The sequence below is a fragment of the Desulfohalovibrio reitneri genome, from assembly GCF_000711295.1.
GTDB lineage: Bacteria > Desulfobacterota > Desulfovibrionia > Desulfovibrionales > Desulfovibrionaceae > Desulfohalovibrio > Desulfohalovibrio reitneri.
This window is the reverse complement of record NZ_JOMJ01000003.1, coordinates 1865748-1976126: the sequence shown is the minus strand read 5'-3', so window position 1 is coordinate 1976126 and position 110379 is coordinate 1865748. Positions and strand designations below refer to the sequence as shown.

General features: G+C 66.5%; 114 protein-coding genes, 1 tRNA gene and 2 pseudogenes (2 of these 117 running past the window's edge). 81 read left to right on the top strand and 36 right to left on the bottom strand.

Annotated features, from left to right (window positions below):
• The 4 genes in view from ngg to N911_RS18465 are tightly spaced (each overlapping or abutting the next) and all read left to right on the top strand, a layout consistent with a single transcriptional unit that may run on beyond the window.
• Positions 1 to 1355, top strand: partial view of an N-acetylglutaminylglutamine synthetase gene (ngg, locus tag N911_RS0109880; protein WP_029896689.1) — the 3' portion only. It extends 424 nt beyond the left edge of the window; the window shows 1355 of its 1779 coding nt (coding positions 425-1779); its start codon lies off the left edge, out of view; the stop codon is at positions 1353 to 1355.
• Positions 1352 to 1534 carry a Nif11-like leader peptide family natural product precursor gene (locus N911_RS0109875; RefSeq protein WP_029896688.1) on the top strand — a complete coding sequence of 61 codons (183 nt, stop codon included), beginning with the start codon at positions 1352 to 1354 and terminating at the stop codon, positions 1532 to 1534. The genes ngg and N911_RS0109875 overlap by 4 nt, the downstream gene beginning before the upstream one ends.
• Positions 1527 to 2690, top strand: a complete 1164-nt coding sequence (locus tag N911_RS0109870) for an osmoprotectant NAGGN system M42 family peptidase (RefSeq protein ID WP_051694159.1) — start codon at positions 1527 to 1529, stop codon at positions 2688 to 2690. The genes N911_RS0109875 and N911_RS0109870 overlap by 8 nt, the downstream gene beginning before the upstream one ends.
• Positions 2687 to 2863, top strand: coding sequence for a hypothetical protein (locus N911_RS18465; RefSeq protein WP_161781615.1), 177 nt, complete (start codon positions 2687 to 2689; stop codon positions 2861 to 2863). Before N911_RS0109870 ends, N911_RS18465 begins: the two co-directional genes overlap by 4 nt.
• A 79-nt stretch (positions 2864 to 2942) precedes the next feature.
• On the opposite strand, the gene N911_RS17580 is transcribed toward N911_RS18465, so the two are convergent.
• The 3 genes from N911_RS17580 to N911_RS0109855 are packed head-to-tail and all read right to left on the bottom strand — an operon-like array spanning position 2943 to position 3987.
• Positions 2943 to 3443 (bottom strand): integrase core domain-containing protein, encoded by a 501-nt coding sequence (locus N911_RS17580; RefSeq protein WP_051694158.1) that lies wholly within the window; start codon positions 3441 to 3443, stop codon positions 2943 to 2945.
• Positions 3440 to 3718: an IS3 family transposase gene (locus tag N911_RS18025; RefSeq protein WP_081859148.1), complete on the bottom strand. Its 279-nt coding sequence runs from the start codon at positions 3716 to 3718 to the stop codon at positions 3440 to 3442. Before N911_RS18025 ends, N911_RS17580 begins: the two co-directional genes overlap by 4 nt.
• Entirely contained in the window at positions 3715 to 3987 is a 273-nt protein-coding gene (locus tag N911_RS0109855; protein ID WP_029895528.1) for a transposase, read from the bottom strand. Before N911_RS0109855 ends, N911_RS18025 begins: the two co-directional genes overlap by 4 nt.
• 476 nt (positions 3988 to 4463) lie before the next feature.
• Between N911_RS0109855 and N911_RS17575 the strand changes: the two genes are divergently transcribed.
• Positions 4464 to 5792 carry a S1C family serine protease gene (locus N911_RS17575; RefSeq protein ID WP_029896684.1) on the top strand — a complete coding sequence of 443 codons (1329 nt, stop codon included), beginning with the start codon at positions 4464 to 4466 and terminating at the stop codon, positions 5790 to 5792.
• A gap of 429 nt (positions 5793 to 6221) precedes the next feature.
• On the opposite strand, the gene N911_RS0109845 is transcribed toward N911_RS17575, so the two are convergent.
• Together N911_RS0109845 and N911_RS0109840 are read right to left on the bottom strand one after the other, a co-directional pair.
• The gene (locus tag N911_RS0109845) at positions 6222 to 7076 is read right to left on the bottom strand and encodes a zinc metalloprotease HtpX (RefSeq protein WP_029896682.1); all 855 of its coding nucleotides are present in this window, start codon (positions 7074 to 7076) and stop codon (positions 6222 to 6224) included.
• A 42-nt stretch (positions 7077 to 7118) separates the two neighbouring features.
• On the bottom strand, positions 7119 to 7556 hold the full coding sequence (locus tag N911_RS0109840; protein ID WP_029896680.1) for an Hsp20/alpha crystallin family protein: 438 nt from the start codon (positions 7554 to 7556) through the stop codon (positions 7119 to 7121).
• A 195-nt stretch (positions 7557 to 7751) separates the two neighbouring features.
• Between N911_RS0109840 and N911_RS0109835 the strand changes: the two genes are divergently transcribed.
• Both N911_RS0109835 and N911_RS16865 read left to right on the top strand, forming a co-directional pair.
• Complete coding sequence (locus N911_RS0109835; RefSeq protein WP_035104659.1) at positions 7752 to 9080, top strand: ATP-dependent 6-phosphofructokinase; 1329 nt, start codon at positions 7752 to 7754, stop codon at positions 9078 to 9080.
• A 166-nt stretch (positions 9081 to 9246) separates the two neighbouring features.
• The gene (locus tag N911_RS16865; protein ID WP_035104657.1) at positions 9247 to 9555 is read left to right on the top strand and encodes an amphi-Trp domain-containing protein; all 309 of its coding nucleotides are present in this window, start codon (positions 9247 to 9249) and stop codon (positions 9553 to 9555) included.
• A gap of 81 nt (positions 9556 to 9636) precedes the next feature.
• On the opposite strand, the gene N911_RS0109825 is transcribed toward N911_RS16865, so the two are convergent.
• Positions 9637 to 11208 (bottom strand): bifunctional GNAT family N-acetyltransferase/carbon-nitrogen hydrolase family protein, encoded by a 1572-nt coding sequence (locus N911_RS0109825; RefSeq protein ID WP_029896674.1) that lies wholly within the window; start codon positions 11206 to 11208, stop codon positions 9637 to 9639.
• A gap of 148 nt (positions 11209 to 11356) precedes the next feature.
• Here N911_RS0109825 and serS point away from each other — a divergent pair, with 148 nt between their 5' ends.
• The 9 genes from serS (at position 11357) to N911_RS0109780 (ending at position 21763) form a co-directional block, all read left to right on the top strand.
• On the top strand, positions 11357 to 12634 hold the full coding sequence (gene serS, locus N911_RS0109820) for a serine--tRNA ligase (RefSeq protein WP_029896672.1): 1278 nt from the start codon (positions 11357 to 11359) through the stop codon (positions 12632 to 12634).
• A gap of 62 nt (positions 12635 to 12696) precedes the next feature.
• Positions 12697 to 12772, top strand: a tRNA-Lys gene (locus N911_RS0109815).
• Positions 12773 to 13029: 257 nt separating this feature from the next.
• A complete protein-coding gene (locus N911_RS0109810) occupies positions 13030 to 14244 on the top strand; it encodes a hypothetical protein (protein ID WP_029896670.1) in 1215 nt (404 codons plus the stop codon).
• Between the two features lie 65 nt (positions 14245 to 14309).
• Positions 14310 to 15416 carry an alanine dehydrogenase gene (ald, locus tag N911_RS0109805; RefSeq protein WP_029896668.1) on the top strand — a complete coding sequence of 369 codons (1107 nt, stop codon included), beginning with the start codon at positions 14310 to 14312 and terminating at the stop codon, positions 15414 to 15416.
• A gap of 286 nt (positions 15417 to 15702) precedes the next feature.
• Positions 15703 to 17241 carry a sigma-54-dependent Fis family transcriptional regulator gene (locus tag N911_RS0109800; RefSeq protein ID WP_029896666.1) on the top strand — a complete coding sequence of 513 codons (1539 nt, stop codon included), beginning with the start codon at positions 15703 to 15705 and terminating at the stop codon, positions 17239 to 17241.
• A gap of 75 nt (positions 17242 to 17316) precedes the next feature.
• Positions 17317 to 17880 carry a helix-turn-helix domain-containing protein gene (locus N911_RS0109795; protein WP_029896664.1) on the top strand — a complete coding sequence of 188 codons (564 nt, stop codon included), beginning with the start codon at positions 17317 to 17319 and terminating at the stop codon, positions 17878 to 17880.
• Positions 17881 to 17883: 3 nt separating this feature from the next.
• Positions 17884 to 19542, top strand: coding sequence for an AMP-binding protein (locus N911_RS0109790; RefSeq protein WP_029896662.1), 1659 nt, complete (start codon positions 17884 to 17886; stop codon positions 19540 to 19542).
• 12 nt (positions 19543 to 19554) lie between these two features.
• A complete protein-coding gene (locus tag N911_RS0109785; RefSeq protein WP_029896660.1) occupies positions 19555 to 20106 on the top strand; it encodes a helix-turn-helix domain-containing protein in 552 nt (183 codons plus the stop codon).
• 10 nt (positions 20107 to 20116) lie between these two features.
• On the top strand, positions 20117 to 21763 hold the full coding sequence (locus N911_RS0109780; RefSeq protein WP_029896658.1) for an AMP-binding protein: 1647 nt from the start codon (positions 20117 to 20119) through the stop codon (positions 21761 to 21763).
• Between the two features lie 516 nt (positions 21764 to 22279).
• Here the strand turns inward: N911_RS0109780 and N911_RS0109775 are convergent.
• Positions 22280 to 23956 carry a LysM peptidoglycan-binding domain-containing protein gene (locus tag N911_RS0109775; RefSeq protein WP_081859146.1) on the bottom strand — a complete coding sequence of 559 codons (1677 nt, stop codon included), beginning with the start codon at positions 23954 to 23956 and terminating at the stop codon, positions 22280 to 22282.
• A 133-nt stretch (positions 23957 to 24089) separates the two neighbouring features.
• Here N911_RS0109775 and N911_RS0109770 point away from each other — a divergent pair, with 133 nt between their 5' ends.
• Complete coding sequence (locus N911_RS0109770; RefSeq protein WP_029896654.1) at positions 24090 to 24866, top strand: TrmH family RNA methyltransferase; 777 nt, start codon at positions 24090 to 24092, stop codon at positions 24864 to 24866.
• Here N911_RS0109770 and fliQ read toward each other — a convergent pair.
• From fliQ to N911_RS0109710, 12 genes are all read right to left on the bottom strand, one after another.
• Positions 24854 to 25123 carry a flagellar biosynthesis protein FliQ gene (gene fliQ, locus N911_RS0109765; RefSeq protein ID WP_029896652.1) on the bottom strand — a complete coding sequence of 90 codons (270 nt, stop codon included), beginning with the start codon at positions 25121 to 25123 and terminating at the stop codon, positions 24854 to 24856. The two genes, N911_RS0109770 and fliQ, sit on opposite strands and share 13 nt — an antisense overlap.
• 10 nt (positions 25124 to 25133) lie before the next feature.
• Positions 25134 to 25916 carry a flagellar type III secretion system pore protein FliP gene (gene fliP / locus N911_RS0109760; protein ID WP_029896650.1) on the bottom strand — a complete coding sequence of 261 codons (783 nt, stop codon included), beginning with the start codon at positions 25914 to 25916 and terminating at the stop codon, positions 25134 to 25136.
• Positions 25858 to 26256 (bottom strand): flagellar biosynthetic protein FliO, encoded by a 399-nt coding sequence (gene fliO, locus N911_RS16860; protein WP_237559930.1) that lies wholly within the window; start codon positions 26254 to 26256, stop codon positions 25858 to 25860. Before fliO ends, fliP begins: the two co-directional genes overlap by 59 nt.
• The gene (gene fliN, locus N911_RS0109750) at positions 26249 to 26776 is read right to left on the bottom strand and encodes a flagellar motor switch protein FliN (protein WP_029896647.1); all 528 of its coding nucleotides are present in this window, start codon (positions 26774 to 26776) and stop codon (positions 26249 to 26251) included. Before fliN ends, fliO begins: the two co-directional genes overlap by 8 nt.
• Positions 26777 to 26863: 87 nt before the next feature.
• Positions 26864 to 27376, bottom strand: coding sequence for a flagellar basal body-associated FliL family protein (locus N911_RS0109745; RefSeq protein ID WP_029896645.1), 513 nt, complete (start codon positions 27374 to 27376; stop codon positions 26864 to 26866).
• Between the two features lie 12 nt (positions 27377 to 27388).
• Positions 27389 to 28123: an OmpA/MotB family protein gene (locus N911_RS0109740; RefSeq protein ID WP_029896644.1), complete on the bottom strand. Its 735-nt coding sequence runs from the start codon at positions 28121 to 28123 to the stop codon at positions 27389 to 27391.
• Entirely contained in the window at positions 28123 to 28977 is an 855-nt protein-coding gene (locus N911_RS0109735; protein ID WP_029896643.1) for an OmpA/MotB family protein, read from the bottom strand. The genes N911_RS0109740 and N911_RS0109735 overlap by 1 nt, the downstream gene beginning before the upstream one ends.
• Positions 28978 to 28995: 18 nt before the next feature.
• A complete protein-coding gene (locus tag N911_RS0109730) occupies positions 28996 to 29757 on the bottom strand; it encodes a motility protein A (RefSeq protein ID WP_029896642.1) in 762 nt (253 codons plus the stop codon).
• 45 nt (positions 29758 to 29802) lie between these two features.
• On the bottom strand, positions 29803 to 30507 hold the full coding sequence (locus tag N911_RS0109725; RefSeq protein ID WP_029896640.1) for a YggS family pyridoxal phosphate-dependent enzyme: 705 nt from the start codon (positions 30505 to 30507) through the stop codon (positions 29803 to 29805).
• Between the two features lie 172 nt (positions 30508 to 30679).
• The gene (locus N911_RS18460; protein ID WP_161781614.1) at positions 30680 to 30829 is read right to left on the bottom strand and encodes a hypothetical protein; all 150 of its coding nucleotides are present in this window, start codon (positions 30827 to 30829) and stop codon (positions 30680 to 30682) included.
• A gap of 23 nt (positions 30830 to 30852) precedes the next feature.
• On the bottom strand, positions 30853 to 32994 hold the full coding sequence (gene feoB / locus N911_RS0109715; protein WP_029896638.1) for a ferrous iron transport protein B: 2142 nt from the start codon (positions 32992 to 32994) through the stop codon (positions 30853 to 30855).
• Positions 32991 to 33245: a FeoA family protein gene (locus N911_RS0109710; RefSeq protein WP_029896636.1), complete on the bottom strand. Its 255-nt coding sequence runs from the start codon at positions 33243 to 33245 to the stop codon at positions 32991 to 32993. The genes feoB (N911_RS0109715) and N911_RS0109710 overlap by 4 nt, the downstream gene beginning before the upstream one ends.
• A 145-nt stretch (positions 33246 to 33390) precedes the next feature.
• Between N911_RS0109710 and N911_RS0109705 the strand changes: the two genes are divergently transcribed.
• Positions 33391 to 34122, top strand: coding sequence for a DUF1007 family protein (locus N911_RS0109705; RefSeq protein WP_051694156.1), 732 nt, complete (start codon positions 33391 to 33393; stop codon positions 34120 to 34122).
• Positions 34119 to 35054: a nickel/cobalt transporter gene (locus tag N911_RS0109700; protein ID WP_051694154.1), complete on the top strand. Its 936-nt coding sequence runs from the start codon at positions 34119 to 34121 to the stop codon at positions 35052 to 35054. Before N911_RS0109705 ends, N911_RS0109700 begins: the two co-directional genes overlap by 4 nt.
• A gap of 6 nt (positions 35055 to 35060) precedes the next feature.
• Here the strand turns inward: N911_RS0109700 and N911_RS0109695 are convergent, their stop codons facing one another.
• Complete coding sequence (locus N911_RS0109695) at positions 35061 to 36341, bottom strand: diguanylate cyclase (protein WP_051694153.1); 1281 nt, start codon at positions 36339 to 36341, stop codon at positions 35061 to 35063.
• Positions 36342 to 36494: 153 nt separating this feature from the next.
• On the opposite strand from N911_RS0109695, the gene N911_RS0109690 reads away from it, so the two are divergent.
• The 37 genes and pseudogenes from N911_RS0109690 to N911_RS18830 all read left to right on the top strand — a co-directional run bounded on the left by N911_RS0109690 (position 36495) and on the right by N911_RS18830 (position 65265).
• On the top strand, positions 36495 to 36959 hold the full coding sequence (locus tag N911_RS0109690) for a Fur family transcriptional regulator (protein WP_138774376.1): 465 nt from the start codon (positions 36495 to 36497) through the stop codon (positions 36957 to 36959).
• Positions 36960 to 37079: 120 nt separating this feature from the next.
• Entirely contained in the window at positions 37080 to 37307 is a 228-nt protein-coding gene (locus N911_RS0109685) for a FeoA family protein (protein ID WP_029896625.1), read from the top strand.
• Between the two features lie 80 nt (positions 37308 to 37387).
• Positions 37388 to 37630 carry a FeoB-associated Cys-rich membrane protein gene (locus tag N911_RS0109680; RefSeq protein WP_029896623.1) on the top strand — a complete coding sequence of 81 codons (243 nt, stop codon included), beginning with the start codon at positions 37388 to 37390 and terminating at the stop codon, positions 37628 to 37630.
• The gene (locus tag N911_RS0109675) at positions 37630 to 37893 is read left to right on the top strand and encodes a FeoA family protein (RefSeq protein ID WP_029896620.1); all 264 of its coding nucleotides are present in this window, start codon (positions 37630 to 37632) and stop codon (positions 37891 to 37893) included. Before N911_RS0109680 ends, N911_RS0109675 begins: the two co-directional genes overlap by 1 nt.
• Position 37894: 1 nt before the next feature.
• Positions 37895 to 40093: pseudogene (gene feoB / locus N911_RS16855) on the top strand (ferrous iron transport protein B).
• A gap of 785 nt (positions 40094 to 40878) precedes the next feature.
• On the top strand, positions 40879 to 41421 hold the full coding sequence (locus N911_RS0109665; RefSeq protein WP_051694151.1) for a hypothetical protein: 543 nt from the start codon (positions 40879 to 40881) through the stop codon (positions 41419 to 41421).
• On the top strand, positions 41418 to 41702 hold the full coding sequence (locus tag N911_RS0109660; protein ID WP_029896616.1) for a hypothetical protein: 285 nt from the start codon (positions 41418 to 41420) through the stop codon (positions 41700 to 41702). Before N911_RS0109665 ends, N911_RS0109660 begins: the two co-directional genes overlap by 4 nt.
• Positions 41702 to 42154 carry a hypothetical protein gene (locus tag N911_RS16850; RefSeq protein WP_035104650.1) on the top strand — a complete coding sequence of 151 codons (453 nt, stop codon included), beginning with the start codon at positions 41702 to 41704 and terminating at the stop codon, positions 42152 to 42154. The genes N911_RS0109660 and N911_RS16850 overlap by 1 nt, the downstream gene beginning before the upstream one ends.
• Positions 42144 to 43598 (top strand): terminase large subunit domain-containing protein, encoded by a 1455-nt coding sequence (locus tag N911_RS18020; protein WP_138774375.1) that lies wholly within the window; start codon positions 42144 to 42146, stop codon positions 43596 to 43598. Before N911_RS16850 ends, N911_RS18020 begins: the two co-directional genes overlap by 11 nt.
• A complete protein-coding gene (locus tag N911_RS0109645; RefSeq protein ID WP_029896610.1) occupies positions 43595 to 44137 on the top strand; it encodes a hypothetical protein in 543 nt (180 codons plus the stop codon). Before N911_RS18020 ends, N911_RS0109645 begins: the two co-directional genes overlap by 4 nt.
• The gene (locus tag N911_RS18015; protein ID WP_035104647.1) at positions 44130 to 44369 is read left to right on the top strand and encodes a hypothetical protein; all 240 of its coding nucleotides are present in this window, start codon (positions 44130 to 44132) and stop codon (positions 44367 to 44369) included. Before N911_RS0109645 ends, N911_RS18015 begins: the two co-directional genes overlap by 8 nt.
• Positions 44370 to 44371: 2 nt before the next feature.
• Positions 44372 to 46054: a portal protein gene (locus N911_RS0109635; protein ID WP_237559929.1), complete on the top strand. Its 1683-nt coding sequence runs from the start codon at positions 44372 to 44374 to the stop codon at positions 46052 to 46054.
• Positions 46051 to 46227, top strand: coding sequence for a Com family DNA-binding transcriptional regulator (locus tag N911_RS18295; RefSeq protein WP_138774374.1), 177 nt, complete (start codon positions 46051 to 46053; stop codon positions 46225 to 46227). The genes N911_RS0109635 and N911_RS18295 overlap by 4 nt, the downstream gene beginning before the upstream one ends.
• On the top strand, positions 46224 to 46577 hold the full coding sequence (locus N911_RS0109625) for a hypothetical protein (protein WP_051694149.1): 354 nt from the start codon (positions 46224 to 46226) through the stop codon (positions 46575 to 46577). Before N911_RS18295 ends, N911_RS0109625 begins: the two co-directional genes overlap by 4 nt.
• Positions 46571 to 47110 carry a hypothetical protein gene (locus N911_RS0109620; protein WP_029896604.1) on the top strand — a complete coding sequence of 180 codons (540 nt, stop codon included), beginning with the start codon at positions 46571 to 46573 and terminating at the stop codon, positions 47108 to 47110. The genes N911_RS0109625 and N911_RS0109620 overlap by 7 nt, the downstream gene beginning before the upstream one ends.
• Positions 47111 to 48040, top strand: coding sequence for a major capsid protein (locus N911_RS0109615; RefSeq protein WP_029896602.1), 930 nt, complete (start codon positions 47111 to 47113; stop codon positions 48038 to 48040).
• A gap of 10 nt (positions 48041 to 48050) precedes the next feature.
• A complete protein-coding gene (locus N911_RS0109610) occupies positions 48051 to 48461 on the top strand; it encodes a hypothetical protein (protein ID WP_029896600.1) in 411 nt (136 codons plus the stop codon).
• Between the two features lie 74 nt (positions 48462 to 48535).
• Positions 48536 to 48751, top strand: a complete 216-nt coding sequence (locus N911_RS0109605; RefSeq protein ID WP_029896598.1) for a hypothetical protein — start codon at positions 48536 to 48538, stop codon at positions 48749 to 48751.
• 3 nt (positions 48752 to 48754) lie between these two features.
• On the top strand, positions 48755 to 49315 hold the full coding sequence (locus tag N911_RS0109600) for a phage connector family protein (RefSeq protein ID WP_029896596.1): 561 nt from the start codon (positions 48755 to 48757) through the stop codon (positions 49313 to 49315).
• Position 49316: 1 nt separating this feature from the next.
• The gene (locus N911_RS0109595; protein WP_081859143.1) at positions 49317 to 51143 is read left to right on the top strand and encodes a phage tail protein; all 1827 of its coding nucleotides are present in this window, start codon (positions 49317 to 49319) and stop codon (positions 51141 to 51143) included.
• A complete protein-coding gene (locus tag N911_RS18835) occupies positions 51134 to 51745 on the top strand; it encodes a phage tail protein (protein WP_029896592.1) in 612 nt (203 codons plus the stop codon). Before N911_RS0109595 ends, N911_RS18835 begins: the two co-directional genes overlap by 10 nt.
• Positions 51742 to 52215, top strand: a complete 474-nt coding sequence (locus tag N911_RS17560) for a hypothetical protein (RefSeq protein WP_029896590.1) — start codon at positions 51742 to 51744, stop codon at positions 52213 to 52215. The genes N911_RS18835 and N911_RS17560 overlap by 4 nt, the downstream gene beginning before the upstream one ends.
• On the top strand, positions 52197 to 52724 hold the full coding sequence (locus N911_RS0109580) for a hypothetical protein (protein WP_029896588.1): 528 nt from the start codon (positions 52197 to 52199) through the stop codon (positions 52722 to 52724). The genes N911_RS17560 and N911_RS0109580 overlap by 19 nt, the downstream gene beginning before the upstream one ends.
• A gap of 10 nt (positions 52725 to 52734) precedes the next feature.
• Positions 52735 to 54786 carry a discoidin domain-containing protein gene (locus tag N911_RS0109575; protein WP_029896586.1) on the top strand — a complete coding sequence of 684 codons (2052 nt, stop codon included), beginning with the start codon at positions 52735 to 52737 and terminating at the stop codon, positions 54784 to 54786.
• Positions 54786 to 55202 carry a hypothetical protein gene (locus N911_RS0109570; protein WP_029896584.1) on the top strand — a complete coding sequence of 139 codons (417 nt, stop codon included), beginning with the start codon at positions 54786 to 54788 and terminating at the stop codon, positions 55200 to 55202. The genes N911_RS0109575 and N911_RS0109570 overlap by 1 nt, the downstream gene beginning before the upstream one ends.
• A gap of 265 nt (positions 55203 to 55467) precedes the next feature.
• On the top strand, positions 55468 to 55860 hold the full coding sequence (locus tag N911_RS0109565; RefSeq protein ID WP_029896582.1) for a cytochrome c3 family protein: 393 nt from the start codon (positions 55468 to 55470) through the stop codon (positions 55858 to 55860).
• Positions 55861 to 56000: 140 nt separating this feature from the next.
• Positions 56001 to 56849, top strand: a complete 849-nt coding sequence (gene panC, locus N911_RS0109560) for a pantoate--beta-alanine ligase (RefSeq protein ID WP_029896580.1) — start codon at positions 56001 to 56003, stop codon at positions 56847 to 56849.
• Positions 56850 to 56941: 92 nt separating this feature from the next.
• Entirely contained in the window at positions 56942 to 58111 is a 1170-nt protein-coding gene (gene metK, locus N911_RS0109555) for a methionine adenosyltransferase (protein WP_029896578.1), read from the top strand.
• Between the two features lie 131 nt (positions 58112 to 58242).
• A complete protein-coding gene (locus N911_RS0109550; protein ID WP_029896576.1) occupies positions 58243 to 58476 on the top strand; it encodes a hypothetical protein in 234 nt (77 codons plus the stop codon).
• Positions 58477 to 58763: 287 nt separating this feature from the next.
• Positions 58764 to 59036 carry a hypothetical protein gene (locus N911_RS18290; protein WP_138774373.1) on the top strand — a complete coding sequence of 91 codons (273 nt, stop codon included), beginning with the start codon at positions 58764 to 58766 and terminating at the stop codon, positions 59034 to 59036.
• 2 nt (positions 59037 to 59038) lie between these two features.
• A complete protein-coding gene (locus tag N911_RS0109545; protein WP_029896574.1) occupies positions 59039 to 59767 on the top strand; it encodes a helix-turn-helix transcriptional regulator in 729 nt (242 codons plus the stop codon).
• Between the two features lie 45 nt (positions 59768 to 59812).
• Complete coding sequence (locus tag N911_RS0109540; protein WP_029896572.1) at positions 59813 to 61171, top strand: sigma-54-dependent transcriptional regulator; 1359 nt, start codon at positions 59813 to 59815, stop codon at positions 61169 to 61171.
• Positions 61172 to 61414: 243 nt separating this feature from the next.
• Positions 61415 to 62227, top strand: coding sequence for a cytidylate kinase-like family protein (locus tag N911_RS0109535; RefSeq protein ID WP_029896571.1), 813 nt, complete (start codon positions 61415 to 61417; stop codon positions 62225 to 62227).
• Between the two features lie 128 nt (positions 62228 to 62355).
• A complete protein-coding gene (locus N911_RS0109530; protein ID WP_029896569.1) occupies positions 62356 to 62943 on the top strand; it encodes a TetR/AcrR family transcriptional regulator in 588 nt (195 codons plus the stop codon).
• A 60-nt stretch (positions 62944 to 63003) separates the two neighbouring features.
• Complete coding sequence (locus tag N911_RS0109525) at positions 63004 to 63774, top strand: hypothetical protein (protein ID WP_029896567.1); 771 nt, start codon at positions 63004 to 63006, stop codon at positions 63772 to 63774.
• A 50-nt stretch (positions 63775 to 63824) separates the two neighbouring features.
• The gene (locus N911_RS0109520; RefSeq protein ID WP_029896565.1) at positions 63825 to 64328 is read left to right on the top strand and encodes a LysM peptidoglycan-binding domain-containing protein; all 504 of its coding nucleotides are present in this window, start codon (positions 63825 to 63827) and stop codon (positions 64326 to 64328) included.
• 178 nt (positions 64329 to 64506) lie between these two features.
• Positions 64507 to 65265 (top strand): septal ring lytic transglycosylase RlpA family protein, encoded by a 759-nt coding sequence (locus tag N911_RS18830; RefSeq protein WP_029896563.1) that lies wholly within the window; start codon positions 64507 to 64509, stop codon positions 65263 to 65265.
• Here the strand turns inward: N911_RS18830 and N911_RS0109510 are convergent.
• On the bottom strand, positions 65246 to 65542 hold the full coding sequence (locus N911_RS0109510) for an integration host factor subunit alpha (RefSeq protein WP_029896561.1): 297 nt from the start codon (positions 65540 to 65542) through the stop codon (positions 65246 to 65248). The genes N911_RS18830 and N911_RS0109510 overlap by 20 nt on opposite strands.
• 19 nt (positions 65543 to 65561) lie before the next feature.
• Positions 65562 to 65981 carry an HIT family protein gene (locus tag N911_RS0109505; RefSeq protein ID WP_029896559.1) on the bottom strand — a complete coding sequence of 140 codons (420 nt, stop codon included), beginning with the start codon at positions 65979 to 65981 and terminating at the stop codon, positions 65562 to 65564.
• A 111-nt stretch (positions 65982 to 66092) separates the two neighbouring features.
• On the opposite strand from N911_RS0109505, the gene N911_RS0109500 reads away from it, so the two are divergent.
• The 3 genes from N911_RS0109500 to N911_RS0109490 are packed head-to-tail and all read left to right on the top strand — an operon-like array spanning position 66093 to position 69418.
• On the top strand, positions 66093 to 67145 hold the full coding sequence (locus tag N911_RS0109500) for an elongator complex protein 3 (RefSeq protein ID WP_051694145.1): 1053 nt from the start codon (positions 66093 to 66095) through the stop codon (positions 67143 to 67145).
• 57 nt (positions 67146 to 67202) lie between these two features.
• Positions 67203 to 68150: an aspartate carbamoyltransferase catalytic subunit gene (locus tag N911_RS0109495; RefSeq protein ID WP_029896556.1), complete on the top strand. Its 948-nt coding sequence runs from the start codon at positions 67203 to 67205 to the stop codon at positions 68148 to 68150.
• Positions 68147 to 69418 carry a dihydroorotase gene (locus N911_RS0109490; protein ID WP_029896554.1) on the top strand — a complete coding sequence of 424 codons (1272 nt, stop codon included), beginning with the start codon at positions 68147 to 68149 and terminating at the stop codon, positions 69416 to 69418. The genes N911_RS0109495 and N911_RS0109490 overlap by 4 nt, the downstream gene beginning before the upstream one ends.
• 92 nt (positions 69419 to 69510) lie before the next feature.
• Here N911_RS0109490 and N911_RS0109485 read toward each other — a convergent pair whose 3' ends face one another.
• Complete coding sequence (locus tag N911_RS0109485; RefSeq protein ID WP_029896552.1) at positions 69511 to 69702, bottom strand: hypothetical protein; 192 nt, start codon at positions 69700 to 69702, stop codon at positions 69511 to 69513.
• Positions 69703 to 69882: 180 nt separating this feature from the next.
• Here N911_RS0109485 and N911_RS0109480 point away from each other — a divergent pair, with 180 nt between their 5' ends.
• Together N911_RS0109480 and N911_RS0109475 are read left to right on the top strand one after the other, a co-directional pair.
• Positions 69883 to 70254: an ACT domain-containing protein gene (locus N911_RS0109480; protein WP_029896549.1), complete on the top strand. Its 372-nt coding sequence runs from the start codon at positions 69883 to 69885 to the stop codon at positions 70252 to 70254.
• 150 nt (positions 70255 to 70404) lie between these two features.
• Positions 70405 to 71850 carry a 30S ribosomal protein S1 gene (locus N911_RS0109475; RefSeq protein WP_029896548.1) on the top strand — a complete coding sequence of 482 codons (1446 nt, stop codon included), beginning with the start codon at positions 70405 to 70407 and terminating at the stop codon, positions 71848 to 71850.
• Positions 71851 to 71937: 87 nt separating this feature from the next.
• Here the strand turns inward: N911_RS0109475 and N911_RS0109470 are convergent, their stop codons facing one another.
• A complete protein-coding gene (locus N911_RS0109470) occupies positions 71938 to 72891 on the bottom strand; it encodes a mechanosensitive ion channel family protein (protein ID WP_081859141.1) in 954 nt (317 codons plus the stop codon).
• Positions 72892 to 73084: 193 nt separating this feature from the next.
• On the opposite strand from N911_RS0109470, the gene N911_RS0109465 reads away from it, so the two are divergent.
• A complete protein-coding gene (locus tag N911_RS0109465) occupies positions 73085 to 75466 on the top strand; it encodes an ion channel (protein WP_029896546.1) in 2382 nt (793 codons plus the stop codon).
• On the opposite strand, the gene uvrA is transcribed toward N911_RS0109465, so the two are convergent.
• Positions 75423 to 78191, bottom strand: coding sequence for an excinuclease ABC subunit UvrA (gene uvrA / locus N911_RS0109460; RefSeq protein WP_029896544.1), 2769 nt, complete (start codon positions 78189 to 78191; stop codon positions 75423 to 75425). The two genes, N911_RS0109465 and uvrA, sit on opposite strands and share 44 nt — an antisense overlap.
• Positions 78192 to 79069: 878 nt before the next feature.
• Here uvrA and N911_RS18825 point away from each other — a divergent pair.
• The 4 genes from N911_RS18825 to N911_RS18455 all read left to right on the top strand — a co-directional run bounded on the left by N911_RS18825 (position 79070) and on the right by N911_RS18455 (position 81689).
• Entirely contained in the window at positions 79070 to 79615 is a 546-nt protein-coding gene (locus N911_RS18825; RefSeq protein WP_051694142.1) for a response regulator, read from the top strand.
• Positions 79510 to 80511 (top strand): sigma-54 interaction domain-containing protein, encoded by a 1002-nt coding sequence (locus tag N911_RS0109450; RefSeq protein ID WP_425266029.1) that lies wholly within the window; start codon positions 79510 to 79512, stop codon positions 80509 to 80511. Before N911_RS18825 ends, N911_RS0109450 begins: the two co-directional genes overlap by 106 nt.
• Before the next feature lie 189 nt (positions 80512 to 80700).
• Positions 80701 to 81510 carry a cytidylate kinase-like family protein gene (locus tag N911_RS0109445; protein ID WP_029896538.1) on the top strand — a complete coding sequence of 270 codons (810 nt, stop codon included), beginning with the start codon at positions 80701 to 80703 and terminating at the stop codon, positions 81508 to 81510.
• A gap of 11 nt (positions 81511 to 81521) precedes the next feature.
• Positions 81522 to 81689, top strand: coding sequence for a hypothetical protein (locus N911_RS18455; RefSeq protein ID WP_161781613.1), 168 nt, complete (start codon positions 81522 to 81524; stop codon positions 81687 to 81689).
• Between the two features lie 180 nt (positions 81690 to 81869).
• On the opposite strand, the gene N911_RS0109435 is transcribed toward N911_RS18455, so the two are convergent.
• The 3 genes from N911_RS0109435 to N911_RS0109425 are packed head-to-tail and all read right to left on the bottom strand — an operon-like array spanning position 81870 to position 83754.
• Positions 81870 to 82325: a response regulator gene (locus N911_RS0109435; RefSeq protein ID WP_029896536.1), complete on the bottom strand. Its 456-nt coding sequence runs from the start codon at positions 82323 to 82325 to the stop codon at positions 81870 to 81872.
• Between the two features lie 16 nt (positions 82326 to 82341).
• Complete coding sequence (locus tag N911_RS0109430; protein ID WP_029896533.1) at positions 82342 to 82764, bottom strand: DUF1634 domain-containing protein; 423 nt, start codon at positions 82762 to 82764, stop codon at positions 82342 to 82344.
• 15 nt (positions 82765 to 82779) lie between these two features.
• Complete coding sequence (locus N911_RS0109425) at positions 82780 to 83754, bottom strand: sulfite exporter TauE/SafE family protein (RefSeq protein ID WP_029896531.1); 975 nt, start codon at positions 83752 to 83754, stop codon at positions 82780 to 82782.
• Positions 83755 to 83861: 107 nt separating this feature from the next.
• On the opposite strand from N911_RS0109425, the gene N911_RS0109420 reads away from it, so the two are divergent.
• Genes N911_RS0109420 through N911_RS17550 form a run of 4 tightly spaced genes read left to right on the top strand, consistent with a single transcriptional unit; the run spans position 83862 to position 86931 of the window.
• Positions 83862 to 84257, top strand: coding sequence for a response regulator (locus N911_RS0109420; RefSeq protein ID WP_029896528.1), 396 nt, complete (start codon positions 83862 to 83864; stop codon positions 84255 to 84257).
• The gene (locus N911_RS0109415; RefSeq protein ID WP_029896526.1) at positions 84254 to 85984 is read left to right on the top strand and encodes a sensor histidine kinase; all 1731 of its coding nucleotides are present in this window, start codon (positions 84254 to 84256) and stop codon (positions 85982 to 85984) included. The genes N911_RS0109420 and N911_RS0109415 overlap by 4 nt, the downstream gene beginning before the upstream one ends.
• Positions 85965 to 86330 carry a response regulator gene (locus tag N911_RS0109410; protein ID WP_029896524.1) on the top strand — a complete coding sequence of 122 codons (366 nt, stop codon included), beginning with the start codon at positions 85965 to 85967 and terminating at the stop codon, positions 86328 to 86330. Before N911_RS0109415 ends, N911_RS0109410 begins: the two co-directional genes overlap by 20 nt.
• Entirely contained in the window at positions 86323 to 86931 is a 609-nt protein-coding gene (locus tag N911_RS17550) for a sensor histidine kinase (protein WP_051694140.1), read from the top strand. The genes N911_RS0109410 and N911_RS17550 overlap by 8 nt, the downstream gene beginning before the upstream one ends.
• A 62-nt stretch (positions 86932 to 86993) precedes the next feature.
• Here the strand turns inward: N911_RS17550 and N911_RS0109400 are convergent, their stop codons facing one another.
• Positions 86994 to 87350 (bottom strand): cupin domain-containing protein, encoded by a 357-nt coding sequence (locus N911_RS0109400; RefSeq protein WP_029896520.1) that lies wholly within the window; start codon positions 87348 to 87350, stop codon positions 86994 to 86996.
• 476 nt (positions 87351 to 87826) lie between these two features.
• Here N911_RS0109400 and rlmN point away from each other — a divergent pair, with 476 nt between their 5' ends.
• On the top strand, positions 87827 to 88864 hold the full coding sequence (gene rlmN, locus N911_RS0109395; RefSeq protein WP_029896518.1) for a dual-specificity RNA methyltransferase RlmN: 1038 nt from the start codon (positions 87827 to 87829) through the stop codon (positions 88862 to 88864).
• A gap of 24 nt (positions 88865 to 88888) precedes the next feature.
• On the opposite strand, the gene N911_RS17545 is transcribed toward rlmN, so the two are convergent.
• The 4 genes from N911_RS17545 to N911_RS0109375 form a co-directional block, all read right to left on the bottom strand.
• The gene (locus N911_RS17545; RefSeq protein ID WP_029896516.1) at positions 88889 to 89707 is read right to left on the bottom strand and encodes a helix-turn-helix domain-containing protein; all 819 of its coding nucleotides are present in this window, start codon (positions 89705 to 89707) and stop codon (positions 88889 to 88891) included.
• A gap of 503 nt (positions 89708 to 90210) precedes the next feature.
• Positions 90211 to 91323 carry a DUF362 domain-containing protein gene (locus N911_RS0109385; RefSeq protein WP_029896513.1) on the bottom strand — a complete coding sequence of 371 codons (1113 nt, stop codon included), beginning with the start codon at positions 91321 to 91323 and terminating at the stop codon, positions 90211 to 90213.
• Between the two features lie 4 nt (positions 91324 to 91327).
• Positions 91328 to 92149 carry an ATP-dependent sacrificial sulfur transferase LarE gene (gene larE / locus N911_RS0109380; protein ID WP_051694139.1) on the bottom strand — a complete coding sequence of 274 codons (822 nt, stop codon included), beginning with the start codon at positions 92147 to 92149 and terminating at the stop codon, positions 91328 to 91330.
• Positions 92149 to 93315 carry a homocysteine biosynthesis protein gene (locus tag N911_RS0109375; RefSeq protein ID WP_029896509.1) on the bottom strand — a complete coding sequence of 389 codons (1167 nt, stop codon included), beginning with the start codon at positions 93313 to 93315 and terminating at the stop codon, positions 92149 to 92151. The genes larE and N911_RS0109375 overlap by 1 nt, the downstream gene beginning before the upstream one ends.
• Before the next feature lie 291 nt (positions 93316 to 93606).
• Between N911_RS0109375 and N911_RS0109370 the strand changes: the two genes are divergently transcribed.
• The 8 genes from N911_RS0109370 to N911_RS0109335 all read left to right on the top strand — a co-directional run bounded on the left by N911_RS0109370 (position 93607) and on the right by N911_RS0109335 (position 104535).
• A complete protein-coding gene (locus N911_RS0109370) occupies positions 93607 to 94953 on the top strand; it encodes a DnaA ATPase domain-containing protein (protein WP_237559927.1) in 1347 nt (448 codons plus the stop codon).
• Positions 94954 to 95088: 135 nt separating this feature from the next.
• A complete protein-coding gene (gene dnaN, locus N911_RS0109365) occupies positions 95089 to 96252 on the top strand; it encodes a DNA polymerase III subunit beta (RefSeq protein WP_029896506.1) in 1164 nt (387 codons plus the stop codon).
• Between the two features lie 2 nt (positions 96253 to 96254).
• The gene (gene gyrB / locus N911_RS0109360) at positions 96255 to 98672 is read left to right on the top strand and encodes a DNA topoisomerase (ATP-hydrolyzing) subunit B (protein ID WP_035104639.1); all 2418 of its coding nucleotides are present in this window, start codon (positions 96255 to 96257) and stop codon (positions 98670 to 98672) included.
• Positions 98673 to 98708: 36 nt separating this feature from the next.
• A complete protein-coding gene (gene gyrA / locus N911_RS0109355; RefSeq protein ID WP_029896502.1) occupies positions 98709 to 101150 on the top strand; it encodes a DNA gyrase subunit A in 2442 nt (813 codons plus the stop codon).
• On the top strand, positions 101147 to 101965 hold the full coding sequence (locus tag N911_RS0109350; RefSeq protein WP_029896500.1) for a tetratricopeptide repeat protein: 819 nt from the start codon (positions 101147 to 101149) through the stop codon (positions 101963 to 101965). The genes gyrA and N911_RS0109350 overlap by 4 nt, the downstream gene beginning before the upstream one ends.
• A gap of 402 nt (positions 101966 to 102367) precedes the next feature.
• Positions 102368 to 102640, top strand: a complete 273-nt coding sequence (locus N911_RS0109345) for a transposase (RefSeq protein WP_029895442.1) — start codon at positions 102368 to 102370, stop codon at positions 102638 to 102640.
• The gene (locus N911_RS0109340) at positions 102637 to 103413 is read left to right on the top strand and encodes an IS3 family transposase (protein ID WP_051693969.1); all 777 of its coding nucleotides are present in this window, start codon (positions 102637 to 102639) and stop codon (positions 103411 to 103413) included. The genes N911_RS0109345 and N911_RS0109340 overlap by 4 nt, the downstream gene beginning before the upstream one ends.
• 249 nt (positions 103414 to 103662) lie before the next feature.
• A complete protein-coding gene (locus tag N911_RS0109335; RefSeq protein ID WP_029896498.1) occupies positions 103663 to 104535 on the top strand; it encodes a deoxyribonuclease IV in 873 nt (290 codons plus the stop codon).
• A gap of 59 nt (positions 104536 to 104594) precedes the next feature.
• Here the strand turns inward: N911_RS0109335 and N911_RS0109330 are convergent, their stop codons facing one another.
• Together N911_RS0109330 and lgt are read right to left on the bottom strand one after the other, a co-directional pair.
• The gene (locus N911_RS0109330) at positions 104595 to 105914 is read right to left on the bottom strand and encodes an HD domain-containing protein (protein ID WP_029896496.1); all 1320 of its coding nucleotides are present in this window, start codon (positions 105912 to 105914) and stop codon (positions 104595 to 104597) included.
• A 100-nt stretch (positions 105915 to 106014) separates the two neighbouring features.
• A complete protein-coding gene (gene lgt, locus N911_RS0109325; RefSeq protein WP_029896494.1) occupies positions 106015 to 106821 on the bottom strand; it encodes a prolipoprotein diacylglyceryl transferase in 807 nt (268 codons plus the stop codon).
• Positions 106822 to 106904: 83 nt separating this feature from the next.
• Between lgt and N911_RS0109320 the strand changes: the two are divergent.
• Both N911_RS0109320 and N911_RS17540 read left to right on the top strand, forming a co-directional pair.
• A pseudogene (locus N911_RS0109320) lies at positions 106905 to 107672 on the top strand (DUF748 domain-containing protein); the annotation flags it as partial.
• 626 nt (positions 107673 to 108298) lie between these two features.
• Positions 108299 to 109564: an MFS transporter gene (locus N911_RS17540; RefSeq protein WP_029896488.1), complete on the top strand. Its 1266-nt coding sequence runs from the start codon at positions 108299 to 108301 to the stop codon at positions 109562 to 109564.
• A gap of 343 nt (positions 109565 to 109907) precedes the next feature.
• Here N911_RS17540 and N911_RS0109310 read toward each other — a convergent pair whose 3' ends face one another.
• Positions 109908 to 110379, bottom strand: partial view of a malate synthase G gene (locus N911_RS0109310; RefSeq protein ID WP_029896486.1) — the final stretch only. It continues 1697 nt past the right edge of the window; 472 of the gene's 2169 nt are visible here — the last part of the coding sequence; its start codon lies off the right edge, out of view — the gene reads right to left on this strand; the stop codon is at positions 109908 to 109910.

The window sequence follows — 110379 nt, the reverse complement described above, 5'->3', positions numbered from 1 at the left end:
AGTTCGTTCACGGCAAGCGCCACTCCCGGGCCCTGCACTATTTCGTGGCCGAGGACGTTTCCACCGGGGAGGTCATCGGTACCATCACCGGCGTGGACCACACCGAGGCCTTCCGCGACCCGGAAAACGGCTCCAGCTTCTGGTGCCTGGGCGTGGACACCCAGGCCCAGGCTCCCGGCGTGGGCGAGGCCCTGGTGCGCCACGCCATCGAATACTTCCAGGCGCGCGGCCGCGACTACATGGATCTTTCCGTGATGCACGACAACGTCCAGGCCATCGGGCTGTATGAGAAGCTGGGCTTCAAGCGGGTGCCGGTTTTCGCGGTGAAGGTGCGCAATCCCATCAACGAGCCGCTTTTCACTCCGCCCGAGGGCAAGCACTTCCTCAACCCCTACGCCGACCTGGTGGTCAAGGAAGCCAGGCGGCGCGGCGTGGGCGTGCGCATTCTGGACGAGGAAAAGGGGCTGGTGGAGCTGACCCACGGCGGCCGCTCCATCGTCTGCTGGGAGTCGCTGTCCGAACTGACCTCGGCCATCGCCTTCGTGCGCTGCGACGACAAAGCCCTGACCCGCCGCACCCTGGCGGCCGCCGGCATCCGCGTGCCTGAGCAGACCAAGGCGGGCACGCCCGAGGAAAACACCGCCTTCCTGAACGAGCACGGCCGGGTGGTGGTCAAGCCGCGCCAGGGCGAGCAGGGCGCGGGCATCACCGTGGACGTGCGCGACCCGGACTCCCTGGAGGCGGCCGTGGCCGAGGCGCGCAAGGTCTCAGGCGACGTGCTGCTGGAACGGTTCGAGGAGGGCGACGACCTGCGCCTCATCGTCATCGGCCACAAGCTCATCGCCGCGGCCGTACGCAAGCCCGCCCGTATTCTGGGTACGGGCCGGCACACCGCCCGCCAGCTCATCGAAAAGCAGAGCCGCCGCAGGGGCGCGGCCACCGGCGGGGAGTCCTCCATCCCCATGGACGCCGAGACCGAACGCTGCCTGCGCGAGGCGGGCTACGGCTGGAACGACGTGGTGGAACAGGACGAGGAAATCGAGGTGCGCAAGACCGCCAACCTGCACACCGGCGGCACCATCCACGACGTCACCCCCCAGCTGCATCCGGAGCTGGCCCGCGCCGCGGAGGAGGCCTCACGCGTGCTGGACATCCCGGTGGTGGGCTTCGACTTCATGGTGCCGGAAGTTGAGGGGCCGGACTACGTGGTCATCGAGGCCAACGAGCGGCCCGGCCTGGCCAACCACGAGCCCCAGCCCACGGCCGAGGCCTACCTGGACCTGCTCTTTCCCCAGACAGCCGTCCGGGGCCGGCCGCTGGCCGGGGAGTACGGCCAGGGCGAGGAGGAGACATGAGCACGGAACAGCTTCGCCGATTCCTGGAATGGCTGGCCGCGGACGAGGAGGCGTTGCGCGCGGTCAAGGCCATGAGCGACCCGCTGCAGGTCATTGCCTTCGCCAAATCCAATGGCTATGACTTCGACATGGAAGAATTGGCCACGTACATGGACCGGCGCGGAGCGGCCAATGAGTGATCCGCAGAGCGGGGTCGCGGGCATCAGCCTCCAGCGGCCGGAGATCGACATGGACTACTGCCTGGACCTGCTGCTGCGGCTGGTCCAGATACCCAGCCCCACGGGCTACACGGACAATATCGTCCGCTTCCTGTGCGACGAGTTGCGGCAGCTGTCCATCCCCTTCGAGCTGACCCGGCGCGGGGCCATCCGCGCCGACCTCGCCGGACGCATGAGCAGCCCGGACCGGGCCGTGGTGGCCCACCTGGACACCATCGGCGGCATGGTCACGGAACTCAAGGACAACGGCCGCCTGAAACTGGCGCCCGTGGGCGCCTGGTCCTCACGCTTCGCCGAGGGGGCCCGCGTCACCGTGTTCTGCGAAAAACGCCCCCTGCGCGGCACCGTGCTGCCCAACAAGGCTTCCGGCCACACCTACCACCACCAGATCGACACCCAGCCCGTGGACTGGGACAACGTGGAGGTGCGGCTGGACGAGTACGTCACCTGCCGCGAGGACCTGGAATGGATGGAAATCCACGTGGGCGACTTCGTGGCCTTCGACGCCGCCCCGGAAGTCACCCCCACCGGCTTCATCAACTCCCGCCACCTGGACGACAAGGCCGGGGTGGCCATCCTCATGGCCGCGGCCAAGCACGCCGTTGAAAGCGGCGCGGAACTGCCCGTGGACTGCCACCTGCTGTTCACCCTCACCGAGGAGGTGGGCTCGGGCGCGTCCAGCGTGCTGCACGGCGACGTGGCCGAGTTGGTCTCCATCGACAACGCGCCCTCCGGACGCGACCAGAACTCCAAGGAATTCGGCGTCACCCTGGCCATGATGGATTCCTCCGGACCCTTCGACTACCACCTGACCCACAAGCTGCTGGAAATCTGCCACCAGGCCGGAATCCCCCACCAGCGCGACGTCTTCAAATACTACCGCTGCGACGCCGCCGCGGCCATCGAAGCGGGCAACGACCTGCGCACCGCCCTGGCCTGCTTCGGCGTGGACGCCTCCCACGGCTACGAACGCACCCACACCGACTCCCTGCAGTCCGTGGCCGAACTGGTGGCGCTGTACATGCAAAGCGAGCCCGTGGCCATCCGCGACCGCCACGTCATGGGTCCGCTCGCCGGATTCACCAACCAACCCGGACCAGCCACGGAGGAGCCATGAGCACCTGGATGCCCTACGCCCTGGCAGCCCTGGCCCTGGTCGCCATACTCCTCATCCTCAAGCGGCTCACTCTCCCCCGACGCCCCAAACCCACCAACCTCGGCGACCGCTTCGACGAATACAAAACCCACGAACTGCGCCAACGAAGCCAGTACCACGACATTGTGAAATAGGAAGTTGGGGAGGAAGGGAACCTTTTTTTCTGGCGACAAAAAAGGATACCCTTATCCTGCCCCCTGTACTGCCCCCGGTTTAGCAAGCCTTTTGTAAGAGAGTCCGCGAGTTGATCAGTTCCTGCTCGGTTGTCACCGGGGTTTTATACCCCAGCGCCGAGTGCAGGTAGCCTTGGTTGTATTCTTCGATCCAGGAGCCCAAGGCTTGGTAAAAGGCCGTCGGGCTACGCCATTCATTGATCCAGACCAGCTCTTCCTTCATGGTGCGCATGAAGCGCTCTGTGTCGGCGTTGCCTTTGGGGTTGTTGTAGCTGGTGAAGGCGAGTTTGATGTCCATGACGCGGCAAGCCTTCATAAAGCTCGTCGAGGTCGGTTGGCAGCCGTTGTCGGCCATGAGATGAAGACCGCCGCCGCGCACGCCTTCGGGGAACTGCCTGCCGACAGCCGCGTTGAGCGCCGAGAGCCAATGCCATGCCTTGGCTTGATCGCCGGCGTAGTGGCCGACGACCTTCTTGGTGCGCCAGTCAAGCACAATGACCACGTACAGCCAGCCGTAGCCGTCAATCTTGATTTTGGTCATGTCGATACCCCACCACTCGTTGGGTCGCGAGGGCCGGGGCTTGACGCCGGTCGGCTTGCGTTTGGCCTTGAGTCGCAGGTTGGCTTCACCGTGAGGTCATGCTCGCTCATGAGCCGGTAGACGCGGTTTTGGCCGACGACAACGCCGTCCACGAAGCGCAGGAACGCCCAGACCCGACGGTATCCCCAGAACGGATGGTCGGCCTTGATGCCGCGAATGCGGGCCAGGAGGTCGGCGTTGCGCTCGGCGACCTTTGCATATGGTCCGCGCTTCATCCGAACGGCCCGCTTTTTTTTAGCTCAATGGTCAACTCACCGATCAGGCTTTTGAGCTTCATGTTTTCGCGCTCAAGTCTGGCCGTACGCTGTGCGCCGTGCTCTTGCTCGAACGCTCTGTGCGCCTGGGCAAGGAATTGATCGCGCCACTTGTAATACTGGTTCTGCGAGATGGCGTACTCGGCGCACACTTCGCCCACGGGTCGTCCTCGAAGGCCTTCGAGGACGACCCGAGTCTTCTGCTCCGGGGTCCACTTCCGTCGCTTCATGGCAAACCTCCTGCCTGTTGAGAAGCCACGGACTTCCACTTAGATCAAGGCTGTTTCAAACTGGGGGCAGGATACCCCAAGCCCCCTCCATCCCTCCAAAAAACTCGCTTGGGTCTCGCTTCGCTCGGGGGCGTGATGCGAGGAACGAGGCAGGCGGGTGATTGCCGCCCAACTCCGCGTCCAACGCGTCTGGAGCCATACGGCCAGGGCGGGGTTTTACCGGTTGGGATAGTCCAACAATCGAGGGTACGCCGGAGTGCTCCCTCGCCTTTCACCTGACGCGCACCATCCCGCGAACACACATGCAAAGTTACTTTGCCGCAGGGTCCAGGGGGCGCGCAGCCCCCTGGTCGCCCGCAGGGCGAAATCTTCCCCCCTTCCCTCTCCCCCAGCCAGCCGGAAGAACTATATATACTTGCTTTTTTACAGGCCGGAGAGTATCTGTTCGCAGTCCTGAAACCGGAGGATTGCGGATCATGCGGCGTGTTTTGCTTGTATTGGCGGTGGTGGCGATGTTGTTCGCCACGGGGTGCGGCACCAAGAAGGTTCCCATCGCCCCGGACGTGGACAACCCCGAGATCGAGAAGGGCGATTACCGGGAGATGCCGCGCATCGGCATGGACAGGGCCATCATCACGGTCAAGCGGGCCACCAGGATCGGCGCGCTGTATTCCGGCTACACGTCCGACGGCAAGATATGCAACTATACCTATGACGGCGCCCTGATGTGGTCCAGTGGGCGCGGCCACCTCTCCGGCCAGGACGATGAACTGGCGATGCTTTTCTACGAGACCATGAAGCGGGAGGGGTACAACGTGGTCGGCGACCCTTCCGTGGTGTTCGACCGGGGCGACGAGCTGGGCAGCGCCCGGTATCGCCTGGCGGCCAATGTCGACGACATCCAGGCCAACATCTGCAACGAGCACGGCATCTGGGCCGGCTTTCCCCTGGGCACGACCCGCGGGGAGATGCGCCTGGGGGTGGAATGGTCCGTGTATGACGCCAGGCAGCGGCGGACGGTGATGCAAACCGACACCATCGGGTACAGCAACAGCACCGAGGGGCGCAGCGACGGCTTCTACCTGCTCTTCACCGAGGCTTTCGAGGACGCCACGGTGGACCTGGCCAACGACGAGTCCTTCCATGAACTCGCCGGCGAACCGCCCAGGCGAGTGGAAACGCCGGACACTATCTCCGTCTGCCTGGACGGCCGCGCCAAGGGAAATTTCGCCGAAAACAACGGCAAGTACCTTTCCTCGGTGGTCACGGTCCTCGCCAACAACTCGCACGGTTCGGGTTTCGTGATCAGCGGCAGCGGCTACGTGCTGACCAATAGCCATGTGGTGGGGGAGCTCGAGGAAGTCACCCTGCGCTTCCAGCAGGGCTACGAGCTGCCCGGCAAGGTCATCCGCAACAACCCGGTGCGCGACGTGGCCCTCATCAAGTGCCAGGCCAAGCTCCCAGCCTTGCCGATTGCGGACGGGTTCCCGAAACCGGCGCAGGACGTATTCGCCGTGGGCAGCCCCATGAAGCTGGCGTTCGACACCACCGTGACCAAGGGCGTGGTCAGCGCCATACGCAAGGACTCGAGTTCCGGCGGCCACCTCATCCAGGCCGACGTGTCCATCCTGGGCGGCAACAGCGGCGGCCCCCTGTTCAATGCTCACGGCGAGGTGGTGGGCGTGTCCGTGAGCGGGTACCTGGATGGCATGGGCACGTCCACAAGCATCAATTTCTTCATTCCCATCCAGGAAGCCCTGGGCGGCGCGGGAATAACCGACAGCTGCGCCGAACGGAAGGACTGACCGGATATTGGTGGGGGAAGGGAACTTTTTTTTGCAGTCAGAAAAAGGTTCCCTTCCTCCCCCTCCTGAACAATTCGCTTGGCGCTCACTTCGCCCCGGGGCGTGGCGCGGAAAGGAAGGAGCCGGGGATGCCAGCCCAGTTTCCCGTCCAACGCATGTGAAGCGAAACGGCCAAGGTAACGTTCTGCCGGGTCAACGCGCTTCACAACCACCCACACCCCGGGGTGCTCCCCTCCCGTGTTCCCGCCGCGCCCCATCCCGTGAACACGCATGCACAGGGAGCTTGTCCCGAGTCCAGGGCCGAGCAGGCCCTGCCCGCCCGAAGGGCGAAATCTTCTCTCTCCCCTTCTCCCCCACAAACGCGAAAAGCCGCTTCCGGGGCGTCGCCCCGGAAGCGGCTTTATTTTTCCAATCGCCTGCTTACGCCCTCTAGACCTTGCCGGCCATGGAGCGCAGGCGCGCCACGCGGTCCTCAACAGGAGGGTGGGTGGCGAAGAGGTGGGCGGCGCGTCCGGCGGAGAAGGGGGAGATGATAAACATGTTCTCGGTGGCCGGGTTGGCGCCTTTCATGGGTTGGCGCTGGGCGTGGGCGCTGATTTTTTCCAGGGCCGAGGCCAGGTGTTCCGGGTGATGGCAGAGGGCCGCGCCGGTGCGGTCGGCCAAGTATTCGCGCGAGCGGGAGATGGCCATCTGGATGAGCATAGCGGCAAAGGGGGCGATGATGGCCAGGGCCAGGGCGGCGATGGGGTTGCCGCCCTCGTCGTCGTTGCCGCCCATGCCGCCGAAAATGGCGGTGAACTGGGCGATGTTGGCCAGGATCATGATGGCTCCGCCCAGGACGGCGGCGATGGATTGGATGAGGATGTCGCGGTTCTTGATGTGTCCCATCTCGTGGGCGATGACGCCCTTGAGCTCCTCGGGGGAGAGGGTCTGCACGATGCCCTGGGTGACGGCCACCACGGCGTTGGAGGGCGAGCGGCCGGTGGCGAAGGCGTTGGGCTGCTGCTGGGGCACAAGCATGAGTTTGGGCTTGGGGATGCCCGCCTCGCGGGCCAGATCGTCCACCATTTTGTGAATGGCCGGGGCGTCGTGCTCGGCCAGTTCCTTGGCCTTGTACATGCGCAGGACGATCTTGTCCGAATACCAGTAGCTGCCAACGTTCATGGCCACGGCGATGATGAAGGCGATGACCATGCCTCCGGGCCCGCCGATGGCGCGGCCGATGAGGACGATGATGGCGGTGAGCGCTCCGAGGAGCAGTGCGGTCTTCAGTTGGCTGGTCACGGCTGTGTTCCCTTTCTCGGATTGTGATTGTGTGGTTGTCTCTTAGTCGATGCAGTTGACCTGGATGCGGCGGCCGGTATCCCTGGGCCGTTTGGGAATGACCACGGTGAGCAGGCCCTCGCGCAGGTGGGCCCGCATGGTGTCCGGGTCCGCACCGCCTGGCAGCGAGAATTTACGGGCGAAGGCGCCGTAGGACCGTTCCAGCTGATGATAGACGGTCTCCCCGGCGTCCTTTTCGAAGCGTCGTTCGCCGTAGAGCCAGAGAGTGCGGTTCTTGACCTCCAGGCGGATGTCCTCCCGGGCCACGCCGGGGAGTTCCACCTGCAGGGTGATGTTTTCAGCGGTCTCGAATATGTCGGCCTGGGGTTGCCAGACGTGTGCGTCCCGCCGCGCGCGGCGGGGTTCGCGCATCATGTCGTCCATCTGTTCGCCGAGGTCCTCGATGAGGCCCATCCAGGGCGCGCGTGTTGTCTTGGCCATTGTACGCTCCAATGGAATAGGAATGCCTGATCCGGGCTTCCGGCATGAGGCGGGCCCGGTCCGCGTGGAGTATCGCCGATGTATTTCCGGCAGTATAAGTCGCGCGGCCGGGGAGTCAATAACCGTCTTGCCAGCCCGCCGCCTTGTGGCGTAGGCATAAAGGTTGGATCGAAATCCCACGCGCGAGGAGCGAGCATGTCCCAAGAAAATATCTGCGTTCCGGACCACAGCCCGCCAAGCGACACCGCCATCGAGACCCTCGGGCGGGCCAAGATCGAGACGCCGCTGGGCGCCGGGCGCTACATCTCCGACGGCGAGCGCATCCTGGTCTATGTGAACATGGCCGTGCGAAGCGAGCTCAAGGACGGCCGAAACGCCACCCTGGAGCTGGCCGGTCCGCGCGACAGGATCTACTTCGACCCCGCCAAGACAAAGGCGGCCGTGGTTACATGCGGCGGCCTCTGCCCCGGCATCAACGACGTCATCCGGTCCATGGTGCTGGAGGCGCACCACAACTACGACATCGCAGGGTTCTACGGTGTGCGCTACGGGCTGGAGGGCTTCAACCCCGACCACGGGCACGAGCTCATGGAGCTGACCCCGGACAACGTGACGCACATCCACGAATTCGGCGGCACCATTCTTGGCTCGTCGCGGGGGCCGCAGCCCATGGAGGTCATCGTGGACTTTCTGGAGCGGCACAACATCGGCGTGCTGTTCATGATAGGCGGCGACGGCACCATGCACGCGGCCAGCGCCCTCGTGGAGGAGATCAAGCGGCGCAACATCAAGATCGGCGTCATCGGGGTGCCCAAGACCATCGACAACGACATCAACTTCGTGGCCAACACCTTCGGCTTCGACACGGCCGTGGAAAAGGCCACCGTGGCCATCCGCTGCGCCCATACCGAAGCCCTGGGCGTTCCCAACGGCATCGGGCTGGTCAAGGTCATGGGGCGGCAGGCGGGATTCATCGCGGCCCAGTCCGCCCTGGCCCTGCGCGACGTGGACTTCGTGCTGGTGCCGGAGGACGAGTTCGAGATCTCCGGCCCCCATGGTTTCCTCACGGCCCTGCACCGCAGGCTGAAAAAGCGCGGGCACGCCGTGGTGGTGGTGGCGGAGGGCGCCGGGCAGCACCTGCTGCCGGAATCCGGCGAGACCGACCCTTCGGGCAACATCAAGCTGGGCGACATAACCGGGCTGCTGCGCAAGGAGATCGACCAGTACATGCAAAAGGCCGGGCTGGACTACACCCTCAAGTACATCGACCCCAGCTACATGGTCCGCTCCGTGCCGGCCAACTCCAACGACGGCATCTACTGCGGATTTCTGGGCCAGAACGCCGTCCACGCCGCCATGGCGGGCAAGACGGCCATGGTCGTCTCCAAATGGAACGGCCATTACGTGCACATGCCCCTCGGCCTGGTCACGCGGGGGCGCAAACGCATTGATACCTGCTCCAACTACTGGCGCAGCGTGCTGGAATCCACCGGGCAGCACGTCTACTACCAGCCGGACGAATAGCCTGGCTCCGGGCCTTTTCGCCCCTTTCCGCTGGAGCGGGACGATGTTCATTGAATTGTCACGACAAAAGGCGGGGCGGCTTGTATTCTGCACGATGACAGTCACACCGCCCGGCCCGGGCCGGCCCGCGGCACCACGTGGATACCAACCTTCAAGGAGAAGCGAGATGGGTTCCAAGAGCAAGAACACGTTGGCCAAGATGGAAGAGACCCGTTACGCCTACAACGCGGGCATGCTGCTGAAGCAGGTGGCCGCCGGCCTGTCCAGCGGCAGGATAGAGTTCACCACCGAGGACGGGACCACCGAAGTGATCGACGTGCCCTGCGAAGTCAACGTGGAGTTCGAGGCCAAGCGCAAGGCCAAGGATGACGGCACCAAAACCAAGATTTCCATCGAAGTGGAATGGTTCGAAGAGACCCTGCCCTGCGGCTGTGTGGCTGTCTGCACCTGCGGGGCCTGTGAAGAGGAAGCCTGAAGGCGCTTTCTCCCGATTCGCACGCCATGCGGCGGGGAGGCTTTGCCTCTCCGCCGCTTTTTTTCGGTCCGCTCTCCACGCTCAATCCATTTTGACTTCGGAGATCCAGCACAGGTCGTAGAGGTCGGTGCGGCGGCATTCCACGTTGCGGACGCTGCCCTTGGCGCGAAGTTCCTTGATGAGGTCCATGTCCAGGTCGGTGATAACGGCGGTTTCGTTGCCGGGCGTGGTTTCCGTGGCGATGGCGTCGTGGGGGAAAGAGAAATCGGAGGGGGTGAAGACGCCCGCCTGGGAGTACTGGATGCCCATGGTTTCGACCTTGGGGATGTTGCCTACGGAGCCGGAGATGGCCACGTAGCATTCGTTTTCGATGGCCCGGGCCTGAGCGCAGCGGCGCACGCGCAGGTAGCCGTTCTTGGTGTCGGTCCAGAAGGGGACCAGCAGCAGGCGCATGCCCTGGGCGGCCTGCAGGCGGGCCAGTTCGGGGAATTCCACGTCGAAGCAGATGTTGATGCCCACCTTGCCCACGTCCGTCTCGAAGACCTTGAGTTGTCCGCCGCCGGTGAGGCCCCAGGAGTGGAGCTCGTCCGGGGTGATGTGGAGCTTGTACTGGGCGTCCCAGGTGCCGTCGCGGCGGCAGAGGTAGGAGACGTTGTAGAGGTGGCCGTCGATGAGTTCCGGCACGCTGCCGGTGACGATGTTGATATTGTAGGAGACGGCCATTTCCAGCATGGACTCGCGCATGGGCTCGGTGTGGGCGGCCAGGGCGCGCATGGCCTCCACCGGGTGGCGGTCGTCGAACTGGTGGATGAGCGGGGCGTTGAAGAGCTCGGGGAAGAGGATGATGTCGCCGCCGTAGTCGGAGACCGTATCGATGAAGAACTCGGCCTGCTGCATGAAGTCGTCGAAGTGCTCGAAGCGGCGCATCTGCCACTGCACCACGCCCAGGCGGGCGATGGACTTGGTGCCGCCGATGAGGCGGGTCTTCTTCTCGTAGTAGACGTTCACCCACTCCAGCAACACGGCGTAGCCCTGGGACTGGGAGTCCTCGGGCCAGTAGCCCTTGAGCACGCGGCGGATGTGGAAGTCGTTGGAGAGCTGGAAGGAGAGGACCGGGTCGTGCAGCTCGCGGTTCTTGACCTTGCGGATGTACTGCTGGGGTGTGAAGTCCTCGGCGTGCTTGCGGTATCCAGGGATGCGGCCGCCGAGCAGGATGCCCTTGAGGTTCATGTTCTCGCAGAGTTCCTTGCGCGCGTCGTACAGGCGGCGGCCCAGGCGCATGCCCTGGTAGTCCGGGTCCACGAAGATTTCGATGCCGTAGAGGTAGTCGCCTTCCGGGTCGTGGCGTTTCAGGGCCCAGTCGCGGCCCACCACGTCGAAGTAGGTGTGTTCCTCGCCGATGACCGAGAAGTCCACGATCATGGTCAGGGCCACGGCCACCACTTCCCCCTTGTCCTCGATGCAGATCTGCCCTTCGGGGAACTTGCGGACCATGGCCGCGATCTCCTCCGGGGCGTAGGGCTTGTCCACCATGCGGTAGACGCGGCCGGAGACCTCGCGGACGCGGTCGTAGTCGTCCATGGTCAGGTTGCGCAGCCGCAGCTTGTGGTCGGTGTCGTGGTGTTCTGTTTCCGGGGCGGTGTTCTCTTCCATTATGGGACCTCGGGGGAATTTTTCCGTGTGTTGAAACATGAAGCCTACCACACGGCGGCCGGGCCGCCAAAGAGGCGGGCCGGGGGCCCGGCGCGGGACCGTAGCCATCCGGCCCGGATTCCTGTAGAGGGGGCGGCGGGAGCGAGATATGCTGGACATTCGATTTGTACGCAAGAATCCGGATGTGGTGCGGGAGGCGCTGGCCAAGCGCGGCTCCCGCCTGGACCTGGACGAATACGAGAAGCTGGACGCCCGCCGCCGCGAGGTCATCGGCGAGGTGGAGGATCTCAAGCAACAGCGCAACGCCTCCTCCAAAAAGGTGGGCCTGGCCAAGAAAGAAGGTCAGGACGCCGGTCCGCTGCTGGATTCCCTGGGCGGGCTGTCCGACGAGATCAAGCGGCTTGACGCCGAGGCCAAGGAGATCGACTCCAGGGTGCACGAGATCCTCATGCAAATCCCCAACGTGCCGCACGAGAGCGTGCCCGAGGGGAAGGACGAGGACGACAACCGGGTGGAGCGCACCTGGGGCGAGCCGCCGGAGTTCGACTTCGAGCCCAGGGACCACGTGGACCTGGGGCTGGCCCTGGGCGGCTTCGACTTCGAGCGGGCGGCCAAGATCGCGGGCTCGCGCTTCTGCGTGCTCAAGGGCTGGGCCGCGGCCCTGGAGCGGGCCCTGGCGGCCTTCATGCTGGATAGGCAGACAGCCGCCGGGTACACCGAGGTCATGCCCCCGGTCATCGTCAACTCCGCGGCCATGACCGGCACGGGCCAGCTCCCCAAGTTCGAGGAGGACCTCTTCAAGCTGCGGGAGACCGACTACTGGCTCATCCCCACGGCCGAGGTGCCGGTGACCAACCTGCACGCGGGCGAGACCCTGGACGGGTCCTCCCTGCCCCTGGACTACTGCGCCTACACGTCCTGCTTCCGCTCCGAGGCGGGGTCCTACGGCAAGGACACCCGGGGCCTTATCCGCATGCACCAGTTCAACAAGGTGGAGCTGGTGCGCTTCGTCCACCCGGACGAGTCGTACGACCGGCTGGAGGAGCTGACCGGCCACGCCGAGGCCATCCTCAAGGAGCTGGAGCTGCCCTACCGGGTGGCCACCCTGTGCGCGGGCGACCTGGGCTTCTCCGCGGCCAAGACGTACGACCTGGAGGTCTGGCTGCCGGGACAGAACGCCTACCGCGAGATTTCCTCCTGCTCCAACTTCGAGGACTTCCAGGCCCGCCGGGCGGGCATCCGGTGCAAGATCAAGGGCGAGAAGAAGAGCCGCCTGGCCCATACCCTCAACGGCTCCGGCCTGGCAGTGGGCCGCACCATGGTGGCTATTCTGGAAAACCACCAGCGGGCGGACGGCGGGGTGGACATCCCCCAGGCCCTGCGTCCCTACTTGGGCGGCCGCGCCTCCATCGACCCCGAAGGATAGCCGAATCCACACGGCTGTTGACACCAGGCCGCCACATGGCTAGATAAGACCCCCTTCCCGACGGGCCGTTAACTCAGCCGGTAGAGTATCTGCCTTTTAAGCAGAGAGTCGTTGGTTCGATCCCAACACGGCCCACCAAGCATTTCGCGGGGCCGCCTTGGTAGTAAGGCGGCCCCGCTTTTTTTATCTTTCCATTTTCGCACTACACTTGGCTCCGGAGCGGCTTGCCATCCCGCCCGGGCCGTCCTATGAGCGTGGGCCGCCCGCTACCAGCGGGTGCGAAGCGGCACCTTCGCCCTCAACCCATACCACCTCTTTTTCCAGGCGGAGTGAATCCGGGCTTTTGCCCGCCACGGGCCGTTGCCCCCCGCCGCCCGGCGGGGTACACCCGGGCCATGCTGTTTTCCGACGCCTCCCCATCCAGTTGGCTGAACACCGGCGGCCGCTCGCCGGACATCCCCTCCACCGTGCTCGTCCTGGCGGTGGATTTCGACTCCCCGGCCTGCCTGGCCATGCTGCGCCGGGCGGAGGAGTACGCCCGCCACCACGCCGTGGCGGCCGTGCACCGGCCCCGCTTCGGGCAGGACGTGCAGGCCGCGCGCAAGGCGGTGCTGCGCGAGGGGGTGGGGGTGCCCGTGCTGCACGACCCGGACGGAAGCCTGTCCGGCTCCCTGCGCCTGCCCCCGGCCCCGGCCGCCGCGCTGCTGGGCCCGGACGGCACCGTGGCCGACCGCGCCGAGGGTGCGGACGCACCGGCCCGGCTGGCCGCCGAACTGGAGCGGCTGGAACCGGCCGGCCGGCCGCCCGTGCGCCCGGAGGAGGAGCCCTTCGACCCGGAGACGGTGCGCTTTCCCCTGGCCGTGCTGGGGCTGGCCGGGCGGCTGGCGGTCTGCCAGCCGGATTCCCTGCTGCTGGCCGAGCCCCAGGAGGACAAGCCCATGGCCCTGCCCCGGGCCAAGGTGGAGGGGCTGGATCGGCCTTGCGCCCTGGCTCCCGGCGGCGGGGAGAGCCTGGCCCTGGTGGCCGAGAGCGGCGCGGGCCGGGTGCTGGAGCTGGACGTTCTCACCGGCGAGGGGCGGGTGCTGGCCGAGGGGCTGGACTGGCCCTGCGGCGTGGCCTTCGCGCGCGGGCGGCCCTGGGTGGCCCTGGGAACCGGCGGCGTGGTCGGCCTGGACCCGGAGACCGGCGAAGTGGTGGAGCGGCTGGTCGGCGCGCCGGAGGAGTGCGGCGGGCTGGCCACGGACGGGCAGCGGGTGTGGGTGGCGGATGCCGTCACCGGCGGCCTGCGGGTGGACGAGGACGGCCGGGGCTTCACCGAGACCGTCCCCGCCCCGGAATCCTTCGGCGCGCGCTGCCTGCTGGCCCCGGCCTGGAGCGGAGACCAGCTGGCCGCGGCCGATCCCTGCGGGCACGCCGTGTTCGTGGTGGATGAGTCGAGACGGCTGGCGGGCACCGGGCGCGGCGTGGTGGACGGCCCCAAACCGCGCTTTCAGGGGCCGCGCGGGCTGGCTCCGGCCCCGAACGGCTGGTTGCTGGCGGACACGGACAACCACGCGGTGCGGGTGGTCTCGGCCGACGGCGCGGCCGTGACGGTGCTGCTGGCGCGTTGACCACCCCCCATCCCCCTGCTACTTGATCTTGGCGATTCACATTCTTGCAACCAGGAGCATAGCTAGTGATCGTTGGCATCCCCAGAGAGATAAAGGCGTGGGAAAACCGGGTGGCCATGACCCCCGGCGGCGTGGAGGCCCTCACCCGGCGCGGCCACACCGTGCTGGTTGAGAAGGACGCCGGCGTGGGCTCGGGCATGCCCGACCAGGAGTACGTCGATGCCGGGGCCACCATGGTGGGCCGGGACGAGGCCTGGGAAGCGGACATGGTCATCAAGGTCAAGGAGCCGCTGGCCGAGGAGTTCGGCTACCTGCGCGAGGACCTGCTCCTCTTTACATATTTGCACTTGGCCGCCGACCGGGGGCTGACCGAAGCAATGCTCGAGAGCCGGGTTACGGGCATCGCCTATGAAACAGTGCAGTTGCCTGACAACAGCCTGCCCCTGCTGACTCCCATGAGCGAAGTGGCCGGGCGGCTGGCCCCACAGGTTGGCGCGCACTCCCTGGAAAAGACCCGGGGCGGGCGCGGCATGCTGCTGGGCGGTGTGCCCGGCGTGGCCCCGGCCGAGGTGGTCATCCTGGGCGGCGGCGTGGTGGGCATCAACTCCATCAAGATCGCCGTGGGCCTGGGCGCGCGAGTGACCGTGCTGGACGTGAACCACGCCCGCATGTCCTACCTGGACGACGTTTTCGGCGGCCGCATCGTGACCATGAACTCCACCGAGGCCAACGTGCGCGAGATGGTGGCCAAGTCCGACCTGCTCATCGGCGCGGTGCTCATCCCCGGGGCCAAGGCCCCCAGCCTGGTGACGCGCAACATGATCTCCACCATGAAGGAGGGCGCCGTGGTGGTGGACGTGGCCGTGGACCAGGGCGGCTGCATGGAAACCATCAAGCCCACCACCCACGCCGACCCCACCTACGTGGTGGACGGGGTGGTCCACTACGGCGTTGCCAACATGCCCGGCGCGGTGCCCCGCACCTCCACCTTCGCCCTGGTCAACCAGACCCTGCCCTACGCCCTGAAGCTGGCTGACAAGGGACTGGACGCCCTGCGCGAAGACCAGCCCCTGCGGCTGGGGCTGAACGTGCGCCAGGGCAAGCTGACCTGCGCCGCGGTGGGCGAGGCCTTCGACATGGCCTGCGTGGCCCCGGAGACCGTCCTGTCTTAGCCTTTTTTCAATTCCGTCTCCAAACGCAAAAGCCAGTCGACACGCTCGGCTGGCTTTTCTTATTTTTGCAAAACACACCCTTTAAAATTAATACAATAATGTACGATTTTCTCAAATCGTAAAAAAACCACCGTCCCTGTCGGCACCCCTGTTCCCGAAACGGCCGCCCGGAGAATATCTCCGAAACCCAGTCATTCCGGGCGGCAAGCCCCTCCAACCAGCCATCCTGGCCTCCACGCCGCCCCACCGGGCACGCTCCTTGCTCTCACCTTGTCGGGAAACCATCATGCGCACCGACATCGCCGCCCTTGAACTGGAAGTCCTCTCCGAGGCGTCCGCCATCATCGGCCAGGCCCTGGACCTGGACCGCACCCTTGAATCCATCCTGACCATCCTCTCCGACTCCCTGGCCATGCGGCGCGCCACAGTGACCCTGCTGGACGAGCACGGCCGCCTGGCCATTCGCGCCTCCCACGGCCTCTCGCCCGAGGAGCGCGAGCGCGGCGTCTACCGCCTGGACGAGGGCGTCACCGGCCACGTCTTCCAGACCGGGGAGCCCTTCGTTGTGCCGGACGTGGCCAAGGAGCCCCTCTTCCTGGACAAGACCCAGTCCCGCCGCTTCGAGAAGGGGCGCGTCTCCTTCATCGGCGTGCCCGTCATGCTGGCGGGCCAGCCCGTGGGCGTGCTCAACGTGGACCGCCTCTTCGAGGACGAGGTCTCCTTCGACGAGGACGTCTCCTTTTTGCGGGTGCTCTCCACCCTCATCGGCCAGTTCATCCAGCTCAACCGCAAGGTGGAGGAACGGCAGATGAGCCTGCGCAAGGAAATCTCCATCCTGCGCTCCAAGCTCTCGGAGAACTACCAGCGCTTTTTCATCGTGGGCCGCTCCCCGGCCATGGAAACGGTGCGGCAGATGATCGAGAAGGTCTCGCCCACCAGGGCCACGGTGCTCCTGCTGGGCGAGTCCGGCACGGGCAAGACCCTCACCGCCCGCATCATCCACGAGTTGTCCGAGCGCAACGGCCAGCCCTTCATCAAGGTCAACTGCGCCGCCCTGCCGGAAAACCTGCTGGAGTCCGAGCTGTTCGGCCACGAGAAAGGAGCCTTCACCGGGGCCACCTCCGCCAAAGCCGGCCGCTTCGAGGAGGCGGACCAGGGCACCATCTTCCTGGACGAGATCGGCGAGCTGGGGCAGGGCGTGCAGGCCAAGCTGCTGCGCGTGCTGCAGGAAAAGGAGTTCGAGCGGTTGGGCTCCACCAAGACCCGCAAGGCGGACGTGCGCATCATCGCGGCCACCAACAAGGACCTCATGGACGAGGTCTCCCGGGGCACCTTCCGCGAGGACCTCTTCTACCGGCTCAACGTCTTTCCCCTGCGGGTGCCGCCCCTGCGCGAGCGCAGCGAGGACATCCCGCCGCTGCTGAATCATTTCCTGGGCCGCATGGAGAAGGAGTACAACCGCCGCCTGGTCTTTTCCCCGGCCGCCCTGGACTCGCTCATGCGCTACCACTGGCCCGGCAACGTCCGCGAGATGGAGAACCTGGTGGAGCGGCTGGCCATCATGGTGGAGAGCGAGCAGATCGACCTGGAGGACATCCCCTCCCAGTTCTTCCTGGGAACCGCGCCCCAGCGCCGCGAGGAAACCACCAGCCTGCAGGACATGGAGAAGCGCGAGGTGGTCTCCGCCCTGGAGCGCAACGCCTTCATCCAGTCCCGCGCCGCCGAGGAACTGGGCATCACCCTGCGGCAGATGGGCTACCGCATCAAGAAGTACCACCTGGAGTCCTTCGTCCAGGAGCGCCGCGCCAAGCTGCGCGGCAGGTAATCCCCCCCGCCGCCCCTGGCCTTTCGGGCCGTCTTGGTGTAGACCTTCCCGGGAATTTCCCAGGGAGGTGTGTGGATGCAGTCCAAGCTTGGCCGCCGCGTCAAGGCGTACCGTGAAAAGGCCGAAATCAGCCGCTCGGAGTTGGCTGAACGCACCGGGCTCAAGGAGTCCTTCATCGAGGAGCTGGAGGAGCGCGAGGCCTACCCCTCGCTGATGCCCCTGCTCAAGGTCTCCCGCGCCCTGGGCGTCAGGCTGGGCACCTTCCTCGACGACCTGGAGTGCGCCGACCCCTGCATCACCCGCGCCTCGGAGCGCCAGCCCGAGCTGGTCATGCACACCGGCGGCGGGGGCAAGCCCGCCCTGCGCTTCCATCCCCTGGCCAAGGGCAAGTCCGACCGCCACATGGAGCCCTTCTTCATCGAGTTGTTCCCCGAAGAGGGCGGGAAGGAGATGACCTCCCACCAGGGCGAGGAGTTCATCGTGGTCATGTCCGGCGAAGTGGAGCTCATCCACGGCAAGGAAACCCACGTCCTCGGCCCCGGGGACAGCCTCTACTTCAACTCCATCGTCCCTCACAGCGTGCACGCGGCCGGCCCGGACAAGGCCGAAATCTACGCCGTCCTCTACTTCCCGGAGTAGGCCATGGCCGAGCGTACAGAGCCAGTCCGCCGCATCACCCTGGGCCAGATGCTCGACGAGACAGTGGCCGCCTTCCCCGAAAAGGAGGCCCTGGTCTACGTGGACCGTGATTTCCGCCTGACCTACCGCCAGTTCGGCGCGCTTGTGGACCGCCTGGCCAAGGGGCTCATGGCCCTTGGCATCCAGCGGGGCGAAAAGGTGGCCGTATGGGCCACCAACGTGCCCTACTGGGTGGCCCTGCAGTTCGCCACCGCCAAGATCGGCGCGGTGCTGCTCACGGTGAACACCTCCTACAAGTCCTCGGAGCTGAAGTACCTGCTGCAGCAGAGCGAGTGCGAGAACATCTTCGTCATCGACCGCTACCGCGACACCGACTACGTGGGCATGCTCTACGAGCTCATCCCCGAGCTGCGCACCAACGCCCGCGGCGAGCTGCACGCCAAGGATTTCCCGCACCTGCGCCGGGCCTTCTTCCTGGGCCAGGAAAAGCACCGGGGCATGACCTCCATCCCCGAGATCCTGTCCATGGCCTCCATGGTCTCCGACGAGGACTACGCCGAGCGCCAGGCCTCCCTGGACCCCTCCGACGTGGTCAACATGCAGTACACCTCCGGGACCACCGGCTTTCCCAAGGGGGTCATGCTCAGCCACTCCTCCATCGGCAACAACGGCTACTGGATCGGGGCCAACCAGGTCTTCACCGAGGACGAGCGGGTCTGCATCCCGGTGCCGCTCTTCCACTGCTTCGGCTGCGTGCTGGGGGTGCTGGCCTGCGTGGCCCACGGGTCCTGCATGGTCATCCTGGAAGCCTTCAAGCCGGTGGACGTCATGGCCTCGGTGGACCAGGAGAAATGCACCGCCCTCTACGGCGTGCCCACCATGTTCATCGCCATCCTGGAGAACAAGCTCTTCGACCGCTTCGACTACTCCTCGCTGCGCACCGGCATCATGGCCGGTTCGCCCTGCCCGGTGCGGGTCATGCGCCAGGTCATGGAGCGTATGCACATGAGCGAGATCACCATCTGCTACGGCCTCACCGAGGCCTCCCCCGTCATGACCCAGACCCGGGTGGACGACGACATCCGCCACCGCACCGGGACCGTGGGCAAGGCCATGCCCGCCATCGAGGTAAAAGTGGCCGACCCGGAAACCGGCGAGGAGCTGCCCCGGGGCCAGCAGGGCGAGGTCTGCTGCCGGGGCTACAACGTCATGAACGGCTACTACAACAAAGAAAAAGCCACCGCCGAGACCATCGACGCCGACGGCTGGCTGCACTCCGGCGACCTGGGGGTCATGGACGAGGAGGGCTATCTGGCCATCACCGGCCGCCTCAAGGACATGATCATCCGAGGCGGGGAGAATATCTACCCCCGCGAGATTGAGGAGTTCCTCTACACTCTCGACGGCATCCAGGACGTGCAGGTGGTGGGCGTGCCCTCCCGCAAATACGGCGAGGAGGTGGGGGCCTTCGTCAAGCCCCAGCCCGGGTTCGAGCTACGGCCCGAGGACGTGCGCGATTCCTGCCGGGGACAAATCGCCTGGCACAAGATACCCAAATACGTGGCCTTCGTGGAGGACTATCCCATGACCGCCTCGGGCAAGGTCCAGAAATACAAGCTGCGCGAAATGGCCGGGGACCTCTTCCCCGAAGCCATGCAATAAGGAGAGCCGGACATGGAACACGCTTACAAGGAGATCGCCCCCAGGCTCCGCGCCCTGCGCGAGGCCGTGGGCTTCACCATCCAGGAGATGGCCGACAAGACCGAGTCCGGGCCTGACGAGGTGGCCCGGTACGAGTCCGGCGAGCACGAGATTCCGGTCAGCTTCCTCTTCAAGGCCGCCAAGGCCTGCGGCGTGGACACCACCGAGCTCATCTCCGGCGGCGAGCCGCACCTCAGGTCCTACACCCTGGTCCGCCGCGACGAGGGGCTCTCCGTGGACCGCCGCGTCTCCTACGACTACAAGTCCCTGGCCTACCGCTTCGCCGGGCGCAAAATGGAGCCTTTCGAAGTCATCGCACCGCCCAAGGAACCCGGCGAAGTGGAACCCGCCCACCACCCCGGGCAGGAGTTCATCTACCTGCTGGAAGGCAGGCTGGAGTTGACCCTTGGGGAAAAGACCGTGGTCCTGGAACCCGGCGACAGCCTCTACTTCGACTCCCACACACCCCACAGCCTGCGCGGCCTGGACGGCAAGCCCGCCCGCTTCATCGACGTCATCATCTAGGGAACAACCCATGACGGAACGCCTGCATCCCAACAGCTACGAGGAATTTCTCCGGGACTTCCACCTCGAGGTGCCCGAAAACTACAACTTCGCCTTCGACTTCCTGGACGAGAAGGCCCGCGCCGAGCCGGACAAGACCGCCCTCGTCCACGTGGACGACGACGGCGTCCGCAGCGAATTCACTTTCGGCTGGTTCGCCGAGCAATCCGCGCGCCTGGCCAACGCCCTGGCCGGACAAGGCCTGCGCAAAGGCGACCGGGTCATGCTCATCCTCTACCGCCGGGTGGAATTCTGGACCTCCATGCTGGCCCTGCACAAGCTGGGCGCCGTAGCCGTGCCCTCGCCCGCCATGCTCACGCCCAAGGACCTGGAGTTCCGGGTCAACTACGCCAAGATCAAGGGTGTGGTCTGCGAGGACTCCATCACCCCCAAGGTGGACGAGGCCCTGCCCGCGTGCCCCTCCCTGACCGTGCTGGTGCAGACCGGGCGGCAGCCCGCGGAGACGCCCTGGAGCCACTACGACGAGATCGTGGAGGCCGCTTCCCCCGACTACCAGCCCCAGGGCGAAAAACCGGGCGGCGACGACGCCCTGCTCATCTTCTTCACCTCCGGCACCACCGGCCTGCCCAAGATGGTGGAGCATACCCACACCTACCCCCTGGGCCACTTCACCACCGGCGTCTACTGGCACAACCTCCGCGACGGCGACCTGCACTTCACCCTGGCCGACACCGGCTGGGGCAAGGCCGTCTGGGGCAAGTTCTACGGACAGTGGATGGCCGGGGCCGCCGTGTTCGCCTGGGACTTCCGGGGCAAGTTCGATCCGGTCAATCTCCTGGAGCTGCTGGCCGAGCACAAGGTCAGCGGCTTCTGCGCGCCGCCCACCGTCTACCGCTTCCTGGTGCGGCAGGACCTCTCCCAGTACGACCTCTCCGCCCTGCGTCACTGCACCACCGCGGGCGAACTGCTCAACGAGTCGGTCTACCACGCCTGGCTCGAGGCCACCGGCCTCCCCCTGCACGAAGGCTACGGCCAAACCGAGACCTGCCTGCAGATAGCCACCTTCCCCTTCATGGACCCCAAACCCGGCTCCATCGGACGCCCCGCGCCCGGCTGGGAGGCTGCCCTGATCGACCCGGACGGCGAACTCTGCCCCCCGGGGGAGGAAGGCGAAATCTGCGTGCGCATCGACAAGAACCGCCCCGTGGGCCTGTTCACCGGCTATCTGGACGAACCCGGCAAGACCTTCAAGGTCATGGGCGGCGACTACTACCACACCGGCGACAAGGCCTGGATGGACGAGGACGGCTACCTCTGGTTCCTCGGCCGCAACGACGACCTCATCAAATCCTCCGGCTACCGCGTCGGGCCCTTCGAGGTGGAGTCCGCCATCGTCTCCCACCCTTCCGTGGTGGAAGCCGCCGTCACCGGCGTGCCCGACCCCGTGCGCGGGCAGGCCATCAAGGCCACCTGCGTCCTCTCCCCCGGCTACGAGCCCTCGGACGACCTCATCAAGGAAATCCAGGACCACGTCAAAAAAGTCACCGCGCCCTACAAATACCCCCGCATCATCGAGTTCGCCGCCGAACTCCCCAAGACCATCTCCGGCAAGATCAAACGCGCCGAAATCCGCGAACGCGACCTGGACCAAGCGTAAAAAATCCGCGCACCGCCTCCGGCGCCCGGAGAGAGGGCCCGCCCTCTCTCCGGGCTCTCACCCAGAAGAAAAGAAGGGAAGAGAAGATTTCGCCTTCGGCGACCAGGGCGCTACGCGCCCCCTGGACCCTGCGGGAAAGTAACTTTGCATGTGGGTTCGCGGAAGGGTGCGTGTCAGGGTGATACGCGGAAGCACTCCGGCGAACCCACGATTGCCGGACTCTTTCAGCCGGTAAATCCCTGCCCTGGCCGTTTCGCGTCACATGCGCTGGACGCGAAACTGGGCTGTTGTTCACCGGCTGCTGCCCGACCGCAACACGCCCCCGAGCGAAGCGCGCGATAGAAACTTTGGAAAAAGAGGGTGGGGGGGGAGGAATGAACCCTTTTTAAAGGGTTTTTTTCCTTCTCCCGCTGTCCCGACCTCGTATTCCCTTGCTTTCTGCTCTCCAAAAAAGAGGGGTTGCAAGCGAGGTCCCGCCTCGCTTGCAACCCCTCGGGGGCTTTTTCTTGTATTCGCCTAGTCGACCTTGATGGTCAGTTCCTGTCCGGGTCTGATGATGCTGTGCCTGGTGAGGTTGTTCCAGCTCAGCAGGTGGGAAGGGTTGACGTTGTAGCGGCGGGCGATGGCCCAGATGGTGTCGCCGCGGCGGACCTGGTAGGTGATTTCCCGCAGGTCGCCGGAGCCGCTGGATCCGCCCACAACGCCGCCGGGGATGTAGAGTTTCTGCCCCACGCGCAGGTAGCGTCCGGAGGTCAGCCCGTTGGCCTGCTTGAGCGAGGACAGGCTGATCTGGTGGGCGCGGGCGATCTCCCAGAGGGTGTCGCCGCTGCAGACGGTGTAGTTGGCCCGGCGCTTGGCCACTTGGCGGGTTTTCTCCACGGAGGTGTCCACCGCCAGGGCCTTGCCCTGGGCTGGGATGGTCAGCCACTGGCCGGGCTTGAGCAGGTTGGAGTAGCGCTTGTTGACCTGCTTGAGCACGGCGATGGGCACATGGAAGCGGCGGGAAATGCGCCACCAGGAATCGCCGCTGCGGACCTTGTAGCGTGAGTAGCCCGCGTAGGGCCGGGACTCGGGCTTTTCCAGGTAGGCCAGGGCGGGTTGGATCTTGTCCTGGGGCAGCCTGGCCTTGGTGGTGATGTCCGGGGGGCTGACGGTGCGGCGGTAGGCGGGGTTGAGCCGCTCGAACTCCTTCCAAGGGACGCCCGAGGCGTCGGCCATGGCCAGGAGGTCCGTGCCGCCGGGAACGTCCACGGCCTTGAGTTTGGGGTCATAGTTCCAGTCGATGGGCTTGAAGCCCAGTTCCTCAAGATTCTTGACGATTTTCAGAATCGCCAGAATCTTGGGCACGTAGTTGCGGGTTTCCCTGGGCAGGTAGCGCCGCGACTCGGTCATTTCGAAGTAGTCGTTGCAGCCGCTGCGCTTGATGGCCCGGCCCACGCGGCCCTCGCCAGCGTTGTAGGCGGCCAGGGCCAGGTGCCAGTCGTCGAACATCTCATGCAGCCTGGTCAGGTAGTCCACGGCCGAGTGGGTGGCCTTGTAGGGGTCGCGGCGCTGGTCGATCCACCAGTCCACTTCCAGGCCGTACTTGCGGCCTGTGAAGGGCATGAACTGCCACATGCCCGCGGCCCCGGCTCGGGAGTAGGCCTTGGGATTGTAGCCGGACTCGGCGAAGGGCAGGAAGATGAGGTCCTCGGGCAGGCCGCGCTGGCGGATGACCTCCCGCACGTAGGGCAGGTAGGGGCGGGCCCGTTCCAGCCAGCGCTCGAAGGCGCGGCGGCCCCGGGTGCTGCGCCCCTGGGAGTCGCGGGCGGTGAAGTACTTGAAATAGCGGACGAAGGTTTCAGTCTCCTTGACGTCCAGTTCGAATTCAAGTTCGGAGGTCTTTTCCTCCAGGACCTTCTCCTGCTGCGGGGTCAGTTCCTGGGGAATCTCGGGCGCCTCGGCTGCCAGTTCCGGGTCGAGCCGTTCGCCTTCCGTGGCCGGGGAAACGCTCCCGCTTTCCTCAACGGCGACGGTCTGGTTGTCCGAGCTGGTCTCCACGGCTTCCGCCGCGGTTTCGTTGCCTGACGACACGGCGGCCGATTCGGGCTCGGCGGACTGATTGGGGGCCTTGGCTGCGCAGCCGAGGAGCAGAGTGAGACAGAACAGGACGAGGGCGGCACGCAGGGGGGCTTTCACGCGAAGAACGCGCATGTTCCTCCCGGGGGGTCATTGGTTTCATTGCGGTTGCCGCGCGCGGCGGCTACAATGCGCTACCTGCTACCTGACTTTGCCAGGGTTGGCAACGATTCCTGGGGCCGTTCCCCACCAAAAGGAGAGGATTTTCATGGCTTCCGAACGCGCCCCGGGCGACCCCGGGGCCGACGAGACCGTCTGGGGCCGCAAGCCCGTTCTGGAATGGCTTGAGAGCGCCCCCGGCCGCATTGAGAGCGTGGTCGTGCAGCGCGGCGGCAAGGGCGGGGCCCTGGGCAAGGTTCTGGACGTCTGCCGCCGGCAAGGAGTCCGCTTCCGCCTGGCCGAGAGGGCCGAGCTGGAGCGGGAGGTGCCTCCCGGCGTCAACCACCAGGGCGTTGCCGCCCGGCTGGCGCCCGCTCCCCTGTCCTCCCTGGACGACCTGCTGGACGGGGTGGCCGAGGCCCCCCTGCCCGTGCTGCTGGCCCTGGACCAGGTGCAGGACACCGGCAACCTTGGCGCGCTGGCCCGCAGCCTGCTGGCCCTGGGCGGGGCCGGGCTGCTGTTGCCCCGCCACGGCTCGGCCAGGCTGGGAGGGGGGGCGTCCAAGGCCTCGGCCGGGGCGCTGGCCCGGCTGCCCGTGGCGCATGTGACCAACTTGGCCAAATCCCTCGATGTCTGCCGCGACCGGGGCCTGTTCGTCTACGGCGCCGCCGGGGGCGGCGGGAACGCGCTGTCCGCCTACGGCCTGGACCCCGCCTTCCCCTGCGTGCTGGTCCTGGGCAACGAGGAGAAGGGCCTCCGCCCGAACGTGGCCAAGCGGTGCGACGCCTTGGTGGAGATTCCCATGCCCGGCGGCTTCGAGTCCCTTGGCGTGGCCCAGGCCGGGGCCATGCTGCTGGCGCTTCTCGCTCGTGCTCAATGGATGTAGTTGGGCAGGCTCAAAAAGAGGTTGCGGGTATAGGCGATCATCTTGTCCATGATCCAGGGGAAGGCGAAGATCAGGGCGATGAAGATGGAGACGATCTTGGGGACGAAGGTCAGGGTCATCTCCTGAATCTGCGTGGCTGCCTGCAGCACGCTGACGATGATGCCCACCGTCAGGCCCACGGCCAGCATGGGCAGGGCCACGGTCAGGGTCAGCTCGATGGCTCCCCTGGCGAATCCCACTACGAATTCCGGTGTCACGGCGTCCTCCTCAGATGGCGTAGGTGTTGACCATGGAGCCGACCAGCAGGTTCCAGCCGTCGACCATGACGAAAAGCAGCACTTTGAACGGCAGCGAGATCATGACCGGCGGCAGCATCATCATGCCCATGGACAGCAGGATGGAGGCCACCACCATGTCCAGGATGAGGAAGGGTATGTAGATCATGAAGCCGATGGTGAAGCCGGTCTTGAGCTCGCTGATGAGGTAGCCCGCCGCCAGCATGATGGTGGGCACGTCCTCTTTGGTCTGGGGGCGGTCCATCTTGGTGATGGAATAGAAAATGGAAAGGTCCTTCTCGCGGGTGTGCTTGAAGAGAAACTCCCGCAGCGGCACCTGGGCCCTGTCCAGGGCGGTGGAGAAGCCGATCTGCTGGTCCATGTAGGGCTGAAAGGCCTGATCGTTTATTTTCTTGCCCACGGGGAACATGATCACCAGCGTCAGGAAAATGGCCAGGGAGATCATGACCTGGTTGGGCGGCATGGTGGCCGTGCCCATGGCCTGGCGCAGGAAGTGGAAAACGATGATCAGCCGGGTGAACGAAGTCACCGTGAGCATGATGGCCGGGGCGAGGGAGAGGACCGTCAGGGCGAAGAGGATCTCCAGCAGCAGGGAGACCTTCTCCGGCTCGGTCTGGCCGCCAGCCAGGTTCAGCGAAATGGTGGGTATCTCCTGGGCCAGGCCCAGGGCCGGCAAGGCCAGCAGGACGGCGAGGCTAAGAAGAAGCTTTGCGGCTCTGCCCCGCCAGGGTTTGCGCGAAATCCGTTTCGCCATTGTCGTGCTCCAGCTCCGTGAGCAGGTTGATGGAATGCTCGGTCACGCCGAGTACCATCTCCCTATTCAAGAACCGGACCACAACAACAGACCTTTTGGGCCCCAGGGGCATCTGGGCCACCAGCTTCAGGCCCCCCTTGCCGGAACCCCCGCCCAAGTTCAGTCCGGCCTTGTGGCCGAACTTCCTGAGCAGCCAGAACCCCGCGAAAAGGACCGCCAGCAGAAGCAGCAGCGAGGCGATGACCGTGAACATGGAGCCCGTGGGGTCGGGCACGCCCCCGGGCTGCGTCTGCGCGGCGGCGGTGGCCGCCGCCTGGGCCGCGTGAACCGGACTAGCCAAGCTGCTTCACCCGTTCGATGGGGCTGATGATGTCGGTCAGGCGGATGCCGAACTTCTCGTTGATGACCACCGCCTCGCCGCGCGCCACCAGCTTGCCGTTGACGTAGATCTCCAGCGGCTCGCCCGCCAGCTTGTTCAGCTCCACCACCGAACCCTGGCCCAGCTGCAGCAGCTCGTTGATGAGCAGCTTGGTGCGGCCCAGCTCGGCCGAGACCTCCAGGGGGATGTCCAGGATGAAGTCCAGGTCCCGCTTGGTGCCGTCCTGCCGCGGGGCCTTGGCCTCCTGCGTCAAATCCTTGAAATCGGCCCCGTGGGACTGGGAGGAGAGGTAGTCCTGCTCCTTCTCCTTCTTGATGCCGTCCTCTTCCTGGTCGGCCAGGGCAGCGGCCCACTCGTCGGCCAGGTTCTGTTCGGACTCGCCGCCGCCCAGATCCAGGCCCTCGCCGTCCTCTTCTTCCTCCGCGCCCAGCGCGGCGGCCCACTCTTCGGCCAGCTTGTCTTGGTCCATCTCGTCGCCCATGGCATCTCCTTCGGCCGGGCGCGCCGCCTGGACGCGCCTTCTTTAGCCGTTGTGGCCCCTGGCGGGGCCGCTGTCAAACGGCCGTCGCTACTGGACGACCATTTCCGTGAAAAATACCCGCAGGACCTTGGGTCCGCCCAGCACCTGGTTCAACCGCTCCACTATCTCCTTCTTGAGCTGCAGCTTGCTCTCTATGGTGGAGAGGTCCTGGAAGGTCTTGGAGGAGAGTAGCAGGATGATGGCGTCGCGCACCTGCGCCTCCTTGTTGGTCAGCTCCTGGGCGGCCTTCTCGTCCGTCACCTCCACGTCCATGGACAGCTTGAGGTAGCGCCGCCCCAGGGGGTCGGCCAGGTTGACCACAAAGGTGGGCAGCGTGACCAGGTCCTTGTAGCCCTCGGCCGAGGTCTGGTCGCTGGCGGCCTCCTCGGCGGCCTCCTCCTGCTGCGCCTCGCCGCCCTTCTCCCCGCCGGCGAAGTAGGTGGTGTAGACGTAGTAGCCGCCGCCGGCCAGCCCCAGGAAGAGGACCACCAGGATGATCCACTTCAAGAGCCCCTTCTTCTTGGATTTGGGCTGTTCTTCTTGTTGTTCTTCTTCGGCCACGGTCCAGCTCCTTTAGGCATAGCCGCCAAGCAGCGGCTGGGTTCGCACAAGTATCTCCACGCGGCGGTTCCTGGCCCTGCCCTCGGGCGTCTCGTTGCTGGCCAGAGGCAGGTGCGGCCCGTAGGCCGAGACCGAAAACAACTCCGGGGGCATCCCCCGGGAGAGGAAATAGGTCATCACGGACCTCGCCCGCCGCCCCGCCAGGATGTAGTTGCTCTCCGATGCGCCGCCCACGGCGTCTGAGTAGCCGGCAACGTTGACCGGGGCGGCCAGCATGTCAAGCACGGGCAGCACCTGGGCCAGGATCTCCCGCGCCCCCTGGGTCAGTTCGGCCGAGCCGCTCTCGAAGAGCAGCTTGTCCGAGAGCACCAGGGCCACCCCCTCGGGACGCTTGAGGATCTCCAGGTTCTCTTCCAGGGTGGCCCGGTCGATCTTCTCCGGCAGCACCTCATCGGGGAAGAGCAGGTCCTTGATGCGGTCCCGCTGCATGAGCAGGTCCTGCGGCCGCTCCATGAGTTCCACCACCAACTCCACCTCGGGGCTGACCTTGCCCGCCCCCCGGTAGGTGAGAAAGCCCAGGTCCCGGGTAAAGACGCTGACCCGTGTCAGGATGCTGCGGTCCATGGAGGACATGCTCAGCAGCAGCACGAAGAAGGTCAACAGCAGCGTGACAAGGTCCCCGAAAGTGACCAGCCAGGTCTGCTTGGGTCCGGAGGACCCCTTGGCGTCCTTCTTTTTGCGGGCCATCAGGGAGCGCCCTCCCCGACGGGCTGGCCGCCTTCCGTCCGGTTGCCGCCCACGCTGAAAACGAAGCCGTCCACCTCGTAGCGCCCGGCGTCCCCCCCGCCCGGGGGCAGCCGCCTGGAAATCTCCGCCCGGAGGGCCTCCTGGCGCTTGTCCAGCACGATGTCCACCCGGCGGTTGGCGCCGCGCCCCTCGGGGGTCTCGTTGTCATGGCGCGGACGGTAGCGGCCGAAGGCCTCCATGCGCAGCATGGCCGGGTCCATGCCGTTGCCGATGAGGTACTGGTAGACCGCCAGCGTCCGCAGCAGGGAGATGCGCCATGAAGGGTCCACCGTGGCGCGCAGGTCCCGCACGCGGAATTCCTCGCCCAGCTCGTCGCGCAGGGTGGCGGTGTGGCCCGCCAGCAGCAGGGGGTAATCCACTTGGCGCAGCACCGGCAGAATCCGGTTCAAAAGCTCCCTGCCCCGGCCGGTAAGCTCCGTCTCCCCCGGCGGGAAGAGCACGTCCGAGGACACGGAGAAGATCTGCACGAAACGCGACTCGGCGAAACGCAGGTCCTTTTCCGCGTCGTCCCAGACCATCTCCTTGAGCATCTGCAGGTCCTCCACGTCCTCCATGGGGCCGGGCTCCACGGTTTTCCTGGTCTGGGCCTTGGTCAGCACGTCGATGCTCTCCGAACCCATGCCGAAGGTGCCGATGATGGAGCCCAGGGCCACCAGCTTCCGCCGCTCGTCGATGACGGCCATGGAGTTGAGCAGCACGAAGAAGGTCAACAGCAGGGTCATCATGTCCGAGAACGTGATGAGCCAGGTCGGCATGTCGTCGCCGCCGCCCTTCTTCTTTTTCTTCCTGGCCATGACGCCCCGGCTCCGCTCCTAGTCCGAGCTCTGCCGCTGTTTGGGAGGCAGGAAGCTGTTCAGCTTCTCCTCGATGATACGCGGGTTTTCGCCCTTGGAGATGGACAGGATGCCCTCCATGATCAGCTCCCTGGTGAGCAGCTCCTCCCGGGAGCGGTTCTTCAGCTTGCCCGCCAGGGGGTTGAAGAACAGGTTGGCCAGGATGGCGCCGTACAGCGTGGTCAACAGAGCCACGGCCATGGCCGGGCCGATGGTGGAGGGGTCGGACATGGATTGCAGCATCTGCACCAGGCCTATGACCGTGCCGATCATGCCCAGGGCCGGGGCGTAGGCGCCCATGGCGGCCACGATCTCCGCGCCGGTTTCGTGGCGCTGCTCCAGGTAATCCACCTCGGCCTGCATGATCTCCTCGATGGTCTGCGGCTCCAGGCCGTCCACCGTCAGCTGCAGCCCCTTGCGCAGATAGGCGTCGTCGATCTCCTTGAGCAGCGGCTCCAGGGAGAGGATGCCCTCGCGGCGGGCGCGATTGGCGTAGTCCATGAAGCGGGCGATGATCTCGGAGGGGTTCTCCACCGTGGAGAAGAAGGTCTTCTTGAAGATGCCCACCACGCCGAGCACGCTGCCCAGCGGGTAGTTCACCAGGGTGGCGCCGATGGTGCCGCCGATGACGATGAGGGCGGACGGCGCGGAAATGAATATGAGCAGGCTCGACCCCAACAAGATGGCCGAAACAACCAGCCCCATGGCAAGCACGATGCCGATGACTGTCGCCAAATCCATGGCCAGGCAAGCTCCTTCCTTGGTCGCTTCGACCGCCCCCGGCGGTCAGTATTCCCTGGGACCGAACAGGTCCGTTCCCACGCGGACGAGGGTCGCCCCCTCCTCCACCGCCTGGGGAAAATCGCCGGACATGCCCATGGACAACTCGGGCAGGTCCAGGCCGAACTTCCGCTCCAGGCCGTCGCGCAGCTTGCGCAGCCGCGCGAACAAGGGCCTCGACGCCTCCGGGTCCTCGCTGAACGGGGGCATGGTCATCAAGCCCCGCGGGCGGATTCCCGGCAGGTCCCCGGCGGCTTCCAGCAGGCGGGCGGCCTCGTCCTCGGCCAGGCCCCGCTTCTGTTCCTCGCCGGCCAGGTTGACCTGAAGCAGCACATCCTGCACCGCTCCGGCCGCCTCCGCTCGGTTATGCAAGGCGCGGGCCAGTTTTATGGAGTCCAGGGAGTGAACCAGGTGAAACCCGCCGGCCACGAACTTGGCCTTGTTGGTCTGCAACCCCCCGATGAAGTGCCAGCGCGCGTCCAGGTCGGACAATTCCTCCGCCTTGGCCAGCGCCTCCTGCACGTACGACTCGCCGAAGTCGCGCTGGCCCGCCTCGTACAGGGCGCGCACGCTGGCCGCGCCGTGCCACTTGGACACCGCCACCAGCACCACCTCGGACGCGTCCCGCCCCGACCGCTTGGCGGCCTCCTCGATGCGGCCGCGCACTCCGGCCAGCCGGGAGGCATACTCTCCGTGTTCCATGTCAGGCATGCGGCGAATTAAAGTACAATTGAAGTGAAAGGACAACCGTCGCGGCGGCGCGGAGCAGCCGCGGCGTCGTAAAAAAGGGCGGCCGGAGCGCAATGCGCCCCGGCCGCCCGGCCTGTACGCCAACCTCCCCAAGGCGGCCCGGAAGCGGAGGTGGGGCTTCCGGGCCGCGGGGTCAGGGGGTGTTCGCCCGTTGGCTGGAGGGTGCCTCGGGCTTGCCGGTGTCGCCGGACCGGCGGTGTTCCGTGCGGCGCAGGGAGCGTGTGAACGAGCCGAGGAACTGTTTGGCTGAAGTCGCGGAACCGATGGTGGCTTTGCACGACATGGGGCTTCTCCCTCGGCGCCCGGCTAGGCGCCTATCTGGTAGATGGCCACCGCCAGCAGGAAGGCGATGGCCGTGTTCATGGACATGGACAGGGCCGCCCAGCGCCAGGAGGACTCCCGGGCCATGGTGACCACGGTCACGAAGCAGGGCGCGTAGAGCAGCACGAAGGCGATGAGGGCGATGGCCGTGGCCTTGGACCAGGTGGGGTCCGCCTGGATGCGGCTGACCAGCCCGCCGGTCTCCTCGGGATCCACCTCGCCCAGCGAGTAGGCCGTGCCCATGGTGGAGACGATGACCTCCTTGGCCGCGAAGCCGCCGACCAGGGCGATGTTGGTGCGCCAGTCGAAGCCCGCGGCCAGCGTGACCGGCTCCAGGGCCGCGCCGATGCGTCCGGCAGCGGAGTTCTTCAGGGTGGCGGCCGCCTCCCGCTGGTCGATGGCGGCCAGCCGCTCGGCCAGGGCCTCGCCCTGAACCGCCTGTTCCGCCTGGACGCGCTGCTGTTCGAAGGCGGCGGCCTGGTCCTCGGGCAGGCCGGGGTAGGTCATGGCCGCCCAGATGAGAATGGACACGGCCAGAATGACGGTGCCCGCCTTGCGGATGTAGGCCCAGGCGCGGTCCCAGGTGTGGATGAGCAGGCCGCGCAGGGTGGGCATGCGGTAGGGCGGCAGCTCCATGACGAAGGGTGTGGACTCGCCGCGCAAAAGCGTGGAGCGCAGCAGCTTGGAGACCAGCAGGGCCATGGCCCAGGCGCCCAGGGTGACGAAGAACATGACCTGGGCCGCCTGGCCGGGGAAGAAGGCCGCGGCCAGCAGGATGAACACCGGCACTTTGGCCCCGCAGGTCATGAAGGGGGCGGTGAGCAGGGTGGCCAGCTTCTCGCGCGGGCTGCGCAGGGTTCGGGCGGCCATGACGCCGGGCACGGCGCAGCCGCCGGGCAGTCCGCCGGAGACCAGGAAGGGCATCACCGAGCAGCCGTGCAGGCCGAAGATGCGGAAGACGCGGTCCAGCATATAGGCCATGCGGGCCATGTAGCCGGCGTCCTCCAGAAAGGTGATGGCCAGGAACATGACCGCGATGAGGGGCACGAAGCCCAGCACGCCGCCCACGCCGTCGATGATGCCCGAGACCAACAGCGAGCGCAGGGGCCCGGCGGGCATGGCGGCCTCCACCGAGCCGGACAGCCAGCCGAAGAAGGCCCCCAGCCAGCCCATGGGAATCTCGCCCACGGTGAAGGTCAGTTCGAACAGGCCGTAGAGTACACCCAGCATAATGGCCGGCCCCAGGAGGCGGTGGGTGAGGACCTTGTCCAGCATCTCGGTGATCTCGATGCGCTGCTTGCGCTCGTTGCGCCGCAGCACGCCCTGCTTGAGCACCGAGGAAATGAAGCCGTAGCGGTAGTCGGCGATGACCGCCTCGGGGTAGGTTTCCAGGGTGGCCAGCAGATGGCGGCGAACCTCGTCCACGCGCTCCTCGAGCCGCCTGGAAAGCTCGGGAGCGGCGGCGCGGCCCTTGCGCACCACCTCCTCGTCGCCCTCCAGGTACTTCAGGGCGATCCAACGGTTGGGCGCGCCCATGTCCACCCCGGTCCCGTCCAGCATGGCGGTCATGTCCTCCAGGGCGGGGTCGATGTCCGGGCCATAGGAGAGGCGGAAGGAGCGCAGTTCACCGGAGCGGGCGGCGGCCTTGGCCGCCTCCTCCAGCAGTTCCTCCTTGCCCCGGCCCTCGCGGGCCACGGTCTCCACCACGGGCATGTTGAACAGCTCGGCCAATTTGGCCGCGTCGATGCGCATGCCCCTGCGCTTGACCTCGTCCATCATGTTCAGGGCCAGGACCACGGGGAAGCCCAGCTCCAGAAACTGCACCGTCAGGTAGAGGCTGCGCTCCAGGGCGGTGGCGTCGGCCACCTGCACCACGGCCTGGGGCCGCTCGTCGATGAGCACCTGCCTGGCCACCAGCTCTTCCGGGGTGTAGGCGGTCAGGGAGTAGCAGCCGGGCAGGTCCACAAGGTGCACGCTGTCCGCGCCCACGCGAACGGTGCCTTCCTTGCGCTCCACGGTCACGCCCGGATAGTTGCCCACCCGCTGCCGGGCGCCGGTGACGGCGTTGAAAAGAGTGGTCTTGCCGGAGTTGGGATTGCCCGCCAGGGCCAGATTGAGGGTGCTCATACGCGGTCTCCGTCCCGCAGCGGCTCCACCTCGATGTGGTCCGCCTCGTTGTTGCGCAGGGTCAGGGTGAAGCCCGCCAGCTTCAGGGCCACGGGGTCGTACAGGGGGGCGCGGCCAGTCACGGTCAGCTCCGCGCCGGGGTTGAGGCCCATGTCGCGGATGCGGCGGCCCATCTCTCCGGAAGCGGTGACGCGCACCACCTTGGCCTTCTGGTTCTGCTGCAGGTATCGCAGTGGCAGGGGCTGGGACATGGAAAGCTCCTCGGCGGCTGCGCGCCGGTTAAATTGAAATCGATTCTCATTTTCCAAACGCCTTGGGTCGGTTTTTTAATGAGAACGATTGTCATTGTCAACAAGAAAGGCTTGCTTTTTTTTATTCCGTGACCATCCTGCGGCCATGCGACGCTTCATCCTTCCCCTCGGGCTGGTGCTGCCGCTGGCCCTGGCCGCCCTGGCGGCCGCCCCCTCCCCGGCCCGCGCCCACCCCCACGCCTTCGTGGAATGCGTGCTCACCGTGGTCTTCGACGAGAACGGCCTGGCTGGCTTCCGCCAGCACTGGACCCTGGACGAGATGCTCTCGGTGCAGGTCATGCAGATGGTGGACACGAACAACGATTTCGAGTTGAGCGAGGCCGAGGCCGCCTCGGTGGAGGAGAAGAGCTTCTCCCACATCGCCAACAACAGCTATTTCACCCACGTCCTCATCGACGGGAAGCCATTCAAGGCGGAATGGGCCACGGACTTCACCGCCGGCATGGACGGCAACAAAATGGTCTACGAGTTCTTCGTGCCCTGCCACGTGGCCGCGGCGGACACGGAAAAGGAAGTCAAGGTGGCGGTCTTTGACGCCTCCTTCTACACCTTCGTCACCCTGGTCTCACCCCAGGGCGGGGGCGGGACGGACCCCACCAAGGACCCGCAATTCGGCACCGGCGCCGGGCCGAGCCCCGACGACTACCAGCGGTTCAAGGCCAACGTGGACGTAGACTCCTTCCAGGGCGAAGTACCTCTCAAGGGTCCCTCGGAACAGTTCGACATGGAGGCCTGGGTGGACATGCTGCCCTCCCTGGCCTACTTCCACGACCAGATCACCCCGGACGGCTACGTCGTCCGTTTCAAGAAAAAATGACCCGGTGGCGCCTTCCGGTCGCGCTGCTGCTGGTCCTGGCCTGCCTGGTCCTGGCCGCGCAGGCCTCCGCCGTCCGCAACCCCTTCCTCAGCAGTTCCCAGGAGAGCGGGGAGTCCGCCCCGGCCGGGGTCCGCGGGGAGGAGTCCTCCTCCCCGTCCATCCTCTCCGGCCTGCTGCGGACCACCAGCGCCATGCAGCGGGAGCTGCGGCTGTCGATGGTGCGGGCCGCGGGCAGCATCCGGGAAAACCCCTGGGGCGGAGCCTTCTGGGCCTTCATGGGGCTGGCCTTCCTCTACGGGGTGGTGCACGCCGTGGGGCCTGGACACGGCAAGACCATCACAGCCACCTACTTCCTGGGGCGGCCGGGCGGAGTGGCCTCGGGCATCGCCTTCGGCAACCTGACCATGCTTACCCACGTCGTCTCCGCCTCGGTGCTGGTGCTGGGCGGGGCGGAACTGCTTGGGCTGGCCGGGGGGCAGGCGGTTGAGGAAGGCGGGCTGTTCCTGGAGAAGATCAGCTACGGCCTCATCCTGGCGGTGGGGCTGGGACTCTTTCTGCGCGGGCTGCTGGAGTACCGGCGCGGCGGGCCCCTCCACCACCACGACCACCCGCCGCGCTCCGGCCGGGGCGGGCTGGTGCTCACCGCGGCGGCGGCCGGGCTGGTGCCCTGTCCCGGCGCGGCCCTCATCCTGCTCTTCGCCGTCTCCCACCAGCTCGTCCGCACCGGCCTGCTGGCCATGGCCTCGGTCTCCCTGGGCATGGGGCTGACCACCTCGGCCTTCGCCCTGCTGGCCATCGGTTCGCGCGGTGCGCTGCTGCGCCTGGCGCGCCGCCGCGAAAAGGCCTTCGCCCGCCTGCACGCCGCCCTCACCCTGGGCGGGGCGCTGGCCGTGGCCGTCCTGGGCGGGCTGCTGCTGGCCTCGGTGACGTAGCCGGGATCAGCGCGGCGCGGCGGTGTGGGTGCGGTTCTTGCCCGCCAGCTTGGCCCGGTACAGGGCGCTGTCCGCCCGCTCCAGCAGGTACTGGGTGGGCTCGCTGACCAGTCGCGAGACCACGCCGAAGGAGCAGGTGACGCCCACCCCGCGTCCGAAATCGTGGCCCGCGATGGCCCGGCGCAGCTTTTCGGCCAGCTCCGTGCCCCCGGGCAATGGAGTGTCAGGCGCGATGATGAAGAACTCCTCCCCGCCGTAGCGGGCGAAAATGTCCACCTTGCGGATGCGGGCGGAGACCAGGCCGGCCACCTCGGCCAGCACGTGATCACCCGCGCGGTGCCCGAATTCGTCGTTGACCCGCTTGAAGTCGTCCAGGTCGAACATGAGCAGGGAAAGGGGGTGACAATAGCGGTCCGCCCGCCAGCACTCGCGCCGCAGCTCGTCGAAAAAGCGGGCGCGGTTGGCGGTGCCGGTGAGGGGATCCTTGAGCGCCAAGTCCAGGTAGAAGTCCCGTTCGCGCTGAATGTGGGTGACGTCGGTGAAGGAGACGCTGAACAGCGGGGCGTGGCCGTTGCCGGTGGGCAGGCACCGGTTGCGGACGAGCACGGCGCGATTGTCGCCGGATTCCATCGGGTCGTCCATGGTCAGGACCAGTTCACGCTCGCCCAGGCTGGTCAGCTCGCGCAGCCAGTTTTCCGGCGGCCGCCCGCCGCCCGGCGGCTTGCCCCGCAACAGGCGGTTGACCAGTCCGCCCGCGTCCGTCCCGCTCCCGGCGTCGAGGCCAAGAAAGCGCCGCAGGCTGCGGTTGAGATAGTGGACCCGCTCCCCGTCGGTGGTCAGCAGGAAATCCGGGCTGTGGTCCAGCAGCCTGTGGTCCGCCCCGGGGCCGCGCCTTGGGTCGTCCATGGCCCGGCGCAGGGCGGTGGTGAGCTGTTCCGTCTCGATGGGCTTGCGGACGAAGCTGTCCACGCCGATATTGATGGATTCGAAAAGATTGTCCATGTCGCCGTAGGCCGAGGCGACGATGATATAGGCGTGGGGGTCCTCCCGGCGGATGCGGCGGCACAGATCCAGACCGTCCATGCCGGGCATGCGCAGGTCCGTGACCACGATCTCCGGCCTAAGCCGCAGGTAGGCCTCCAGCCCCTCCCGGCCATCCCCGGCCACATGGACCACGGAAGCCACGGAACTGATGGTCCGCGCCACGTCCTCGCGGGTTATGGCGTCGTCCTCGACGAACAGGACGGCCTGTCCCCGCCCGTTTTCCGGGCATGCAGCCTGGGCCATTTGGTGGTCTCCTCCACTTCCCCTCGTGGATGTGGAACGGATGCCGTTTTTCTATCCGGTCATCCTTTGGACATCAAGCGGGCAAAGTCAATGAACCCAGAGGATGGGCGGCAATACGTTGACAGGTGCCGGTCCCGAGGCTAGCAATCGTCCATGCGCGAGGAAACGATCCGCGAACAGGAAGAGTCCTTCAAGGAATACCTGGGCCGCAACGGCCTCAAGGTCACGCCCCAGCGCATGCGTATCCTGGACGTCTTTCTGCGGCGCCGGGGACACCTGACCAGCGAAGAGCTGCACAACCTGGCCCGCCAGGAGGACCCCTCCCTGGGCCAGGCCACGGTCTACCGCACCCTCAAGCTGCTGGCCGACTCCGGGCTTGCGCGGGAGGTGGATTTCTCCGACGGTGCGGTGCGCTACGAGCGCGCCGCCGACCAGGAGCACCACGACCACCTCATCTGTGAACGGTGCCGCCGCACCGTGGAGGTGGCGGACGAGCGCATCGAGCGGCTGCAGGAGGAACTGGCCAGGGAACACGGCTTCCTCCTCACCGGCCACAGCATGTACCTCTACGGCCTCTGCCCCGCCTGCCGGGCCGAGGACGACGAATCACGGGAATAATGATGGACAGGGATAATTCGGAAGAAAACTCTCGCCCCCCCCATTGACAATGATTCTCAATTGCATACCATGGAAGGCGTGAACGGTGGTCAAGACACTTCAAGGGGAGGAAGAAAGACCATGCAGCCTTTGACCAGTTTTCGAAGCGGAGCCAGGGTCCGTGTGGAGGAGTACGCCGCCAGTGGGTGCGGCGCCAGGTGCCGGCTGTGCGCCCTGGGGCTGACCCCCGGAACCCTGGTGGAGATTTCCGGCTGCACCGGTGGCCCTTGCCGGTTGCGCGTGCGCGGCAGCGACCTGGTGCTGGGGCACGGCTTGGCCGAGAAGGTGCTGGCCTCCCCTGTGGATTGAGCCGGCCGCTCTCAACCGTTTCATGAAAGGGCGGCCGGACTGCCGCCCTTTTTCATTGCAGCCCAAACGAGGTTTCCGCCATGTGGCAAACCATCATCGTCATCATCCTGGTCGTCCTGGCGGCCCTGTACTTCGCCCGCCGCCTGCGCGGCCAGGCCAAGGGACAGGGGTGCGGCTGCGACGACTCCTGCTCCGGCTGCCCCGAGGCCTCCGGATGCTCCGAACCCCGCCCCGGTTCACGCAGCCCGTCGCCCGGCGGCATGGGCATCGCGGACAAACCGGAAGGGGAAATCCGCGCGGACCGCAAAGGCGGTGACGCCTGATGGCCGAGACCAAGGGACTGCGCCAGCTCGCCAAGGGCGACCGCGCCATCGTGCGCTCCATCAAGGCCTCAGGCGAGATGGGCCGCCGCATCCGCGACATGGGGCTCGTGCCCGGCTCGGAAATCCTGGTGGTGGGCCGCGCTCCCCTCAAGGATCCCGTGGCCCTGCGCCTGAAGAACTTCACCCTCACCCTGCGCAACAACGAGGCCGACCACATCACCGTGGAACCCGTGGCACCCGGCGAACAGCCCGAGGAAGCCTGACATGGTCCAGGCCGCCACCGGGCATGCCCAAGGCCCGCGCATGACCGTGGCCCTGGCGGGCAACCCCAACGCGGGCAAGACCACCCTCTTCAACGCCCTCACCGGGGCGCGCCAGCACGTGGGCAACTACCCCGGAATCACCGTTGACAAGAAAGAGGGCTTTGTGGCCACCAGCCACGGCGAACTGCACGTGTTGGACCTGCCCGGCACTTACTCCCTGACCGCCTACTCCCAGGAGGAACTGGTCGCCCGCCACGTACTCATCGAGGACGACCCCCGGGCGGCCGTCAACGTGGTCAACGCCGCGGTTCTGGAGCGCAACCTTTACCTCACGGTGCAGCTGCTGGAGATCGGCGTGCCCGTGGTCCTCTCCCTGAACATGATGGACGAGGCGCGGCGGCACGGCATGGAAATCGACGCCGACCGGCTGGCCGAACTCCTCGGCTGCCCCGTGGTCCCCACGGTGGCCCGCACCGGCGCGGGCGTGGCCGAGCTGGCCGAGGAAACCGCGCGCGTGGCGGTCGAGCGTGGCAGCAGGCGGCAGCCCCTGGAGATCTCCTACGGCCCGGACCTCGACCCCGTGCTCTCGGAAATGACCACCCTTATCGAGGAGCGGGACTTCGCCGGAGGCAACTACTCCCCCCGCTGAATCGCCCTGAAGTACCTGGAAAGCGACGAGGAAGTCCTGGAAATGGGCCGGGCCAAGGACGCCGCGACCTCCAGCGAGCTGGAGGCGCTCGTGGCCTCGGTGGCCGACCACTGCCAGAAGACCCTGGGCACCTACCCCGAAGCCCTCATCGCCGACTACCGCTACGGCTTCATCTCCTCCATCCTCAAGCAGGGCGTGGTCAAGGTCCGCCGCATGGACCGGGTGGCGCTGTCCGACCAGGTGGACACCTTCCTGACCCACAAGCTGCTCGGCCCGGCCGTCATGGTCGCCGTACTCTACCTCATCTACCAGATCACCTTCTCCGTGGGCGACATACCCGTCACCTGGATGGGCGACATCTTCGCCTGGCTGGGCGGCACGGCGCAGTCCCTGCTGCCGGAAGGCCCCCTGCGCTCCCTGCTGGTCTCCGGCGTCATCGACGGCGTGGGCGGCGTGCTCTCCTTCGTGCCGCTCATCGCCATCATCTTCTTCATCATCGCCTTCCTGGAGGACTCCGGCTACATGGCCCGCATCGCCTACATGCTGGACCGCGTATTCCGCGTATTCGGCCTGCACGGCTGCTCGGTCATGCCCTTCATCGTCTCCGGCGGCATCGCCGGGGGCTGCGCCGTGCCCGGCATCATGGCCGCCCGCACCCTGCGCTCCCCAAAGGAAAAACTGGCCACCATCCTCACCGCGCCCTTCATGACCTGCGGGGCCAAGCTGCCCGTCTTCATCCTGCTCACGGCCGTATTCTTCCCCACCCGGCAGGCGCAGGCCATGTTCGCCGTGACCATCGGCGCCTGGCTCTTCGCCCTGGTGGTGGCCAAGGTCCTGCGGCTGACCCTCATCCGGGGGCCCTCCACCCCCTTCGTCATGGAACTGCCCCCCTACCGCCTGCCCACCCTGCGCGGCATGCTCATCCACACCTGGGAGCGCACTTGGCAGTACATCAAGAAGGCGGCCACGGTCATCCTGGCCCTGTCCATCATCCTCTGGGCCGCCATGACCTACCCCGGCGCGCCCGAGGACCAGACCGCCCCGCTCGAACAGCGCATGGAACAGACCCAGGCCGAACTCGCCCAGGCAACCGACCCGGAACGCGCGGAAACACTGCGGAAGCGGTTGGCCGACACCTCCAGCGAACTCGGAGGCCTGCGGCTGCGGCACTCCGTGGCGGGCAAGCTGGGCACCTCTCTGGAAAACGTCACCCGGGCCGCTGGCTTCGACTGGCGGCTGAACATCGCCCTCATCGGCGGATTCGCCGCCAAGGAAGTCATCGTCTCCACCCTGGGCACCGCCTACTCCCTGGGCGAAACCAACCCCGAGGAAGCAGCCCAGCTCACCAGCCGCATCAAACGCGATCCCTCCTGGACACTGGCCAAAGGCGTGTCCGTCATGGCCTTCATCATGCTCTACGCGCCATGCTTCGTCAGCGTCGTCACCATCCGCCAGGAAACCGGGGGCTGGGGCTGGGCCGCCTTCTCCGTGGTATTCAACACCCTCTTCGCCTTCGCCGTCTCCGTAGCCCTCTACCAAACCCTCGGGTAAGGCGAATCCCAACAGATCGAAAGGGCGCGGCGGGAAAACCCGCCGCGCCCTTTCTTATTGGGAATACGTAGAAAGAGGATTTCGCCCTTTCGGGCGACCAGTGCCAAAAAGACATTTCGCCTTCGGCGACCAGGGGGCTGCGCGCCCCCTGGACCCCGCGGCAAACTCCCTTTGCATGTGTTTCGCGGGAGGGCGCGAGTAAGAGCGCGGGCGGGGAGCACCACGGCGCACGGGCTATTATGGGGCTATCTTAGCCGGTAAAACCTTGCCCGTCCGTTTGGTTTCAGATGCGTTGAACGCGGAATTGGGATGGCAACCCTGCTGCTACATGATTGTACCACGCCCCCGAGCGAAGCGAGCGATACAAATTTTCGGAAAAGGAGGGTGTGGGTGTGGGAGAGGGAGAGGGAGGAAAAACTTTTTTAAAGGGTTTTTCCTCCCTCTCCCACTGCCCTGAACTCCAACTCCCGCCAGCCGCCTCGCATTCCCTTACACCCGTCTTCTTCCACTTGGGGCCCATGTATCGAGGCAACCCGCCTCGATACATGCATTCTTCACTCCCCCCTCATACTCTCTCAATCCAACGCATCAGGCTGATCAAGCGATGCCTTCTGATCAGCCTGAACCCTGTCAATAGCGAATGTGCGCCCTTGGGCTGAACGAGTGCGCCCGTGTGCGCCCCGGGCTCGGAGGCGGGGCTAGGCTCTCTCTCACGCGGCGGGGGACGCCGGTTTGGGGCCGTTGGTTCCGGTCGTCGCGCAACGGGCAGTCTGAACGGAGTGGGAATGGATCCCGTGAGCATCATAGCCGGATTGGCCTCGGTGGCTCCGACCATCGCCAAGTGGTTGGCGGGGGAGGGCAGCGAGGCGCAGCGGGTGGCGGAGAAAGCCGCCGGGGTGGCCATGCGCGTGACCGGAGCGGCCAGCCCGGAGGAGGCGGTGGAGCTGGTGCGAACGCGCCAGGAGTTCGCCCTGGAGTTCGAGAAGGTCTGGGCCGGGGTGGAGATGGGGCTGCAAAAGGAGCTGACCAGGCGCCACCAGGCGGACATGCGCCACGGCACGGCGCTGTCGCGCAACGTGCGGCCGTTGTGCCTGCTGTGCCTCACTTTCGCGGTGGTGGCCGGGACATTCTGGGGCGTGGCCGAGGAAGCCAAGTTCGCGGCCCTCACCGAGATGAGCCTGTGGGTCTACGGCTACTATTTCCTGGGCCGCTCCGCCTTTGACAAAGGCGCGGTGAAGCTGCGCCTGGGCCGCCCCGGCCTGGGCGGCATGCCGGACAACGCCACCTCGCGGCGGCTGGCCGCCAAGTACGCGGAGGTGTCCGGATGAGCGAGCGCGACATCCACAATCTGTGGGAGGCGGTGGACGCCCTGCGCCATGGCCAGGGCGAGCTGCTGGTGGCCGTGGGCCGCATTGAGGCCAGGCTGGCCGAGCGGTGCGCCGAGCGGGCCAAGCGGCTGGACAGTCTGAACGCCGATATCGCCGAGGCCCAGAAGCGGCTGGAGGCGGTGGAGCGGGGCCAGTCCCGCCTGGCCGCCGCCTCGTCCGTGCTGGCCTCCCTGGGCGTGCTGGCCGGGCAGTGGCTTTTCCGCCTGTGGGGGAGGAGCTGATGCCCGCCAAAAGCAAGTACCGCCGGGATTTCTGCCGCATGGCCCGGGTGGCCTGCCGTGAGGGGTTTTCCGACGCCAAGCTGGCCGAGCTGCTGGGCGTGGCCAAGTCCACGGTGCAGCAGTGGCGGCGGGAGAAGCCGGAGTTCGCCCGGGCCGTGACCGATGGCAAGCGGACCTTCGACGGCCGGGTGGAGCGGGCGCTGTACCGCCGCGCGGTGGGGTTCTCCGTGGCCGAGGTGACACGCAAGCGCGTGCCGGTGACGCGGGAGGACGGCACCACCGCCCTGGAGGTGAAGGAGGAACGGGTGGTGCGCAAACGGGTGCCGCCCGACCCGGGCGCGGCCAAGGAGTGGCTGTCCAAGCGTTCCGCCCCGGCTGACGAGCTGGCCGGGCTAAGCGACGCGGAGCTTGCGGCCCGGGTCAAGGCGTTGGAGGTGGAGCTTGACCGCTAAACGCGACCTGCTGGCGGAGAAGGCCCGGCTGCTGGAGGAGCAGGCCCGGAGGGCGCGGGGGCGCAGGCTGTTCGGCTACTACCCGGACGAAGGCCCCCTGGCCCGCTCCGGCTACCCCCGCCACATGGAGTTCTTCCGGTTGGGCGCGGACCACCGCCAGCGGCTCATGCTGGCGGCCAACCGGGTGGGCAAGACCGAGGGCGTGGGCGGCTACGAGCTGGCCCTGCACCTGACCGGCCTCTACCCGGACTGGTGGGAGGGGCGGCGGTTCCACAGGCCCATCCGCGCCTGGGCCGCGGGCGACACCTCGGAGACCACCCGCGACATCCTGCAGCGGGTCATGCTGGGCGAGCCTGGCGAACCCGGCACCGGGCTGATCCCTTCGGACAGCCTGCGCCAGGTGGTCCGCCGGGGCGGCGGCGTGGCCGACGCCGTGGACCGGGTGCGGGTGGCCCACGTCTCGGGCGGAACCTCCACCCTGAAGTTCAAGTCCTTCGACCAGAAGCGGCGCTCCTTCCAGGGCACGGCCCAGGACGTGGTCTGGCTGGACGAGGAGCCGCCCATGGACGTCTACGCCGAGTGCCTCATGCGCACCATGACCACGGGCGGGCTGGTCATGCTCACCTTCACCCCGCTGCTGGGGCTGTCCGAGGTGGTGCTCTCCTTTCTGCCCGGCGGCGAGGCGCCCGCGCCCGGCCAGGGGGAGAACGGGACTGGCAAGGCCGTAGTGGCCGCCACCTGGGACGACGCCCCCCACCTTTCCCCCGAGGCGCGGGAGGAGCTGTGGGCCGCCTGCCCCCCGCACCAGCGGGAGGCGCGCTCGCGCGGCGTGCCCAGGCTGGGCGCGGGCGCGGTCTACCCCGTGGCCGAGGACGAGGTGAAGGTGGAGGACTTCCCCATCCCGCCGCACTGGCCGCGCGCCTTCGGCCTGGACGTGGGCTGGCGGGCCACGGCCGCTGTCTGGGGGGCCTGGGATCCGGCCACGGACTCCCTCTACCTCTACGCCGAGTACAAGCGCGGCCTGGCCGAGCCAGAGGTGCACGCCGCCGCGCTCAAGGCGCGGGGCGGCTGGATCGGCGGGGTGGTGGACCCTGCCGCCCGGGGCCGCGCCCAGGCGGACGGCGCGCGGCTGATGGACATCTACCAGGAGCGGGGTCTGGAGCTGACCCCGGCGGACAACGGTGTGGAGTCCGGCCTGTACTCGGTCTGGTCCCTCCTTTCCACGGGCAGGCTGAAGGTCTTCGCCTCCCTCTCCGGCTTCTTCGAGGAGTACCGGCTCTACCGCCGCGACGAACAGGGCCGCGTGGTCAAGGAGCGCGACCACCTTCTGGACGCGGCCCGCTACCTGGTCATGAGCGGCCGGGACGCCTCCCGGCCCCTGCCCGCCCGCCTTCTGCTGGAGGGCGAGGGGGCGGCAACCTCGGACTATGAGTTGTTCCAATGAGCTACCGCCTTCTTCTGCTGGGCGAGGGCGACCCCCGCCTGGACCGCGAACTGGCCCGCCAACTGTGGGACATGACCGAGGACGACGGCCTAGTGGACACGGTTTTCTACGACGGAAACGTGGCCTCGGCCGAGGACTTCGCCGAGCGCGCCCTGTCCGGCGAGGCGGCGGTCTACGCGGGCTTCGCCGAAGGGCGCGCGCGCCCGGCTGCCTACGCCTGGCTGACCCACCCCGAGGGCGGGGCGGTGCGCGTCCACTTCTGCTTCTTCCGCTGGAGCCTGCGGGCCCGGCTGGCCGAGCCCCTGGCCCGCTTCTTCCTGGCCTTTCTGCTCTCCGCCCGCACGCCGGACGGCGAGCCCCGTTTCCACGCGGTCTACGGCCTTCTGCCCGAATCCAACCGCGCGGCCCTGGCCTTCGGCAAGCGCCTGGGCTTTCGGCCCTCGGGCTACCTGCCCTGCGGCGCGCGCCACGCGCGCGACGGCCGGGTGGAGGGCCTTGTGCTGACACATCTAACTCCAAAGGAGCTGCACCATGGGTAGCGTCTTTTCCCCCTCACCCCCTTCGCCGCCGCCCCCTCCGGAACCGCCCAAGCCGCCTCCCCCGCCCGAACCGGGCGAATCGGAAATGGAGCGCGCCCGGCGCAAGGAGACCGAGGAAAGCATCCGCAAGGCGCGCCGGATGAAGGCTGGCCGGGGCGACTCCCTGTTCGCCCCGCGCGGCGAGGACATGGGCCGGGCCGACGTGGCCCGCAAATCCCTGCTGGGAGAGTGATCGTGGCAAGCGGCAAGGAAACCCTGCGCCTGGCGCGGGACACCGCCCGCCGGCTGGAGGACGCGCGCCGGCCCTGGCTGGAGCACGCCCGCGAGGTGGCCGAGCACGTGGCCCCGGACAAGGGCTGCTTTCCCGGCCAGTCCGGTCCCGGGGAGAAGCGCATGGGCCGGGTCATCGACTCCACCGCCACCCGCGCGGCCCAGATCATGGCCGCGGGGCTGCACGGCGGGCTGACCTCCCCGGCGCGGCCCTGGTTCCGCCTCTCCCTGTCCGACCCGGACCTCATGGAGCGCGGCCCGGTGCGGGACTGGCTGGCGGCCTGCGAAAACCGGCTCTACGCGGCCTACCGCCGCTCCGGCTTCTACCAGGCGGCCCACGCCCTGTACCTGGAGCTGGGGGTCTTCGGCTCGGCCTGCCTGCTGGCGGAGTCCGACCCGGAACGCTCCCTGCGCTTCACCTGCCTGACCTTCGGCGAGTTCGCCTGGAGCGAGGGCTCCTCCGGCATGATCGACACAGTGGCCCGGCGGCGGGAGGTGCCCGTGCGGGTGTTGGCCGAGCGCTACGGCCGCGACCGCCTCTCCGAGAGCGCCAGGCGGCTGCTGGACAAGGACCAGGGCGACGAGCGGGTGGAGGTGGTCCACCTGACCATGCCCCGCGAGGACAGTGTGCGCGCACCGGGCAAACCGTTCGCTGCCTACGCCTTCGAGGAGGGCGGGGGGGAGCTGCTCAGCGAGGGGGGCTTCGACGAGTTCCCCTACCTCTGCCCGCGCTGGGACGTGACCGGGTCGGAGGAATACGGCCGGGGTCCGGGCATGACCGTGCTGCCCGACGTGAAGATGCTGCAGGAGATGGCCAAGGGCCGCCTGCAGGCCGTGCACATGGGGCTGCGCCCGCCCATGCGGGTGCCCTCCAAGTACGCCCGCAGGCTGAACCTCATCCCCGGCGGGCAGAACTACGTCAACCCGCAGCAGGCGGACGGCCTGGCCCCGCTGTACGAGACCCGCGTGCCCCTGGCCGAGGTGAGCCACGTCATCGAGGACGTGCGGGCGGCCATCAGGGCGGGCTTCTTCAACGACCTCTTCCTGATGATCTCCAATGTGGACCGCAGCGGGGTCACGGCCACCGAGGTCATGGAGAAGCAGGCCGAGAAGCTGCTCATGCTGGGGCCCATCGTGGAGCGGTTGCAATCGGAGATGCTGGACCCTCTGACCACCAGGGTCTTCCGGCTGCTGCTGCGCTCGGGCGAGCTGCCCCGGCCCCCGGCGGAGCTGGCGGAGTACGCCAAACAGGGCGGCAGGCTCAAGGCGGAGTACGTCTCCACCCTGGCCCAGGCCCAGAAAATGGCCGGGTCGCAGTCCATCCTGTCCATGCTGTCCATGGTGGGCAACGTGGCCGGGCTGGCCCCGGATGCCCTGGACAAGATCGACTTCGAGCAGGCCCTGGACGAGCTGGCCCGCTCCACCGGGGTGCCCGCCTCTGTGGTGCGGCCGGACGAACAGGTGGCGGCCATGCGCAAGGAGAAGGCCGAAGCTGCCAGGGCGCAGGCCCAGGCCCAGGCGCAAGCCCAGGCCGCGGAAACGAGCGTGCGCCAGGGCAAGGAGCTGGTGCAGGCGGCCAAGACCCTCTCGGAGATCGACACCGATGGGGACAACGCCCTGACCCGGCTGACGGAGGTGCTGACGTGAACCCTGTCAAGGACGTGACCTGCGGGGAGTGCGGCAAGGCCTTCGCCACGGCCGCCTCCCTGTGCGCCCTGCGCTGCCCCCGCTGCGGCTCCAACCGCTCCCTGCGAGCCCAGCCCAGGCTGCCGGAGGAGCTGCGCGCGGCCCGCGACGCCACCCCCGGGAGGACGGCGTGAACCCCTTCCCCTGGCACGAGCCCATCCTCGACCCCGGCCCGGCGGAAACAGAGGTCGAGCGGTACCTGGCCGACCTGCGGGAGGTCATGGAGCTGCCCTCGGGCGCGGGCATGCGCGTGCTGTGGAGGCTGCGCGAGGCGGCCGGGGCGGGGGAGCGGCTGGGCGGCGACCCGGCCACCCTGCCCGGCAACGCCGCCCTGGCGGACTACGTGCGCGACCGCGAGGCGGAGATGGCCGTGGCTTCGCCAGAACGCTTCGCCCAGATGCTGTCCCTGGCAGCCAGGCTGTGGGCCGCCGACCACCAGGCGGCCGTGTGTGAACCCCAACCAGACGGAGGCGACCAATGCTGATCAACCCCGACGGGGGCGAGACGCCCCGCAAACCCGGACAGGGTGCCGGACAGGCCGGAACCCACCCCGGCAAGCCCGGGGACTACGACCTGGGCCTGCCCCGCGAGATGGACGGCGACCCCATGGCCGAGGAGTTCCGCGCCTTCGCGGCCAAGCGCGAGCTGAGCCCGGAGCTGGCGCGGGAGCTGGCCTCCTTCCACCTCTCCCAGGCCCAGCGCGTGCTGCACCAGCGCCGCAAACAGACCGAGGACGCCCTGCGCCGCGAGTGGGGCCCGGACTTCGAGAACAACCTGGCCCAGGTCAAGCGGGCCGTGGCCTACGTGGACGCCCAGGCCCCCGGCTTCGGGCAGTGGGTGCGCGAGGAGGCGGGCGACAACCCCGCCCTGGGGCGCATGCTGCTGTGGCTGGCCCGCACCGTGGCCGAGGACTCCGGCCCGCCGCGCGGCGGCTCGCACCAGCCGGACATGCGGGAGATGTCTCCCGAGGAATTCATCACCGAAGCCTTCGCCAACGCCCGCAAAGGAGACAACTAGATGAGCGCCAGCACCCTGCGCGATCTTTCCGTTCAGTACGCCAAGAAACAGCCCCGTCAGGTGGACAGCCTCACGGAGAAGGCCCCCATCCTGGACGTCATTCCCTTCCAGGAGGCCTCCCACGGCCTGTGGAACGCCTACGAGGACCTCACCGGCGTCTCCGGCGCGGGCTGGGTGGACATGAACGCCCTCCTGCCCAGCGTTTCGGCCGACTCCGAGCTGAAGAAAGTGGACCTGTCCATCATGGGCGGCGAGATGGAGGTGCCCGAGGACAAGGCCCGCATGTTCGGCGGCAAGGAGAAGTACTTCGCCCGCCGCATGGAGGCCGTGCTGCGCCAGTCCGGCACCACCGCCGAGAGCCGCATTCTCTACGACAACTTCCGCGCCTTCGCCGTTGACCAGGGCCGGGCCGTGTCCGCCGGGGCCGCCACCGACGACTGCTACTCCATCCTGGCCGTGCGCTTCGAAAAGGGCGTCACCTGCGGCCTCTACTCCCCGGAGGGCTTCAAGCGCGGGGCCATGCTCGACGTGACGCCCATCAACGGCGGCGGCCTCTACAAGAACGCCTCCGGGGTGCTGGTCTACGGCGTGCGCCTCAAGGGCTACTTCGGCATCCAGATCGCGGACGAGCGCACCGTGGGCGCCGTTTGCAACATCAACGCCGCCAACGTGCCCACCGCGGCCCAGATCGACGACCTCCTGGCCGGAGTGCGGGCCGACCCCAAGGACACCAAGCTGCTCATGCACCCCCGCTGCAAGAACATGCTCAACGTCTACAAGGCCGGGGGCTCCGCCACCGGCGCGGGCAGCCTGCAGACCGTGCCCGCCACCCGCGACGTGGATCGCACCTTCGAGATGTGGAACGGCGTGCCCATCGTCACCTCCTACAACTTCCTGGAGGGCGTCGAGGCCGCCCTCAGCCTCAACTAAAGGAGCCCGCATGTACAAGCACACCGTGAAATCCGCCGCCGACCACCTGGCCACGGAACAGGACCTGCCCCAGAACGCCACCGCCTTCGGCAACCATGGCTCCCTGGAGTTCGCCGGGGCCATGGGCGCGCTGGAGGTGGTGGTGACGGCCGCCAGCGACATCTCCCTGGCCCAGGACGCCACCCTGACCATCGGCCTGGAGCACTCGGCGGACGACGGCGTCCAGGAGGCCTTCGCCAACGTGGGCGAGCAGTTCGCCGCCGTCTCCGCCTCCGGCCCCCTGGCTTTCGAGGAAGGCGAGGTGGTCTGCCGCCTGGCCGTGCCCTCCACCCTGAAGAAGCACGCCCGCCTGACCCTGGCCACCACCGACGCCGCCGCCACCGGCGCGGTGGACGCCTGGCTGGAGTACCTGGCTCGCTAGAACCCTCTCTCCCAACCAGGGCCTCCCGCTCCCAGACATCCGGGGGCGGGAGGCCCCAACCCCCTGGAGACGCCATGCGAACGCACATCACCTACCGCGCGCGGCGGTCCGGCTTTGACCACAGCGGCCGCTTCGTGGAGGCCGGGGACTGGGTGGAGAAACCCATGGACGAGCCCGTGCCCCCCTTCCTGGAGCCGGTGTCCGGGTCCAAGGGCACCCGCGCCTGCGGCTATGCCGCGCGACCCGGCCGAACCGGGCAGCCCGGGCGATCCGGCCGGGGGAGGGTCTAGCCCGTGGCCGCCCCTTCCCAAGTGGAACTCTGCAACCTGGCCCTGACCAGCCTGGGCGTGGGTCCGGTGGGCTCCCTGGAGGAGTCCTCCCGGGCGGCGCGGCTGTGCCGCCTGCACTACCACACCGCCCGGCGCGAGGTGCTGGAGGCCCACCACTGGTCCTTCGCCACGGCCCGGGCCGTGCTGGCCCGGCTGGACACGGCCCCGCGCTTCGGCTTCGCCCGCGCCTACGCCCTGCCCAGCGACTGCCTGGCCGCCCGCCGCCTGGAGCCCGAGGCCCCTTTCGAGCCCACCTCCCTGGGCCTGGAGACGGACGCCTCGCCCGCCCGGCTGGTCTACACCCTGGACGTGACCGACCCGGCGCGCTTCCCCGCCCTGTTCCGCCGCGCCCTGGCCGCCTACCTGGCCTCCCTGCTGGCCTCGCCCCTGACCCACTCCGCCGAGCTGGAGGCCCAGGCCAGGGGCCGCTACGAGGCGCTCTTGGAGGCCGCCCGCGAGTCCGACGCCGCCGAGGGGCTGCACCGCCCCCGCGACGATAACCCCTGGCTGGAAGCGAGGTGGTGACATGCAAGCCGTGAACTGGGTGCAGGCCTCCTTCAACGCCGGGGAGCTGTCCCCCCTCATGGACGCCCGCACCGACCAGGAACGCTACCCGCAGGGCTGCCGCTCCCTGGTCAACTTCTGCGTCATGCCCCACGGCCCGGCCTACCGCCGCCCCGGCACGCGCCACGCGGCCGTGGCGGGCAACCCGTCCTTCCCCTCCAGGCTGGTGCCCTTCCAGTTCTCCACCCTGCAGGCCTACGTGCTGGAGTTCTTCGTGGACGAGGCCGGGCAGGGGACCATGCGCGTCTTCAAGGACGGCGGACAGGTGCTGGACGGGGAGGGCCAGCCGTACCGGACAAGCACACCCTTCGACACCGAGGCCAAGGTGTGGTCCCTGCGTTTCTGCCAGACAGCGGACGTCATGTACTTCGCCCAGGCGGACACTCCACCCCACAAGCTGATCCGCCACGGCCACGACGACTGGCGGTTCGAGCCGGTGGCCTTCGGCCCGGACATCCCAGCCCCGGCCAACCCGTCCGCGACCGTGGGCGGCAACGGCGGCTCCACCGAGTACCGCTACAAGGTGGCTTCGGTCGGCCCCACGGACGAGGAATCCCTGGCCTCGGCCGAGGTCGTGGTCGCGGACGCCGCCGCCACCCTCACCTCCTCGGCGCGGGTGGAGCTGGCCTGGGACGCGGTGGAGGGGGCCACCCACTACCGGGTCTACCGGGCGGTGAACGGGGTCTACGGCTTTGTGGGCAAGGCGGTTGAGGCGGCCTACACCGACGAGGGCGACCGCTCCCCGGACCTGGACGACACCCCGCCGGAGCTACGCCGCCCCTTTCAGGAGCCGGGCGATTACCCCTCCTGCGTGCAGTTCTTCGAGCAGCGGCTCATGTGGGCGGCCTCGGAGAACGACCCCCAGCGCATCTGGGGCTCGCAGACGGTACACTACCACAACCACAACGTCTCCACCCCCCTGCGCGACGACGACGCTCTGTCCTACACCATCGTGGCCGACCGGGTGAACGCGGTGCGCTGGATGATGCCGGGCAAGCGGCGGCTGCTCTTCGGCACGGCCGGAGGGGAGTGGACCATGGCCGGTGCCAACGGCGACCCGCTGACCCCCCTCTCGGTGGAGACCTCGCGGGAGACGGTGCGCGGCTCGGCCGCCCTGCCGCCGGTCACGGCCGGGTCCACGGTACTCTTCGCCCAGCGGCCCGGCAACGTGGTGCGCGAGTTCCGCTACTCCCTGGAGGAGGACGGCTTCGCCGCCACCGACGTCTCCATCCTCTCGGAGCACGTCCTGGGGCCTTCGCGCATCCGCGACTGGGCCTATCAGCAATCCCCGGCCTCCATCGTCTGGATTGCCCGCGAGGACGGCGCGCTGGTGGGGCTGACCTACCTGCGCGAGCACAAGGTGGTGGGCTGGCACCGCCACGCCACGGATGGCCGGGTGGTTTCGCTGACCTCCATCCCCGGTCCAGAGAGCGGCCCGGGCCAGGCCGAGGACGAGGTCTGGCTGTGCGTGGAACGCGAGACGGACGGGGTGAAGCGGCACGCGGTGGAGCGGCTGGCCCCGCTCTTCTCCGGCGACCACGCCGAAACCGCCTTCTTCGTGGACGCCGGGCTGAGCCTGGACGCCTGGAACGACGACCCGGCCGCCACCCTGACCCTGACCCCGGACGACCCGATTGGCCCGGCCGGAACCCAGGCCGACCTGACCGCCGAGGGCTTCGCACCCTTCGGGTCCATGGCCGCGGGCGACCGCTACCGGCTGCGCGCGCCCCTGCCCCAACCCTGGGCCGGGGGGCGGCGGACCGCGACACCGCCTGCGAGGTGGAGCTGACGGAGATCGTCTCGCCCACCCGGGCCCGCGCCAGGCTGCGCACCAACCTGCCCGAGAGGCTGAACGGCGCGGCCACCCCCCACCACGCAGCGCCCGTGAGCAGGCTCTTTGGCCTGGACCACCTGCAGGGGCGGCGGGTGCAGGTGCTGGCCGACGGCACGGTACAGCCGGAGGTGGTGGTGGGCGACGCCTCCTCCGCGCCCTGGGCCACGTGCGAGTGGGGCGCGGGGGAGATCGAGCTGCCGCGCCCGACTGCCCTGGTCCACGCTGGCCTGGGCTACGTCTCCGACCTCTCGCCCATGAAGCCGGAGCTTCCCGACGGCCTGGGGCCCTCGCAGGGGCGCATCAAGCGAGTGGCTCTGGGCGCGGTGCGGCTGCACAACTCCCTGGGGCTCAAGGCGGGCAGCGGGGAGGACTCCCTGGAGCGGGTGCCCTTCGAGGACGAGCGCATGGGCGCGGCCGCGCCCCTGTTCTCCGGGGACAAGGCCGTAAGCCTGGAGGCGGAGCCCTCGCCGGACGCCGCCCTGCTGCTGCGCCAGGACCTGCCCCTGCCCTGCACCGTGCTGGCGGTCATGCTCAAGCTGGAGGTCATGGCCCCGTGAGCGCGCGCGCAGACAAACCCAGGCTGGTTCTCTACCAGCCCGAACACGCCCGCGCCCTTTCCCCGCGCGGCCCGGACGCCCGGTTGCTGGCCGCCCGCGCCGACGTGCCCGCCTTTCTGGACCGAGCGGGCGAGCTGGGCCCGGCCTTCTCCCTGCTGGCCGGGGAGGAGGTGCTGGCTTGCGGCGGGGTGGTCGCGGCGCGGCCCGGCCGGGGCGAGGCCTGGTGCCTGGCTTCCGAGACGATTCGCCGGTGGCCGCTGGCCCTGCACCGGGCCGCCCGCCGCATGCTGGCGGCCATGGCCCGCGCGGAGCGGCTGGAGCGGATCGTTTGCACCCGCCTGGCGGGAGACACGGGCGCGGCCAAGTGGCTGCGCTCCCTTGGATTCAAGCCCACGGGCGGGACAACCCGCCTGTCCGGGCTTGTCCTGCACCACTACCACTGGAGGAACACATGTCGGCAGCGGCACTGACCGCCATAGGCACCGGGATGGGTGCCCTCTCCACCGGAGCGGGCCTGATCGAATCCTTCACCGGCGCCGAGACCCAGACCACAGCGGCCGAGCGACAGGCCGAATACCAGCGGCGAATGAACGAATACAACGCCCAGGTGGCCGAGAACAAGGCCATCCGGGCCGAGCGCGAGGCGGACCGCAGGGCCGGGGAGATCGAGCGGCGGGCCGAGCGCGACAAGGGCGCGGCCCGGACGCGGCTGGCCACTTCCGGGGTCAGCCTGCTGGCTCCGGACGACTCGCCCATGGACCTCATGACCCAGGCCGCGGCCCAGGCCGCGGACAAGGCGGACCTGGAACGGCGCAAGGGCGACCGGGAGGCCTGGGAGCTGCGCTCCCGGGCCGGGCTGCATCGCGCCAAGCCGGTGGACGAGCCCTCGTCCTCCGGTCCGGGCGCGTCCTCCCTCTTCAAGCGGGCCGGGTCCATGTTCTCGGACCTGGGGGACATCTACACCACGTGGAACCTGTAAGGAGCGCCGCATGACCATCGCCACCACCATCAACCGGGCGCGCTACCGGGGGGACGGCCAGGCCGCCTCCTTCCCCGCGCCCTTTCCCTTCTTCCAGCCGGACGACCTGGAGGTGGTCCGCAGCCCGGCGGACGGCTCGGGCGACACGACCCTGGCCCTGGAGGCGGACTACGCCGTCAGCGGCGGCGGCCCGGACGGCGGGGAGGTGGTCCTGCCCGCCCCCCTGGCCGACGGCGACCACCTGACCATCCGCCGGGTGGTCAGCCCGGTGCAGGTCCTGGACCTGGTCAACCTGGACGGCTTCGACGCCGAGCTGGTGGAGCGGGAGTTCGACCGCTCCCGCATGCTGGACCAGCAGATCATGGAGGAGCTTTCCCGCTGCCTGAAGTACCCCGCCTCCTCCGGCGCCGGGAGCAGGCTGACCGAAGCGGGAGAGTACATGGACGGGGTGGCCGCCGCCCGCGACGCGGCCCAGGCCGCCCGAAGCGGGGCGGAAACCGCCGAGTCCGGCGCGCTGGACGCTCGCCAGGCGGCGGAAGCGGCCCGCGACCTGGCCCAGCGGCTGGCCAGCGCCGGGGAGGACGTGGAGGTGCTGCCCGGCGTCTACTCCGCCTACCACTGGGCCAGGCTGACCGAGGACTACACCCGGGGCGACGCCGCCAACGTGCTCTACGACGACGCGGCCTCCGGCCTGGACGCGGCCACGGTGCAGCAAGGGCTGGACCGGGCCGCGGCCGGGCTGGCCGAGCGGTACACCGCCCCGGAGACCGACGCCCTGCTGGCGGGCAAGGAGGACATCGACCCGGCCATCCTGCGCGAGGCGGACATCGGCGCGAAGGTCGTGGCCCCCCAGGCCCGCTCCCAGGCACCAAGGCAAGCCATCCTCACCTGTCCGACCGATGCGAACGGCCTGCCCGACTTCCTGGCCGACAACGCGGGCGACCTGGAAATCCAGGCGTCGGCCTCCGCTCCCCTGGCCCTGTCCTTCGCCGAGGGGTTCGGCCAGGACGGCCCCCTGGACGGATACCTGCGGCTGACCGCACCGCTGACCGTACCGGCGAGTGCCTTGACGAATGACACGCGGAACCACGTCTTTATCAACGGTGATGGGACGGCTGGCGTGACCACCATGCGGCCCGAGTACGGCCCCCACCGCGCTGGCGTTGACCGTGTTCCCACCATGTCCGCCAACAGCCAGGACGGCATCACCCTGTCCGCGTCCAGCGTCTACGACAGCAACTACGAACCCTACATGGCCTTTAACGACTCCATCGGCGAGCAGGACCGCTGGGTGACGCAGGACGGCGTGTCCACCGGCTGGCTCCAGGCGGCTTTCCCCGAGGCCCGCCGCGTGGACGGCTACACCCTGCAATGCCCCGCCGCCAGCAAGGCAGGCTCCATGCCGAACACCTGGACCTTCGAGGGAAGCGATGACGGGGCCACCTGGACGGAGCTTGACGCGCAAACCGGCGTGACGTGGACCGGCCAGGAGGTGAAGCGGTTCTCTCTCGCCACCCCCGGCCAATGGCGGTGCGTCCGCATCAACGTCACCGCCCTCAACGGCGGCTCTGTCCTGAACATCGGCGAGATGGAAATCCTCGGCTCGGGGGACTTCTTCGACCTCGTCCGCATGGAGATGCGGGATTCCGCAGACGTGGTGGTGCCCCGCGTGTACGGGGGCTACTGCGATGTTGATTCCTCGGGCAACATCACCGGGACGTACAGCTACGCGCCGGGAACCTTCGCCGTGCGCGCGGTCAACGGCGGGGCGAACATTGGCACTAATCAGCGTCACGAGGAAGAGAACCCCTTCGGACACGGCATGCCCATTCACGCGGTGGCGCAAATCAAGCCCGAGGGCGACGAGTGGGGCCACGGCGGGTTCATCTACAACAGCGGCAACGGGTTCGGCGTGTTGGGTCAGCCCTACGCGGGCAACATCGTCGTGCAAACCGGCGACTCATCGCTGAACAGCGGTTCCAAGAACGACGGCAACCCGTTCCTGAATGCGGGCAACGAATCCTCGGCCCCGTGCCGCATCAAAGTATGGAGGGCGTTCTGATGGCAAAGCGGATTTACGCGGTTCCCGGGGAGTCCCTGGAGCAGTATGCGCTCACCCGGCCTCCCGGCGCGGTGGAGATGGCCGGGCCGCGCCCCGGCCCGGAGTACGCTGCCCAGTCCGACGGGACCTGGACGGTACCCTCGCCGGAGCCAGTGTACGCCGTTCCCAAGGACATCTGGCTGGCCCGGCTGACCAAGCCGGAGAAGCGGCGAGCCGTGGCCCTGTCCAACACCGACGACACCGTGGCCGACCTGCTGGTCAGCCTGACGGCCTGGAGCGAAATCGACGTGGACGAGGCCGAAACCGAGAACCTACTGCTTTACATGGGCGGGCAGGGCGTGTTCGTGGACGAGATGACCGGCGAGGACATCACGGCGGCGAGGGTGCCGGAGCTGCTGGAGCCGTGGACACCCTGACCTGGTCGCGGTGGAGGGGAAGGAACCTTTCTCTCCACCGCACCCCTTCGCCGAACATGTAATTCCGGCGTGGCCGACTTTCCGGCCCCCTTCCCGTCGCCTTTTCCCGGGTCCGGAGCGAACCCCCCGCCTTCTCACGGAAAGCTCGACATGGAACTGAAAAAAATTCGTTCATCCGGTCACGCAATATTTGAGGCGCGGACGTTTTCATGCTAGGCAAATGCAGCCTGTACTCCCACCAACCCGTTGAAAGGAGGTCCTCACAATGCGTCACATGAAGTTGGCCTGGCTCGCCGGACTCGCCGCGGTCTGCTTCTTCGCCGCCGGAGTCGTGGCCGCCGAGATGCCCGGCATGGTCACCATCGACACCCCGGAAGGCGAGAAGCCCCGCACCACCTGGATCAAGGGCTCCGATTTCGACCATGACCTGCACGCCATGGTTGCCGACTGCCAGACCTGCCACCACATGGCCCCCAGTTCCGACCCGGCGGATATCGTGTCCTGCCGCGAGTGCCACTACGACACCCAGTCCAACGACCCCAGTTCCTACTACGCCGCCTGGCACGCTCCCGCCGAGGCGAGCTGTGTCGGCTGCCACCGGCAGATGGGCCTGGACTATTCCTGCAAGGGCGCCTGCCACGATTCCCCCCGCGGGTAGCCCTGCTGCCCGGGAAAGAAAGGAAAGGGCGGACGGCCTCGGCCGGACGCCCTTTTTTTCGTCTCCCGCCCCTCATCCTTCCCACGCGGCCTGACGCCCGGGCTGGACACGCTCCGCCGCCCGGCGCTATCTGATTCCCCATGCGTATCATTACCGACGTGGACGAGTTCCGGGCCTGGAGCGAATCGGCCCGGTGCGAGGGCAGGCGGGTCGGCCTGGTGCCGACCATGGGCGCGCTGCATGAGGGGCACCTGTCCCTGATAGGCGAGGCGGTCCGCCGGGCCGACGCCGTGGCCGTGAGCGTCTTCGTCAACCCGGCGCAGTTCGCCCCTGGAGAGGACTACGAGACCTACCCCCGCGACCTGGAGCGCGACGCCGCCCTGGCCGGAGAGCACGGCGCGGACGTCGTTTTCGCCCCGCCGCCCGGGGCCATGTACCCCGAGGGCGAGTCCACCCGGGTGACGGTGGAGGGGGTCTCCGAAGGGCTCTGCGCGCGCACCCGGCCCCATTTCTTCGGCGGGGTGGCCCTGGTGGTGACCAAGCTTTTGGTCCTGGCCCGGCCGCACGTGGCCGTGTTCGGGGAGAAGGACCGCCAGCAGCTGGCCGTCATCCGCCGCCTGGGCAAAGACCTGCTGCTTGACTGCGAGATCGCCGGGCACCCCACGGTGCGCGAGGAGGACGGCCTGGCCATGTCCTCGCGCAACGTCTACCTCACCCAGGCGGAGCGGGCCCAGGCCCCCGGGCTGTACCGGGGGCTGCTCGACCTCAAGCGCAGGCTGGAGGAGGGCGAGCGCGACGCCGCCGAACTGCTGGCCGGGCTGGAGGATTTCTACGCCCGCGAGGTGCCGGACGGGGAGATCGACTATCTGGAGCTTGTCGACCCGGAAACCATGCGGCCGGTGGAGAGGGTGGACGGCGAGGCCGTGGCCGCGGTGGCTGTCAGGCTGGGCCGGGCCAGGCTGATTGATAATATCGTCGTAAGTTGGTAAAAGCATATCGGGCGCGATCAATATGCCCGCCAACCTCGGGATTGGGCTCCCCGCGGGTGTGCGGTTCGTACAGTACACTTCAGGGAGGAATCATGATCACTTGTGACGGCACCTATCTTTTCACTTCCGAATCCGTGACCGAGGGCCACCCGGACAAGGTGGCCGACACCATCTCCGACGCGGTGCTGGACGCCCTGCTGGACCAGGACCCCAATTCCCGCGTGGCCTGCGAAACACTGGTGACCACCGGCATGGCCCTCATCGCCGGGGAGATCACCTCCGAGGGATACGCCGATTTCCCGGACATCGTCCGCTCCACCATCAAGGACATCGGCTACACCTCCTCGGACATGGGCTTCGACTACGAGACCTGCGCGGTGCTCTCCACCATCGACAAGCAGTCCCCGGACATCGCCCAGGGCGTCAACCGCAAGTCCCCCGAGGAACAGGGCGCGGGCGACCAGGGCATGATGTTCGGCTTCGCCTGCAACGAGACCGATACCCTCATGCCCTCGCCCATCTACTGGTCGCACAAGCTCTCGCGGCGGCTGACCTATGTGCGCAAGGAGGGCATCCTTCCCTTCCTGCGGCCCGACGGCAAGACGCAGGTGGCCATGGAGTACGTGGACGGCAAGCCATCCCGCATCGACAACGTGGTCATCTCCTCGCAGCACACCGCCAACGTGGCCTACCAGGACATCTCCGACGGCATCCGGGCCGAGGTCATCAAGCACGTGCTGCCCAAGGAGCTGATGGACGACAAGACCCAGATCTACATCAACACCACCGGCCGGTTCGTGGTGGGCGGCCCCATGGGCGACTGCGGCCTGACCGGGCGCAAGATCATCAACGACACCTACGGCGGGGCCGGAACCCACGGCGGCGGCGCCTTCTCCGGCAAGGACCCCTCCAAGGTGGACCGCTCGGCCGCTTACATGGCCCGCTACATCGCCAAGAACATCGTGGCCGCCGGGCTGGCCGAGAAGTGCCAAGTGCAGATCGCCTACTGCATCGGCGTGGCCGATCCCGTGTCCGTGCTGGCCACAACCTACGGCACCGGCCAGGTGTCCGACGAGACCCTGACCAAGGCCATCCGCGAGGTCTTCGACCTGCGCCCCTACTTCATCACCGAGCGGCTCAAGCTCAAGCGGCCCATCTACCGCCTGACCACCAACTACGGCCACTTCGGCCGCGAGCTGCCCGAGTTCACCTGGGAGAAGAAGGACGCGACCGCCGACCTGCGCACCGCCTGCAAGATCTAGCCCCGGCCCGAACAATCTGACCACACCCGAGGCCCCCGCCCAGGCGGGGGCCTTTTTTCGTGGGGAAATATCATTTCCGCCGGGATTCCTCCCGGCGTAGCCTGCCAGAATCGCCACGAGGAGGGGCGGACATGCGCTGCGCCATCTGCGGCAACGCCGCCAGATTCTTTCACCACCAGGGGGTGATGGTATTCATCCACATGCACCAGTGCCCCAGCTGCCGCATGCCCCTGTGCTCCGGGCGCGTCCGCAGGGGCGACTACCCCGAGGACATCCGCAAAGGGCTGGACGAGGCGGGCCTGCAGGAGGAGATGGCCACCTACTGCCCCCGCTGCGAGACCCTCATCCCCAACGTGGCACAATGAGACGCCGCTCCATGACGCCCTTTTCCATCAATCCGCGCATCCTGGTTTATGGGAGCGCCCGTGTTGTTGTCCGGACCTTGAGAGGCTAGGATGCCCGCCATGACGCGGGAACTGGACGATCTGCTGGCCGGGCCGGAGCGGCTGCTGGAAACATGGCGCGCCCGGGCCGACGCCCAAGGGATCGAGGCCCTGGCCGTGGGCGCGGAGGAACTGGGCCAGGCCCTGGCGACCCTGTTCGGCCCCTCCGGCCCCCGGACCCCACGGCGGCGCGGGCCGGGCTGGCGCGGGTGGCCGAACCGGGCGGGCCGGAGGAACGGCTGGCCACGGCCAAGGCATTGCTGGCCTGCCTTGAGGACGCCCTGGACGGCGACCCCGCCGCCCTGCGGGAACTGCGGCGGCGGGCGGACGCGGTGGAACTGGCCCTGGTGCGGGCCGCCCCCTGGCCGAGCGGCCCGAGGCCTTCGAGGACCCGGACCAGGCCCTGGGCGAGTCCGAACGCCTCTACCTCTCCCTGTTCCGCCACGCGGCCGAGGCCATCCTGCTGCTGGACGCCGACCTGACCGTGGTTGCCGCCAACCGGTCCGCCCGCCGCCTCTTCCGGGGCAAGGCCCCCTCCCTGCGCGGCCTGAATCTGCGCGACCTGCTGGCCGAGGGCGCGGACGAGGCCGCCGGGCGGCTGCATCGGCTTCAGCCCGGGGAGCGCACCGCCCTGGATCTGGAGGGTCTTGGCCCTGACGGTTCCTTTTCCGCCAGAGCCGCGGCCTCGCGGCTGGACCTGGAGCGGTCCGACTCCTTCCATCTTCTTGTGCGCGACCGCAGCGAGCGGCTGCGGCTGGAGGACGAGCTGGCCGAGCAGCGCGGCCGGGCCGAGGACATGGAAGTCACCCTGCGCAACGTGCTCTCGGCCACGGGCGAGGCGGAGCGCGATTTCCGCCGCGACCTGGCCGGCAGGGTGGAGCGGGAGGTGCTGCCGGTCATCCGCCGCATCGTGGACGAGCCGGACCGCTCCCGCCGGGCGGGCTACCGGCGCGCCCTGACCGACAGCCTGCTGGGGCTGGCCCAGGGCGGCTCCACCTCCCTGGACGCGCGGCTTCTCTGCCTCACCCCGGCGGAAATCGACGTCTGCCGCCTGGTGCAGGGCGGGGCCAGCAGCCGCGAAGCCGCGCGCGAACTGGGCGTAACCTTCGACACCATCCAGACCCACCGCCGCTCCATCCGCCGCAAGCTGGGCCTGCGGGGCACGCCCACCTCGTTGTGCGCCTTCCTCAAGACAATCCCTCCCATTCCCTGAGCCGCATCCCTTCCCAAAAGCGGATTCCGGTCGTACTTTGCCCGGATGCAAGGCCGCATCCTCATCTATGATGACGACCCGGTCTGCCTGGAGCGGCTCATCGAGGTCCTGACCTCGCTTGGACACCAGGTGGACATGGAGCTGGAGTTGAACCGGACCTTGTCGCGCCTGGAGCGGGACGAGTTCGACCTGGTCCTCATCAACACGCGCGACCCGGCCACCGACGAGGTGGAGGCCATGACCCGGGTCAAGGCCATCCGGCCGGACGTGGAGGTCATCATCGTCACCGGCGACCCCTCGGTGAGCGAGGCGGTCACGGCCATCAAGCACGGAGCCTTCCACTACCTTTCCAAGCCCTTCAAGGCGGAGGAAATGGCCGCCCTGGCCCAGAAGGCCATGGAAAAGCGCATGCTGACCATCGAGGTCAACGAACTGCGGGAAATGCTTGGCAGCCGCACCGGCCCCAAGCTCATCGGCCGCTCCCCGGCCATCCAGCGGCTGAAAAAGTCCATGCGGCGGGTGGCCCCCCTGGACTGCACCGTGCTCATCACCGGCGAGACAGGCGCGGGCAAGGAACTGGTGGCGCGCATGATCCATCAGATGAGCCCCCGCGCCGACCGCAAATTCCTGGCGGTGAACTGTGGCGCGCTGTCCGAGGAACTGCTCTCCAACGAGCTGTTCGGCCACGAGCGGGAGGCCTTCACCGGAGCCAGCCACACACGCAAGGGGCTGTTCGAGGCGGCCGAGGGCGGCACCCTCATGCTGGACGAGATCGGCGACACCTCTCCCTCCATGCAGGTGCAGCTTTTGCGCGTACTGCAGGAACGCGCCTTCATCCGCGTGGGCGGCACCGAGGAGATCCCCATGGACGTGCGGGTGCTGGCGGCCACCAACCGCGACCTGGCTGCGGACGCCGAATCCGGCTCCTTCCGCGAGGACCTGTACTACCGCCTCAACGTCTTCACCCTGCGCATTCCCCCTCTGCGGGAGCGGCGCGACGACATCCCCTTGTTCGTGCGCTATTTCCTGGACAAGTACGGCGCGGAGTTCGGCAAAAACGTGGAGCGCGTCTCGGACGAGGTCATGGGCGCACTGCTCTCCCACCCTTTTCCGGGCAACGTGCGCGAGCTGGAGAACCTGCTGGAGCGGGCCATCATCCTCTGCGACGGCCCCACCATCACCCTGGACCACCTGCCACGCTCCCTGCGCGACCAGCCCTCCTGCCTTGAGGTGCCGGACTCGCCCGAGGCCATGCCCTCCCTGGCGGAGATGGAGCGGCGCTACATCCAGCGGGTGCTGGGCGCGGTGGACGGCAAGAAGACCGAAGCGGCCAAAATACTCGGCATCAACAGGGCCTCGCTGTGGCGCAAGCTCAAGCGGCAGGAGAACGGCCAGGGCGAATGATGCGCTTGGCAACACACCGCTTCTTTCCGCAACACAAACCAACAAGATCATGAAATATATACCTTTCTTGGCAACGCCGAGGCCACTGCGTTGCACATCGCATCGCGACGCATCCCGCTCCAGCAAGCCCAAAAAACAATAATCACATCATTTCAGATTCTTACGTGCTCATAGCGGTGTTGGCACCAGCCTTGCTAAAGGAGAGGCACCACCAACGAAACCCAAGCGAGGAGCACAAAGCATATGTCCATCATCAGCATTTCCCGCGATTCATACAGCCACGGCCAGGAAATCGCCCGCCGCGTCTCCGAGGCCCTCGGCTTCGACAACGTGGCCCGCGAGGTCATCCTGGAGGCCGCCCAGAAGTTCGACGTGCCCGAAAAGCGCATCGAGAGCGCACTGAGCGAGAACCCCCGCGGTCTGCGCGCCCTGTTCTCCAACAAGGACCGGCACCTGGCCTTCTTCAAGGCCGCCTTCTTCGAGCGCATGCGCTCCGGCGGCGTGGTCTACCACGGCCTGGCCGGACACGCCTTCCTGCAGGACGTTCCCGGCGCGCTGAAGGTGCGCCTGGTGGCCTCCATGGACGACCGCGTGCGCGAGGAGATGCGCCGCGAAGGCCTGACCGAGGAGACCGCCCGCCGCCGCCTGGAGAAGCTGGACGAGGCCCGCCGCGAGTGGTCCATGGCCATCTACGGCGTGGACAACCACGATGTGAACTTCTACGACTTGGTCATCAACCTCTCCTCCATGAGCGTGGACGAAGCCGTGGAAACCATCGTCGACTTGGCCGGGCACAAGGCCTTCGAAGAAACCGGCGAGACCTTCCGCACCCTCGAGGACAAGGCCCTGGCCGCCCGCGCCGAGGCCGAGGTGCTGCGCTCCTTCGACAAGGTGCGCGCCCGCTGCGAGGAAGGCCACTGCTACATCAGCGTGGAAGCCCCCCTGCTGGCCGAGGAGACCGTGGCCCGCAAGGTCCGCGCCATCGCCATGAACGTCGAGGGCGTGCGCGAAGTGACCGCCGGGGTCCACATGGGCGACTCCTCCCTGGCCGCCTAACCCTTTCCTCCATCCGCCCCTCCTCGAGCGGCCCGCTTCCCCATATGGGGGAGGCGGGCCGCTCCCTTTTGACACCCTGGCCGCACCGTGCCACTGTGAATCAATCTTCACGGTGAAGGGGGTTTCACATGAGTGGCAGACGCGCGGAAATGGCCCGGGCGGCACTGGACGTGGCCTCGGAGCGCGGTTTGGCCGGCGTGACCCTGGCGGCCGTGGCCGAGCGGTGCGGGGTGGTTCCCTCGGCGTTGTACCGGCACTTTCCCGGCCGCGAGGGACTGGGTTTGGCCATGCTGGAGGAGGCGGAGAAGCGCATTGAAAACCAGCGGCGGCTGGCTACGGAGGCGCACGGTTCCGCCCTGGACCGGCTCGGGCTGCTGCTGGAGGGGCTGGCCGGGGAAGTGGCCGCCACCCCGGCCCTGGCCGAGCTGCTCTTCGCCGACCCCGCCGCCCGCGCGGACGGGGAGCACCGCCGCCGCCAGCTGGCCGTGCTTCGCGGGCTCATCGGCGAGGTGGCCGACCTGCTTCGCCGCGCCCAGGCCGAGGGCGAGGCGCGCTGGGACATCTCCCCAGGCCGCGCGGCCACCTGCCTGGTCTCCAGCCAGGCCGGACCGGCCCTGCTGGCCTCGATCACGGCCGGGGAGTTCGACCCCCTGGCCCAGGCGCGCTTCGCCTGGAGTCTGCTGCTGCCCGGACTGCGCAAGCAACACGCCGATTGACCGCCAGGACGCCCTTCCCGCATAGTGGCTGGGCATTTTCCCCTCCCCGAGGAGCAAGCCATGTCCAAGGAATGGATACGACGCAAGAAACCCCAGTTCATCCGCGACGTGCTGCGCGACTTCTGCAAGGCAGGCAGGCGGCTGGAGGACCAGTTCCGCCGCTTCGACCATTACGGCCGCCTGGAGTTCGAAGCGCTGCGCGAGTTGCTGGGGGAGGAGAACAACAAGGGCCTTTTATGGCGGCTCAAGGACACCGCCCACCACACCTTCCGTTCCGACGAGGAGGAGCGCCTGGTGGGGCAGTTTCTGGACTGGGGCGTGGGCTACATCTTCCACGAGACGGTCAAGCTCAAGGAGGACGCCTACCAGCAGGGCGCCTACGCCCCCTGGTTCCGCGAAATGCGCTCCCAGGATCTGCCCAGGGAGGAGGCGGTCATCTGCCAGGAGCTGTACCAGGTGGTCAAACAGACCCGGCAGTCAATGCAACGTGAGATAAAACGCATCCGCTTTATCATGTACCACTGTCGCCGCCTTTTCCCCATCTACCTGGCGGAGCACCGCGACAACCCCCTGCTGGCCCGCTTCCTGTACGAGGAAGAAGGACTGGTTCGGGAGGTATTTGGCGTGGGATATCAGGATCTTGTTGACGCCCTGTACAACGGCGAGCCGGGCGAGCTGTACCTGCAGGCGGCCCGTTCCCTGCGAGAGGGCGGCTGGATGGAGAAGGCCGCCAAGGCCCTGGAATACGCGGAAAGCCGGGGGGAAACAGGGGAAAGCGTGTTGCATGAACGGGAGATTGTTGATACCTGGAAAAAACGTTACATTGTGTGATACAGTGCGTGGCGCACGGTTATTCGCCAGCAAAAACGGAGGAAGCGAGCATGAAGAGGTTGACCCTGATGGCGCTGCTGCTGAGCCTGGCTCTGGCCTGGGGCTGCGCAAGCAAACAGCAGACCGCCGAAAAACCCCAGCCCGAGCCCAAGCAGGAAGAGCAGGTCGAGGTCGTCGAGGAAGAGGAAGTGGTCGTGGTCGAGGAGGAAGCCCCCGAGCCCACGCCCATGGAACTGTACGAGATGACCTACGGCGATCTGCCCACCTCGCACACCGTGGTCAAGGGCGACTGCCTGTGGAACATTTCCGAAGAGGCCCAAGTCTACAACGACCCCTTCATGTGGCCCCTCATTTACAAGGCCAATCGCGGCAAGATCAACGACCCCGACCTGATCTACCCCGGGCAGGTTTTCTCCATCCCGCGCCACGGTTTCGATCTGGCCGAGGTCAAGCAGGTCCGCAAGCAGGCAGGCGCTCCCTGGAAAAAGCTGGAGCCCGCCTCCACGGCCAATCTGCCCGCCCAGATCCGCAAGGAACTCGGCTACGGCTTCTAGCGGGTGATTCGCCGCTTGGCGGCGGCCGGCCTCGCGCCCGCGCTGGACACGGCCACCCCTGCGGGCAATGACACGCCCGGGCCTATGGCGGCCCGGGCGTTTTCGCATCCGGCGGCCGGGCCCGCTCGCGCCCGGCCCGCAGACAGGGGGCCCGCCCCCACCCTGGAGACCGACCACCGTGCCCCGCACCGCATCCCTCGCCTGCATCTGCCTGCTGGCCCTGGTCCTGCTGGCGGGCTGCTCCAGCCATCGCGCCGGACGTCCCGGCGTCAGCGGGCAGGCCCCCGCCCCAACGGAAACGGGCAAGACCCCGGCCACCCAGCGTCCCTACACCGTGTTCGGGGCCAGCTACACCCCCATGCCCACGGCCGACGGCTACGTGCAAGAGGGAGTGGCCTCCTGGTATGGCCGCAAGTTCCACGGCAACCCCACGGCCAACGGCGAGACCTACGACATGTACGCCTTCACAGCGGCCCACCGCGTGCTGCCCATGGGCACCCGGCTGCGGGTGCTCAACAAGGACAACGGCCGCGAGGTGCTGGTGCGGGTCAACGACCGGGGGCCTTTCGTGGACACCCGCAAGCGCATCATCGACCTCTCCTACGCCGCGGCCAGGAAGCTGGGCATGGACAAGACCGGCCTGGCCCGGGTGCGGCTGAGCACCGTGGGCAGCGTGGCCGGGGCCACGAGGAATGATCTGCGCGGGGAATTCTACGTGCAGGTGGGAGCGTTCACCGTCAAGGAGAACGCGCTGCGTCTGGCCTCCGCCTTGCGGGGCGACGGCTACAGGGGCACGCGGGTTCAGCGCGCCGAGGTGGAGGGCCGGACCTTCTGGCGGGTCCAGGCCGGGGTGTTCAACAGCCTCTCGGCCGCGCTCAAGGGGCGGCGGGGACTGACCGGGGAGCACCCCCGGGCCTTCATTCTCGCTGGTCGTTGATCTCCCCGCGGAACTTGCGAGACAGGCGGAACACGACCACCTTGCGCGGAGGCAGGGTGATGGTCTCGTTTGTCTGGGGATTGCGCCCCTTGCGGGCGTCCTTGTCATAGGCCTCGAACTTGCCGAAGCCGGAAATGAGCAGGCTGTGGTCGCTCTTGATGGCCTGCTTCATGATGTCCAACAGCGCCTCGACGTGATCCTTGATCTCAGCGCGGTTCATGTCCATCCGTTCGTGGATGGTGTCCACGATGTCAGCCTTGGTCAACGTGTTGCTCATGGTCCTCTCCTTGTGCCGGTCAGCCGAGCCTGGCGCGAATCTCCCCGGCCAGGCGGTTCATCTCGTCCTGGGAGGGATAGGGTGTCTGGGGCCACAAACGCAGCCCGTCCTCATGGAAGCGTGGTATAATATGATAATGGGCGTGAAAGACGACCTGGCCCGCGGCCTCCCCCAGGTTGAGCCCCAGGTTGACGCCGTCCGCGCCGGTGGCCAGCATGACGGCACGGGCCACATCCTGCTGCGCCCGCAGCAGGTCGGCGGCCAAGCCGGGGTCCAGGTCCAGCAGCGTGGGATAGTGGGACTTGGGGATGACCAGGGCGTGTCCCTGCCGCACCGGATTGAGGTCCAGGAAGGCGTAGACGTTGTCCCGGTCCAGGACGCTGGCGCTGGGGATTTCCCCGGCCACGATCTTGCAAAATACACACTCGGGATCGCGCATGCTCACCACTTCGTTTAAGGGTCCAATATACTTCTACTCTTAGCATACTTGTCTATCCCTGTAAATACGGCATGGCAAGTACCCGCCAGTAAATTACGGGTTTCTAGGTAGATGGCGATTCCCAGCAATTCAAGACACTCGGGGCTATCCGGAGGGGAGGCCTTCTCCCATCCGTCGCCCGGAGAGGGACGGCCGCGCATCATTCCGGTCTTTCTGCCCCACGCCGGATGCCCCGGCCGCTGCGCCTTCTGCGACCAGCGCGCCCAGACAGGCGCGGAGGCCGACCCCGCCGCCGCCCTGGAACGCATGCGCGCCGGGCTGGCCACCCAGGACTCCTCCCGGCCGGTGGAGGTGGGGCTGTTCGGCGGCAGCTTCACCGCCCTGCCTCGCCACTCGCGAAACGCCTTTCTGGAAACCGCCGCGGAGCACGCCCGGCGCGGAACGGTCAGCGGGGTGCGCTGCTCCACCCGACCCGATGCCCTGGACCCCGCCCTGGCCCGCGAACTGGCCGAAGGCGGTCTGACCGGCGTGGAGCTTGGCGCGCAGAGCCTCAGCGACCGGGTGCTTCAAGCCGTGGGGCGCGGTCACGACGCCGAGTCCGTCAACCGGGCGGTGGAGGCGGCCCGCTCCGCCGGACTGCGGGTGGGGCTGCACCTCATGGCCGGGCTGCCGGACCAGTCCCCGGGCGTCTTTCTGGAGGACGTTTCCCGCGCCATGGCCCTGCGGCCGGACTGGCTGCGGCTGCACCCCGCCCTGGTGCTGGAGTCCACCCCCCTGGCCCGCTCCTGGCGAGCCGGGGCGTATCGTCCCTGGCCCCTGGCCCCCACCCTGGAACTGCTGGGCAAGGCGGTGCTGGCCGCCTGGGATGCCGGGACGCGGGTCATCCGCGTGGGCGTGGCCCCGGAGCCTGGCTTCGCCGGACGCGTACTGGCCGGACCGCGCCACGAGGCCATGGGCCAGCGGGCCGCCTCCCGCGCGCTGTGGCTGCATGTCCGCCGCCTGCTGGCCCATGAAGGCATCCGACCCCGCTCCCTGGAGGTGCCCGCCCGCCACCTCTCGGACGCGCTTGGCTGGCGCGGGGAGATGCTGCCCCGCTGGAAGGCCCTGGGGCTGGGTCGCGAGGACATCCGCCCCGTGGAGGGAGATTTTTTCCTTGTCCGATAAGCCCCGACGGAATACCATCCCCCGGATTTCGTTCACGCCAAGCCCAAGGTCCGCCGCATGACACGGGAAGACACCCCCACCTGGCCCCACAAGGACCTCCTCGACGTGGACCAGCTCTCCCTTGAGGAGATCCACCGCGTCTTCGAAACCGCCCTCTCCTTGCAGGAGATCAACCAGCGTCCCGTGAAGAAGGTTCCCACGCTGCGCGGCCGCAGCGTCGTCCTCTTCTTCGCCGAGCCCTCCACCCGCACCAAGACCTCTTTCGACATGGCGGGCAAGCGGCTCTCCGCCGACACCTTCTCCCTGGCCCAGTCCTCCTCCTCCCTGACCAAGGGGGAGAGCCTCAAGGACACCGCCCTGACCCTGCAGGCCATGAGCCCTGACGCCATCGTCATCCGCCACTGGGCCAGCGGCGCGGCGCAATTCCTGGCCGAGCGGCTGGAGTGCTCGGTCATCAATGCGGGCGACGGCTGGCACGCCCACCCCACCCAGGCCCTGCTGGACGGCTTCACCCTCTTCCAGGAGTGGGGGACGCTCCAGGGCAAGACAATCCTCATTTTGGGCGACATCGCCCACTCCCGGGTGGCCCGCTCCAACGTCAACCTGCTCACCCGGCTGGGGGCGAATGTCCGCCTCTGCGGCCCGCGCACCCTGCTGCCGCACGACACCTCCTCCTGGCCGGTGGAGGTGTACACCGACCTGGACAAGGCCTGCCGCGACGCGGACGGCGTCATGTGCCTGCGGCTGCAGCTGGAGCGCATGCAGTCCGGCATGCTGCCCGACCTGCGCGAGTACGCCCGCACCTACGGCCTGGCCCCGCGCCACCTGGAGCGCGCCGCCGATGACTGCCGGGTGCTGCACCCCGGCCCCATGAACCGTGGCGTGGAGATCGACTCCGCCCTGGCCGACTCCCTCTCCTCCCTGGTCCTGGACCAGGTGTCCGCCGGGGTGGCCACCCGCATGGCCCTGCTTTTCCTTTACCTGACCCGCACGGAGGCATCGTGAGCGCACCCCATCTGGTCATCCGCCGGGCGGACTGGTTCGGCCGGGAGAAAGACCTGCTCATGGCCGACGGCCGCGTTCTGGAGCTGGCCGACCACGACCCCGCCCGCTCCTTCGGCGACGCGGAAGTCGTCGAGGCCCACGGCGCGGTGCTTCTGCCCAGCCTGGTGGACGCCCACGTCCACCTGCGCGAGCCCGGCTTCGAGTACAAGGAGGACATCGCCTCCGGCCTGAAAGCCGCCGCCCGTGGCGGTTTCGGCCGGGTCATGGCCATGGCCAACACCTCCCCGGTGAACGACAACGCCGATGTCACCGAGGCCATGCTGGACACCGCCCGCCGGGCGCATCCAGACGGACCCTTTTTGCATCCGGTGGGCGCGCTGACCCGGGGGCTCAAGGGCGAGGAGCTGTCGCCCATGGCCGACATGGCCCAGGCGGGCTGCATCGCCTTCTCCAACGACGGCCTGCCCATGGCCTCGGCCGCCTTTTTCCGCAAGGCGGTGGAGTACGCCGCCACCTTCAACCGCCCGGTCATCGACCACTGCGAGAACCCCACCATGAACCCCGGCTGCGGGGTCAACGAGGGCGAGGTCTCCTCCCGCCTGGGCCTGCGCGCCCAGCCCTGGGTGGCCGAGGCGGAGCAGGTGGCTCGCGACTGCCTGCTGGCCGAGTTCCTGGGCCTGCCTATCCACCTGGCCCACGTCTCCTGCCGCGCCTCCGTGGACTGCATCCGCACGGCCAAGGCGCGCGGCGCGCCTGTCACCGCCGAGACCTGCCCCCACTACCTGACTCTCACCGAGTCCTCGGTCGAGGGGTACAACACCCTGGCCAAGGTCAACCCGCCTCTGCGCACGGACGAGGACGTGGCCGCGCTCAAGGCCGCCCTGGCCGATGGGACCATCGACATCCTGGCCACGGACCACGCCCCCCACGCCGACCACGAGAAGGAAACCGAGTTCGAGGCCGCGCCCTGCGGCATCTCCGGCCTGGAGACCGCCATGTCCCTGACCTGGCCCCTGGTGGAATCCGGCCTCATCGACCGCGAGCGCTTCGCCGACCTCTGGCGCCACCGCCCGGCCGAACTGTTCGGCCTGGAGCCGGTGCGGCTCGAGCCGGGCGATGCGGCCGACTGCATCCTCTTCGACCCCTCGGCGGGGTGGACACCCTCGCCGGACAGCCTGGTCTCCAAGGGCAAGAACACGCCCTTCCGCGACACCCCCCTCAAGGGCCGCGTCACCGCGCATGTCCTGGGCGGGGTCCGCGTTTTCTAGGGGCTTTTCCACCGCCGAAAAAGAGCGCGCCGCCGCCCGCGCCGGGGTACCCCGGCGCGGGCGGCGGCGCGCAAACGAGTATGTTTGCCCGGCTAGGACCGGCCGGGGCGCAAGCTGGCGTACGGGCCGGAGGGGCTCATGCGGTCGCAGAAGGTGCAGACGGAGCGAGGGGAAGCGCAGCGTCCGCAGTCCTGGGTGCGACCGAAGGCCTTCAGGTCGCCGCAGCGCTCCCAGTTCTTGATGTGGCCGGGGCAGGCGGGGTCGTTGCAGTAGTACAGCAGCATGGCTCGCTCCAATGGAATAAGGTGGTATTGTACTGGTAGCACGGTTGCGGAAAAGATGGAAAGTGAAATTGCCGTGTCATGAATTTCACGGGTCGCCTTCCTGGCGAAATCGCGGTAGGGGACCCGATACGCCGCGCTCCACGCGGCGTAGGGAAGATGACGCCCCCTCCCGGAGGAACCATGCGCATTCGCCACATACCCGGCCGCTACGCTGTCTGCCGCTTGGACACGGACGCGGCCGTGCCCGAGAAACCCGCGGGGGCCTCCCTGTGGTCCGCGACGCGCACGAAGGACGAACTGTCCCTGGTCTGCCCGGAAGAGTACGCCCCGGCCGGAGCGCGCGTGGAGGACGGCTTCGCCGCCTTAATGGTGGAGGGGCCGCTGGACTTTTCCCTGACCGGCGTCCTCGCCTCCCTGGCCGAGCCCCTGGCCCGGGCCGGGGTGTCCATTTTCTGCCTCTCCACCTTCGACACCGACTGGCTGCTGGTTCCGGCGGCCAGGCTGGAGACCGCCCGAGACGCCCTGCGCGGGGCCGGCTTCGATACGGTCTGAGCCACCGTCCATCATCCCGGTGAAAACCCTGGCCTCGGGCAGGTTTGCGTGAGACTTGGCCCCGAAGGCCCCGGCAAAAGGCAAAAACCCTTGTGCGGCGCGGCTTCTTCCGCTAAGGCTTGCCCGAAACGAGGCCGCAAGGAGCGACGAATGGCCGACGAGAACAATCAAGATTTCGCCTCCATGCAGGAGGCATTCGAGGAAGCCGGGGCCGCCGACGACATCAACGTGGGCGACCGGGTCAAGGGAACCGTCATCGCGGTGGACCAGAGCTCCATCTTTGTGGACGTGGGCGCCAAGGTGGACGCCGTGGTGGACCGCGAGGAGCTGCTGGACGAGTCCGGCGAGCCCTCGGTGGACGTGGGCGACGAGGTGGAGCTCTACGTGGTGGACGCCTCGGGCGGCGTTATCAAGCTGTCCAAGGCCCTCTCCGGGCAGGGCGGCGTGCGCCTGCTGGAGGAAGCCAAGGAGAGCGGCCTGCCCGTGGAGGGCAAGGTCGTGGGCACCCGCAAGGGCGGCTTCGAGGTCAAGGCCATGGGCCGCTCCGCCTTCGTGCCCGTGAGCCAGATCGACGACCGCTACGTGGAGGACCCGGAAACCTACGTCGGCCAGACGCTGGAGTTTTTGGTGGACCGCGTGGAAAAGGGCGGCCGCAACGTCGTCCTCACCCGCCGCCCCCTGCTGGAGCGTGAAAAGGCCGCCGCCCAGGAGACGTTCGTCGAGGAAACCAAGCCCGGCGAGGTGGTCTCCGGCGAGGTCAAGCGCATCGCCGACTTCGGCGCCTTCGTTGAGGTCGCCCCAGGCGTGGAGGGGCTGGTGCACATCTCGGAGATGGGCTGGTCCCGCGTGGAGGACCCCCGCGAGGTGGTCAAGGAGGGCGACAAGGTCGAGGTCAAGATCCTCGACGTCAAACCCGGCGACAAGGGCCGCCTGAAGATTTCCCTGTCCATGAAGCAGGCCCAGCAAGACCCTTGGGACACCATCCACCAGCACATCCAGCCCGGCGACCGGCTCTCGGGCAAAGTCACCCGGCTGGCGGATTTCGGCGCCTTCGTGGAGGTCGCCCCCGGACTGGAGGGGCTGGTCCACGTCTCGGAGCTCTCCCACAAGCGCGTGCTCAAGCCGGACGAGGTGGTCTCGCAGGGCGACACCGTGACCGTGGCGGTCAAAGACGTGGACACCGAGCGCCGCCGCCTCTCCCTGTCCATGAAGGACGCCGAGGGCGACCCCTGGGCCGGTGTCGCCGACCGCTACCCCAAGGGCGCGGAGGTCACCGGCACGGTGGAGAAGAAGGAAACCTTCGGCGTCTTTGTGGAGCTGGAGCCGGGCATCACCGCCCTGCTGCCCAACTCCCTCATCGCCCCGGAGAAGAAGGACGAAGTGGCCAAGCTGACCCCGGGCGACGAACTCACCGCGGCCATAGAGGCGGTCAAGCCCGACGAGCGCAAAATGACCCTTACCCTGGGCGGCAAGTCCCGCCAGGACGAGCCCAAGGACTGGAAAAAGCACGCCAAGGCGGGCGGCCAGCCCAAGCAGCAGCAGGGCATGGGCCTGCTCGGCGAGAAACTCCAGGAAGCAATGAAGAACAAGAAGTAGCCCCTTTCGGGCAATCGATAGAAAAAGCGGGAGCTGGGCCGAGGCCCAGCTCCCGCTTTTTCTATTTGACGGGTGGAAGGGGGAAGGTCACTCCCCCGCTTTTCCGCCTTCCGCGTCTGCCCCGCCTTCCGTGCGCAGGTGCAGCGGAGGCGCGGAACCGTCCTTCTCCCGCCCGGGGTAGAGGGTGACGTGGGGGAAGGGGATCTCGATGCCCTTTTCGTCGAAGGCCTTCTTCAGGCGGCGGTTGAATTCGCGGGCCACGGCCCACTGCATGATGGGCTTGGTCTTGGTGCGGGCCCTCACGATGACCGCAGAGTCCGCGAAACGGTCCACGCCCAGCAACTCGATGGGCTCGAGGATGTCCGAGGCGTACTGCGAGTTTGTCCGCATGTCCTCGTCCACCTCCTTGATGACCTCCATGACCTCGTCCACGTCCTCGCGGTAGGCCACGCCGATGTCGAAGACGTAGCGGGAATAGTCCTTGGTCATGTTCGTCACCACGCCCACCTGGCCGTTGCGGATGAAGTGCACGTTGCCGGAGAGGTCGCGCAGGATGATCAGGCGGAGGGTGATCTTCTCCACCACGCCGCCCTTGTCGCCTATCTGCACCACGTCGCCCACGCGCACCTGGTCCTCGATGAGCAGGAAAAAGCCGGAAATGACGTCCGAAACCAAGGCCTGCGCGCCGAAGGAGATAGCCAGGCCGAGGACACCTGCCGCGGCCAGGATGGGGCCGATCTCGATGCCCAGAAGCCCCAGCACCACGAAGATTCCCACCAGCAGCACGGTAAGGGTGGCGGCGAACGAGGATATCTCGCGCAGGGTGGTTGCCCGCTTGACGAACTCCGGGTCGCGGTCGCGCGACATGCGGTCGAACAGGCGGCGGATGACGGAACGGGTGACGGCCAGGGCCACGACCAGCAGGATGATGACCAGCAGGATGCGCGGTCCCTGGGTGAGCAGCCAGTCCACGGCCACTTCGGCGTACTCCTGCACAAGCTGTTGGAAGTCCTGCAACGATGAGGCTGTTGTTTCGGGCACGGAGATTCCTCCTTTCTCTATTTTGATTCCTATCCCATGGGAGCGGTCAGGGGCAAGGGCCGGAGGGGATCGCCCGGAGTTTCCCGACGGCTTCCAATCGCATCATTGACTTGCTTATAAGGTTTGTCTAACCAAAGACCCGCTTTTGCGTTTGCCCAAACCGGTTTACACGAAACAGGGGGATGGCGGGTCCATGGGACTCTGCAAGGCGATACTCTTTCTTTACCTCGCGAGCGGCATCATCGTCGTCATGGCGCGGGCTAGCGAGCCGCTCTCCAGAATCCTGCCGCCGCATTGGGTATTCTCCGTGGGACTCGTGGCGGCCTTTCTCTTCTTCCTGTCGGTCGGGCTTGCCAAGAAAAAGCCGCCCTGTTTCAGGGAAGGCCGGATCGGCGAACTCGTCGGCATACTCTTCGGCCGCCTGCCCCACTGGCTTCTGTCCGGCGTCAGGCGCATCGTGGACGGCGGCCTCGGCATTCTGCACCCCCACCGGGGAGAGGAATCCCCCCGCGGTTCGCTACTGTGGTCCCTGTCCGTCATGTCCGGTGCATCGCTGCTGTCCATCCCCGTCCTTTTCGCCCTGGACCAGCCGCGGGGAGCCTGGTGGACCTACCAAGCCTTCCTGCTTTCCCTGGGCCTCTTCTTCACCATCATCCTCAACTACTACAACCTGGCCATCTCCCGCTTTCTCCGCAAAAGCAGGGAGTCTCCCCTGCGGGAGGTGTACCAGGATGAAAAAGACAAAATCCCATCCAAGAAGTTCGAACGCTACATCACCTTTTTCCGAGGCCTGGTGGTCATGGCCCTGGCTGGGCTCGCCTCCATCTGGGCCTGGGCGCGGTTTCTGAGTGGAGAGACCTCGAGGCTGCGCTTCCTGCTGGAGCCGACCCTCATCGACGGCGACCTGGACGTGCTGGCCACGCTGCTGCTGTCCTTCATCGCCGTGCTCTCGGCCGGACTGCTGGTGGTGTACTTCTACCGGATCCGCTGGGAGAAAGGCGAAAAGCGGATTATCGACAGCGAGCTCTCCGGCGACACCGATGAAGCGGACAACATGCGGGACAGAAGGCAGGAGTACCGCAACGTCCAGGCCATCCTCTACGCGCCCATGGCCACCTTCGTCTTTCCCCTGCCCTTTCTCCTCAGCTACCTGGGCGAGCACTGGACCCTGCCCTTCTGCCACCCCCTGCTCACCCCGGGCACCGTCACCCGGGTGGTCATCCTGGGGCTGTTCCTGGCCTCCACCGTCTTCATGGCCAACACCAACCGCCTCAACTGCCCGCCCGGAGGAACCTTCATCAAGATCATCGGCTCCATCCTGGTGCTGGCCAACGTGGGCTTCACCTTCGGCCTCATTTTTCACAACGTGGACAAGGAACGGGCCAGGGATTTCTACGTTTGGGAAATGGCCAAAACAGCGGACGGGTCCGGGGAGGCCGCGGCGGGCATGCTGGGCTACGCCGGGAAGCGCGGCTGGCTGGCCGGGGAGAGGCCGTCCGGACTGGACGAGGCCTGCGGTTGTTCCTGGAGCACCGTGCGGCCCGGCGAACAGAGTCGGGAGGGAGTGCGGCTGGCCTTCTCCTACTACAGCCACCCCGGCGCCAGGCGGCACCAGCTCTACCGCTACGACTACGGCATGTACCAGGTGCGGCAGGCGGGCATCGAGCGCGACCCGGCTTCAGAAGTGGAGGCCGCCTACACCATGGCCGATCTGGCGGACAACAGCGGCTTCGACGTCTCCGCCTCGCGTCTGGCAAAGAAGGGTGTGCTGCTGGGCGAGGTGGTGCGTCGCTACTATTTCGCCTTCGAGAGCGAGGACGAGCCAATCCTGCCCTCGGCCATCCTGCGGCCAGGGGGAGAGGGCCGCCCCGCGAGGGTGTGGCCCGTGGAGGAAGGCGGTTGGGAGGCCTTCCACGAGGACCTGGGCGAGGTGGTGGCCGGGCTGGCCGGACAGAAGAGCTTCGGCTTCGACATCCTGGGCCTGTCCAATGACCGCTCGGTGCGGCCGAGCCTGCGGAACAAGGGCATTGGAAACAACGCCCAGCTTGCCGAAAAGCGGGCGAGGGTGATCTGTTCCGAACTCAAGGAGGCGGGATACGACGCCAACATCATGGATGTGGGCAGCAGCGGTCCCACAAGCGACGGCCTGCTGCGCGGGGCCGAGGCAGGGTTCCTTTCGGCCAACGCCAGCCTCACCGGCCGGAAGCGCTCCGGGGAGGGGGTGACCGGCTACCGGGCGGGGGTGCTGCGGGTGGTCTCCAAGCCGCTGGACCACTTCTTCCGCTTCAACGACCGCTTCGACACCTCGGGCATCAACTACACCCAGTCCGTGACCCTGGCCGACGCCCTGTTCTACTCCAGCTACACCGTTACCACCACGGGCTACGGCATCGTCCCCCTGGCCGAGGAAATCAAGCTCTACACCGCCCTGGAGAACGTCTTCGAGCTGGTCATCATCTCCATCCTGGTGGCCGCCGCCCTGTCCGAACGCATCAAGCCCAGCTGCCTGCGCAAATTCGAAGTCACCGGCGTCAGGCGCCGCTCGCGACAGGAGGACGCAGAAACGCCCCGGTGACAGAGTCCCCGTCCCCGGCGATTTCCTCCGGGGTGCCTTGGGAGACGATGCGGCCGCCGGACTCGCCGCCGCCCGGGCCCAGGTCCACCACGTGGTCCGCGGCCCGCACCACGTCCAGGTTGTGCTCGATGACCACCACCGTTGCCCCCTTGTCCACCAGCTTGCCCAGCACGTGGATGAGCTTGCCCACCTCGTGCATGTGCAGCCCGGTGGTGGGCTCGTCCAGCACGTACAGCGCGCCGGGCAGGCTGCGCTTGCCCAGCTCCCGCGATATCTTGATGCGCTGCGCCTCGCCGCCGGACAGCGTGGTGGCGGGCTGGCCCAGGTGGATGTACTCCAGCCCCACCTCCTCCAGCACCTCCAGCCGCCGCAGAAGGGCCGGGTAGTTCTCGAAGAAGGCCTTGGCCTGGCGCACGGTCATGTCCAGCACGTCGGCGATGTTCTTGCCCTTGTAGGTCACTTCCAAGGTGTCGGCGTTGTAGCGGCGGCCCTTGCACACCGGGCAGCGCACGTACACGTCCGGCAGGAAATGCATCTCCACCCGTATCTGGCCGTCGCCCTTGCAGTGCTCGCAGCGGCCGCCGGACACGTTGAAGGAGAAGCGGCCCGGCAGGAATCCCTTGGCCTTGGCCTCCTTGGTGGAGGCGAATATCTTGCGGATCTCGTCGAAGACCTTGGTGTAGGTGGCCGGGTTGGAGCGCGGCGTGCGGCCGATGGGGGTCTGGTCGATGGAGATGACCTTCTCCACCCGCTCCAGGTTCTCGAAGCCGCCGATCTGCCCGGGGTTGTCCACCTTCACGCCCATCTTCAGGGCGATGTGCTTGTACATGGAGTCCACCACCAGCGACGACTTGCCCGAGCCGGATGGCCCGGTGACCACTGTCAGGCAGCCCAGGGGCAGGTCCATGTCCACGTTTTGCAGGTTGTTAGTGGTCACCCGCCGCAGGCCCAGGTGTCCCGTTGGCTCGCGCCGCGTCTCGGGCGGCTCCACCGCCAGCTCTCCGCGCAGGTACTTGCCGGTCAGGGAGTCCGCGCCGTTCAGCAAGCCGTCCACGCCGCCCTGGTAGACCACCTCGCCGCCCAGCATGCCCGAGCCGGGGCCAAGCTCCACCACGTGGTCCGCCGCGCGGATGGTGTCCTCGTCGTGCTCCACCACCAGCACGGTGTTGCCCCGGCCCTGCAAACTGCGCAGGGTGCGCAGCAGCCGCTCGTTGTCGCGCGGGTGCAGGCCGATGGAAGGCTCGTCCAGCACGTAGGTCACGCCCACCAGCCCGGAGCCAAGCTGCCCCGCCAGCCGTATGCGCTGCGCCTCGCCGCCGGACAGTGTGGACATCTCCCGCGACAGGGAGATGTAGTCCAGCCCCACGTTCACCAGAAAGCCCAGCCGGTGGGTCAACTCCTTGAGCAGCGGCTCGGCGATGATCTCCTCCTCCTGGGGGAAGGACAGCCCCTCCAGCCACCCCAGCGCCCGCACGATGGGCATGGTGGCGAACTCGTGGATGTTCACCCCCTCCACCCGCACGGCCAGGGACTCCGGCTTCAGCCGCGCCCCGTGGCAGGCCGGGCAGGGCCGCGCCTGGCGGTAGCGCGACAGCTCGTCCCGCCACACGTGGCCGAAGGCCATGCCCGCCTCCAACGCGTCGGTCACGCCCTCCCAGTCCACGTCCTCATCGCCGAAGAACAGGGCGTCCCAGGCTGCCTCTGACAGCTCCCCCAGCGGGGTGTCCAGGGTGAAGCCGTACTTCTTGCCAAGCTCTTTCAACCGCGGCTCGAACCGCGCCAGCACCTTGCGGTTCTTCCACGGCAACACCCCGCCGCCCCGGATGGACAGCCCCCGGTTGGGCGCGATGAGGGCGGGCTCGAAATACTCCACCGAGCCGATGCCCGAGCACACCGGGCACGCCCCCTGCGGGCTGTTGAAGGAAAACAGCTGCGGGCTGAGATTGGGCAGGGAAATGTTGCACTCCGGGCACACCGACAGGGTGGACAGCAGCCGCTCCCCGCCGCCCAACTCGGCCACCACCAGCCGCTGGTCGCCCCAGCGCAGGGCCAGCTCCACCGACCCCGCCAGCCGCGACCGCATGCCCTCCTTGACCACCAGCCGGTCCACCACAAGCTCGATGGTGTGCTTGCGGTTCTTCTCAAGCTCGCCCACCTCGTCCAGCAGCTTCACCTCCCCGTCCACCCGCACGCGCACGAACCCCTCCTTGCGCAGCTTGGCGAACAGGTCCTTGAAGGTGCCCTTCTTGTTCTCCGCCAGCGGGGCCAGCAGCAGGAACTTCGTCCCCTCCGCCATGCCCGTGATGGTCTCCACGATCTCGTCCACGGTCTGCGACCGGATGGGCCTTGAGCACTGCGGGCAATGAAACTTTCCCAGCCGGGCGAAGAACACCCGCAAAAAGTCGTGCACCTCCGTCACCGTACCCACCGTGGAACGCGGGTTGCGGCTGCCCGCCTGCTGCTCCAGGGAAATGGCCGGGGACAAGCCCTCGATCTTCTCCACAGCGGGCTTGTCCAGCTGCGGCAAAAACTGGCGCGCGTACGCGGACAACGACTCCACATACCGCCGCTGCCCCTCGGCGTAGATGATGTCGAAAGCCAGGGTGGACTTGCCCGACCCGCTGGGACCGCAGACCACCACCAGCTTCTCCCTGGGAATGTCCAGGGTCAGGTCCTTGAGGTTGTGCTGCTTGGCCCCCTCGATGTGAATATACTCATGCGCCATGCGTGGATGTCTCCATGGAATGGGAAGAGAAAAAAATGAGGAATTCGCCTCGCGGCGAAGATAATTCCTGCACTTAACGCGCCCACGGCGCGCGTCAAGAGGCCGTGTCAAAGCACCCGGAGCAACCGGCGTGAGGCGGGAAGATACCAAATCAGCCTGGCGATGACGATGCGGAGAGAAGATTTCGCCCTTCGGGCGACCAGGGCCTGCTCGGCCCTGGACCCGAGGCAAAGTAACTTTGCATGTGTAACGCGGGATTGAGGGAGACGATTTGCGGGAAAGGGAGCGCTCCGGCGTACCTGCCATTGCGGGGCTATCTCAGGCGGTAAAACCTTGCCCTGGTCGTTTGGCTACCCATGCGTTGGACGCGGGAATGGGCTGCTATTTCTACTAAGCGTTTCGCCTCCGGCGACCAGGGGGCTGCGCGCCCCCTGGACCCTGCGGCAAACTTACCTTGCATGTGTGTTCGCGCGATGAGGCGCGTCAGGGGAAATGCGCGGGAGTACTCCGGCGAACCGGCGATTGTGGAACCCAAATACCCGGTAAAACCCGGCCTCGGCCGTCTGGCTTCAGATGCGCGGGGCGCGGAATTGGGCTGTGGTCTCCCGGCTCCCAGCCATTAGCACCACGCCCCCAAGCGAAACGAGTGATAAGAATTTTTGTGGAAGGATGGAGGATGCTTAGGGGCGGAAGGGAACCACTTTTGGAAAAGTGATTCCCTTCCGCACCCAATGCCCTGAGCCCCCGCTCCCGCCAACCGTCTTCCATTCCTGCCATTCCCTTTTCTCCACCGTCGCATGCTTCTCATTTTTTCATTATGTGACAAGGCGAAACCCACGTTGCCAAAAAGAACCTTTGTGTTTAGATTTTGAACACCCATGGCGGAACGTGCAGCAGATACTTCGAGAGAGGGCCGGTTCCAGGTTCTTGTGGTGGACGACGAACCCGAGTTTCGGGAGACGTTGGCCGAGCGCATCCGGTTGCGGGGCATGGAGCCCTTGCCCGCGCCGGACGGCGCCACCGCCCTTGAGCTGGCCCGGAGCCATCCTGTTTCCCTGGCCATTGTGGATTACCAGATGCCGGACATGGACGGTCTGGTGGTCATCACCAAGCTGCGGGAGATCGATCCTGGCATCCGCACGGTTCTTCTGACCGGCCGGGGCGACGAGAAGGCCCGCCAGGCGAGCGACGCATTGGAGTCCAAGTATTTCGAGAAGGACGACATGCAGGACTTCTGGCGGTTTTTGAAGCGCTTCGGCGAGGGCGGGGGATGGTCTTTTTCGCCCCGTCCGAGGGCGAGGGCTGGAATCCGGAGCGTCTGGAGCTGGCCTCGGCCCCCAGGCCGCGCGCTGGCGGCGCGGGGCACGAGGTTGCGCCCAGGCTGCTGGGCGAGACCGGGCCCATGCAGGAGCTGCGGCGCATGATCGCCAAGGTGGCCGCCCTGGACTGCACAGTGCTCATCCGGGGCGAGACGGGTACGGGCAAGGAGCTTGTGGCCCGCTCCATTCACCAGGCCAGCAAGCGCAGCGAGGCCAGGTTCCTGGCCATCAACTGCGGGTCGTTCTCCCAGGAGCTGCTTTCCAACGAGCTGTTCGGGCACGAGAAGGAAGCCTTCACCGGCGCGGACAAGGTCAAGGAAGGCATGTTCGAGGCGGCCAAGGGCGGCACAATCCTGCTGGACGAGATCGGCGACACCCCGCAGGCCATGCAGACCCAGCTTTTGCGGGTATTGCAGGAGAAGAGCATCATCCGCGTGGGTGGCACCCACGAGGTGCCGGTGGATGTAAGGGTGCTGGCGGCCACCAACAAGACGCTGCGAGACGAGGTGGCCTCGGGCAAGTTCCGCGAGGACCTGTACTACCGTCTGAACGCCTTTATCCTGCGCATTCCCCCCCTGCGCGAGCGGCAGGAGGACATCCCCCTGCTGGGGCGGTATTTCCTGGACAAGTACCTGCGCGAATTCGACAAGAAGGCGCGTGGCGTGTCGCACGGCGTATGGGAACTTCTGGAAAGCTACCCCTTCCCGGGCAACGTGCGGGAGCTGGAGAACATCATGGAGCGGGCGGTCATCCTCTGCGACGGCGAGGAGATCCTGCCAGAGCACCTGCCCCGCCGCGTACGAGAAGGACGGTCCGGACCGGAGAAGGAGGCCCCGGCACCGGAGGAGGGCGACTCCCTGCCCACGCTGGCGGAACTCGAGGACGAGCACATCCGCCGGGTGATGTCCCATACCGACGGCAATAAGATGGATGCGGCGAAAATATTGGGCATCAGCCGCACGTCCCTGTGGCGCAAACTGAAGCGCATGGGCGAAGTGTAGCTAAATGCAACTCATGTTTCACTTTGCACAACACCCTATCCTTCCGAAATAGCTTCACTTTCTGCACTAAGCGTTTTATCCTGAAACAAAGTCGCCTGTGCCTCCCCCTTGACGATTGAGTAATTTCAGCTAGTTATCGTTTGGCACGGCTCTTGTTATCCTTTGAAACAGATCAAAGGAGGCAAGATCATGGCGATCATCACCATTTCCAGGGACGCGATGAGCGGCGGCGGCCATGTGGCCGCCAGGGTGGCCGAGGAGCTTGGGTACACTGTGGTGGGCCCGGAAACGGTGGCCGAGGCCGCCGAGACCCTCTCCCTCAATTGCGAGGAAGTCGAGCGCACCATGCACCGGGCCCCCCGCGGCCTGGACCGTTTCACCACCAAGCATGAGCAGCGCATGGCCCTCTTCCGGGCGGCCTTCTACGATCTCATGCAGCGGGACAACATCGTCTACCACGGGCTGGCTGGGCACCTGTTCATGGCCGAGCTGCCCAACGTGCTCAAGGTCCGGCTCAAGGCGGACATGGACAACCGCGTCAGCGAGGTCATGCAGCGCGAGGGCGTCAACCGTGGACAGGCCCAGCGCATCCTGCAGCGCCGCGACCGCGAGCGCGAACGCTGGACCCGCGACGTGTACGGGCTGGACCCCCACGACCCGGACCTTTACGACATCTACCTCAACCTGCACCACATCGACGTGGACAAGGCCTCCAAGATCATCGTGGACGCCACCCGGGTCTCCACCAACGGCCACGGCCCCATCATGCGCAAGATGCTGCGCGACCTGGCCCTGGCGGCCCGCGCCGAGGCGCGCCTGCTGCACGTTTTCCGGGGCGTGGAGGCCACGGCCGACGACGGCGAACTGTTCATCAAGGTGGACGCGCCCCTGGCGGGCGAGGAATCGGTCATGGAGCAGGCCAAGGGCCGGCTGCGGGGCCTGGAGGGCATGACCAACGCCTACGTCGGCGTGGGCGCTCCAACCTTCACCCACTACTAGGCGGAGGCGGTATGTCCGAACGAGAGCGCAGCCTGTTCGTCCGCAAGAGCGATTCGCCCCGCTTCACCATCCTCCGCGCCGAGACACGCGGGGAGCAGTCTGGGGAAAATTCCGAGGACCGCCGGGACCCCTCCCTGAACACCCCGGACGAGGACCGCTTTTACATCCTCGGCGAGTGACGCCCCCGCACCGCCTCCACCAGCGAAAAGACCCCGTTTGATCCGGGGTCTTTTTTTTTCGCCTGGCCTGTTCCGCCACATCCCGCGCTGCGCCATCCGCCAGGCGGCTCCGCATGAAAAAAGGCCCCCCGGCGCGAGCCGGGGGGCCTTTGAGAGTCGGGATACACGCGGGAGGGGCTGTTACTTGTCCTCGTCCTCGTAATCCTCGGAGTAGTGCGCCGCGTCGTCCAGGTCGCCGCCAGTGGCTATGCCCGCGGCGGCCATGGAGTCCTCCAGCGTCTTGGGGATGCGCTTGAGGAAGGACCAGAAACTGTCCATGTCGTCTTTCTCGAAGTACTCGGAGTCGAGCCCCTCGGTGGCCTGCTGGACCTTCTCGTCGCCGTAGGCGGTCAGCAGGGTGGTGTGCAGCTTCGGGTTGATTTCCTTGAGCTTCTGGATGGTCACCAGACCGTCCATGCCCGGCATTTTCAGGTCAACCACCGCCAGTTCGATGCGGTGCTCCCTGGCCAGTTCCAGGGCCTCCTCGCCGCTGGTGGCGAGGATGGGCTCGAATCCCTTGAGCTTGACCCGTTCGGAAATGGAGTCCAGGAACTCCTTCTCGTCGTCAACCAGCAGAATCCTGACTTTCTTGGTCATGTCCGTCCCTCCGGGGTTAGTGGCCACCCGAGCCCAGGAGACCCGAGGCGGCCAGACACAGCACCAGCACCTCGAGCACGCAGATGATGGTGTAGGTCCAGTCGCGCTGCCGGATGAATCCCGGGAGGAGCACAAGGTAGCACACGATGGTCAGCAAGGCCATCAGGGCCAGGCCAATGAAGTTCAGGTAATCACCGGTGTTGAGCAGGGCGGCCCAGCCCCAGCCGCTGGGGGCGTCGGTGGCCTGCTGGTAGTGGTGGACGCCGTGCGTCCAGCTGTCGATGACCGCGCGGATGGTGGAGTGCGGCTCCAGAATGCCGGTCAGGTAGATGAAATACGTCACCACGAGCAGGGCGATACCCGTCCACGCACCCAAAAAGAGGATGTTGGCGTAGGTGATCTGCTCCGGCATGGGGCGGGAAGCTTTGTGGTCGCTCATCGTATCCTCCCTTGGTTAACCGAGTAATCCGATGTTCAGGCCCTTGTCCAACGCCTTGAGCCCGGCGAAGAAGAGCACGCAGATGACCATGTAGCGGATCAGCTTGGGCTTGGCCTTGGACAGCAGCCGCACGCCCACGAACGAGCCGAGCATGAGGCCCACGATGGAGGGCACGGCCATCAGCGGAATGACGCAGCCGCGGTTGAGATATATCCAGGCCGCGGAAGTGTCGGTGATGGACAGCAGGAACTTGCTTGTGGCCACCGAAACCTTCAGCGGCGCGCCCATGAGCAGGTTGAATACCGGCACGTTGGCCCAGCCCGCGCCCAGGCCGAACATGCCCGCCAGCAAGCCGATGAAGATGAAGAGAATGATGCCCAGCAGGGTGCGGTGCGTCTTCCACTCCACCTCCTTGCCCAGGGAGGGGTCGAAGTAGGTGCCGCTCATGCCCAGGGCCAAGCCCACGGCGTCCTGCTTCGTCACCACCGGCTGGGCCGAGTTTTTGGAAAACAGCAGCAGGGCGGCGATGCCCACGATGGTCGCACCCAGGCAGACCTGCACGATTGCCGGGTCCAGGCTGGAGAGGTACAGACCGAGTATGGCGCCCGCGATGGAACAGGCCGAGGCCACGAGCGCCACCGGTAGCGCGAGCCGCAGGCTCGCCAGGTTTCGTCGCAGAAGGCCCGGTCCGGCCGCCAGCGCTCCGGCCAGGGCCACCATCAGGCCCGCGCCGCGCACGAAGTCGATGTGGAACGGGAAGAATCCGCTGACGAGCGGGACGTAGAGCACGCCGCCGCCGACTCCGGCCAGCACCGCGATGATGCCGAGCACGAAGCAGAAGAAGAACAGAACAACGGGCCAGAACCACCACGGCTTGCCGCCGCCCGCGACCTGGGCCGCTCCCTCCGTTGCCAGGGCGCCGACCGGACTGGCCAGCAGCAACCCCAGTGACGGAAGAAGAGCCCGACGCGCTTTTTCAAAATGAAACATCTCCCACCTCTCTTCAAATGGAAACAAGTTGCTAAGTGGAACAATCTGTGGCTATATGTTCTAAAATGCGATGTCAAGCCGCCAACGGCGGGAGGTTTGAAAGCAAAATGAAACAGTGTAGAGTCCTCCTGGTTGACGATGAAATAGAGTTCGTGACCACCTTGGCCGAACGCCTGGAGCTACGCGGCTTCAAGCCCTTGGTGGTCCACGACGGGGAGTCCGCCCTGCGAGCCCTGGCGGACGCGGACTCCGACCCGCCATTCCAGGCCGTGCTTCTCGACCTGCGCATGCCGGGCATGGAAGGCACCGAGGTGCTCAGGCGCATGGACCCGGGAATGCGCGCGCGCGTGGTGGTCCTCACCGGGCACGGTTCCGAAAAGGAACGCCGCGAGTGCATGGATTTGGGCGCGGCGGACTACCTGGGCAAGCCGGCGGAACTGCCGGAACTGGACGCCGCCCTGCGGCGGGCGGCCGGGAACGGGGAAAACGGGGGAGGGAAATGATCAATCGGCTCAAGCCGGACTTCTGGGACGCGGAACGCAAGTCCCACTTCCAGAGCCTGTTCAACTACCGCCGCATCTGGCTGCTCTCCATCATCCTGCTGGCCGGAGTCTCCCTGGTGCCCCTGGCGGTCATGGCCGTGGCCGACTACCAGATCACTTCCAAGGCCATTCACTCGGAAAACCTTCTGCGCACCCTGCGGGTCACATCCAACACCCGCCGCACGGTCAGCTTCTTCCTGGAGGAACGGCTGGCCGCCCTGCGTTTCGCCCTGCAGGAAACCCCCTACCCGGCCCTGGCCAGTTCCGAACGCTTGCGCGAACTGCTGGGCGACCTCAAGTACGGCTTCGGCGGGTTTCAGGACATCGGCCTCATCGCCGAGGACGGCGAGCAGCTGGCCTACGCCGGCCCCTTCGACCTGGAGGGACGCGACTATTCCGACCAGGAATGGTTCATCCAGGCCATGAAGCAGGGAGAGAGCGTTTCCGACGTCTTCCTGGGCTTCCGCAACGCCCCACATATTTCCATCTCCATCCGGGGCCGCAACACCGAGGGGCGCCACTTCCTTTTGCGGGCCACCCTGGACATCCAGCGCTTCGTCTCCATCCTCTCCTCCCTCAAGCTCAGCGGCCCGGCCAGCGAGGCCTTCCTCATCAACCGCCGGGGGGTACTGCAGACGCCCAGTTCCCGCTACGGGGACATCCTGCAGCCCACCAACCTGCCCGTGCCCCCCTACTCAGCTGAGACCCGCTCCATGCAGATGCGCGGGCACGAGGGCGAGCCCCTCATCGTGGGCTACGCCTACATCGAAAATTCCCCGTTCATCCTCATGCTGGTCAAGCGCAAGGCCGAAGTCATGAAGGGCTGGTCCGACATGCGCCGCGACCTGATGTGGTTCTTCGCCGCGAGCTGCGGCGGCATCCTGGTGGTCATTGTCTGGATGTCCACCTTCATGGTGGGCAAGGTCTACCACTCGGAGCAAACCCGGCTGGCCACCATGCAGCAGATGGAGAACACCTCCCGGCTGGCCTCGGTGGGGCGCCTGGCCGCTGGCGTGGCCCACGAAATCAACAACCCCCTGGCCGTGATCAACGAAAAGGCCGGTCTCATGGAGGACCTGCTGGAGTTCGACCGCAGCCCCGGCAGGGAGGACCGGCTCAAGGGGCTTGTGGGGGCCATCATCTCCTCGGTCTCGCGCTGCGGGCAGATCACCCGCCAGCTCCTCAGCTTCGCCCGCCACTTCGAGCTCAAGACCGAGCCGGTACGCGTGGAAGAGGTGGTGCAGGAAGTGCTCAGTTTTCTGCGCAAGGAGGCGGAATACAGGAATATCGACATCAACTTGCGGCCCGTCGACGGCGTGCGGCCCATCGTCTCCGACCGGGGCAAGCTGCAGCAGATATTCCTCAACATCATCAACAACGCCTTCCAGGCAATGAACGACGGCGGCAGGCTGGACATTACCGTCAGCCCCATGGAAAACGGCTGGGTCGAGGTCGACATATCCGACACCGGCATCGGCATGGACGAGGACGACCTGGAGAAGATCTTCGAACCCTTCTTCTCCACCAAGCGCGACTCGGGCGGAACCGGACTAGGCCTGTCCATCACCTACGGCCTGGTTCGCAAGCTGCGGGGCGAAATCAGCGTCAAAAGCGAAAAAGGCGAAGGCACGACCTTCTATGTCCGCCTGCCGCCGGAAAGGGATAGGGATGAAAATACTGCTGGTTGACGACGAAGTGGAGCTTGTCTCCACCCTGCGGGAACGCCTCCAGCTGCGGGGCGTGGACGCGGACTACGTGACCTCGGCCAAGGACGCCATGGAGGCCGTGGAAAACAAGGAATACGACCTGGCCGTGCTGGACGTGAAAATGCCCCGCATGAGCGGCATCGAGCTCAAGCGCGAGCTGGAGTCGCGCCGGCCGGGCATGCGCTTCATCTTCATCACCGGACACGGCTCCCAAGAGGACTACCGCGTGGGCTCCAGCGAGGGCGACTTCTACCTGGTCAAGCCAGTGCAGCTGGCCACCCTCATGCAAAAGGCCAAACAGGCCCTGGGAGGCGACGACGATGGCTGATCAACGTCAGGGACTGCTCTTCTTCGGAACCATGGCGGCGTCCCTCTCCCACGAGATGCGCAACGCCCTGGCCACGGTCTCGGAAACCTCCGGCCTCATGGCCGACATCATGGAAATGGCCGCCGAGGAAGGCAACGACGTGGACCCGGAAAAACTGCGTTCCCTCTGCCAGCGCATCGCCACCCAGTCCAAGCGGGCCGCCGGTCTGGCCGGACGGCTGAATGCCTTCGCCCACACCGTGGACGAGGAACACGCCGCCGTGGACCTGCGCACCCACATCGCCCTGGCCGTGGAGCTCAACCGCCGCAAGGCCTCCCTGGAGAGGGTGGACCTGGACAATGGCGAACTGGCGGACGGGCCGGAAATCACCTGCGACCCCTTCGCCCTGCACCTCCTGCTCCACCAGGTGTTCATGGCCTCGGTCAGACGATGCGGCACGGAGGCCAATCTCCAGGTGGACCTGGAACCTTCCGGCGACATCCGCATCCGGGGCTTGGCGGAAAAACCTGAAGGCCTCCCCGAATCCCTCGCCCGGGCCGCCCTGGACCTGGGCTTCGCCCCGTCGCTGGAATCCGGTGCCCTGCGCCTCAAACGATCCTGAGCCGCCCTGATATAATACCCCCCGCCCCCGCCGGACTGAACGGCGGGCGGGAATACATCCCGCTACAAGGGCTTTGCCTCGGTGGTGTATTCGTTGGTCTCGCCGCCCGTGTTGCTCGTTCCCGCGGGCTCGAACAATACGATCAAACACTCCTCCTCCGCCACGGGCCGGTGCTCCACTCCGCGCGGCACCACGGCCAGCTCTCCCGGCCCCAACGCCACGTTCCCCTCGCTCGACTCCAGGACCATGCTCCCGCTATACACCAGGAACATCTCCTCCTCGCCGTCGTGCGCGTGCCAGGGAAATTCGCCCTGAATCCTGGCCAGCTTCACCATCTGCCCGTTCAATTCCGCCGCCACACGCGGCGACCATTGTTCCTCGATTCGGCCAAACGCCTCGTCCAAGTTCACCTTGCGCATGATACACCTCCTGAAGCGAACCGAAGTAGCGCGGATTCATGGATGAGGAAAGTTGGTGTTTGGGTTAAACACTTCCTAACGCCTTGGGGGCCAACATGGTATTCGGGAATCGACGGGAATGGAAGGTGGTTGGCGGGGATGGCGATTCAGGGCAGTGGGAGAGGAAGGAAAAACCCTTTGCCGCTCGCTCCGCTCGGGGGCGTGGTACTGGCGGGTGGCAGCCGCGGGATAACATCTCAATTTCGCGTCCAACGCATCTGAAGCGGGATGGCAGGGCAGGTTTTTGCCGGGAGAGATTGCCCAGCAATCGCGGGTACGCCGGAGTGCTCCCTTCGCGCGATTCCACTGCGCGCCAACCCGCGAACACACATGCAAAGCGTGTTTGCCTCGGGTCCAGGGCCGAGCGGGCCCTGGTCGCCGAAGGCGAAATCCTTCCCGGGCTTGACGCCTTGCCAGGGAAGGCTATGACTTGGCGGATGGAGAACATACTGGATTTGCCGTTCGAGGCCTTGCGGGAACGGTTCACGGAGATGGGCGAGCCCGCGTTCCGGGCGGAGCAGGTGTGGCAGTGGCTGTGGCGCAAGCGGGCGCGGTCGTTCGGGGAGATGACCAACGTCTCCAAGGGCTTGCGGGCCGGGCTGGAATCCATGTTCGAGATCGCCTGGCCTGTGCCCGAGAACGTGCCTGTTTCCAGCGACGGGACCACAAAATTCCTTTTGCGGCTGGCGGACGGGCAGGCCGTGGAAATGGTGTTGATCCCGGAACGGGACCACTACACCCTCTGCATGTCCTCACAGGTGGGCTGCGCCATGGGATGCGTGTTCTGCTCCACCGGCAGGATGGGGTTCGTGCGCAACCTCGCCCACGGGGAGATGCTGGGTCAGGTGCTTGTCGCCCAGGACCACATTGAGCGCAACGGCTTGGCCATGCCGCTGAAGAACCTGGTTTTCATGGGCATGGGCGAGCCGCTGCTGAATTTCGAGACCCTGCTGGACGGGTTGCGCTCCATGGCCCGCGACAACGGGCTGGGCTTCGGCAGGCGGCGGGTGACGGTCTCCACGGCCGGAGTGCCGGACCGAATCCGACAACTGGGCGAGACCAACCTGGCCCGGCTGGCGGTATCCCTGCACGCGCCCACCCAGGAGCTGCGGGAGCGGATCATGCCCAAGGCGGCCAAGGCGCTGCCCCTGGACAGGCTCATGGAGGACATCCGAGCCTATCCCCTGCCCCAGCGCGAACGCGTGACCCTCGAATACACCCTGCTGCGCGGGGTCAACGACTCGGACGAGCACGCCCGGCAATTGGTGCGGCTGCTCTCCACCACCAAGTGCAAGGTCAACCTCATCGCCTGCAACCCCGGCCCGGACTCGCCGTACGACGCCCCGCCGTCCGAACGCGTGCTGGCCTTTGAACAGGTGCTGCGCTCCAAACACCTGACCACCATTCTGCGCAAATCCAAGGGACAGGACATCAACGCCGCCTGCGGTCAGTTGGTGGCCGCGCACGAGATGTAGGGGTGGAGTTGGGGGGACGCCCCCTCACCAGCCTTCGCGACTAATCTGCTTGAACAGTTCGTACAGGAAGATCACCGGCATCAGCCTGCCGTTCACCTTCAATTCCTCGATGAGGGCCACGGTGTTGCCCTTGGGTGTCTGGCGGCGGCTGACACGCACGTGGTGGTGCTTCTCCAGGATGGGACGGCCGGGGTACTCGGTGATGTGCAGGGTCCAGCCCGCGCGCCCGCCTTCCCAGCCCAGAGCCAGGGTGCGGTCGGAGCGGCCGTTGCGGTGCACCAGGTCCACGAAGTCGGTAAGGGTGAAATGCTTCTTGCCCCGCACAGAAACCCCGAGAAACTCCTCCTCTTCGGACTGAAAAACCAGGGGCAGGCAGAGGAAGGCGTCGGACGGCCCCACGGCGTTGGCCAGCGTGCCCAAACGGCGCCGCAGTTCCTGCTTGCTTGACCGGAGCCGCTCGATCTCCCCGCGCAGGGAGGTCGTTTCCCGCTCGCGGAGGGCCCGCTCCCGGCGCAGTTCCGCCCGCAGATCCTCCATTTCCCCCGCCTGGGCGGCCAGCTCGGCCAGCACCTCGTCCAGGCGCCTGTCCACATCGCCGACCGGACGACCTGTCCCGCCGCGCGACCGCAGCTTCTCCTCCACCTCGGGCGTGGACAACCCCTCCTTGTACCAGGACGCGATGCAAGCCAGAAGCTCGGCGTCCTCCGCGGGATATCTGGTCACGCGGCCGGACTGCCTGCCGGAAAAATGGCCGTCGAACAGACGAGCGTACCGCCGCGCCGTGTTCTCCGCCAGCCCGGCAAGCTCCGCCAGCTCGGATATGAGATACACGCCATCCGCCATACCGACTCCAAAGCGACCTTTGCGGGGTCCCGCATCGATGTCAATGAGAAGAAGCCGGGCAGGGTTTTACCGTGTAAACTGGCCCCACAATCGCCCATACGCCGGGGTACTCCCCGTTCACGATCCCACCGCGCGCCATCCCGCGAACACACATGCAAAGTGAGTTTGCCGCAGGATTCAGGGGGCTCGCAGCCCCCTGGTCGCCGAAGGCGAAATGCTTTTCTTTCTCAGAAGCTCGCTTCGCTCGGGGCGTCATGCGAGGAACAAGACAGACGGGGACTAGTGTCCAATTTCGTGACCTGCGTCTGTGAAGCCAGACGACCGGGATCCGGTTTTATCGGGTTAACTAGCCACATAGCCGTCCATTGCGCCGAGTTACTCCCTCGGCTTTCACCTGACACGCCCCAACCCGCGTTACACATGCAAAGTTACTTTGCCGCAGGGTCCAGGGGGCGCGCAGCCCCCTGGTCGCCGAAGGCGAAATCTTCCCCTCTTCTCCAATCCTAGATGTGTTTCAACACATACTCCCTGCTTCCGATTCCAAGTGTTTCGGCGTGGTCGAGGCCGAGGTGGTCGGGCATGTCTTTGTTGAGGGTGGTGAACTTGTTTTGTCCGGGTTGGTAGTCGTCGGGCAGTTTGGATGGGTGGAGTGCGGGCGCCTGGTTGACGAGGTCAATGCAGGCCTGGTCGAGGGCGAGGGGGTCGGTGGAGGCGGCGATGCCGAGGTTGGGGCAAATGGGGGCGTCGGAGAAGCCGATGCAGTCGCATTCGGGTGTGACGTCGAGGATGAAGTTCACGTAGACGGCGGGTTTTTGGATGTTGTGGTAAACGGCCGAGGCGTATTCCATCATACGGCGGATGAAGCGCGCGCGTTCCAGGGACCAGTCGATGTCCACGGCCTTGGTGGGGCAGGCGTGGAAGCAGCCGCCGCAACCCACGCAGAGCTCGTGGTCGATGGTGATGCGGTCGTCCGCGTCCAGGCGGAGCGCGCCGGGGGCGCAGACTTCGATGCAGGCGCCGCAGCCCACGCAGTTTTCCGGGGTGAGTTTAGGGCCCATGGCCATGTGCTGGTGCATTTTGCCCTTGCGGGTGGCGCAGCCCATGGCCAGGTTTTTCAGCGCGCCACCGAAGCCCGCGGCGATGTGCCCCTTGAAGTGGGAGAGGACGGCCATGGCCTCGGCGTTAAGGATGTCGGCGGCCAGGTGGGCCTCTGTGAGTTCCGTGCCGTTGGGGATGGATACGGTGGTCTCGTTGGTGGAGTTGAGGCCGTCGGCCATGTGCACGGGCGCGCCCAGGACGGCCGGGTCGAAACCGTGTCGGCGGGCAAGCAGGGAGTGGTCCACAGCGTTGCCGCGCTGCCCCACGTAGAGGGTGGCGGTGTCGGTGAGGAAGGGTTTGCTTTCCAGTTCCAGGAGGCGGTCGATGATGGGCTTGACCAGATGGGGGGCCAGGAAGCCGGTGACGCCCGCCTCGCCGAAATGGAGCTTGACCGCGGTGAGGTCGTCCTTGGCGATGTGGTCGGCCACGGGCAGGGCGTCCAGGAGCTTTGCCAGCTTGGCGTGGGTGGGAGCCTTGCCGGAGGCGCGCAGGTTCCAGAAATGGACGGTGGAGGCCATGGGGTCAACTCCTTCGGGGCCCGCTCTGGGCGGGGTCTGGCTGGGTATCGTAGAAACCGCTCAAGCGTTCGCTGAATACGATTTCCGGCACTATTCCATAAACGTTTTGTATTTCGTTTCGTAGTCTATCAAGGAGTGATTCACCGCATTCCGCGTGGCGCGGAAGCTGCAAAAGCACCTGCCCGGGCGCGGGCAACCGCAGCCGGAACTCCCGCACGCCCAGGGACTCCACACGGTACTCCGCGCGCAGCAACAGGTCGAGGTCGGCGCGGCCGATGGCGTGGCCGTAGGGAAAGCGGGTCAGGGCGCAGGCGCGGGAGGGCTGGTCCGGGTCGCTGAGGCCGTGTTGGGCGGCCAGGGCGCGGATGTCCGGCTTGCCGATGCCGAGTTCGGCCAGGGGGGAGCGCACGCCCAGTTCGCGCAGGGCCTGGAGGCCGGGGCGGTACTCGCCCAGGTCCGAGGCGTTGGTTGCGTCCAGCAGATGGGGCGGGCCCAGGCTGTCCGCCTTCTCCCGCATGGCGGCGAAAAGGTAGCGCTTGCAGTGGTAGCAGCGGTCCCGGGCGTTTTCCCGCACCGGACCCAGGGTCAGGGGGTCCAGGTCCAGCACGTGGAAGGGAACACCGTGCTCCGCGAGCCAAGCCACGGCTCCCTCGCTCTCCCAGGGAGGGACGTGGGGGCCGCGCACGTGCAGGGCGGTGAAGGGCAACCGCAGGCCCAGCAGCAGCCAGGCCAGCAGGCGCGAGTCCAGACCGCCGGACACGGCCAGGGCCATGCCCTCCCGGGCCGGGGCGGCCAGGGTTTCGCGGAGGGATTCGCGCGCGTCCATCACTCGGAGACGATCTTCTCCTGGGACTCGGTGAGCAGGAAGGAGCCCTCGGCGATCATTTTCTTCAGGTTCTCGGCCATCTCCCGGGCCAGCACCTGGGAGGAGAGCGGCGAGGTGGGCACCTTCCGGTCCTTGACCCTGATTTCGCCCGAGGCCAACTCCTCGTAGGTCACGCGGGTTATTATCTTGCCCGTGCCCTGCGGGTAGTCGTGGCCGTAGTCCATGACCTGCATCTCGATGTCCGAGTCTGCCACGCCGGTGAAGAAGGCCATGTCCTCGTCCAGGATGGGGATGGGAATGGCCGCGCCCACGGACAGCGAGGGCCCGTAGCCCCGGAAGGAGACGCCGCGCAGGTAGCGCGGGTCCATGCCCTTGAGGTCGCCGCGCACCATGAGGGTTCCGGCGGGCTGCATGGGGATGCCGCGCTCGTTGCGCTTGGGCTTGGCGTTGTGCTGGGTTCCCGCGCCCAGAACCCAGCCGGTGCCGCCGCCCAGGAGGATGCGCGTGCCCAGGCCGATGGTGCGGAAGAAGGGGTCGTTGAACAGCGGCGAGAGGCAGCCGGCGGTGGCGAAGTTGGCGTTGCGCATGCCCGGCTTCAGCGGCCCCATGTAGGTGTAGATGGTCCGCGAGGTGAGGTTCACCGCCACGTTGTAGTTCTGGTAGCAGTTGCGGGGGTTGAAGAGCTGGGCGTAGGGCAACTGGGCGAGGGTGACGTCCTTCTCGATCTCCGTGCGTGGGTAGCAGTCGGTGCCGTATCCCTTGGCCAGGAGGCGCACAGCCCTCCCCCGCGCCAAGTCCTCGATGACGTGGCCGCCGCCGTATTTGAAGGAGCCGGGGTAGACCTTGTTCAGGGGATCGTCGCGGTGGGGCTCCGTGGCGCCCAGGAAGGCGTCCACGGCCGCTATGCCGCCGTAGCAGGGCACGCCGTTGAGGCTGACCTCGGAAGCCTTGATCATGGGCGGTTCCTGGCCGATGTTGAATACAACACCGGAAGAGCACATGGGCGAGAAGGTGCCCGTGGTGACGACATCCACCTCGGCCGCGGCCCTGGCCTTGCCCTGGCGGCGCACGGCCTCGGTCATTTCCTCGGCCGTGAGCACCACGGCTTTCCCCTGCTTGATGCGTTCGTTGATCTCGGCGATAGTCTTGGTCTTTTTGGCGGCCATGTCTGCTCCTTGGTCCCGATCGGGGCCCCGGAAGGATGCCCAAAGCGTGTACCGATGGCAACCGGGAGGCCGCGGAAGAACCGCGCCGTATCTCTACCGCGAAAATACAACCTTTTTCCCAAGTCCTGGGGAAACTCCACCAAAGCGGTGGACAACCTGTTGAGAACCAGGGCTTCCGGGGCAGAAAAACCTTGGCGAAAGCCTGTATTTTCGCTATACGGGGACGAATTCAAACGGGGTGGCCGCGAGGGGGGAAAATCAGCCCGGCCAAGCCCGCGACCGGTGTCCGAAGTGCCGCAATCCGCAACAGACCACAACACCCCGGACAGCGTGAAAACCTCGCTCCGCACCCATCTGGAACAGTCCTTTTCCGACCAGGAACTGAAGCGGTGGTTCGATCCGCTGGACGTGCGCTACGACCCGGACGAGAAACGGCTCGACGTGGGCTTTCCCCACGCTTTTTTCTCCTCTTGGTTCGCCCAGCACGTGCAGGACCGGTTCGAGGAGCAGATGAACGGCTTCTTCGGCCCGGGCTCCATCATCAGCTACGGCCACAACGGCCACGGCGCGGGCACGTCGGAAACCGCCTCCACAGCCGGGAAAGAGCGGGTCAAGTCGCTGGATTTCCCCTTCGGCAACCAGTTCACCTTCGACTCCTTCCTGATAAACAAGAAGAACTACTTCCCCCTGGCCTCGGCCAGGGAGGTGGCCAAACAGGACAGCGTGGTCTTCAACCCGTTCGTGGTCTGCGGGGAGCACGGCTCCGGCAAGACCCACCTGCTCAAGGCCATAGCCAACGAGATAGCCCGGCGCACCGATCCGCAGTCCATCTACTTCGGCACGGTGGAGGATCTGGCCGCCCTGTTCAAGCAGGACGACTCCTTTTCCGCCCGGCGGCAGCTTTCCGCCTACCAGGTGCTGGTGCTGGACGACTTCCAGCTCATCCAGCACAGCCCCAATCTGCAGCAGGAACTCATCATCCTCTTCAACGCCTTTCACGACCAGAAAAAGCAGATGGTCTTCGGCTGCGCCGATCGCGTGACCACCTACGAGTTCCTCAACCCCACCCTCAAGTCGCGGCTGGAGTGGGGACTCATCGTCAACCTCAAGCAGCCGGACCTGGAAGTGCGGGTGCGCTTCATCCAGAACCAGTGCCGGCAGAAGAAGATAACCCTGGACAAGGAACAGGTCCTCATCCTGGCCCAGCGCTTCCGCGACTTCCGCTACCTGCAGGGCATCCTGCTGAAGCTGTTCGCCTACAAGGAGCTGGTCAACAAGGACATCGGGCCCAAGGACTTCCAGCACGTCCTCTCCCACACCGAGGAGAAACCGCAGCCCGCCCTGAGTCCGGACCTGATCATCGACATCGTGTCCTCGCACTTCGGGCTGCAGCCCAAGGATCTCAAGGGCTCCCAGCGCCGCCACGAAATCGTGCGGGCGCGGCAGATGGCCATGTTCCTCTGCCGGGAGATGCTGGGCAGTTCCTATCCCGCTCTGGGCCGCATCTTCGGGGGCAAGGACCACTCCACGGCCCTGTACGCCGTGAATAAGATCAAGAAAATCCAGAAGGTTAACAAAGAAACGAAAAACGTGTTGAAAACCCTGAAGCAAAAATGTCTCTCCTCGGAAGCCGAATGAACGGACCCCGGACAAAGCGCTGTCGAGCGACATTTCAGCAACATGGTTGTGTTCCGATTTTCGTGATTGATTCCGGTATTTTGTCATAAAAAAGAACAAAGGAACCGGCATTTACTGCAATCACAAGGAGTATACATGTATTTAAGAGTGATCAGAGATGACATCATCGAAGGCCTGCACAAGTCCTCGAACATCATCCCGGCCAAGACGGGCGCGGCCTTTCTGCGCACCATCTGGATGAAGGCCGAGGGCGACACCCTGCGCATCATGTCCACGGACTCCAATCTGGAGTTCACCGGCGCCTACCCGGCCACAGTGCAGGAAGAGGGCCTGGCGGGCGTGCAGGGCCGCTCCTTCTACGACCTGGTGCGCAAACTGCCCCCCGGCGAAATCACCGTGCGCACCGAGGCCGAAGGGTCCAACCTGCTCATCGAGCAGGGCAAGCGGAAGTACAAGCTGCCCACCAACGATCCCACCTGGTTCCAGAAGTTCTCCGACCATCCCGAGTCCGGGGGCGTCTACTGGTCCGGCGATTTCCTCCAGGAACTCATCGATCGGGTGAGCTACTGCATTTCCGACGAGGACACCATGGAGGCCATCGCCTGCATGAACGTGGTTCCCGTGGACGGGGAGAACGGCAAGTCCATTCGCGCCCTGGGGCTGAACGGCCACCAGTTCGCCATGCTGGGCTTCACCAATGACGACATCGTGGATATGCTCCCCGAGGGCGGCATGCTCATCCAGAAGAAGTACCTCACCGAGCTGAAGAAGTGGCTCTCGGGCGAGGAGATAGAGATGGCCCTGGACGACAAGCGGCTCTTCTTCCGCACCCGCGACCAGGTGGAGACCTTCTCCCTGCCGCTGTCATTCTACCAGTACCCGGACTACACCACCTTCCTCTCCAAGGTGAGCGATGACGCCCAGGGCAGCCTGACCCTCGACCGCGAGGAGCTGGCCGACTCCCTGGACCGCATCCTGATCTTCAACTCCGAGAACAACCGCACCGTCTCCTTCTCCTTCGAGAACGGCGAGATGCAGCTCTTCTCCCAGGGACAGGACGTGGGCACGGCCAACGAGACCCTGCCCGTGGAATTCAGCGGGGGGCTGGACAAGATCGCCTTCCCCACCCGCAACCTCATCGAGATCCTCTCCCACTTCAATTCCGAGCGGGTCACCTTCAACTTCACGGGCAGCGAGGGGCCGTGCGGCATCCGGGGCGAGGACGACCCCGAATACCTGGTCATCATCATGCCCATGAAGATCGTCGAGGAAACCTACTACACCGAGGAAGAGGCCTAACCATGAGTCAGCTTCCCCAGGACGGGCCGCAAAAAGGCGGCGCCGAGTACAGCGAAACCAGCATCACGGTGCTGGAAGGGCTGGCCGCGGTGCGCATGCGCCCGGCCATGTACATCGGCTCCACGGACATCCGCGGCCTGCACCATCTGGTCTACGAGGTGGTGGACAACTCCATCGACGAGGCCATGGCCGGCCACTGCGGCCGCATCAAGGTCACGCTTCACCTGGACAACTCGGTAACGGTGTCGGACGACGGCCGCGGCATTCCCGTGGGCATGCACCCCAAGCTGAACAAGCCGGCCGTGGAAGTGGTCATGACCAAGCTGCACGCCGGCGGCAAGTTCGACAACGAGTCGTACAAGGTCTCCGGCGGCCTGCACGGCGTGGGCGTGTCCTGCGTCAACGCCCTGTCCGAGTATTTGGAAGTCGTGGTCAAGCGCGACGGCCAGCGCTGGCACATGCGCTTCGAGCGCGGCGTGCCCGTTACCGAGCTGGAGAACCAGGGCGAGGCCGCCGAGCGCGGCACCACCATCCGCTTCCGCCCGGACGAGGAAATCTTCGAGACCAACCAGTTCGACTTCGACATTCTGCGCAAGCGCTTCCAGCAGGTGGCCTATCTCAACTCGGGCCTGGGAATCGAGTTCATCGACGAGCGCACCCAGCAGGAGGAAACCTTCCGCTACGACGGCGGCATCCGCGAGTTCGTCAAGGATCTCAACGAGGGCCAGACCGAGTTGCACACCATGCTCTACGGCGAGGGGGAGCAGGAAGGCGTGGTGGTGGAGTTCGCCCTGCAGTACAACGCTGGCTACAAGGAATCGGTGCTGACCTTCGCCAACAACATCCGCACCAAGGAAGGCGGCACCCACCTGGTGGGCTTCAAGACCGCCTTCACCCGGGCCATCAACAACTACATCAACTCCGCCGACCTGCCCAAGAAGCTCAAGCAGAAGGTGACGGGCGAGGACGTGCGCGAGGGCATGACCGCGGTCATCTCCGTGAAGCTGCCCGACCCGCAGTTCGAGGGCCAGACCAAGACCAAGCTGGGCAACTCCGAGGTCACGGGCATCGTCTCGTCCCTCTTCTACGAGAAGTTCACCACCTTCCTGCAGGAGAGTCCCCCCGACGCCAAGGCCATCGTGGAGAAGATCGTGGACGCGGCCCGCGCCCGCGAGGCCGCCCGCAAGGCCCGCGACTTGGTGCGCCGCAAGGGTGCGCTGTCCGACAACGCCCTGCCCGGCAAGCTGGCCGATTGCCAGACCAAGAAGCCCGAGGACTCCGAGCTCTACATCGTGGAGGGCGACTCCGCGGGCGGCTCGGCCAAGCAGGGCCGCGACCCCAAGTTCCAGGCCATCCTTCCCCTGCGCGGCAAGATCCTCAACGTGGAGAAGACGCGCTTCGACAAGATGCTCTCCAACAAGGAGATACGCGCCCTCATCACGGCCATGGGCGCGGGCATCGGCGAGGACGAGATGGACCTGGACAAGCTGCGCTACCACCAGATCGTCATCATGACCGACGCGGACGTGGACGGCGCGCACATCCGCACCCTGCTGCTGACTTTCTTCTTCCGCCAGTACGTGCAGCTCATCGAGCGCGGGCATCTCTACATCGCCCAGCCGCCGCTGTACCGCGTGAGCAAGGGCAAGTTCGAGCGCTACATCGCCACCGAGGAGGAGCTGCGCAAGTTCCTGCTGGGCAAGGTGGCCGGCAACCTGCACCTCATCACCTCCGACGGCACCGAACTCACCGGCGGCAAGCTGACCCGGTTCATGGAAAAGATCAGCTTCATCCAGGGCAAGATGGACGAGGCGGCCAACTACGGCATCGACGAGATGCTGCTCATGTGCATCCTCACCCACCCCGAGCGGCTGCTGCCCGACCATTTCCTGGGCCAGGACTTCGAGCGCTTCCGCAAGACCATGGAGGACTGCGGCTTCGACTGCTCCGTGGAGCGGGACGAGGACATGGACGAGGTGGAGCCGCGCGTCTTCGTCAACTTCGAGACCGCCTCGGGCCACTCCACCCGCCTGGGCGTGGAGTTCTTCAACTCCCGCATCTACAAGCAGTCCTTCGAGAAGATGGAGGAAATCCGCGAGGTGGCCCCCACGGACGAGTTCACCCTGCGCCGCAAGGAGGAGGAAACCACCGTGGTGGGCCTCTTCCCGCTGATGGCCTGGGTGCTGGAGGAGGCCCACAAGGGCTACCACATCCAGCGCTACAAGGGTCTGGGCGAGATGAACCCGGAACAGCTCTGGGAAACCACCATGAATCCCGAGAACCGCACCATGCTGCAGGTGTCCATCGAGGACGCCATGGAGGCGGACGACATCTTCCAGAAACTCATGGGCGACAAGGTCGAGCCCAGGCGCGACTTCATCGAGAAGAACGCCCTGGCCGTGGCCGAACTGGACATCTAGCCCCGCGCGGCAACCACCGTCCCCAGAGGAGACGACGTGAAAGTCAGCATCGAACAGGAAATCAAGAAATCCTACCTGGAGTATTCCCTCTCGGTCATCATCGGCCGGGCCATTCCGGACGTGCGCGACGGGCTCAAGCCCGTGCATCGGCGCATCCTCTACGCCATGCACGAGCTGGGGAACACCTACAACCGGCCCTACAAGAAGTCCGCCCGCGTGGTCGGCGACGTCATCGGTAAGTACCACCCCCACGGTGACTCCGCGGTGTACGACGCCCTGGTCCGCATGGCCCAGGACTTCTCCATGCGCGACCCCCTGGTGGACGGGCAGGGCAACTTCGGCTCCATCGACGGCGACGCAGCCGCGGCCATGCGTTACACCGAGGCGCGCATGTCCCGCCTCTCCGGCGAGTTCCTGGCGGACATCGAGAAGGAGACCGTCAACTGGCGGGCCAACTACGACAACTCTCTGCAGGAGCCCATCGTCCTGCCCGCCAAGGTGCCCGCCCTGCTGCTCAACGGCTCCGCGGGCATCGCCGTGGGCATGGCCACCAACATCCCGCCGCACAACCTGGGCGAGCTGGTGGACGCCACCGTGCACCTCTTGGACAACCCGGACTGCCAGATCCCCGACCTGACCCACTTCGTCAAGGGACCGGACTTCCCCACCGGGGCCTCCCTCTACGGCGGGCAGGGCATGGCCGAGGCCTACGCCACCGGCCGGGGCACCGTGCGCATCCGGGGCACCATCGAGCGGGAGGAGGACAAGAAGGGTCGCATCTCCCTGATCATCTCCGAAATCCCCTACGCCCTGAACAAAGCCGGGCTGGTGGAGAAAATCGCCCACCTGGTCAACGACCGCAAGATCGAGGGCGTGGCCGACCTGCGCGACGAGTCGGACCGCAACGGCATCCGCATCGTGCTGGACCTCAAGAAGGGGTCCATCCCGGACATCATCGAGAACTCCCTCTACAAGTACACCCCGCTGGAATCCTCCTTCGGCATCAACATGATGGCCGTGGCCGACTCCAGGCCCCAACTCCTCAACCTCAAGCAGATCCTCAACCACTTCCTGCGGCACCGGCGCGAGGTGGTCCTGCGGCGCACCCGCTTCGACCTGGACAAGGCCGAAAGGCGGGCCCACATCCTGGAAGGGCTGCGCATCGCCGTGGACAACATCGACGAAGTGGTGGCCATAATCCGCGGCTCCGCCAACCCGCCAGAGGCCAAGACCAACCTCATGAACCGCTTCGAGCTGTCCGACGCCCAGTCCCAGGCCATCCTGGACATGCGGTTGCAAAGGCTGACCTCCATGGAGCACGAAAAGCTCCTGGAAGAGTACCGGGGCCTCATCAAGAAGATCGAGTTCTACAACTCCATCCTCAACTCCGACGAGGTGCTGCGCGGGGTCATCCGCGACGAGTTGCTGGACCTGAAAAAGACCTACGCCACGCCGCGCAAGACCCAGATTCTGGCCCAGGACCCCTCGGAGATCGACATCGAGGACCTCATCGCCGACGAGGAGGTGGTCATCACCCTCTCCCGCCGGGGCTACTGCAAGCGCGTGCCGCTGGATTCCTACCAGCAGCAGAAACGGGGTGGCAAAGGCATCGCCGGGGTGCAGACCAGCGAAGGAGACATGATCCACTCCTTCATCACCACCACCAATCACCAGAACCTGCTTCTGTTCACCAACCTTGGCCGCATGCTGACCATCAAGGTCCACCGCGTGCCCGAGGGCTCCCGCTACGCCAAAGGCGCGCACATCGCCAACCTGGTGCCCCTGGAGCGGGACGAGTACGTGGCCACGGCCATGTCCGTGCGCGAGTTCTCGGACGACTACTACTTCCTCTTCGTGACCAAGCGGGGCATGGTCAAGCGCACCGTGGCCTCGCTCTACCAGAACGTGCGCGCCTCCGGCATCAGGGCCGTCAACCTCAAGGACAACGACGAGCTTGTCCTGGTGCGGCAAATCGAGCACGACGACGAGATCGTCCTCACCACCCAGGACGGCCTGGCCATCCGCTTCTCCTGCAACGAGGTCCGCCCCATGGGCCGCACCGCCGCCGGCGTGAAAGGCATAGCCCTGCGCGGCGACGACAAGGTGGTAGGGGGCGTGGTTGTGCCCCCGGAAAACCAGGAGAAACCCGTCCCGGGCAAGGGCCATCTGCTGACCATCTCGGAAAGCGGCTACGGCAAGCGCACCCTCATCTCCCACTACCGCATCCAGTCGCGTGGCGGGCGGGGCGTCATCAACATGAAGGTAACGCCCAAGACCGGGCAGGTCATCGGCTCCATGCTGGTGGACCAGAACGACGAACTCATCATGCTCACCTCGGGCAACAAGATCGTCCGCATCTCGGTCAAGGACATCTCCGTGGTGGGACGCGCCACCCAGGGCGTGCGGCTGGCCAATCTGGACGGCGGCAACCTGGTGGGCTTCGACATCGTGCGCGAAAACGGCGTGGACAAGACATGACGCGCCTCGGGAGGGGGCTCGCGCCCACGGCCGCCGTCGGCGCGGCCCTCCTCCTGGCGCTGCTTCTGGCAAGCGCCTGCTCCCCACGGGACGAGGCCAAGAACCCCGTTCTGACGCAGGCCGACGACGCCTACGCCCAGGGCCTCTACCTGGAGGCGGAAAACCTCTACCAGCGCTACATCCAGGAATACCCGGAGGGAAAACGCCGCTGGCACGCCTGGAAACGCATCCTGGAAATCCTCAACGTGGTCAAAAACGACCAGGAAAAGGCCCTCCTGGTCCTCGAAGCCATGCTCCTGGAGTTCGGGCCGCAACCCGAGCGCGCGCGCACCGTGCTCCTGAAGACAGGCGATCTGCACTTGCGACGGGGCGACCTGGACGAAGCCCTGGAAGCCTGGCAGAAAGCCGCCCGCCTGGACGTGGACGGGGCCAACCCCTGCGACCTCTACGAGCGCATATCCTCGGCCCACTTCCAGGCTGGACGCTTCGACCTGGCACAGGACACCCTGCGTGACTGCGTGGAATCTCAGGACGCAAAGTCCTGCCACCCCCAATGCAACGTGGACCTGGCCATGACCTACACCTTCCAGGAAAACTGGCCCAAAGCCAAAGACATCCTCACCGACCTCCTCCAGGACAAATCCCTCCCCCAGCGCGAACACGACATGGCCGTCTACTTCCTGGCCGAAACCGCCCTGCAGACCGGCGATCCGGAAAAGGCCGGAGAACTCCTGCGATCCATCCAAGACTCCTTTCCCAACCCCAAGGCCATCGAAACCAAGCTCAAGGAGTTGGAGGAAAACCAAGCCAAGTAAAACGGCGCAGCCGGAGGACTACAAGCCAATTCCGCGTCCGACACATCGCTAACCAAGCGGGTTGGCGATGTTTTACCGACTAATAGCCCCACAATCGCTTATTCGCCGGAGTGCTCCCTTTCAAAGCTCCCACCGCGCGCCATCCCGCGAACACACATGGAAAATGAGTTTGCCGCAGGGACCAGGGGGGGGCGCAGCCCCCCTGGTCGCCGAAGGGGAATATTTCCCTCCTTGGGAACGGATGGTGGCTGGGTGGAAGTTCAGGGCAGTGGGAAAGGGAGGAAAAATCCTTTAAAAACGGTTTTTTCCTCCCTTTCACACGCCCTCATATCCTGCCCCCAGTTTGAAACAGCCTTGATTTAAGTGGAAGTCCGTGGCTTCTCAACAGGCAGGAGGTTTGCCATGAAGCGACGGAAGTGGACCCCGGAGCAGAAGACACGGGTCGTCCTCGAAGGCCTTCGAGGACGACCCGTGGGCGAAGTGTGCGCCGAGTACGCCATCTCGCAGAACCAGTACTACAAGTGGCGCGATCAATTCCTTGCCCAGGCGCACAAAGCGTTCGAGACCGAGCACGGCGCACAGCGTACGGCCAAGCTTGAGCGCGAGAACATGAAGCTCAAAAGCCTGATCGGTGAGTTGACCATTGAGCTAAAAAAAAGCGGGCCGTTCGGATGAAGCGTGGACCATATGCAAAGGTCGCCGAGCGCAACGCCGACCTCCTGGCCCGCATTCGCGGCATCAAGGCCGACCATCCGTTCTGGGGATACCGTCGGGTCTGGGCGTTTCTGCGCTTCGTGGACGGCGTAGTCGTCGGCAAAAATCGCGTCTACCGGCTCATGAGCGAGCATGACCTCACGGTGAAGCCCAACCTGCGACTCAAGGCCAAACGCAGGCCGACCGGCGTCAAGCCCCGGCCCACGCGACCCAACGAGTGGTGGGGTATCGACATGACCAAAATCAAGATTGACGGCTACGGCTGGCTGTACGTGGTCATTGTGCTTGATTGGCGCACCAAGAAGGTCGTCGGCCATTACGCCGGCGACCAGGCCAAGGCGTGGCATTGGCTCTCGGCGCTCAACGCGGCTGTCGGCAGGCAGTTCCCCGAAGGCGTGCGCGACGGCGGTCTTCATCTCATGGCCGACAACGGCTGCCAGCCGACCTCGGCGAGCTTCATGAAGGCTTGCCGCGTCATGGACATCAAACTCGCCTTCACCAGCTACAACAACCCAAAAGGCAATGCCGACACCGAGCGCTTCATGCGCACCATGAAGGAAGAGCTGGTCTGGATTAATGAATGGCGTAGCCCGACGGCCTTTTGCCAAGCCTTGGGCTCCTGGATCGAAGAATACAACCAAGGCTACCTGCACTCGGCGCTGGGGTATAAAACCCCGGTGACAACCGAGCAGGAACTGATCAACTCGCGGACTCTCTTAAAAAAGGCTTGCTAAACCGGGGGCAGTACACTCACCCTCCTTTTCCGAAATTTTTATATCGCTCGCTTCGCTCGGGGGTGTGGTGCGGACACGTGGTAGCCGGAGAGCAACAACTGCATTTCGCGTCCTACGTATCTGGAGACAAACAGTCAGAGCGGGGTGCCGCCGGGGGTTCGAATTCCGCAGTCGCCGCGTCGCCGAAGGCGAAATCTTCCCCTCTTTCTCCCTGGCATCCAAGTTCGAAATCCTCTATTGCCTCCCTCCATGGGACCGTATTTTGGAGCGCACATGCCGGCTGGGGGTGGACTGGAACGGGTTTTCGAGCGGATCCGTTCGGTTGACGGGGAGTCGCTGCAGCTGTTCACGCGGAACCAGCGGCAGTGGCTGGCCAAGCCGGTGGAGGACGCGGAATCGGACAGGTTCCGGGCCGCCCTGGCGGAATGGGGGCGGCCTGCGGAGCGGATGGCCTCGCACGCCTCGTATCTCATCAACCTGGCCTCGCCCAAGGACGAGTTGTGGGGCAAGAGCGTGGCCGCGCTGGCCGAGGAGGCGGCGCGGTGCGTCAAGCTGGGCGTGCCGTACGTGGTGTTGCATCCGGGCGCGCATACGGGCAGCGGCGCCGAGGCCGGGGTGGAGCGTGTGGCCGCCGGGCTGGACAAGGTGCTGGAGGCGGCTCCCGAGGGTGTTGCGGTCTTGTTGGAGAACACGGCCGGTCAGGGCAGTGCCCTGGGGTCCACGCCCCGGGAGCTTGGTGCGATCATCGCCACCTCGCGGTGTTCGGAGAGGCTGGGGATATGCCTGGACACGGCCCACGCCTTCGCCGCGGGGTACGACCTGCGCGCGGCCGAAGGGCTGGAGGGGTTGCTGGCCGAGGTGCGGGAGCACGTGGGGCTTGAGCGGCTGCGGTTCGTGCATGCCAACGACTCCTTGCGGGAAATGGGGTCGAACAAGGACCGCCATGCCCACATCGGTGAGGGGGAGATCGGCCTGGAGGGATTTGGTCTGCTGGTGAACCACCCGGCGCTGGACGGCCTGCCGGTGGTGCTGGAAACGCCCAAGGACGAGGACCTGGAGGACGACCGCAGGGGGATCGCCGCCCTGCGGTCGCTGCTGCGAACCAGGCCCGAAGGGCGATGAAAACGGCCCGCCGCGTTTGCACGCGACGGGCCGGATGATTGCGCAATGTCCTGTGGAAGCTACATGGCTTCCTTGTAGGCCAGCACAAAGTCCACCGCCTCGGGCACGCTGGTGACCTTGCCCTCCACCTGGGCCTGGAGCAGGGCCTCGCGGATGATGCCGATGGCCGGGCCGGGCTTGAGCCCGGTGAACTCCATGATTTCGTTGCCGTTGAGCAGCGGTTCGCTCATCTCTTCCGGCGTTTCGGCCTTTTCCAGCATTTTGAGGTTGTGGTTGAAGTTGGTGTAGTTGCCGCCGCGCGCCTTGGTGTCCGCCCTGGCCATCTCGATGAGGCGGGGGTACTCGTCCAGGGCTTTGAAGCGCCGCGCGCCGCGCTCGGTGAGCATGTACTGGAAGCGCATGTGGTGGCGCACCAGGTGGCAGATAAGGTCCACCTCGTTGGGTGGCATCCTGAGCCGTCCCAGAATCTTGCGGGCCACCTGCGCGCCGATGCGGTGGTGCTGGTGGAAGTGCCACTTGCCGTCGTAGTATTCTGCGGTGAAGAGCTTGCCCACATCGTGCAGCAGGCAGGCCATGACCCCGTACCAGTCGTAGGGCAGTTCCTCGGGGTAGTGGCGCATTACCTCCAGCACGTGGGTCAGCACCGTCTCCTCCTCGCCGGACTCGTTGCGGATGTGCTTGAGGCGCGAGAGGGCGGCGATTTCCGGCAGCAGGCCGTGCAGAAGCTGCGACTCCATGAGCAGGTCCACGAACTTCCACATGGCCTCGGCCTCCACCTTGCGCCACTCGTCCATGACATCGGTGACGGCGGTGTAGTCCAGGATGCGCTGGGCGGAGCGGATGATGGCCACCCAGGTGTTCTGCTCGATGGGCAGGTTGTAGTTGGCCGCGAAGCGCAGGGCCCGCAGCCCGAAAAGCAGGTTTCTCTTGAGCGTTTCGGACGGCGCGCCAACCAGGCGGATTCGGCCCTCGTTCATGTCCGCGAACCCCTCGTGGGCGTCCTCGGCGTGGCGCACGTAGGGGCAGGCCAGGGAAGAGGACATCTCCTGGCGTTCCTCCATGCGCCGCAAAATGCGCGGGGTGGCGCAGGTGAGGATGGTCTCCGGGTGGGCCGCCTCCACGTTGTAGGCGGGGTAGAAGCGGATGGTCACACCGCCTTCCGTCATCACGGCCTTCTCGCCGCGCTGGGAGGATTGGGACACGTTGGGGAAGATCTTCATCAGCTCGTCCGCGTCCATGTCCGTGGCGATGTCGACCTCGTTCTCGCTGAGGTCGCGTTCAAGCTCCTGCTGGAAACGGGCGTTGATGACGTAGGCGTCGTAGCCGTTGCGCAGGATGGTCTTGCAGATGGAAACCGCGTCCTTGTAGGGCTGGGTCATGCCGTATCACCTCGCTGGGCGGGTCTGGTTCAATTCTCGGGAGCCCCAAACCGGGGCGCGCGAAACGTTCTAGCAGAAGCGGACGGGAAACAGAAGCGTTTCAGCCTTCGCCCCGGTGTCCGGCCGCCCGGCGCAGACCCCACCAGATGAGCGCCACCCCGCCCAGAATCATGGGCGTGGACAGCAGCTGCCCCATGGTCAGCCAGCCGAAGGCCAGGAAGCCAAGTTGCGGGTCCGGTGTACGGAAGAACTCCACCAGGAACCGAAAACACCCGTAGAGCAGCAAAAACAGCCCGGACACCGTTCCCCTGGCGCGGGGCTTGGCGGAGTAGGCCCACAGCACCGCGAACAGCAGCAGCCCCTCCAAAAAAGCCTCGTACAGCTGGGAGGGATGGCGGGGCACCATGCCCGCCCGGGGGTCGGGGAAGATCACCCCCCAGGGCATGTCCGTGGGCCTGCCCCACAGCTCCGCGTTGATGAAGTTGCCCACGCGGCCAAGGCCCAGACCGATGGGGGCCAGCGGGCAGATGAAGTCCGTCAGCCCGAAGAAGGGCTTCTCCCGCCGCCAAGCGAAAAACAGCATGGCCGCCACCACGCCCAAAAGCCCGCCGTGGAAGGACATCCCCCCGCGCCAGACCGCGAACATGCTCAACGGATCGGCCAGCAGCCCGGGCAGGTCGTAGAAGAGCATGTAGCCCACCCTGGCGCCGATCATCAGGCCCAGCACCAGGTACCAGACCAAATCCTCCATCTCGCGGGGATCGACCACCGACCACGGCCGCCTGGCCCGCCACCTGCCCAGCAGCCAGGCGGCGGCGAAGCCCAGCACGTACATCAGGCCGTACCAGCGCACGGAAATCGGCCCCAGATCAATGGCCACAGGGTCTATGCCGGGATGCAACAGCATATAGCGAAAACTTTGTCAGCGTGATAAAACCCGTCGCATGGTCCTATCCTTGATGGGCAGCAACCACAAGCCGTGCAAGGAGCCGAAGCGCCATGAAAAAAATCCTCGCTGTCATCGCAGTCATTGTTGTCGCCGCCGTGCTGGTGCTCTACTTCCAGCTCAACACCATCGTGGAGCGCGGCGTGGAAACCGTGGGCTCCAAAACCCTCAAAACCGCCGTCGCCCTGGACGGGGCCTCCCTCTCCCTCTTCTCCGGCAGCGGCGAAATCAACGGCCTGACCGTGGCCAACCCCGAAGGCTTTTCCGACAAGTCCGCCATCCGGCTCGGCAGCGCCGCCGTGGGCGTGGACATCGGCTCCATCCTCTCCGACACCATCATTGTCGAACAGGTCCGCATCACCGATCCCGCCATCCTGCTGGAAACCGGGGACCAGGGCTCCAACCTCGACCGCCTGCTGCAAAACGCCAAATCCGCCGCGCCCAGCGGGGGACAGCAGACCGGCGAGCAGCAACAATCCGGCAAGAAGGTCATCATCCGCGACCTGCGCATCACCGGCGCGCAAGCCACCCTCGCCCTGCGCGCCCTGGGTGAACGCAGCGCCACCGTCAACCTGCCGGAAATCCACCTCACCAACATAGGCGAAGACAAGGGCGGCGCCTCGCCCGCCGAAGTCCTCTCCCAAATCATGGCCGCCGTGCAAAAAAGCGTGACCAGCGCCGCCTCCAACGCCGGAGAGGCCGTCCAGGAAGCCCTGGAAAAGGGCGCGCAACAATTCCAGGAAGGCACCCAGAAACAACTCGAGGAAGGCTCCAAAGGCATCAAGGAATCCCTCGAAGGCTTGATGCAGTAGGAAAGGAAGATTTCGCCGCAGTGTCCAGGGGGCTGCGTGCCTCCTGGACACTGCGGCGAGAGCGTTTCGCCCTGCGGGCGACCAGGACCTGCGCGGCCCTGGACCCGCGGCAAACTCACTTTGCATGCGTGTTCGCGGGATGGTGCGCGGTGGAGCGCGGAAATGGAGTGCTACGGCGTATCCATGTTTGTTGGGCTTTACCCAACTCGGTAAAACCTCGCCCTGGCCGTTTCGCGTCACATGCGTGGGACGCGAAACTGGGCTGCTGTTCACCGGCTACTTCCTGCCTATCCCACTGCCCTGACCTTCCTACCCTCGCCAGCCACCTTCCATTCCCAAGGAGGGAAGGATTTCGCTCTGCGGGCGACCAGGGCCTGCGCGGCGCTGGACCGCGGCAAACTCACTTTGCATGCGTGTTCGCGGGATGGTGCGCGTCAGGGGGATATGCGGGAGCACTCCGGCGAACAGGCCATTGCGGTGCCCGGCCCTCCGGGGAATCCCGTCCGCATATGTCCGGAAGATGAATCGGGACGCTCTCTTCAAGCCGCGTGTTTTAAGACCCTCCTTGTTCCCGCCATGCGCATGCGCTAGGCTCGCGCGGTCTGTCACCGCAAGGGGGTTTTCGCATGGCTGGTTGGCGGCGGTATTCCGAAAAGTGGTACATCGGCTACGCCTTTCAGGGCGCGGTTGTTCTGGGCGTGGCCCCGATCCTGCTGCCCTTGGTGGTGGGCAACGCGCTTGGCGACGCCGAGGCCGGAGCCGTGGTGGCCTGCTTCTACGTGGGCCAGCTCATGGCCCCGCTGCTGGGGACGCTGACGGACAAGGCGCGGGCCTACAAGCTGGTGTACTTCCTGGGCTACGGCCTGCTGGCGCTTGGGCTGGCGCTGTTCCCGGAGCTCACCTCGCTTGGCTTCTGGTTCGCATTGGCATTCTTGCAGGGCATGGGCTCGGCGGCCACCAACACGGTGGCGGCCATGTTCATCGTGGAGTTCAAGCCCAAGGAGGAGTGGGACCCGCGCATCGGCTGGCTGCAGACCTTCTACGGCGCGGGACAGGCCGTGGGCCTGGGTCTGGCCGCTCTGCTGCAGGCCGTGCCGCAGGTCGGCCTGCTCATCTCCGCGGCGCTCATGCTGCCAGGGGTGTGGTTCGGCAGGCAGGGCCTGCCGGCCACCAAGGCCGCCCGGCATCGGCCCAAGCCGCACCTGCACCAGCACATGCGCCGCAGCAAGGCCCCGCACCGAGCACTGGGCTGGATGATCCACCACTACCAAGCCTCGCTGACAAAAAATCTCATCGCTCTGGTCCGACACGCCTGCACGCCATACGGCGTCTACATCGCTTCCTGGTTCTGCACCATGTTCGGAACCTGGCTGATGTACAATCTCTATCCCCTGCTCATGCGCTCCGCCTACGGCATCGACGCCGGGCTTTCCTCCCTCTACTACGCACTGGCCGCCCTCATCGGCGTATTCGCCTACGCCCCCTCGGGCACGCTGGGAGAAAAGATCGGCGACGTCGGCGTCGTCCTCATCGGCACTCTCATGACCCTGGCTTCGGTGGCCTCCATGGCCGTGCTGGCCTTCATCCAGCCCGCGAACACCGCCTGGCTGGCGCCGGTCGCCTTCCTGCTTCTGCCCGTGGCCTGGTCGCCCCTCATCGTGGCCGGAACCTCCGGAGCCGCCCAACTCTCCACCCTGGAGGAAGGCACCGCCGTGGGTATCTTCAACGCCACCACAGCTATCGGCTCCGTCCTCTCCGCCCTCACCGCCGGGTTGCTCGCCGAATACCTTGGCTACGCCTGGGTCTGCATGGCCGCCGCCGCCTCCGCCCTGCTGGGGGCCGCTCTGCTCATCCCCCTGCTGGGCAAGGCGAAGAAGCAAGCGACGAGATGAAAAGCGAGTGTTTTCTTGCATATGTCAGAAAACATTCGCACGTGGTAGCTGGAGAACAACAGCTACATTTCGCGTCCATGGCATCTGAAGCCAGACGGCCAGGGCGGGGTTCTACCGGGCGAGATAGCCGAACAATCGCCTGTTCGCCGGAGTACTCCCGCACATCCCCCTGACGCGCTCCATCCCGCGAACACACATGCAAAGTTACTTTGCCGCAGGGTCCAGGGGGCGCGCAGCCCCCTGGTCGCCCGAAGGGCGAAATCTTCCCCCGTCCTACCCCTCCACAGAAAAGGCCCGGCCGCTCCAAGCGGCCGGGCCTTTTGTATTGTTGTCGTGGTTCGTTTTACCGGATGCCGAACTTCTTTTTGGCTACCAGGCGGCGGGTGTGGAGAATGGGCTCGGTGTAGCCGTTGGGCTGGACGCGTCCCTTGAGGACGAGGTCGCGGGCCGCCTTGAAGGCCACGCTGTTGTCGGGGTCGTCGGCCATTGGCTGGTAGTTGGGGTCGCCCTCGTTTTGGCGGTCCACCACTCCGGCCATGCGGCGCAGGGTTTCCTCCACCTGCTCATGGGTCACGAGCCCGTGGTGGAGCCAGTTGGCCATGTGTTGGCTGGAGATGCGCAGGGTGGCGCGGTCCTCCATGAGGCCGGTGTCGGAGAGGTCCGGCACGGTGGAGCAGCCAATGCCCTGCTCCACCCAGCGCACCACGTAGCCCAGGATGGACTGGGCGTTGAGGTCCAGCTCCTCCTGGATCTGGTCAACGGAGAGGGTCTCCTGGAGCACGGGCACGTCGAGCAGGTCGTCGAGCTCGGCCCGG

What these genes read in the sequence shown, in the direction of transcription:
- N911_RS0109875 (WP_029896688.1), top strand. Translation starts at nt 1,352, where the DNA reads ATGAGCACGGAACAGCTTCGCCGATTCCTGGAATGGCTGGCCGCGGAC.
- N911_RS0109870 (WP_051694159.1), top strand. Translation starts at nt 1,527, where the DNA reads ATGAGTGATCCGCAGAGCGGGGTCGCGGGCATCAGCCTCCAGCGGCCG.
- N911_RS18465 (WP_161781615.1), top strand. Translation starts at nt 2,687, where the DNA reads ATGAGCACCTGGATGCCCTACGCCCTGGCAGCCCTGGCCCTGGTCGCC.
- N911_RS17580 (WP_051694158.1), bottom strand. Translation starts at nt 3,443, where the DNA reads ATGACCAAAATCAAGATTGACGGCTACGGCTGGCTGTACGTGGTCATT.
- N911_RS18025 (WP_081859148.1), bottom strand. Translation starts at nt 3,718, where the DNA reads ATGAAGCGCGGACCATATGCAAAGGTCGCCGAGCGCAACGCCGACCTC.
- N911_RS0109855 (WP_029895528.1), bottom strand. Translation starts at nt 3,987, where the DNA reads ATGAAGCGACGGAAGTGGACCCCGGAGCAGAAGACTCGGGTCGTCCTC.
- N911_RS17575 (WP_029896684.1), top strand. Translation starts at nt 4,464, where the DNA reads ATGCGGCGTGTTTTGCTTGTATTGGCGGTGGTGGCGATGTTGTTCGCC.
- N911_RS0109840 (WP_029896680.1), bottom strand. Translation starts at nt 7,556, where the DNA reads ATGGCCAAGACAACACGCGCGCCCTGGATGGGCCTCATCGAGGACCTC.
- N911_RS0109835 (WP_035104659.1), top strand. Translation starts at nt 7,752, where the DNA reads ATGTCCCAAGAAAATATCTGCGTTCCGGACCACAGCCCGCCAAGCGAC.
- N911_RS16865 (WP_035104657.1), top strand. Translation starts at nt 9,247, where the DNA reads ATGGGTTCCAAGAGCAAGAACACGTTGGCCAAGATGGAAGAGACCCGT.
- N911_RS0109825 (WP_029896674.1), bottom strand. Translation starts at nt 11,208, where the DNA reads ATGGAAGAGAACACCGCCCCGGAAACAGAACACCACGACACCGACCAC.
- serS (WP_029896672.1), top strand. Translation starts at nt 11,357, where the DNA reads ATGCTGGACATTCGATTTGTACGCAAGAATCCGGATGTGGTGCGGGAG.
- N911_RS0109810 (WP_029896670.1), top strand. Translation starts at nt 13,030, where the DNA reads ATGCTGTTTTCCGACGCCTCCCCATCCAGTTGGCTGAACACCGGCGGC.
- N911_RS0109800 (WP_029896666.1), top strand. Translation starts at nt 15,703, where the DNA reads ATGCGCACCGACATCGCCGCCCTTGAACTGGAAGTCCTCTCCGAGGCG.
- N911_RS0109795 (WP_029896664.1), top strand. Translation starts at nt 17,317, where the DNA reads ATGCAGTCCAAGCTTGGCCGCCGCGTCAAGGCGTACCGTGAAAAGGCC.
- N911_RS0109790 (WP_029896662.1), top strand. Translation starts at nt 17,884, where the DNA reads ATGGCCGAGCGTACAGAGCCAGTCCGCCGCATCACCCTGGGCCAGATG.
- N911_RS0109785 (WP_029896660.1), top strand. Translation starts at nt 19,555, where the DNA reads ATGGAACACGCTTACAAGGAGATCGCCCCCAGGCTCCGCGCCCTGCGC.
- N911_RS0109780 (WP_029896658.1), top strand. Translation starts at nt 20,117, where the DNA reads ATGACGGAACGCCTGCATCCCAACAGCTACGAGGAATTTCTCCGGGAC.
- N911_RS0109775 (WP_081859146.1), bottom strand. Translation starts at nt 23,956, where the DNA reads ATGCGCGTTCTTCGCGTGAAAGCCCCCCTGCGTGCCGCCCTCGTCCTG.
- N911_RS0109770 (WP_029896654.1), top strand. Translation starts at nt 24,090, where the DNA reads ATGGCTTCCGAACGCGCCCCGGGCGACCCCGGGGCCGACGAGACCGTC.
- fliP (WP_029896650.1), bottom strand. Translation starts at nt 25,916, where the DNA reads ATGGCGAAACGGATTTCGCGCAAACCCTGGCGGGGCAGAGCCGCAAAG.
- fliN (WP_029896647.1), bottom strand. Translation starts at nt 26,776, where the DNA reads ATGGGCGACGAGATGGACCAAGACAAGCTGGCCGAAGAGTGGGCCGCC.
- N911_RS0109740 (WP_029896644.1), bottom strand. Translation starts at nt 28,123, where the DNA reads ATGGCCCGCAAAAAGAAGGACGCCAAGGGGTCCTCCGGACCCAAGCAG.
- N911_RS0109735 (WP_029896643.1), bottom strand. Translation starts at nt 28,977, where the DNA reads ATGGCCAGGAAGAAAAAGAAGAAGGGCGGCGGCGACGACATGCCGACC.
- N911_RS0109730 (WP_029896642.1), bottom strand. Translation starts at nt 29,757, where the DNA reads ATGGATTTGGCGACAGTCATCGGCATCGTGCTTGCCATGGGGCTGGTT.
- N911_RS0109725 (WP_029896640.1), bottom strand. Translation starts at nt 30,507, where the DNA reads ATGCCTGACATGGAACACGGAGAGTATGCCTCCCGGCTGGCCGGAGTG.
- N911_RS18460 (WP_161781614.1), bottom strand. Translation starts at nt 30,829, where the DNA reads ATGTCGTGCAAAGCCACCATCGGTTCCGCGACTTCAGCCAAACAGTTC.
- feoB (WP_029896638.1), bottom strand. Translation starts at nt 32,994, where the DNA reads ATGAGCACCCTCAATCTGGCCCTGGCGGGCAATCCCAACTCCGGCAAG.
- N911_RS0109710 (WP_029896636.1), bottom strand. Translation starts at nt 33,245, where the DNA reads ATGTCCCAGCCCCTGCCACTGCGATACCTGCAGCAGAACCAGAAGGCC.
- N911_RS0109705 (WP_051694156.1), top strand. Translation starts at nt 33,391, where the DNA reads ATGCGACGCTTCATCCTTCCCCTCGGGCTGGTGCTGCCGCTGGCCCTG.
- N911_RS0109700 (WP_051694154.1), top strand. Translation starts at nt 34,119, where the DNA reads ATGACCCGGTGGCGCCTTCCGGTCGCGCTGCTGCTGGTCCTGGCCTGC.
- N911_RS0109695 (WP_051694153.1), bottom strand. Translation starts at nt 36,341, where the DNA reads ATGGCCCAGGCTGCATGCCCGGAAAACGGGCGGGGACAGGCCGTCCTG.
- N911_RS0109690 (WP_138774376.1), top strand. Translation starts at nt 36,495, where the DNA reads ATGCGCGAGGAAACGATCCGCGAACAGGAAGAGTCCTTCAAGGAATAC.
- N911_RS0109685 (WP_029896625.1), top strand. Translation starts at nt 37,080, where the DNA reads ATGCAGCCTTTGACCAGTTTTCGAAGCGGAGCCAGGGTCCGTGTGGAG.
- N911_RS0109680 (WP_029896623.1), top strand. Translation starts at nt 37,388, where the DNA reads ATGTGGCAAACCATCATCGTCATCATCCTGGTCGTCCTGGCGGCCCTG.
- N911_RS0109675 (WP_029896620.1), top strand. Translation starts at nt 37,630, where the DNA reads ATGGCCGAGACCAAGGGACTGCGCCAGCTCGCCAAGGGCGACCGCGCC.
- N911_RS0109665 (WP_051694151.1), top strand. Translation starts at nt 40,879, where the DNA reads ATGGATCCCGTGAGCATCATAGCCGGATTGGCCTCGGTGGCTCCGACC.
- N911_RS0109660 (WP_029896616.1), top strand. Translation starts at nt 41,418, where the DNA reads ATGAGCGAGCGCGACATCCACAATCTGTGGGAGGCGGTGGACGCCCTG.
- N911_RS16850 (WP_035104650.1), top strand. Translation starts at nt 41,702, where the DNA reads ATGCCCGCCAAAAGCAAGTACCGCCGGGATTTCTGCCGCATGGCCCGG.
- N911_RS0109645 (WP_029896610.1), top strand. Translation starts at nt 43,595, where the DNA reads ATGAGCTACCGCCTTCTTCTGCTGGGCGAGGGCGACCCCCGCCTGGAC.
- N911_RS18015 (WP_035104647.1), top strand. Translation starts at nt 44,130, where the DNA reads ATGGGTAGCGTCTTTTCCCCCTCACCCCCTTCGCCGCCGCCCCCTCCG.
- N911_RS0109620 (WP_029896604.1), top strand. Translation starts at nt 46,571, where the DNA reads ATGCTGATCAACCCCGACGGGGGCGAGACGCCCCGCAAACCCGGACAG.
- N911_RS0109615 (WP_029896602.1), top strand. Translation starts at nt 47,111, where the DNA reads ATGAGCGCCAGCACCCTGCGCGATCTTTCCGTTCAGTACGCCAAGAAA.
- N911_RS0109610 (WP_029896600.1), top strand. Translation starts at nt 48,051, where the DNA reads ATGTACAAGCACACCGTGAAATCCGCCGCCGACCACCTGGCCACGGAA.
- N911_RS0109605 (WP_029896598.1), top strand. Translation starts at nt 48,536, where the DNA reads ATGCGAACGCACATCACCTACCGCGCGCGGCGGTCCGGCTTTGACCAC.
- N911_RS0109595 (WP_081859143.1), top strand. Translation starts at nt 49,317, where the DNA reads ATGCAAGCCGTGAACTGGGTGCAGGCCTCCTTCAACGCCGGGGAGCTG.
- N911_RS0109580 (WP_029896588.1), top strand. Translation starts at nt 52,197, where the DNA reads ATGTCGGCAGCGGCACTGACCGCCATAGGCACCGGGATGGGTGCCCTC.
- N911_RS0109575 (WP_029896586.1), top strand. Translation starts at nt 52,735, where the DNA reads ATGACCATCGCCACCACCATCAACCGGGCGCGCTACCGGGGGGACGGC.
- N911_RS0109570 (WP_029896584.1), top strand. Translation starts at nt 54,786, where the DNA reads ATGGCAAAGCGGATTTACGCGGTTCCCGGGGAGTCCCTGGAGCAGTAT.
- N911_RS0109565 (WP_029896582.1), top strand. Translation starts at nt 55,468, where the DNA reads ATGCGTCACATGAAGTTGGCCTGGCTCGCCGGACTCGCCGCGGTCTGC.
- panC (WP_029896580.1), top strand. Translation starts at nt 56,001, where the DNA reads ATGCGTATCATTACCGACGTGGACGAGTTCCGGGCCTGGAGCGAATCG.
- metK (WP_029896578.1), top strand. Translation starts at nt 56,942, where the DNA reads ATGATCACTTGTGACGGCACCTATCTTTTCACTTCCGAATCCGTGACC.
- N911_RS0109550 (WP_029896576.1), top strand. Translation starts at nt 58,243, where the DNA reads ATGCGCTGCGCCATCTGCGGCAACGCCGCCAGATTCTTTCACCACCAG.
- N911_RS0109540 (WP_029896572.1), top strand. Translation starts at nt 59,813, where the DNA reads ATGCAAGGCCGCATCCTCATCTATGATGACGACCCGGTCTGCCTGGAG.
- N911_RS0109535 (WP_029896571.1), top strand. Translation starts at nt 61,415, where the DNA reads ATGTCCATCATCAGCATTTCCCGCGATTCATACAGCCACGGCCAGGAA.
- N911_RS0109530 (WP_029896569.1), top strand. Translation starts at nt 62,356, where the DNA reads ATGAGTGGCAGACGCGCGGAAATGGCCCGGGCGGCACTGGACGTGGCC.
- N911_RS0109525 (WP_029896567.1), top strand. Translation starts at nt 63,004, where the DNA reads ATGTCCAAGGAATGGATACGACGCAAGAAACCCCAGTTCATCCGCGAC.
- N911_RS0109520 (WP_029896565.1), top strand. Translation starts at nt 63,825, where the DNA reads ATGAAGAGGTTGACCCTGATGGCGCTGCTGCTGAGCCTGGCTCTGGCC.
- N911_RS0109510 (WP_029896561.1), bottom strand. Translation starts at nt 65,542, where the DNA reads ATGAGCAACACGTTGACCAAGGCTGACATCGTGGACACCATCCACGAA.
- N911_RS0109505 (WP_029896559.1), bottom strand. Translation starts at nt 65,981, where the DNA reads ATGCGCGATCCCGAGTGTGTATTTTGCAAGATCGTGGCCGGGGAAATC.
- N911_RS0109500 (WP_051694145.1), top strand. Translation starts at nt 66,093, where the DNA reads ATGGCGATTCCCAGCAATTCAAGACACTCGGGGCTATCCGGAGGGGAG.
- N911_RS0109495 (WP_029896556.1), top strand. Translation starts at nt 67,203, where the DNA reads ATGACACGGGAAGACACCCCCACCTGGCCCCACAAGGACCTCCTCGAC.
- N911_RS0109485 (WP_029896552.1), bottom strand. Translation starts at nt 69,702, where the DNA reads ATGCTGCTGTACTACTGCAACGACCCCGCCTGCCCCGGCCACATCAAG.
- N911_RS0109480 (WP_029896549.1), top strand. Translation starts at nt 69,883, where the DNA reads ATGCGCATTCGCCACATACCCGGCCGCTACGCTGTCTGCCGCTTGGAC.
- N911_RS0109475 (WP_029896548.1), top strand. Translation starts at nt 70,405, where the DNA reads ATGGCCGACGAGAACAATCAAGATTTCGCCTCCATGCAGGAGGCATTC.
- N911_RS0109465 (WP_029896546.1), top strand. Translation starts at nt 73,085, where the DNA reads ATGGGACTCTGCAAGGCGATACTCTTTCTTTACCTCGCGAGCGGCATC.
- uvrA (WP_029896544.1), bottom strand. Translation starts at nt 78,191, where the DNA reads ATGGCGCATGAGTATATTCACATCGAGGGGGCCAAGCAGCACAACCTC.
- N911_RS18825 (WP_051694142.1), top strand. Translation starts at nt 79,070, where the DNA reads ATGGCGGAACGTGCAGCAGATACTTCGAGAGAGGGCCGGTTCCAGGTT.
- N911_RS0109445 (WP_029896538.1), top strand. Translation starts at nt 80,701, where the DNA reads ATGGCGATCATCACCATTTCCAGGGACGCGATGAGCGGCGGCGGCCAT.
- N911_RS18455 (WP_161781613.1), top strand. Translation starts at nt 81,522, where the DNA reads ATGTCCGAACGAGAGCGCAGCCTGTTCGTCCGCAAGAGCGATTCGCCC.
- N911_RS0109435 (WP_029896536.1), bottom strand. Translation starts at nt 82,325, where the DNA reads ATGACCAAGAAAGTCAGGATTCTGCTGGTTGACGACGAGAAGGAGTTC.
- N911_RS0109430 (WP_029896533.1), bottom strand. Translation starts at nt 82,764, where the DNA reads ATGAGCGACCACAAAGCTTCCCGCCCCATGCCGGAGCAGATCACCTAC.
- N911_RS0109425 (WP_029896531.1), bottom strand. Translation starts at nt 83,754, where the DNA reads ATGTTTCATTTTGAAAAAGCGCGTCGGGCTCTTCTTCCGTCACTGGGG.
- N911_RS0109420 (WP_029896528.1), top strand. Translation starts at nt 83,862, where the DNA reads ATGAAACAGTGTAGAGTCCTCCTGGTTGACGATGAAATAGAGTTCGTG.
- N911_RS0109415 (WP_029896526.1), top strand. Translation starts at nt 84,254, where the DNA reads ATGATCAATCGGCTCAAGCCGGACTTCTGGGACGCGGAACGCAAGTCC.
- N911_RS0109410 (WP_029896524.1), top strand. Translation starts at nt 85,965, where the DNA reads ATGAAAATACTGCTGGTTGACGACGAAGTGGAGCTTGTCTCCACCCTG.
- N911_RS17550 (WP_051694140.1), top strand. Translation starts at nt 86,323, where the DNA reads ATGGCTGATCAACGTCAGGGACTGCTCTTCTTCGGAACCATGGCGGCG.
- N911_RS0109400 (WP_029896520.1), bottom strand. Translation starts at nt 87,350, where the DNA reads ATGCGCAAGGTGAACTTGGACGAGGCGTTTGGCCGAATCGAGGAACAA.
- rlmN (WP_029896518.1), top strand. Translation starts at nt 87,827, where the DNA reads ATGGAGAACATACTGGATTTGCCGTTCGAGGCCTTGCGGGAACGGTTC.
- N911_RS17545 (WP_029896516.1), bottom strand. Translation starts at nt 89,707, where the DNA reads ATGGCGGATGGCGTGTATCTCATATCCGAGCTGGCGGAGCTTGCCGGG.
- N911_RS0109385 (WP_029896513.1), bottom strand. Translation starts at nt 91,323, where the DNA reads ATGGCCTCCACCGTCCATTTCTGGAACCTGCGCGCCTCCGGCAAGGCT.
- larE (WP_051694139.1), bottom strand. Translation starts at nt 92,149, where the DNA reads ATGGACGCGCGCGAATCCCTCCGCGAAACCCTGGCCGCCCCGGCCCGG.
- N911_RS0109375 (WP_029896509.1), bottom strand. Translation starts at nt 93,315, where the DNA reads ATGGCCGCCAAAAAGACCAAGACTATCGCCGAGATCAACGAACGCATC.
- dnaN (WP_029896506.1), top strand. Translation starts at nt 95,089, where the DNA reads ATGTATTTAAGAGTGATCAGAGATGACATCATCGAAGGCCTGCACAAG.
- gyrB (WP_035104639.1), top strand. Translation starts at nt 96,255, where the DNA reads ATGAGTCAGCTTCCCCAGGACGGGCCGCAAAAAGGCGGCGCCGAGTAC.
- N911_RS0109350 (WP_029896500.1), top strand. Translation starts at nt 101,147, where the DNA reads ATGACGCGCCTCGGGAGGGGGCTCGCGCCCACGGCCGCCGTCGGCGCG.
- N911_RS0109345 (WP_029895442.1), top strand. Translation starts at nt 102,368, where the DNA reads ATGAAGCGACGGAAGTGGACCCCGGAGCAGAAGACACGGGTCGTCCTC.
- N911_RS0109340 (WP_051693969.1), top strand. Translation starts at nt 102,637, where the DNA reads ATGAAGCGTGGACCATATGCAAAGGTCGCCGAGCGCAACGCCGACCTC.
- N911_RS0109335 (WP_029896498.1), top strand. Translation starts at nt 103,663, where the DNA reads ATGGGACCGTATTTTGGAGCGCACATGCCGGCTGGGGGTGGACTGGAA.
- N911_RS0109330 (WP_029896496.1), bottom strand. Translation starts at nt 105,914, where the DNA reads ATGACCCAGCCCTACAAGGACGCGGTTTCCATCTGCAAGACCATCCTG.
- lgt (WP_029896494.1), bottom strand. Translation starts at nt 106,821, where the DNA reads ATGCTGTTGCATCCCGGCATAGACCCTGTGGCCATTGATCTGGGGCCG.
- N911_RS17540 (WP_029896488.1), top strand. Translation starts at nt 108,299, where the DNA reads ATGGCTGGTTGGCGGCGGTATTCCGAAAAGTGGTACATCGGCTACGCC.